The organism is Proteus sp. fly-1008, assembly GCF_040140305.1.
In the GTDB taxonomy this organism is placed as follows: domain Bacteria; phylum Pseudomonadota; class Gammaproteobacteria; order Enterobacterales; family Enterobacteriaceae; genus Proteus; species Proteus vulgaris_B.
This window is the reverse complement of sequence record NZ_JBEEWH010000001.1, coordinates 213,884-329,226: the sequence shown is the minus strand read 5'-3', so window position 1 is coordinate 329,226 and position 115,343 is coordinate 213,884. Positions and strand designations below refer to the sequence as shown.

Here is a 115,343-nt window from a genome sequence, read left to right as displayed (position 1 = left end):
CCACTTAAAATACTAAAACGCATTTTAGCACCTTGCCAACTTGCGCTAATCACTTCAGCAACTGTCCAGCCTAATGCCATTAATGCACTCATGTAACCTGAAGCTAAAGGTGTTTGCATATGTAAGCTTTGTAGATAATAAGGGACAAAAATCTCACATGTCATGCCAATGGCTAATAACGAAATAGTCAGATATAAAAGTGCATGTAAAGAAAGACCTTTAAAGGTATTTGAGGGTAATAACCGAACAGAAAGGTGTTTCTCACAAAAAATAAGCATGCCAATTAAACCAAATACCACCACAATACTGAGTAAGTTGATGATGAGTGAAGAAGAAAGGCTACCAGATGAAATAAGCAGAACGGCAGCTGTTAAAATTATTAGCTGAAGATAAGGCAAGCTTTGTGATGATGATTTTGAAGCGTTATTGTCATTCTTTGGTAAGATAAGCCACAGATAAATACCATAAAAAAGCATGATAGGTAACATAATACCAAAGGCATAACGCCAAGCATCTAATTGAGCAAAAATTCCACCAATAGCAGGACCAATTAATGTAGCAACACCCCACATTCCTGAAATTAAAGCCATTGCTCTTGGCCATAATACTTGATCATAAACGATATTTACCATGGCGTAGGAAAGGGCAAATAAAAGCCCTCCACCAAGGCCTTGAATAAATCGGCCAATTAGCATGACTTCCATTTTAGGTGCAATTGCACACAATAAACTGCCAATAAAAAAAAGCACCGTTGCTATCAGATAAGCACCTTTAGCACCTAATAAACTTAATAAGCGTGCAGATAATACTGAACCAATAATAGAGGCGGCAACAAATAGCGTGGTGTTCCATGCATATAATCCCATTCCGCCAATATCGGTTACAACTGAGGGTAAAATCGTGGTCGCCATTAAAATATTAATTGCGTGGATCACGACACCAAAAGAAAGTGCAAATGAAATTGCCCCATTTCTCCCTGAGAAAAGATCACGCCATTGGCTATTGTTATCTGGGATCATTAGAAAAAATATCCTTCTTTTATTGCTATTACGACATAGCTTCGTTAAATTACCAAGGTAAAACTTGGATTAATAAATACTGAGACGTCTAATATGTCAAGAAAAAACTTGGAATATAATTATCCTGCGCAACGTAGTGTTGGCGATAAAATTCTATTTTTAATTAAAAAACATGGGCCAATGCAAGCAAATGATGTTGGCCAACGTCTTGGTACAAGTAGCGAAGCGGCAAGGCAACAATTTGTCAAGCTTGCCAGCGCAGGATTGGTTGAAGCAATAACTGAGCCAAGAGGGGTTGGACGACCTATTCAATATTGGCACTTAACAGAATTAGGGCAAAAACAATTTCCAGATACTCATGCTGAATTAACAGCACAAATTTTGATGACTATTCGTGAAGAATTGGGTGAAGGTGCAATTGATAAAATTATTCTTGCACGAAAAAAGCAGAGTTATGAACGCTATACTCAAGCGATAAGAGAAGCCGATGAACTAACGGAACGCTTAGATATATTAGCCTCTTTGCGTAGTCAAGAAGGCTATATGGCACATTGGGAGCAAGTAAAAGATAACGAATACCTATTTATTGAAGATCATTGCCCAATATGTGCAGCGGCTAAAGTTTGCCAAGGTTTTTGTAATACAGAAAAAGAGCTATTTTCTGAAACACTAGGAGTAGAACTACAACGTGTTGAATATATCTTAGAAGGCGCAAGACGTTGTGCATACCGTATTAAAATCTAACTTTATTAAGCCTTAAATAAAAGCAAAAACCGCGCAATAAAGCGCGGTTACGTTCTGTCCTTAGAAAATTAGCTTAGTTTTTACAATGTAATCGCAGAAGCTTTCCAAATTCTTTGCATATATTCAGTTACCGCGCGATCCGCAGAAAAATAACCCATTTGGCAGATATTTAATGCGGATTTTTTCAACCACGCGTCTTCATCTTGATAGAGAATATCAACACTATCTTGAGTATCAACATAGCTACGATAATCGGCTAATACCTGATAATGATCGCCAAACTCAATTAAGCTATCGAAAATTGATTTATATCTATCAGGGTAAGTTGGATTAAAGAAGCCATTAGCGATTTGATTGAGCGCTGTATGTAGCTCAACATCTTCATCGTAATAGCGACGTGGAGAATAACGCTGTCTTAACTCAGCGACTTCTTGTGCGTTATGACCAAAGATAAACATATTTTCAAAACCAACATGCTCACCAATTTCAATATTAGCACCATCCAGAGTTCCGATAGTTAGTGCACCATTTAACGCAAATTTCATATTACCTGTACCAGAAGCTTCTGTACCGGCTAAAGATATTTGCTCAGATAAATCCGCAGCAGGAATAATATGTTGCGCTAGGCTCACGCCGTAATTAGGAATAAAGATCACTTTCAATTTATCATTAATGCGCTCATCATTATTAATCTTTGCTGCAATATCGTTGATAAGATTGATAATTTTTTTAGCATTATAATAAGCGGAGGCTGCTTTACCACCAAAAATAAACACACGAGGAACCCAGTTTTTTTCTGGATTTTGTAAAATGCGATTATAGCGCGTGATAATCCCTAACACATTGAGAAGTTGACGTTTATATTCATGAATACGTTTAATTTGAACATCAAATAACGCATCAGGATTAATTGTGATATTTAAGTCTTGCTGAATAATGTTAGCTAAATTTTGTTTATTCAGCCGCTTTGAGTCTCTTAATTGGTGTAAGAAATTTTTGTCTTTCACCAGTGGCATTAATTCACCTAATTGCTCTAAATTGGTTCGCCAATTAGTTCCAATCTGCTTATCAATCACTTGAGAAAGAGAAGGGTTAGCTAATGCCAGCCAGCGACGTGGTGTAATACCATTGGTAATATTGCAGAATTTCTTGGGATAAATCATCGCAAAATCGGCAAATAAGGATTGCACCATTAATTGGCTATGGAGTTCAGAAACCCCATTAACTTGCTGGCTAATAATTACCGCAAGCCAAGCCATACGGACATTGCGACCATTTTCTTCATCAATAATAGAAACGCGACGTAATAAGTCGTTATCATTAGGATATTGTTCTCTAACTTGCTTTAAGAATTTATCATTGATTTGGAAAATAATTTGTAAATGGCGAGGAAGTGAGCGTCCTATCATATCAACAGGCCATGTTTCTAATGCTTCCCCCATTAACGTATGATTGGTGTATGAGAATATACAGATTGTTTGTTCCCATGCTTCATCCCAACTGAACCCATGTTTATCAATAAGTTGACGCATTAATTCCGGGATGGCAAGAACAGGGTGAGTATCGTTAAGGTGTATGGCAATAAAATCTTTTAAATTATCAAAGCGTTGATGAAGATGATAATGACGTTGCAAAATATCTTGAATAGAGGCGCTGACTAAAAAATATTCTTGCTGTAAACGTAACATCTTACCTGATGTGGTTGAGTCATCAGGGTAAAGAATACGAGAGATATTTTCAGAGCGATCTTTGGCTTCTGTAGCCTCTAGGTATTCACCTTTATTGAATTTACCTAAATTAAACGCACCATTAGCTTTAGCAGACCATAACCTAATGGTATCTGTTGCTTGTGTGTTATAACCAGGAACAATAGAGTCATAAGGTTGAGCCAGCACATTTAAGGTATCAACCCAATAGCTTTTATCACCTTCTTGTTGTAAACGCCCGCCAAAATCCACTTCAAATTGCACATCATGGCGCGGGAATTCCCAAGGATTACCTTTTTCAAGCCAGTTATCCGCAACTTCATGTTGTTCGCCATTTTGAATTTGCTGGCGGAACATACCATATTCATAGCGAATACCATAGCCTGTCACTGGATAACCTAATGTGGCACAAGAATCAAGAAAACACGCGGCTAAACGACCTAACCCGCCGTTACCTAAACCCGGATCGGGTTCAAGTTCGATTTGCTTTTCAAGATCAAGTCCTAATTCTTTTAATGCTTCTTTAACTTCGTTATAAACCCCTAAAGAGAGCATTGCGTTCGTTAAAAAACGCCCCATAAGAAATTCCATCGAAATGTAATAAACCTGTTTTACTTTCGGTGAAAGTTCCGCTTTGGTTGATTTCAGCCAACGTTCAACTAAACGGTCTCGTATAGCGTAGGAAGTTGCATTTAACCAATCTGTTGGTGTGGCGTATTTAGGGGAAGTACCAACAATAAACATCAGTTTATAAACAATAGAACGCTTTAACGATTCAACATCCTTATCTGGTGATAAATAATCAAATTCACATAACTTTTTCATTATAAATCTCTTTTGGTGATCCACAGGTCAAATAGACATCATGTCTATAAACGGTGATACAGCGTTGCATATGTCTTAGCCGCTGTTTCCCAACTAAAAATAGTTTGGTTCATGGCATCTGTTTGAACTTGTTGCCATTGTTTTGGCATACCCCATAAAGTAAAGGCTCGATTGATAGCAAGACGCAAATCATCAGGTGTTGCTTCATGGAAAACAAAACCTGTAGCTTTATGATGGGCTAGATTTTCTAATGAACAATCATTCACCGTATCAGCTAATCCACCGGTGTGCCTCACTAAAGGAAGTGTGCCGTATTTCAAACCATATAACTGAGTTAACCCACAAGGTTCAAAACGACTAGGCACCATAATCACATCAGCACCCGCGACGACTTGGTGTGAAAAACTTTCGTCATAACCAATATGAACTGCTACATTTTGCGGATATTGTTGTTGAGCATGTAAAAATGCGGATTCAAGATGACTATCACCTGTACCTAACAACACAAATTGGCCACCTTGATCAACAATATCAGGTAATACGTCAATCACTAAATCAAGCCCTTTTTGTGATGTTAAACGGCTCACAACAGCAAAAAGAGGAGCTTTATTATTAACAGGTAAACCGCATTTTTTCTGTAAGGCTGTTTTATTTTCTAGGCGTTTATTGAGGCTGTTTATATCATAGCGACGTGTAATTAAGTTATCCGTTGCAGGCTCCCAAATCGCTTCATCTATGCCATTTAATATGCCACTTAATCGCTGTTCATCCGTACGTTGACGCAATAAACCTTCAAGTCCATAACCAAATTCAGGGCGCGTTATCTCTTTGGCATACGTTGGGCTAACCGTCGTAATATGATTTGCATAAAACAAGCCCGCTTTTAAGAATGAAATTTGTCCGTAATATTCCAGTCCATTAATTGAAAAACTGTAATCAGGTAATTCAAGTTGATGCAGATGATAAGGTGAGAACTCACCTTTATAAGCCAGATTATGAACGGTAAAAACAGATTTTGCTGAATAATGTTTAACTGCTAAATAAGCACAAGCAAGTCCAGCATGCCAATCATGGGCGTGAACAACATCAGCTCGCCATAAAGGATCTAACCCCGCTGATAATTCGCTTGCTACCCAACCTAATAAGGCAAAACGAAAAACATTATCACTATAAGCATGTTGATATTCATCGTGATAAGGGCTACCAGTACGTTGATAAAGATGAGGTGCATCAATAAGATAAATATCAACACCTTGGTATTGTCCATAAAGCAGAGAAACATTACCGGCAAAGGTGTCGATCTTAGTGACTAATTTGAGATCAGGAATATTATCTTTGATAGCAGGAAACGCAGGTATAACAACCCGCGCATCTAAACCTATCTTTTTCTGAGCTAAAGGCAAAGAGCCCATAACATCAGCTAATCCCCCTGTTTTTAGCAGAGGGAATAATTCAGAACAACAGTGAAGGACATTCACGAAAATGCCTCCTCATTTTGAGGTTTTTGTTCTTCGTTTTTCTCAATTGAGTTTTCTTTTTTTTGATGTGCTAATTGTTCAAGCATTTCTCTTGTCACTAGCACAATACCTTCTTCAGTACGATGAAAACGAGCCGCATCATCTTCTGCATTCATACCAATGACTGTCCCTTCGGGGATAGTACAACTGCGCTCAATAATACAACGTTTTAAGTAGCAGTGATGACTCACGGTAACGTCCGGTAAAATGACAGAATCTTCAATGTGGCAGAAAGATTCAACGCGAACCAATGGGAATAAAATAGAAGAATAGAGGGTTGAACCATTGATAATACAGCCATCTGCAATCAAAGAGTTCATCATTTGCCCATGTTCACCATGATTATCTTGTACAAATTTTGCAGGGGGGAGCGGGGTCATAAAGGTACGAATTGGCCAATCTTTGGCATACATATCAAGCTCTGGTGTCACTGAGGCTAAATCAAGGTTTGCAGACCAATACGCTTCAATGGTTCCTACATCACGCCAATAAGGTGCTACAGACGGATCAGAACTAACGCAAGATAGTTCAAATGGGTGAGCCAACACATCACCACGTTCAGTGATTTTAGGAATAATATCTTGGCCAAAATCATGATGTGAATCAGGATCACGACTATCTTCTTCTAATAAATCAAATAGATAATCTCTATCAACTACATAAATCCCCATGCTAGCTAATGAATGATCTGGATCATCAGGAATGCACGGTGGGTTTGAAGGCTTTTCTAGGAAATTTAGTACTCGACGATTTTCATCGATATCCATAATACCAAACTGGAATGCATCTTCTTTAGGTACTCGAATACAGGCAACAGTAAATTTTGATTTATTTTCTACGTGATCAAGCAATAAACGCGCATAGTTCATTTTGTAAATATGATCACCCGCTAAAATCACCACATATTTAGCTTTGTAGCTACGAAGAATATCAAGGTTTTGATATATCGCATCAGCCGTACCCATATACCAATGATCAGTATTACGACGTTGTTGAGCCGGTAATAAGTCAACAAATTCATTCATGTCTTCATTAAAAAATGACCAACCACGTTGAATGTGTTGAACGAGGGAGTGCGATTGATACTGGGTTATTACGCCAATACGACGGATCCCTGAATTAAGACAGTTTGATAGCGTAAAGTCGATAATTCGAAATTTCCCACCAAAGAAAACCGCCGGTTTTGCACGTTTCGCCGTCAATGCTTTTAAACGTGTGCCACGACCTCCAGCTAAAACGAGTGCAATTGCCTCTTTAGGAAGTTGTTGTGCCAACATTAATTTTTGGCCTTGTTCTGTTGTCATCATAGTTATAGCACTCCAATCAAATTACTTAACTTGGGAGGAAATATTGGGTAATTTTTCAGTAGAAGACTGAGTATAAAAAACGCTATTTCGCCAAAGGGTGATACTGTTAGGTTGTACTTCACAATGCTGAGATTGTGTTGGGTGACAAAGAGGCCAGCTAGCCGTATCAAGCAAGCAAGACCAAGACCCTTCAGGTAAAGAAAAGACAGCGCTGTTTCTTAATGGGTTAATCATTAAAATCCATTGTTGCGCTAAAAAAAGTTGTAATGGTGAGGGAGGAAGTTGTTGCCAATCTTCATGGCTCATAGGTTGAGCATCTTGATTGAGCCAAATAACATTTTCACTATCTTCTTCCCACCATTTAAGAGAACTTAAAGGTGTAATTTGGTGACGTAATTCAATAAGGTGGCGAATGTAATCAGTTAAGTCATAAGGTTGATGAAACCATTTGATCCAACTGACTTTATTATCCTGACAATAAGCGTTGTTATTACCATATTGCGTATTACCCACTTCATCACCGGCGAGTAAATGAGGTGTTCCTCTAGAAAGCAGTAAGGTTGCCAGCATATTCCTTGTCGCAAGCAATCTGTATTGACCTATTTTTTCGTTAACTATCAAACCCTCTTCACCAAAATTCACACTGTAATTGGTGTTATGTCCATCTAGGTTTGATTCTCCATTCTCCTCGTTATGCTTATTCTGATAACTCACTAAATCCCGCAGTGTAAAGCCATCATGGCTCGTTATCATATTGATACTAGAATAAGGAGGCCGACCGTTTTTATGGTATAGCTTTGCAGAGCCAGTAATGTTGTCTGCAAATGTTGCAATAGATACATCTCGCCATAACCAAAAACGACGAATAACATCACGGTAGCCGTCATTCCATTCTGTAAATGGAACTGGGAAATTACCGACTTGATAGCCATCAGAGCCTAAATCCCATGGCTCTGCGATAAGTTTAATGCGTGAAAGAAGCGGATCTTGGCGAATAGCCGTTAATAATGGTGATTGTGTATCAAAATAAGGAACGCGGCCAAGACTGGTTGCCAAATCAAAGCGGAAGCCATCAATATGAAATTCGGTAACCCAATAACGTAGGCAATCCATTACCCACTGCACTGTTTCAGGGCGACTTAAATTGAGAGTATTGCCACATCCTGTCCAATTTTGAGCTTTGTTTTCATCGTTTAGCCAATAATAGCTTTGGTTATCAATACCACGTTGAGAAACAATATAACCTTCATATTGGTCACTTAATTCCGCAGTATGATTGAATACCACATCTAGAATGACTTCAATATTGGCTTTATGCAGGCATCTTACGGCTTCTCGAAATTCATCAATAATATTCCGACCTGTGTTGGAATAATATTGTGTAGATAAAGCAAAAGGCGCTAATACGTTATAACCCCAATAATTTTTTAATCCGATTTTATGAAGATGAGGTTCTGTTAAATGATATTGAATAGGCAATAATTCCAATGCCGTAATACCTAGTTTTTTCAGATGAGAAATAAAAGCAGGGTGACCTAATGCTGCATAAGTTCCTGCAATTGTTTCAGGTATATCTGGATGAAGTTTTGTTAGTCCTTTGACATGTCCTTCATAAATAATAGTTTCTGACCAAGGTGTGTTTAAGCGTTGATAAGTGCCTTTTTCTTTATAATAGTGACAAAAACAACCACTATCATCCGTGATAACTGCTTTAGGTGTTATTGCGCTATCATCATGTTCTAATGCATTAAAAACAGGAGATGTATAAGGCAAGGTGTTATCCACGATACCTGTAACTTGTCTCGCATAAGGATCTAATAACAACTGTTGAGGTTGATAGAATAATCCTTGTTCTGGGTTCCATTCACCTTCTACACGATAGCCATAATGCAAACCGGGCCCTGCACCGGGTAAGTATCCATGCCAAATAGCTCCCGTTTTGCCAGGTAATGGATAGCGGATCTCTTTGCCTGCTTTATCAAACAGGCAAAGTATGACTTTAGTGGCATTTTCACTAAAGAGTGTAAAATTTACTCCATAGCCATCATAATGACTGCCCATAGGGAAAGGGCGACCATAATCTAAAGACATATTAATCCTTCAATTTTAAATAGAGTGTTGCAAGTGGCGGTAGCGTCAATGACAAAGAGTAGGCTTTACCATTAAATTCACTTGCTATTGCCTCTATTTCACCTAGATTTCCCACATTACTTCCGTTGTAAAATTCAGAATCACTATTGAGTATTTCCTGATAAGCGCCGGCTTTATTCACACCCACGACATAGTTGTGATGAACAACGGGAGTAAAATTGCTTATCACAATAATTTCATTGCCTTGTACATCTTTACGGCAGAAAGCGAAAACAGAATTGTCATGATCATCAACGGTGAGCCATTCAAAGCCTTCTCGTTCAAAGTCACATTCATAAAGAGGAGTATTCGCTTGATAGGAAAGATTCAAATCTCGCACAAAGTGCTGAACACCTTGGTGTGGGCTATTTGGTGTTTCAAGAAGATGCCAATCTAAGCTATTGTCGTGATCCCATTCACGCCATTGTGCAAATTCGCATCCCATAAATAGTAGCTTTTTGCCCGGATAAGCCCACATAAAACCTAAATAAGCACGTAAATTAGCAAATTTTTGCCAATCATCACCCACCATACGACCAATCAACGAACCTTTACCATGCACAAACTCATCGTGAGAAAGAGGCAGAACAAAGTTTTCGTTATAGGCATAGAGCATGCCAAAGGTCATTTGATTGTGGTGATATTTACGATAGATAGGATCACGTTGCATATATGCCAACGTGTCATGCATCCATCCCATATTCCATTTGTAGTTAAAACCTAAACCTCCATCATCTGGCGGTAAGGTAACACCGAGGAAATCAGTTGATTCTTCAGCAATCGTGATGGTGCCAGGGCAAGTTGTACCTAATAATTTATTGGTATAACGAAGAAAATCAATGGCTTCTAAGTTTTCTCGTCCACCATGTTTATTCGGGATCCATTCACCTTCTTTTCGGCTATAGTCACGATAAAGCATGGAAGCAACAGCATCGAAACGGAAACCATCAAGTGCAAAATGTTCATGCCAATACAATAAATTGCCTGAAAGGTAATTCAGTACCTCATTACGACCATAGTTATAAATTAAGGTGTTCCAATCTGGATGAAAGCCTTCTCGTCTATCAGCATATTCATAGAGCGATGTGCCATCAAAATTACGTAAACCGTAGTCATCTTCAGGGAAATGGCCGGGAACCCAATCTAAAATAACGCTAATTTCAGCCTGATGAGCTGCTTCAATAAAATCACGGAAATCCATAGGTGAACCAAAGCGACGAGTTGGTGAATATAACCCTAAAGGTTGATATCCCCATGAACCATCAAAGGGATGCTCATTAATAGGCAATAGTTCGATATGGGTAAAGCCCATTTCTTTAACGTAGGGAATTAACTGTTCGGCTAATTCACGATAACTTAACCAACTTTGATCGTCAGTATGTCGGCGCCATGAGCCTAAATGAACTTCATAAATAGAGATAGGCGCATTACGTTGATTTGCTTGCTGACGTGACAATGGCATTGGTTTAACGGAAGGTAATGTATTAATAATTGATGCGGTTTCAGGGCGTATCTGTGTTTCAAAAGCATAAGGATCTGCTTTTAATCGACGTTCTCCATTGGCATCTAAAATAGCGAATTTATAGCAATCACCAAGATGGGCTTGTGGAATAAAAAGCTCCCAAATTCCACTTTCACGACGTAATCGCATAGGAAAACGCCTTTCATCCCAAAATGAGAAATCGCCAACCACACTCACACTTTGTGCATTTGGTGCCCATACAGCAAAAGTAATACCATCAATATCACCTAATTTAGCGGGGTGAGCGCCTAAACATTGATAAGGGCGAGAATGATGACCTTGTGCTAAAAACCAAATATCCATTTCTTGCAGTAAAATACCGAACTGATAAGGATCATCAACAATCCCTTGTGCATTTTCCCAAGTAACATCTAAACAATAACTAAAACGACGTTTACGTCGGGAGATTGCACCACAGAAAAAACCACTAGGATGTTTGCGTTCTAACGTCGCGACTTTTCTGCCATTCTTTCTATCGATGACACTGACTGAAACAGCATCAGGTAAAAATGCACGAACTTCTAAACCTGCCGATGTTTCATGCATACCAAGAAGTGCAAAAGGATCAGACTCATACCCATTGATTAGTTTTTCTATTGCTTTTTTTGTCACAGCTACAGACATCGTATCGTCCTTCGTTGCCAGCAAATAAATTAATAAATTTTATATATAAATGTCAGCATAGAACGTTAATTTAAGTTAAACAATAAGTGTTTTTAACAGATTATTTAAAAATATAATAATCATCATGGGTTAATATACTTAAAATTTGCCTTTAATTTATTGAATGTAAATGGGTTTGATATAAGGAGCAGAGTAAGGTAGCGAATTATAAATACAGCACAAATAGCGTTTTTACCTAATCTAAAAAAGAGAATGATATTAAATATTTTTAATTAAACACTTAAGATAGAGTTTTAAAAAGTATAAGTAATAAGAGTAAAATCGTCATTTTTATGAAAAAAAAACACTTATTTCATTAGCAAAATTAACTTTTTTGTTGTGTGAGCCATTGCTCAAAATCAAGGTGTGTTTTGGTTTTTTGTACACCTAATGGTGTTAATGCATAGTAATAAAGAGGGGCTATTTGAATGTTAGGAAATAAGATTTTTAAAGTCCCTCGATTTATCTCATTCGATAAAATTGAGATTGGACCAATGCCTATTCCTAAACCTTCGATAATTGCTTGAAGTGAAATATGAAAGTGATCAAAACGATACTGACGCAAAAATGATCGCTGAGTATTAAGCTGAGCCGCAATTAGCCATTGTTGCCAATGGCCAGGGCGAGTGAGTGTATCGATGGCAGGGCAATTAAAAATGTCTTCTAAATTGGTGACACTGTAACGTTTAAGTAGTTTTTCAGAGGCAACTAAACAATGCACATCCTTTAGAAAAACAATAGATGAATATTCTTGTTGCTGAGGTTGAGGACGAATAATTAAATCATCATGGCTGATTAAATGAAATCGCTCACTATTTGCTGAGGCAATTTGAATGTTGGCATTAGGATATTGAAGATAAAAATCCTCCATTCTTGGAATAAGCCATTTTAAACATAATGTTGTAGGAACACTGATATTTAAAATATCGTTTTTACCACCATTACCATAACGAACACCAATGTCATTAAGCTTATCAAAAACATCACTTAATTCTTGTGCCAATGTTAATGCATAGGGAGTTGGTACACGACGTAAACCTTGTTTGTTAAATAACGTAACACCAAACCATTTTTCAACAACTTGAATATGTCTGCTAATTGCACCATGAGTTACACATAGTGTTTGTGCGGCTTCTGTATAACTTTGGCTATGACAAGCAACTAAGAAAGCACGTAATGACGGTAATGGAGGAAGGTTTCTCATCATAATTTTCTCATCATAGTTTACTTATCATCAATAAAGCAGTCTTTCTGATTAAAACTCACAGTACAGTGATATTTTATCACAGGTAAAAATAAAGAAGGCAGGTATGATACAGCGTCTTTAACTTATTGAACTTAAAGGATGATAATGAGTTTTATCGCAGTTATTTTATTAGCAGTACTTTCTGGTATCATCAGCGGAGTAGTTGGAACAGGCTCTTCTATTTTACTTATTCCTGCATTAACTTATGTATTTGGCGCTAAAGAGGCGGTGCCTATTATGGCTCTTGCCTCAGTAATGGGAAATTTATCTCGTATTTATTTATGGCGCCATAGTATATGTTTTAAGCCACTTTTTTATTATTTATTAGCTGGTATTCCCGCGGTTATTTTAGGTGCAAATACATTGTGGGTTATGTCTGAAAAATGGCTCAATATTGGGATGGGACTGTTCTTTATTTTGATGATCCCAATTATTCATTTATTACGCCAACATCAAATTAAAATAAAACCTTACCAAGTTATTATTGCTGGTGCAGTTATCGGCTATTTAACCGGGGTTGTTTTTTCTACTGGGCCATTAACTATTCCAATATTTTCTGCATATGGGCTAACACTAGGGCCATTACTAGCAACAGAAGCGGCTGCTTCGTTTATTATTTATCTCACCAAAGCCCTAACCTTTAGCCAACTTGGAGCCGTTAATAGCTTTATCCTAATTAGTGGAATGTTAGTGGGTTGTGGCTTAACCATGGGAAATTTCCTTGGCAAAAAGCTAGTATTAAAACTGACACCTAAGCTATTCCAAGGGCTATTAGATGTCATGTTAATTTTTGCTGGTGGCTCACTGCTTTTTAATGGTTTTTTCTCTTAAATAACGAATGCAAATTACTTATTTTCTTTATTCATCATAATAATCTGATAAATAAGGCGCTAATATAATCAATGAGAGATCAGCGAGTGGCAACAATTCATCAATTGTAGCGCCTGATCTTGCTCTTAAGGAAATGGAATGTAATAACGCGATCATCCCCAATGCAATAGTGTGAATATCGGTTCCTTCTTTTAGTTCACCCACTTCTAATGCTTCTTGCAAGGCATCTTCAACTTGCTGAGTTTGTGCATTAATAACCTGATTTAGCATATTCTTGATTGCAGGATCGGCAATTTCAGTCACTGCGGTTGAAAGCACCATACAACCAGTTAATCCATCATTATCTGTATAAAAATGGATAGCCGAATTCAGATAACGTTTTATTCTTACGGTAATTTTATCTTTCGGTGACTGTTTTTCTAATTCATGGCGATAACGTGTAGAAGCAATATGATTAAAGCGTTCAATGGCTTTTTCATACAATGCGGCTTTATTACCAAATGCAGCATAAAGACTTGGCTTATTCATCTGAGTTTCAATGACCAAGTCATCCATAGATGTTGCAGTAAATCCTTTTCGCCAAAATAATGCCATTATTTTTTCAAGAGCGGCATCGCTATCATAACGACGAGGGCGACCTTTTTTTTGCATTTTATACCAGTTAGTAAGAAATTCATTTACTCAGTATAAAACAAATGTCATTATTTTACTAACCAGTACAAAATAGGAAAGTAAAATGAATCACAATGAAATGCTGTATGGAAAAAATATGCCCTCTATTATCAGGCTCGTTGAAGAAGGGCGTAAGCAGCAATTAAAACCATTGAAAATAGGTATTTTTGTCTGTCCAGGCTTTATGCCTATGGATATTAACGGTGCTCAATCAGTCTTTACAATTGCGAGTGCTGAAATTTATTTTATCTGGAAAAAGAAAGAGTTAGTTGAAGGATATATTGGTTGGCCAACAATGCCCACTATGACTTTTGATGAATGCCCTGAAGATCTTGATGTACTAGTCGTAGGAATGGTACCACCAGAAATTGTTGAAGATGAAGAGACACTGACATTTTTTGCTAACATGGGTAATAAAGCACGTTATGTTATTGGTACATGTTACGGCTCTTTAGTTTTAGGTGCAGCAGGATTATTAAAAGGTAAAAAAGCAACCAGTAATTCAAATGTCGTTCCGATGTTACCTGATATGGGGGCCATAGCTGTAGAGGGAAGTGATGTTGTTATTGATGGCAATATTTATACTTCGGGGCCAGCAACAGGCTCGTTCGATGCCTCATTATTAGTATTAGAACAATTACTCGGCACGCCTTTTGCTCAATTGGTAGAGCTTGCTATTGAGTATGATCCACGTCCGCCTTTTGGTACAGGTTCACCTGCATTAGCAGGCACAGAAATGACGGCAATTTCACAAAGCTTAACCGCTAATTTAAATGCTCAATTTCATCAAGCTGCACGTAATGGTCTTAAAAAGTGCCGTTAATTTAGATTAATTCACGTTAGAATGAGGTGATAAATATTGAAGTTTACCTAAACTGTTTTATTCAATTTCGGAGCATCACAATGACAGAATATGAAAAAATGGTATCAGGTCATCTTTATCATGCAAATAAAGATGACAGCTTGAAGCCCTTAAGAACAAAAGCACGCGAAATTGTTTATGATTTTAATATAACGCGGCCGTCTGAAGTTGAAAAAAGAAAAGCTTATTTAAAGAAACTATTCGGTAAAACAGGTGAAAATTTTTCTATTGAACCTCCATTTCATTGTGACTATGGGCAATTAATTGAAATTGGAGAGGGATTTTATGCCAATTTCAATTTAACGATATTAGATTGTGCACCTGTGAAAATTGGAAACAATGTAATGTGTGCACCGAATGTTAGCATTTTAACTGCAACTCATCCTATTGATCCTGAAATACGCAGCAGTGAACTTGAATATGCATTACCTATTACTATTGGCAATTCAGTATGGTTAGGTGCTGGGTGCATTATTTTACCCGGCGTAACTATTGGTGATAATTGTGTTATTGGTGCGGGCAGTGTAGTAACAAAATCTATTCCAGCTAATTGTGTTGCTGTTGGCAATCCCTGTCGTGTAATAAGACAAATCAGTGATAAAGATAAAACAGATGCAGAAAGAAGGTTGAAACTTTAATTACTAAAAATCAAGGCTCAATAAGTTTATTGAGCCTTATGATAAAGTTACTCTTTAATAAAACTTAAATAGTTAAAGAGGGATTTAAAACCAAATTTACGGTATAGCGCCAAACCATCTGCGGATGCATCTAAGAAACAACGCTCTACACCTTGCTCACGGCAAAACTCTAAAACGTGTTTAATTAAATGAGTTGCATAGCCATTGCCTTGATAAGCAACATCTGTCCCAATATCGTCAAAGCGCGCTAATTTATCATGCAACGTCAGCGTTAATGACGATACGGGCTGACCTTCAACTAACAGAGCATAATGGAAAATAGTCGCGCCATTATCTAATGCTTTTTGATGATAACGAATATACTCATTAACAATCGTATCATCACTGTCATCTCCCACAGGAAATGCTGTTTTTAGCGGATGTGCCCATTGTTCTAGGTTATGATTGGTGAGAATAATATCGCATGGATTATTTCGATAAGAAGGGTAAACCGCTTCTGACAACGTTAAATACATTGCTGTTGTCATACCGTCACCGGTATAGCCCGCATTTTTTATAATGTCTTCAAATTCAGGTAATAATGATTCAGGTAAAACCAAAATATGGTCTTTTTGTTGCGAAGAGAAAAGGGTACTTGCCTGCTGAAACGAGCCTTCTGTTGCGCCTTGACGTAAATAAATAAAGTTAAAAATTGGCGCGTCCATTGGTGTCATAAAGCAATGAGTATGATCACCAATACGAATATTATTTTCACAAATTTCTGACCAAAAAGCTTTTTCTACTACTTTAAATTCTTTATACAGTTGTGCATCCATAATGGTTCTCTAGCTAAATCGTGATAAGCGATAAGGAGTTAATAGAGGATTCGCTTTTTCGTAAATCAGTTCTTGTGCAACCAATTTACACAATAAAGGTGACAACGTCACGGCGGCGTGCATAGTAACAAGATATAGTCCCTGATAAGGAGATATTTCTCCAATAATTGGCATTTCATCTTTAGGCATGGGTCTTTCACCAACAATAACTTGTTCAATCGTTAGTTTACCTGTTTGCGTAAAATTATCATAAAAAGTCGCTTGTGCATGGAATGCAATGTGCTCAGGGTGATGTTCATCACTATTATCAATGTAATCTTCAGCTGCAATAATCTCATTTTGAGCAAAGTGACGTAACTCCATTTCTGGCGTTGAGATAATGCAAGGTAAAAACGGCGTTTCTGCATCTGTTGTTAATTTGAGTAAAATATTGGGTGACGCATATAAAGGTAAATCAATACTTTTTTCAGACAATAACGCTAAAGCGCCCACTCCCGCGGTTAAAATAACATGATCAGCATGCATTTTAATATTTTCTGTTTCTACACCAATAATGCGATGAGGTGCTTATATCCATTTTATTCTCTTAACGGTAATAGGAGGTAAGGTGATTTTTATGCTAAATGTAAAAAACAAACAGAATAATGGTTTTGAGAAAAATAATCTTATTTATCCTCTCACTTTTTGTGCTAATACATTTAATAACATGTTTATAAAAATCATTATTTTTCATAAGCATAGTTACTATGCTTACTGTTATTTTGATAATATTGAGTAGATATAAATCACAAAAAGAATAAAAAACCATAACACAAAACAAACAATAGGATATTACATCTAATATTTATCTAATTTGCAGTTTATAAGACTGATATTGTTTTTTATTTTGAACTTTATCGCTGTATAAATTTTAATTTCAGCATCATACTATAACGCACATTTAAACTGGTTTTTTAATCTAAATAAAACAATTAAAAAAGACTTACAAACTGCCTTTTGTTAATCAAAGTAGATTAATTGACTTATTTTTAGATTATATAAAGATTATTGTTTTACAAAAATATTATTATCGATATGATAGCTCACATATTCAGCATATTATTTTTTTAAAAAAGGCGTCGTATGTTAGAAAGTATCGGTATTTCAAATATTTGGACATACCTTTTAGGCGTTATTTTTATTACCTTAGTACCAGGTCCAAACTCGATTTTCGTCCTTACTTCCAGTGCGAAGCATGGGGTAAAAGGGGGGTATAAAGCCGCTCTTGGTGTTTTTACGGGTGATGCATTATTAATCTTTTTGGCATTTTTGGGGGTTGCTTCATTAGTCAAGACTTCACCCGTTTTCTTTATTGTTATTAAATATGCAGGTGCACTTTATTTAACCTATTTAGGTTTAAAGACATTATATGCAACGTTTCACAAGAAAAAAGAAACAACTGAACAATTATCAGAAGTGGCAATCAAAGCAAAAGATGGCCTTTATGTTAAGGCTCTATTTTTAAGTATGCTTAATCCTAAAATGATCATTTTTTATGTCTCTTTCTTTATTCAGTTTATTGATCCTAAATATGAAAATGCGGGTGTTCCATTTTTTGTATTAGGTGCAATTTTAGAAACATGTAGCATGATTTATTTATCAATTCTTATTTTTGGCGGAGTGGCTATTACTAATAAAGTAAAACATAACAAACGATTAGCATCATTATCAAATAGTTGTATAGGTGCGGTGTTCTTACTTTTTGGTGCAAAACTGGCGTTAACTGCATAATCTTTTTTCAATTTAAAAAGCCACTTTGAAAGTGGCTTTTTTTGTTACAAATAGACGATCTTTTCAATAAATTATTTAATAACAACTTCTAATATTGAATTATATGTTTCTGTTTTAATCACTTTATTAATTTTCAAATCTGATTGATCTAATAAAGCAATAAATTCATCTTCTGTGCGTTCGCCCGATTCAGGAAATGCACTCATACAAATCATATCCATATATTTAGCGACATCCGGTATATTTTTTTTAAAAATAACCGGTTCAATAATAAGTACTTTTGAATCCGCCTTCATTATTTTGCGTAAATTTTTAAAAATATTAATAACTTTTTCATTATTCCAATTGTGAACAATATATTTCATTAAATAAATATCAGATTCAGGATAATCTCCAAATAGATCACCTGGTATTAATTTCCAACGGCTATCATCACTTAATTCAACTAATTTTGTTCTTTCTAATACATGTGGGTGATCAAATAACTGTCCTTTTAACGTAGGATTTTCTTTTAAAATTTCCAATAATAATCCACCTAGCCCTCCAGCAATATCTGTCACTATTTTGTTCTCTGGAAATTTATAATGCTTAATAAGAAAATAATTTTCTATTTTTGATAAAGAGCTCATACCTGCTTGAAAATCATGATCTTCTCTTACATTATCTTGCCAATATTGATAAAAAGACATGCCATATAAGTTTTCAAAAGCAGGGTTACCCTGAACTGACTCAATAACATCGCCAACTGGGCGCCATAACGTTTCATTAGTTAACATTAATACGGCATCACGCAAGCTATATTTATGATCACTTAATAAAAATCGCCCCGCGGGAGCAAGAGAGTAACGCTCTCCTTCTGACTCATAAAATATACTTTCAGATGCTAACATTCTTAATATTCTATTTAAAACATAAGGAATTGAGTTCGTTTTCTTTGCAAGTTCATTTATATCTTTAGGCCCTTCTTTTAATAAATCTGCAATTTTTAATTTAGCTGCAACTCTTAAAGCGCCAGGAATAGTAAAGCTCATGGATTTTTTCATTAAATCTAATGCCGCTGATTTATTATTTAAATCTAAATTTTCATTCATAATATTAAACTCCATTGTGTAATGCAGGTGACTTGATAATAAAAAAACTTTTCAAATAAATTATAGGGTATTTTTTATTTGTGTTATTTTTATAAATATTTAAATTTCATTGTTAACTGTAATTGTTTCTATAATTATTATTCTGAGTATGAAAATAAAAAAGCAAGAAATGGAGTGCATAATATCTTGTTTTTCAAGTTATACTGACTTCTAATATATTTTTAATAGAGAATAGCTATGTATTTTCAGTATGGCGAAAAAGAGATAAAAACCTTAAAGCAGCGTGATAAACGCTTAGCTGCACTCATTGAAAGAATGGGTGACATTAAACGTCCTATTACACCTGATTTATTTACCGCATTAGTTAAAAACATTATTGAACAACAAATTTCTGTTTCTGCCGCCATAACGGTACACCAACGGCTATTGAATTTATGTGAGGGCATTTACACGCCAGAGCGTATTGCAAAATTATCAGAAAAAGAGGTACAGCAATGTGGAATGACTATGCGTAAAGCGGGTTATATTATCGGTATCGCAGATGCTGTTATTTCAGAAAAATTAGATTTAAATAAAATTCCTAATATGACAGATAAAGAGGTTATTGATACTTTAATTCAACTGAAAGGTATTGGAGTTTGGACAGCAGAAATGTTATTAATTTCTTCGCTTAATCGGCCAGATATTTTAAGTTGGGGAGATTTGGCCATTCAACGCGGAATTATGCGCCTTTATCGTCATAAAACATTAGATAAAGCACGTTTTGAGCGTTACCGTAAACGATATTCACCTTATGGCTCTACAGCATCGCTTTATTTATGGGCATTATCTAAAGAGCCTGAAATTATTGCGCAATAAACGGAGTTTTTTATTTATTATGACTGTTGATAATAACCGTAATCCCGCATTAAAGGACTGTCATAATGGAAAATAAGCGTAATCAACTTATTGAACAAGCCTGCCGTTTTATTGAACAAAATAACGGTGATGTTTCACTAGCTCGTATTGCTGAGCATGTTATGGCAAGCCCATATCATTTTCATCGTCTCTTTAAATCGATTATGGGTATCACTCCAAAAGATTATGCTAATGCCTACCGCCAAAAATTAATAAAAAAAGCCCTGATTGAAGATGGCAGTATTACTGATGCAATTTATCAATCAGGTTTTAATGCTAATAGCCGTTTTTATGAAAACGCAGCTGCAATATTAGGAATGACTCCAACCAATTGGCGTACAGGTGGTAAGAATATTGCTATCTTTTTTGCGATTGCACTGTGTTCTTTAGGTAATATTCTAGTGGCTCAAAGCGAAAAGGGAATTTGCGCTATTATGTTAGGAGATGATGCAGAACAATTATTAGAAGATTTACAAAAACAATTTCCTCTTGCTGAATTAATTGGTGCAAATAAAGAGTTTGAACAAATAATAGCTCAAGTTGTTGGTTTTATTGAATTACCTAAACAACCACTATCTTTGCCTCTTGATATTCAAGGTACTGTTTTTCAGCAAAAAGTGTGGCAGGCATTATTAGATATTCCTTTTGGTAGTACCATGACATATCAAGAAATTGCCAATAAAATAGGTTCCCCTAAAGCATATCGTGCCGTAGCAAATGCCTGTGCAGCTAATAAACTTGCTGTGGCGATACCTTGCCATCGTGTTATTCGTCAAAATGGCGAATTGTCAGGTTATCGTTGGGGGATCGAGCGTAAAGCAAAATTGCTTCAGACCGAAGCATCAAATAACACAATAATTAGCAAAAAAAGATAAAACACCAGTAAGACATGGTAAGATAATCAGCAAGTTATCAATTTATTCGTGAGTAATACTATGTCATTTAACCCTACAGAAATTACTTTTTTTGAGCGTTTAATTCCTTCAATTCTTAAAGAAATAAAAGTAATTACTATTCGAGATGAAAGTGAAAGCTATTATAAGCCAGGTAGTGTGGTTGAGTTATATGCTAACGAACATCGTACTTACTATGGAAAATTAAAAATTCTAGCTGTATCACCTTTACATTATGATGATATTAATGAGTATCATGCACAGCAAGAAGGAATGACACTACCTGTATTAAAAGCGCTTATTAAAGATATTTATCCAACAACTCAGTCTTTATACCTGATTGAATATGAATTAGTAAAATAAGAACAATAAAAAGGATCACAATGTGATCCTTTGAGTTACACCAAAATCTTATTCTTTTACATCATATTAAGCGATTGCTTTAACTGACTAATTTCCAGTTTCCATTGTGCTTGCAAAGTAGGTTTTTGATGGTTGGGTTTGCGTGCTAAATCAGCATCCAGTTTCTCTTCTAATTCAATGAGCTTAAACAGTTTTTCATCATCATCATGGTGAGAAACAGACAGCACCGATGCATGATTTTCTATATCACTTTCCTTATCTGTTATCTGTATTTCTGGCATTTCCTCTTCAGAAATAAGTTGATAAATCGTTTCAATATCATGATGTTCAGTCAAAATACCATTGTGAATATACCAAAAGCGATTACAACTATTTTCAATCAATTCTCGATCATGACTAACTAATAAAATGCCACCAGTGAATTGACTAATTTGTTCAGCTAACGCCTTTTTGCCGTCCATATCAATATGATTTGTCGGTTCATCAAGCATCAAGAATGAGTATTTCGCTAAACTCAGACCGATAAATAATAAACGAGCACGTTCACCACCACTTAACGTACTCACTTTTTGCCCATGACGAATGTAAGCAAAACCCGCACTAATTAGTGCCATTTTACGTTGTTCATCAGTTAAAGGCGCAAAAGGTTTTAATGCATCAGTGAGGGTATCATTATCCTTTAACTGCGCAATGTTTTGGTCGTAATAACCCAATTCAACACGTGGATGTAACCTTATTGTACTTTGTGTCGTTGTTTCAACTGAATTTAATGACCAAATCATCTTTAATAATGATGACTTTCCGGTTCCATTAGCACCGATTATTGCCACTCGATCACCACTTTTAATGCGCTGATTTTCGACAATATATAGAACAGGGGCATTATCAGCAGGAATAACGGAAAGTTGGTTTAATTCACAAAGCCTATCAGCACGCAGTGTTGTACCTGAGAATTGTAATACCCACGGAGCCTCTTCAGCCACTTCGGTTTGTTCATCTTTTAAACGAACAATATGTTTCTCCATCTGTTTAGCTTTGCGAGATAAATTCTCGTTATCATAAACGTGCCCCCAAATTGCAAGCTGCTTCGCACTTTGGGTGATCCTATCTATCTCTTTTTGCTGTGCATCACGTCGATGTTGCGCACTCATATCTTGCTCTTCTTGCGCTATTCTGGCTTGAGAGCAGGGCAAGCGAAAGATAGATAATGACTTATCACGAATGATCCACGTACAATTCGTCACGTTGTCTAATAGCGTATTATCATGAGACACCAAAATAAAGCTACCACGCCACTGTTTTAAAAAGGTTTCTAACCATAAAATAGTGGGTAAGTCGAGATGGTTACTGGGTTCATCAAGTAACAATAGGTCAGGCTCAATAATTAACGCCCTTGCTAATAATAAACGCGTATGTTGGCCACCACTTAATTGTGAAACACGTAGATTTTTTTCATCAAACTTAAAACCCATTTCATTGAGTAGTAACTCTGCGCGCCAGCCTTCAGATAATCTGTATTCTTCAGGAAGTTTATGAAGTACAGCATCCATTAATGTCATTGGCTGTAATTCTTGAGGAAGGTGCTGCTCTATATAGGCCATTACGGTTTGATTAGCAATGGAAATAACACCTTCATTCGGTGTTAATTGATGTGATAAAAGTTTTAATAATGTACTTTTTCCACAGCCGTTATGGCCAATTAAACCAATTTTCTCACCTTTAATTAAGGCTAAAGAAATATCATTTAGTAATAAACCGTTGTTATTATGAAAAGACAGATTTTGTGTAGATAATAATGTGCTCATAGCTTACTCATTCTTTAGGCGTAGAAACGCCTTGGGTAATATCTTGCGATAACCCTGTAAGCTGAGAGAGGTCATAGTTAACGTCGCTCAGGCAGGTTAACGCAGTAAAATACTGTGAAAGCCTGAGCTGTGACGATTACCAAAGAAGTGTGAGTATTCAATAAGATCACACAAAAACATAATTAGCCTCCTTCTCTAAGTTTAAAAAGTGAATCGGTGATTTAATTCTATCAATATAGAATTCCTCTATGCAATCCCATAAGAAAGATAAAAAGTATCATTTAGTGTGAAAGCCCGCAATTTATGCAGGCTTGAGATAATCATGAGTGAATAAAATTATAACGTACTCGTTGAGGGTAAATGTTTTCGTAGTTTAATTGCGGCTAATAAAATCATGACAGCAACAGTAATACCAATAATGTTGGTGTGCTGCCAACCTATTAAATAAAAAGCAAGACCGCCTGTGATACTGCCTAATCCACCAAAGAAGAAAATTAAAAAGTCATTGGTACCTTGGACTTTTGCACGCTCATGCGATAAATACGTTTTAGATAGCAAATGAGTAGAGCTAATTAAGTTTAGATTCCATGAAATACCAATTAAAACAAAACTAATAAGGTAATGATAAAAGCTATTGCCTTGTAAGTTGATACCTAATGCAATTATCAATAAGAGTATGGCAGTAAAAAAGAAAATCTTGATCCCGAATCGGTGGATAAGTTGACCTGTAATAAAAGAGGGAGCAAACATGCCTAAGATATGGCATTGAAACACAAAAGCAATGGTGGCAAATTCAAAGCCATTTTGTTTCATCGATAGTGGAATAGCGCCAACCATATACACCACAATGCCATAACCTAATGCACTAACAATTGTGACTAAAAATAACAAAGGTTGACTGTATAATAGCGGATAACTCCTTGGTTTTTCTTCTGTTTGTATTCTGGTTTTTATTATTTTTTTAAAGGAATTTTCAACAGTAATCCGAAGGCTAAAATATAAATAATACTTAATGCAGTAAAAGGTCCAATAAACGGATAATCTGCAAAGAATTGCCGCGTTGTTACCGCTAATGTTGGTCCAATAACTGCGGCAACAATACCGCCACTCATTACTAAACCGATAGCTTTTGCATGCATGCTCACTGGTGTTTCTTCGAGTGCGGCAAATCGATATTGTTGTGCTGTACCAATAGCAACTCCAGTAAAATAAGTACCAAAGGAAAACAGCATTAAATTATGATAATAAATACCTGCAATAGATAATAATGCGCCGATTAATCCGCCTATATTTCCAATAATAAAACCTGCTTTACGTGAATATTTCATCATAAAGTGTGCCATTGGAAGCGTTGCTGAAATAATTCCAATATATTGGCTTAATAAAGGAACCGTTGAATAAATAGGATCTTTAGCAAGTTGCTCTCCCACGAGGACAGCGACAGAAAGCACTAATGCGTTCCCAGTTGTAAAAAGAGCCAAAGAAAATGCCAACCACCAGACTGATCTAGGCATAGATATCTCCATTGATGCGATAAATAAATTAAAGAGATACGCATCTTACAACTTGAAGTTAACTTCAAGTCAAGAGGAGGGGGTATTATTAAAATAGCGTCATTTGATTTAGCGCTTACCTAAAGTAATCGATTATTTCTTATTAATTCGTTTTTTATTCTTTTTTAGACTTAATGCTAAAATTTTTTGAAATCTATTGCATTGAAAATGGTTCTCTTCAGGGCAGGTTTGAATATGTTCTAATCCTTTTTTAAGACGTTTAAGTTCATTTATTTTATTATCAATTTCTTCAATTTTTAGATGAACAATAGTTCTATCTATTGAGGGAATTTTTTGATTGCAGCTTAATTGTGCAATTTCATCTAGCGAAAAATGCGCTTGTTGCGCTAAAGAAATTAAGGCCAAACGGCTCAATATATCGCGGTGATAAACGCGTTTAAGCCCTTTACGTCCTATCGAATTAATCAATCCTTTTTTCTCATAATAACGTATTGCTGAAGAGGCAAGCCCTGTTGCTTTTGCTACTTCAGTAATATCCATTTCAATCGGTTGTTTTATATCAGTCATGGTGTTTATCTTATACCAATAGAATTGTGATCGTTATTGCGCTGTTATATCTTGAAATAGTGATGTTTTAACACTCTAAATCATAGAATTTCATCATTTTATCGTAATTTTTCGCAGATAAGAACTATCTACCTACATTGGGCGTTTTTATCATGATATATTGCTACCTATTCGCTATAGCTGTCCTATAAAAGGTTAGAAAATGAGTAAATTAAGAGTCGCTATTATTTTTGGTGGGAAATCCACAGAACATCAAGTTTCATTACAATCAGCAAAAAATATTATTAATGAATTAGATCGAACGAAATTCGACCTTTGCTTAATAGGTATTAATGAGCAAGGACAGTGGCATGAATATTCAGAAGCTGACTATTTACTCAATAGCGATAATCCTAAAACTATCTCATTAAGCAAACCTTTAAGAGCGGTTGCTATTATTCCAGGTAGTGTAAAAAATCAATTTATTTCGCTTGAAGACGGTCAAGCATTACCACAAATTGATGTTGTCTTCCCAATTGTCCATGGTGCCTATGGTGAAGATGGTACACTGCAAGGTCTATTACACATGATTGATATGCCTTATGTCGGCCCTAATATCATGAGTTCAGCCGCTTGTATGGATAAAGATGTCACAAAACGCCTACTTGATGGTGCGGGATTAGCGGTTGCACCTTTTATTACGATTATGGCACACCAAATTAATGATATTCCTTATAACGAAATGGTTCGTCAATTAGGATTACCTTTATTTATTAAACCAGCAAACCTAGGTTCTTCTGTAGGAATTAGCAAAATTAATAACGAAGAAGAATTTAACGCGGCATTAGCCATGGCTTTTGAATATGATCTTAAAGTGATTGTTGAAAGTGCTATTGTTGGTCGTGAAATAGAGTGTGCTGTTTTAGGTAACGAAAATCCTGAAGTAAGCCCTTGTGGTGAAATAGTGTTAAATGATGCTTTTTATGGTTATAACACCAAATACATCGACGAAGATGGCGCTAAAGTTGTTGTTCCTGCTGTTATAAATGAAGACACTAGTTTACATATTCGCCAAGTGGCATTAAAAGCTTATCGTGTGCTTAATTGCTTAGGTATGGCTCGTGTTGATGTATTCTTAACTCAAGACAACCGAGTTGTGATTAATGAAATAAACACATTGCCAGGATTTACAAATATCAGTATGTATCCAAAATTATGGCAAAGTGCTGGCTTAGGCTATCAGTCGTTAATTACTAAATTAATTGAGCTAGCACTGGATCATCATAAAAAAACAGCTACCTTGAAAACAAAGTGTGAGCTTTAATTAAAATAAAAACACGCTAAATAAAAATATTTAGCGTGTTTTTAGCTTTAACTAGTTAATATTAATTAAGCATATTTTCGTGAACCAGCAACGCAAAAAATAACACCAACAGTTACGAGCAACATCAATAAATTCACAAACTCATTGAGTAACACGGCCGCTAATGCTAAACCAAAGAAAGGCTGTAATAATTGAAGCTGTCCTACTGCTGCAATCCCACCTTGAGATAACCCTTTGTACCAAAATATAAAGCCAATCAGCATACTAAATAGAGAAACATAACCTAAACCTACCCAGGCAGAGAGATTGATTGTCGTTAATTCCTCTGGCATAAGAATAAGCATAGGAGGTAACGATACAATTAATGCCCAACAGATAACTTGCCAACCACCTAATGATTTCGTCAACGTTGCTCCTTCTGCATAACCTAATCCACAAACAATAACTGACGCTATCATGAGTAAATCAGCGCTGACAGATGAAACGCCTCCTTGAGAGAGGGCATATCCCATGACTAACAAACTACCAATAATAGAAAAAAGCCAAAAAATAGGACGCGGTTTTTCACCACCTCGTATAACGGCAAAAATAGCCGTAGATAATGGTAATAAGGCAAGAAAAACGAGGGAGTGTGCGGATGTTATCTCTTGTAATGCAATCTCGGTTAACAATGGAAAACCTACCACGACACCTAATGAAACGACTGTTAATGAAACCCATTGTTTAAATGTTGGTAATTTTTCTTTATATAACAACAACATTAATAAAGATAATAATCCGGCAATACTTGCTCTTGCTACTGTTAAAAATAACGAACGTTTTGCAATCTCTCCTGTCCCAACGTAACCATGCGGTCTTGTACATTGCAAAAATGTATTGCAATATAAAAATAAATGGCAACAGGAAATCGCAATTATGCTCATCGGTTATGCTCGAGTTTCGACACGGGAACAGGATGCTCAGGCTCAGATCTCAGCACTAAAGACAGCCGGGTGCGAACTGATCTTCCAGGAAAGGGCATCGGGCGGACGATGGGAATGCCCCGAGTTACAATGACTTTTGCAACAGCTACGCAAAGATGATCAGGTTATTGTATGGAAACTGGATCGTCTTTCCTGCTCTCTGAAAGATTTATTGCTGACAGTGGAGAGGATTGAAAACACGGGGGCTGATGCTGCCCGTCTGTTCCGGGTTCACCCATCAATGATTGGACGTCTTATTGCAAGGCACCGTTTATCCGGAATATAAAATTCATATCGCTGTTAATTCTCTGAATAAGGATGTGTAAATGATTGGACCATTATCACAAATAAATGCGCTCAGTGGTTTATCAAAAAATGAGACTAGTTGTTCTTTAATCAGTAATGAAGAACTTCAAAATATCATAGTACAGTTGGAAACTGATATAGCGGATGGCTCTTGGCCCCATAAAGATTATTCAAACATGGATGTAAAAATCATGCCCGCATTGGTAATACAGGCAAACAATAAATTCCCTGAAATGAATCTTAATTTTGTCAAGTCGCCACAGGACCTTTCTATAGAAATAAAAAACACAATAGAACATGGAGTTGAATCTTCCCGATTCATAATTAATATGGGGGAAGGTGGAATACATTTTAGTGTAATTGATTACAAAAATATAAACGGAAAAACATCTCTGATATTGTTTGAACCAGCAAACTTTAACAGTATGGGGCCAGCGATGCTGGCATTTAGGACAAAAATAGCCATCGAGCGTTATCAATTACCTGATTGCCATTTCTCCATGGTGGAAATGGATATTCAGCGAAGCTCATCTGAATGTGGTATTTTCAGTCTGGCGCTGGCAAAAAAACTTTATATAGAGAGGAGTAGCCTGTTAAAAATACATGAAGATAATATCAAGGGTACATTAAGTGATAGTGAAATGCCTGTCCCCCACGATAAACTGGACCCGTATCTCCCGGTAACCTTTTACAAACACACTCAGGGTAAAAGACGCCTTAATGAATATTTAAATACTAACCCTCAGGGAGTTGGTACTGTTATTAATAAAAAAAATGAAACTATCCTTAACAGGTTTGATAATAATCTATCAGTTATAGACGAAAAGAACTTGTCAGTTTCGGCGCATAAAAAGAGAATAACTGAATATAAAACACTTCTCAAATCATAATGTACTTTGGAAATCTTAATCACCAAAGGAGCTAAGTTGAAAAATGAAACGGATCTGGGATATTGATGAACTGGCTGAACACTGGAGTCTGAGGTTTGACCTGCTACCACGCCTTAAGGCTATTGCCAGTCAGAAACTCTATCGTATCCAGCCATTTTTTCGCTCTTTGTCTTTCTCATGTTGCATACGATGTTCCATAGTTATTGTGATTTATTTTTTATTGATAAGCCTTATTGTTATTTGTACAGTCGAAATTTGTGTAGGCAGGTGATATTGGTGTGCCTTCAGCTATCCACGCGGTAAGTGCAGACAAAGCATCTGAAGAATAACTCTCTCTACCTTGATAAATAAAAAGTGCTTCTTTCCACCATGACCACTGGCTTTCTAGCTGGTAATTGTACATAGGCGCTTTTAATAAACCGTGTGATGCATTAGGGAATAAGGCAACGGTTTTATCTACATGACCACCTAATAATGTTTTATATAAACAGGCATTCTTAGTTGCATCAACATTAAGATCTAACTCACCCAATATCGCTAATACTCGACCATTCATATTCGGTAGAAATTTAGAGGAATCACTCAAATAGTTTTTAATAACAAATTGAAAGCGATCATGAGACATCTCACCTTGGAATGAAATATCATGACTACCATTAATACCAAATACACGATCGTTTTGTTGCAATTGTTCTAATACTCTTCGAGTAATCTCAGCATCATCAACATGATTGTTTTTTAGGCGGACTTGCTGATAATACGCACCTTGATCACGCCAATTAATTGCGCCACCAATAATAACGGAAAAATCGGGTTCAGATTGCGAAGCCGCAATGGGAATAACCCAGCCTGCCTGGGAAAATCCAAGATAACCCACTTTAATATCCGTATTTATAAATTTTCCGTGTATCAGATGAAATGCAATTAGTGCTTCATCTGCTCTATCATACATGGATTGAAGTAACCAATTTCCTTGGCTTTCACCAACACCGGCTTTATCCCATGTGTAAACACCAATACCTGCATCAAGTAAATTATTAATTAAAGGTAAATAACCACTATTAGAAAATCGATCTTGAGCGCCATCACCATGAATAAAAATAGCGACCGCTTTTACTTTATTGTCACGGGGTAAGAGCAACGTACCTGATAATGTATTCATTTTAGACACAAAATTTACGGGGGTTATTACTGACGTGTCAGAATTTAGTTCAAAATCAGAGTATTGCCCACGGCTTACAACCAGTGCAAAGGTAAGGATAAAAAGCCCTAAATAAAACCAAATAGAGTTAAAACATTTTTTCATAGCTTAAAAGATCCACCTTGAGTAAGAAGCGAGTGAACATATTAAATGAACTATTTTTGAACATTTTTTATATAACATGCATTAATTAGACTAAATAGTCTAATTAATTATCTCTATTTTATTAAAAGCAACTTAAATAAAAACGAATAAGAGGAGTTGTATTAAGGTGAAATTGATTAGATATTTTAATAAAAACAACTCAGCACAACAGAAAATAAATCATAAAATATAGCCATTATTTTGCAAATAACATTTAATGTTAAAAAAAAGAGTGTTTAGTTATCATTTTTTTAAATATGTTTTAAAAAATATTTGTTTTAAAAAAAATATCAGTATAATTACTTGTAATAATATCTTAATCTTATTTTGATTGTCTTAAATAGAGAGATTTTGCGTTATCTTCATGTAATTGTTATATAAGAAACATTGCTAAAATGATAAAGGTTTTACTTTATCTTCATTCCTTAAATTAAATATTAAAGTAGTGAAATAAATATTTTTAGCGATGTTTTTAATCAAAAAATGGACGGTGCGATGAAAAAACTTATCCTATTAAGTGCAATATCTGGCGGTATACTCTTTTGGTCTATACATTTACAAGCAGATAACTTTGATTGTCGAAATGCAGCAACGCAAACTGAAATAAATCAATGTGTATATCAAGATTTTCAGCAGAAAGATGAAGAACTTAACCACATTTACCAGCAATATTACGCCAAGTTAGATAGCGCTAGAAAAGAGCAATTAAAGCAAGCGCAGTTAATATGGGTTAATTTTAGAGATCTTTCTTGTCAGTATGAAGCTGACTATTACCAAGGAGGAAGTTTAGCGCCAATGGTATATAGCAGTTGCCTAAAAGATAAAACAAAAGAAAGAATTAATGATCTTAAAAATTACATTGCTTTATATTAAATAAAAAATTAAGCCTTAAAATAATAAAAAACAATTCATTTTATAATAGTCAAATAAGTAAATTCATTAGCATGGAAATATTTTCTGAATGATATAATTGTAAATTCTGTATTATTTTGAAACACAAAATTCCTTGACTAATCATTGCTACAAAGTAGTCTGATGCTCAAGTAATAAGCAAAAAAAAAGAAGCGAATACAATGAATAAGATATTAAAACTTGGGCTAGGATTACTTTTTGCATCATTACCTTTCACTTCAATATCATCTGAAATTAAACTCGAATATGGAGTAAATCTTATCGATTTTAATGGCGATGGTATTCCTGATGTCGTGGTTAAGTCTCGACGCTCATTAAATGATCCATCATCTTTTGATATGACGACCGTTTATATCAAAGGTAGCGATCAAAAAGTGTATATTGTCCCATCCATATATTCTAATGCGTTAAGTCTTTACAACAATAAGATTAAAGGTACTGATATCACTATTTCTGATTTTGAATTCATTGAAAAAAAAGGCAGGGTTGTATTGTTAAGTGCTGAAAAAGTAGGAAACGATTTACAACGGCCAACTCCGATTCGTTTTTCTAGTTATGAAATATCAGAAAAGAAACAAGAGGATGAAATTCAGTTCAAATGGCAGTTTAATACTTATTGTGTCACTGAATTATCTTATCTTAGTGTTGAAGACTCATATTCTGATGCTTGTATAAATAAAATTATCAATGAGTAAATCTACAGTTTATTAACAAACACATCATATTTTGATGTGTTATTTTTTTATTTTATAAAACAACGAATTGTAAGAATAAAAAGAATATTCCTTTCTTTATATTCATTGAGTACTTGTATCATTTCTTTTTCCTTGTTATTAATCTATTATTAGGATATTTCTTAATCAAAATGATATTAATAGTACTGATCTTATCTGGGACTGTTTAAGAGGGAGATATGAAGGAAATTATTACGGGTTTACTTCTAGCCTCAATATCACTATTTACTGTATCTTGTTCACAAGAAGATGCACATAAGATAAAGGTGGCAATTAATACAGGACCTGATCAAGTGATTTGGGATGACGTTATTCGTTTAGCTAAATTAACAGAAGGGTTAGACGTTGAAGTTGTCACTTTTAATGATTATGTACTTCCTAATAAGGCATTAAATAATAAAGAAGTTGATGCGAATGTTTTTCAATCCATTCCTTATCTTCAAACACAAATGAAAGAAAATAACTATAAATTTCATATCGCGGGTAAAACCTATATTTTTCCTTTAGCTGCATACTCTAAAAAAATTAGTGATATAAATGAATTACAATTAGGATCTCTTGTTGCTATCTCAAATGAAGCCAGTATGAGAGGTCGAGCACTTCTATTACTAGCAGAAAACCATCTTATTACTCTTAATGAGAACGTTGGTTTCACTCCAACATTAGATGACATTATCTATAACCCTAAAGAAATTAAGTTTATTGAAGTCGATCCACCACAGCTCACTGAAGCACTAAATGATCCAGCAATTACAATGGCGGTTATTAATAATAATTTTTCGTCTCAAATTGGGTTAATTGCAACTCGTGACGGATTAATTCTAGAAAACAAAAACTCACCTTATGCCAATGTTATCGTAACCCGCGAAGATAACAAAGATGATGAAAATATAAAGAAGTTGATTTCAGTGCTTCACTCACGGCAAATCGAGTTGAAGTTTAAAGAAATGTATAAAGGTGATGCAGTCAGAGCATGGTAACGTCTTAACTTAAAGATAAAAGAATTTTTTTATCTTTAAGTTTTCCTTACTTTTCCACATGAATTACTCTTTTCACTAGAATGATCCACTCTTATTTAGCGTATTTTCTTGTCTAAATATCACTCAATTCTTAATATTTCATTATTAATCCTTATTTTTATTCCTAATTTCGCTATTTTTATATAACTGCTAGTTTCCATACTTTATAAAACATTCTAACAACATGAATTTTTTTCAGTATGATAACTCATCCTCCATTACACAGAAGAAATAAAAAAATGGCTGACTCTCAACTAAAAAAACAATATATCGGTGAACACAAACTATCGCCTGAAACACTTATGATGAGTTATGGATATGATCCATTACTTTCTGAAGGTTCAGTAAAACCACCTGTATTCTTAACATCGACCTTCATTTTTAAAAGTGCAGAAGAAGGCAAAGCTTTCTTTGATACAGTGAGCGGGAGAAAACCTTTACCTGAAGGTGAAAAAGCCGGTTTGGTTTATTCTCGTTTTAATCAGCCCAATAGTGAAATTGTTGAAGATAGGCTTGCTGTCTATGAAAATACACAATCTTGTGTATTATTCTCTTCAGGTATGTCAGCAATCACGACGACATTAATGGCCTTAACTCAGCCTGGTGATGTCATTTTACACTCTCAACCTCTCTATGGTGGAACAGAGACATTAATTGCAAAGACACTTGCTAAATTTGGTATTCAAGCCACTCCATTTACTGACGGCTTAAACCTTTCATTGATCCAAGCACAAGCCAATAACGCTAACCAAAAAGGGCGGGTTGCCGTTATTTTTGCAGAAACACCTGCAAATCCAACTAATTCATTAGTCGATATTAGCGCATTAAAAATTGTTGCTGATAAACTAGAAAAAAAGCAGGGCTATCGTCCCATTATTGTTTGTGATAACACATTACTTGGCCCAGTTTATCAACACCCAATTGAACAAGGTGCGGATATTTCTGTTTATTCTTTGACTAAATATGTTGGTGGTCATTCGGACTTAGTTGCTGGCGCTGCAATGGGCTCTCGTGAACTGATTAATCAAATTCGATTACTACGAGGCGCAATAGGAACACAACTTGACCCTCATTCTTGCTGGATGCTTGGGCGCTCTTTAGAAACACTACAAATTAGAATGGAAAAAGCGAACCAGAATGCATTATTAGTTGCAGCGTTTTTGCGTGATCATAAAAAAGTAAAAGCTATTCACTATTTGCCATTTGCGGATAAAAACTCGATTGAAGGTCAAGTATTTGCAAAACAATGTACGGGTGCGGGTTCAACATTCTCATTTGATATTATGGGGGGGGAGAGTGAAGCTTTCCGTTTTCTTAATGCTATGAAAATTTTTAAACTTGCAGTTAGTCTGGGAGGTACAGAGTCTTTAGCCTGTCATCCTGGCTCAACAACTCATTCTGGCGTACCGATAGCATTACGTCATAATATTGGTATTCAAGACACTACAATTCGTTTATCTATTGGTATTGAAAATCCTCAAGATTTAATTGCCGATTTATCTCAAGCATTAGAAAACGCTTAATTAAGCGATTAGCTTACCTATTTTAGAAAAACACCAGATAACAATCGGTTACCTGGTTTTTTTTATTTTCGTTACAACTGTTTTTGGATTTCAATCCATGCATCTTTAGTTAAGCGGCAAATATTTTCAACTTTCACTTCATCTAAAAATTCTACGTATTGTTCTTCAATAATGTGATGAAATTTAAACCCACACTTTTCTTGTGCTTTTTGTGACTTCTTATTATCAGCGAAGTATCCACACCATAAATTATCTAATTCCAAAGTTTCAAAACTATGACGGCTAATTTCTCTCACCGCTTCAGGAATTAAGCCTTTTCCCCAGAATGGAACTCCAATCCAATAAGAGACTTCAGCATCATTATCGCCTATCGGGAAATTACTCTCTTTAGCAAAAGATAAACCCACTAAGCCGATAGCGCGATCATCATCAATTAATGTGACAGCATAAACTTCATCTCGCATAAATATAGTACGAATTATTTCAGTACTTTCTTCAATACTTTTATGAATAGGCCAACCAGCAATAGGGCCAACTCGTTCATCTTTCGCGTATTCATACAGGCTTGGGGCATCAGCAAGTTTCCATGGCCGTAGTATGAGTCTTTCTGTTTTTAATGTTTTCATTTCAATTAATTTTCTTTTTATCAATATGTTGCAATTTATCTTGTGTTTTTAAGATATGTGCATTCTAAAGAAAAGAAATAAAAATCCGAATGGCATAAAAGAGGTAAAATCGATACTTTTGAAAACAAAATAAAAGAAAATACTTGTTATTAAGTTAAATATCATCAAATATAAAAACTAATTAAATTAGAATAAAAAGAGATCGATAGATTTATGTTAAGTCAAGTACTGTCACAACTGAATACCTCATCGCAACACGCCATTATGGGTGAAAGCAGTATGGCAAATGAAATTAATTATCCATTACCCTTATCTTACATTGTGGTCATGGTATGCCTAGAAGGAAGGGCTATCATTAATATTGGTTTTCAGAAGCAGATGATTAAAGCGAATGATATTCTTATTTTGGGTGATGATATGATGACCGTTTTAAGCCAAAAATCAGCAAATTTTCGCTTATTTTATTGCTTTCTCGATAAATCTTTTGCTTCAGAAATTGCTTATTCTCTTTCTAATACTTTATTTGCCTTTCTCCATGAAAATCCCATTTGCTCTCCCAAAAAAGAACAAAAAGAAGCCTTAAATAGATGGGTAGAACAACTAAAATATATAGATAGTCACTATTCTGAACATAGAAAATTGATGTTAAAAAACCACCTGCAAAATCTCTTCTTTGCGATCACAGAATCAATACCAACGTATTTCTCTATCGCTAAAAAAGAATTTAGTCGTAAAGAAAAGCTTTGTTGGCAATTTTGGGAGTTAATTGGAAAACATTCTTTAAAGCATAGAGAAGTTGCTTTTTATGCAAATTGTCTTAATATTACGCCGTTTTATTTATCACAAATAACAAAACAATTTTTTAATGATTCACCTAAGACGTTGATTAATCGTCAAGTTATTCTTGAAATAAAAGCATTATTAATGCACACTTCGCTTTCAGTAAATGAGATATCAATAAAGCTTCATTTTGATGAGCCCTCTTATTTATGCCGATATTTCAAAAGAGAAACGGGGCATTCTTTATCTGGTTACCGTAAACAACATCAACGACAATAAAACAGATGATATTGTATTTATTGTTCTATTTTTAGCTAAGGGAGGTAATTATGTTGAAAAAATATCACTATACAGACCGAGGGAAAATACTTTCTTAAGGTTAAGATTTTTATTACTTATTAAGAAATTACTATGATTTATTTTACTTCTGATACACATTTTTGCCATTCAAATATCCTCAATCTTTGTGACCGTCCTTTCAATAGCGTAAGCCATATGAATGATACGTTAATCCATAACTGGAATGCTTATGTATCTGATCATGACGAAATCTATATTTTAGGTGATTTTCTCTATCGAGGATCAGGGCAAGATGCCAACCGAATTTTACGTCGATTAAACGGTAAAAAGTACCTTATCCGTGGAAATCATGACAAATTTCTCGATGATCCAGAATTTGACGCATCAGTATTTGAATGGGTAAAAGACTACTTTGAATTGGATTATAAAAAACGAAAAATTGTGATGTTTCATTATCCTATATTAGAATGGGGTGGTTTTTTCCGTGACGCTATTCATTTATATGGTCATGTACACAATTCACAAAAAGATCCAACTCAACGTAAGCGTTTAGATGTTTTAGGAAAAAATGCAATTAATGTTGGTGTCGATGTTAATGATTTCTTCCCTATTAGCATTGAAACAATACTCAAAAGAACATCAAAATAATTTTATTATGCAATATTTTTTATTTAAAATTCAAAATATTAATAATATTAGCTAGTCATATAACTCAAGATTAGGAAGAAATCTGTCTTACTTAATCCATTGCGGAAAAGAATAGAGACAAAATAAGTCGTCTACAAACTAAAAAGCACCTTAAGGTGTCTTTTTAGTTTGTGAAGTTTTCAGAAATTAAAGTGCAATAGCTATTTTTTTACTGGCATTCATTCCTTGGATCATACAAAACCAAGCCAATGCAGAAACGGCCATTAAAATAGCGAATAAAGAAATAGGAGGGAATGACGTTAAAATAAAACCACTGGCTAATGGATTTAATGCTGCACCTAACCAACCTAACGACTGAGCAGAGAAATAACTTGCTTTCATTCCTAACGGCGCAATGTTATCTATCATCATATACTCACCAGGCGCATAAATTAACTCACCAAAAGTAAAAACGGCAATGGCTAATGCCCAAAATATCAAGTTGTCACCAGCAAACATAAAACCAAGTAAGCCGAACATAAAAAATAATGTGCCTAAGGTCATTAATTTACGCAATCTGTCGGCTGTAACATGCTTACCCACAATATATTGCAAAGAAACGACAATAGCGGCGTTTACAGGCAGTACAACCGCAATAACGGACTCTGCTAATTTAGCATCGTACACTACTAAGATATATTGAGAAATACATGAGGCAAAAGAGCCAAATGTTAATGTGCCGAAAAAAGTAGAGAGTACAAACCAACTTAATGCTCTATCTTTTAGCATTATTTTCGGATCCCATTTCACACTATTTTCTTCATCTTTATTCACCGCTTTTGAGCGTTGAACAAAAACTTGGATCATAAATAGTGGAAATGTTGCCGAAATAGCGGCAAGCCAGAAAGGTAATTGCGTTCCATACATTAATAATAAGGTGCCGATAGGAGGGCCCACCGTCCATCCCATATTGATAAAGGTATAGTTTAGAGAAAATATTTTAGGCTTTGCTGAAACCGATAAGGTTTCAGCAAAATACGCTTTTAATACAGTTGAAAACACTAAATAAGAGCAGTTAATCACAGAGAAAAAGATAACAACTAAAATAGTGCTATGGACAAGAGGGATTGCGGTAAATCCAAAAATAAACGTTAGAATTGCAAGGATCATATAACGTTTTTTCTCAAACTTATCAGCAAGCATGCCAAAACCAAGGCTGAAAAAAATTCCCGTTGTTAATGCAATAGACATGGCAATACCAATATCATCGACGGGTAATTGATACTCCCGCGACAAATAGATAGCCATAAATGGTAATGTTGCACCTCTTCCTATTGTAAGAAGAAGCGATGAAAATAGCAGTGCAGTTGTTGAGCGTGTTTTTTTTGAGAACATATTATCTTTATTCTAATTATTTGTATTTTATGGAGTGTTTTATAATTTTCGCGATTTTTCACGGGTGTAAAAAGAACAAATTCGCACTGTATATTAATACATAACTTAGTAATTACTGTATAGCTTAAAGTCAGAAAAAAAGCTCTTTTTGATCTTGTTTTTTTTCTTGCTGATCTTGTTGTAATGTTTAATTATCCCATTTTTGATAATAGTGTTTATCAAATTCCTCTCTATCAACACATTGTTATTTTTTCTAAACTGACCCAATTACTGTTTTATTTACTGCATTAAATCTGAGGTCGTTATGTCTTTTATTCATCTAGAATTTGAGAAACCTATTGTTGAATTAGACGAAAAAATAGATGCATTGCTCACCTTTAAGCAATCTCAAGATGAACCAACAGGTATTAATTTAGATGAAGAAATCGCTCGTTTAAGGCAAAAAAGCCTTTCGCTGACAAAATCTATTTTTACTGATTTAGGTGCTTGGGAAATTGTGCAACTCGCTCGTCACCCAATGCGTCCATATACCCTTGACTATATTAAAGCGGTTTTTACTGATTTTCAGGAGTTAGCGGGTGATAGAGCTTATGCTGATGATAAAGCGATTGTTGCGGGTTTAGCGCGTTTAAACAAAATGCCAGTCATGGTGATTGGGCAACAAAAAGGGCGTGATACAAAAGAGAAAATTCTTCGTAATTTTGGTATGCCATCACCTGAAGGTTATAGAAAAGCATTACGTTTAATGAAAATGGCTGAACGTTTTCATCTACCCGTTATTATTTTTATTGATTCTGCGGGCGCTTACCCTGGTGTTGGTGCTGAAGAACGAGGACAAGCAGAAGCTATTGCTCGTAATATTCTTGAAATGTCACGATTAAAAACACCGATTATTTGCACTATTACTGGTGAAGGATTTTCTGGAGGTGCGCTAGCAATTGGTGTTGGTGATAAAGTGAATATGCTGCAATACAGCACTTATGCGGCAATTTCACCAGAAGGCTGTGCTTCTATTTTATGGAAAAGTTCTGAAAAAGCGCCAATAGCGGCAGAAACCATGGGAATGACAGCACCTAAATTACAATCATTAGGCATTATCGACGCTATTATTCCAGAGCCATTAGGTGGAGCTCATCGTGATCATCAACAAGCAGCCGAATTTCTTAAACAACAATTATTGACTGACTTAGCCTTATTAAAAAGCTATTCAACCGAGGAGCTTTTAGATAAACGTTATCAAAAACTCATGTCTCATGGTTACTGTTAATTATTAACGAGAGAAAAGAAAATGAATGATACACTGCCTATATTAAGCAATAAAAATACAGTAGGCAGTGAATTATTTATGCAAATTGATCTTAATTTATTACGTATTTTTTCTGCTGTAGCCGAGCAAGGACAATTTGCCGCAGCAGCTCGGCTATTATCTATGCCTACCTCGAATATCAGTCGTGCTATTAAACAGCTTGAACAGCAACTCACTTGTAAACTTATTGATAGAACAACGCGAAAGATGCGTCTTACAGAACAAGGTAAATTACTCTATCAGCAAGGAAAGAAAACGTTAACTGAGTTAGACAATGTTATAAGCAATATCACTAGTGATGGCCCATTAACAGGATCGTTCCGTTTAACCATTCCTAGTGAATATGGTAGCGAACTACTGGCTGATATTTTAGCCGATTTTGCAGTTCTTCATCCTAATTTACTTATTCAATGTGACACTCAATTAATGCCAAGAAATATCATTGATGATGATATTGATTTACTATTAACTTTTCATCGCGGAAATCTAGCAGATAGCAGTTATCATTCACGGTTAATTAAATCGTGGCGCAGTATTGTTGTTGCCTCTAATGAGTTATTAGAGAAAACAGGTGTTCCAACTCATATCGAACAATTAAGTCAAATGCCTTGTATTTCTAGTTTAAGCGCATTAGAAGGGCAGCCTTGGATATTTATTGATGAACATAAAAAATCAATAAAAGTTACTATTAATAGCCATTACCGAGTAAATAGCGCCATATTAGCAAGAGCTGCGGTATTAAAAGGATTAGGGTTTGCTATTTTAGCTGAACATTGTTGTATTGATGCAATTAAAGCTGGAGATTTGCGAGCTATTGAATTTCCTCAACAGCCCGCCAGTATTAATTTAATCGCAATATATGCAAGTCGTAGTACGCTTTCTCGTAATATTGAATCTTTCCTTGAGTTTCTTACTCAACGTTTATAACTATCTCAACGTTTATAACTATCTCAACGTTTATAACTATCTCAACGTTTATAACTATCTCAACGTTTATCACTATCAATCGGTTATTTGCTGGGAAAGTGCGCTATGTTTTGTTTTTAAAGGTAATAACACGATAAATAAAGTGATAAAACATGAGATCCCAGCCGTTGCAATTGCATAAGCAAATCCGGAATTAAATGCCTCTGGTAGCAGAGTAATGAATTCTTTATCTAAATTGCTGGTAGTATTTTCAGTTACTAGACTGACAACATCGATATAGTTTACAGATATTCCTAATGCCTGACTTTGCATAACCATATAATGGATTGCTTGTTGCACCATTAATGTACCTAGTAAAGCAATCCCCATCGTCATTCCTGTTTGTCTTAATGCATTCATGGTTGCAGACGCCATACCAGAGCGAGATGGTGAAACACTTTTCATCACTAACGCACCAATTGCAGGCGTTGACAAGCCCATTCCAGCACCTAATACAAATAAATAACTTCCAGTTATTCCATAGTGGCTATTTGTTGCCAATGTCGCTAATAAGCAAGAAGAAATAGCGATAAACAAGAAACCACAGATCATTAGTTTTCTGACTGAAAAATATGCAGATAAACGACCAAAAGACATTGAAAATAGGGCCATTGCAATAAATTCAGGTGCCATTCTCCAACCTGTTTCTAATGCACTCCAGCCTTGTGCTTTTTGCAGAAAAAAAGCAATAAAAAAGACATTGCTATAAGTGGCAAAGCCCAATGTGAAAGAAGAAAGGTTATATTGAAAAAATGCGCGATCTTTAAATAAAGTAAGTGGTAATAAAGGCCGCTCAACACGTTTTTCTATCATTAAAAAGAGAACGAGAAATATAACGCCTACCATCAATGTCGATAAAGTTCGATAATGCGACCAACCTACGGATCCGGCTTCAATTAAACCATAAGTCAGTAAGCCTAGTCCTAACATACTGGTCAATTGACCAAAGGGATCTAGTGCCACATTTTCAGGATCAGCGCTTTCACTTAATCCATACCAACCCAGTAATACAGTAATTATGCCTATAGGAATATTAATAAGGAATATACTTGCCCAACCGCTGGTATGAACTAATATTCCACCTAAAATAGGGCCAATAATCAGTGATAAAGCACTGACAGAAGACCAAATACCTATAATACGGACACGCTCAATATCAATTGGAAAAGCATGTGTAATTAGAGACAATGCGCCAGGAATTAGTGCGGCAGCAGCAATACCTTGAATAATACGGCCTAAAATAAGCGCTTCATGTTGCTGTGCAATAGCACAAATCACAGATCCCACTGTAAAAATAATCACACCCCATAACCATACTTTTTTTCGTCCAAAGCGGTCACTTAAAGGGCCTGATGACAAAATACAGGCAGATAAACAAAGCGCATAAGCATCAACAATCCATTGTAAAGTTGCCATATCAGCATGGATATCATTTTGAATAGTGGGTAATGCTACATTCACGATACTAATATCAAGTGTTGCCATAAAAGTGCCTAAACAAATGGCACAGATAAGTGACAGTCGTTTCAAATAAGTCATAAGCTTTATTGCCTTAATGATGAATAATAATGGCATAATAATACTCGACCGACCGTCGGTCAATTGTTATTGATAATGAGTTTTATTTATCATCGTTGTGGCTAGCTTTAATTTAGAGTACTCTTTACAAGCGACTTTGAGGGAGATAAGCAATGTCATTAGAAGAACAAACCACAGATAAACCAAGAACAAAACCCGCAGAGGTTCGTTTAGAAGAGTTAATGAATGCAGCAGAAGCATTGTTTTTAGATAAAGGCTTTGATGCAACAACTGTGAGCGATATCGTAAAAAAGGCAGGGGTAGCTAAAGGAACCTATTATCACTATTTTTCTGCCAAAACAGATGTTCTTAACGCATTAAGAACGCGTTATATGGATTGGTACTTGGATAAAATAGACAGTGCGATGAATGCCTGCTCACAGCAAGATCACCGTGAAAAATTAAAACAGTGGTGTGAAATTAGTGTGATTGCTTATGTTGAGAAACAGCAATTACACGATATGCTTTTTCATCAAGTTTTTCATCAAAGCAGTAATATTCATGAAAATAGGGCATTGCAGCAAATACAAACATTGTTAATTGCAGGAACTGAAAATAAAACGTGGCACGTCACACAGCCTGAATTAACCAGTACGTTGATTTATCATGGTATGCATGCGGCGGTTGATAATTTAGGTCATAGTGAAGAATATACTGCAAATACTTTAGGCCCAATGCTTTACCAGCAATTTACGCAATTGCTAAAATAATTATTTAGAGAAAATAGGGATGTTAAAAAACGTTATTTAAAATTATTGGATTAGTCATAATGCTCGTATATCAAAATAAAACCACCCACAATACAGGTGGTTTTTATTTTTAATTATCTGTTTTAACTAATAGCTTAAAAACATTATTTGAACAACTTGAATTATTTTGATGAGGTGGGACCTTTCCTTCATGTGCATTTAGCGCAATTTCATAACCACATGTTTTACATCTGTAAATTCCTGAATATTCTACATATTGTGATGTTTTAAATTCAGTATTGAAATCTGTTGAATATAGCGATTTCTTTAAGTTAGATTCATAATAATACTTTGCCATATAAAAATCCCTTATATAAAAAGTGAATTTTAAACATAGCGTAATGTTTTTATTTATAAAGGTGCCCTGATCACAATAAATAAAAATTAATCAATAATACTTAGCTATTAATAGGTATTATTGAGATGACTAATTAAATATTTTTGGTTTCAAACGTATAAATAATCACCACTGAAAAATATCTTTGTAACTAATTATATTCAAAGCCTAAGAATACTAGTAAAAATAACACCAATATCTTAGGCTTTTCAAATCAACGGCTACGATTTAACAGCATTAAGCAAAGGAAATAGCTACCACCTAAAATAGCCACTAAAGTTCCTGCCGCAATTTGTGCGGGATAAATAAATATTTGTCCAAGCCAATCAGCCCAAACCATTAAGGTGCCACCAATTAATCCTGAAACCATTAATTGTGATTTTATTTTTTGAGCACCAAGTAATACGGCCATATGAGGAGCAACTAAGCCAATAAAGGCAATAGGGCCTACTGTTGAAGTTACTAAAGCACATAATAACGAAACGATGATTAATAAAATAATACTGGCACGCTCAGTATGCAATCCTCGAGCTGAAGCAAAACTTCGACCAATTGATATTAGTGCAAGCCAGCGCGTTAATAAAAAGACACTTCCCACAATCAATGTAATTGCAAATGCAAAATAGAGAGCCTGTTCACTATTAACACGATAAGTTGAACCAGATAACCACAGTAATATTTTATAGCTGCTTAATGAGCCTTTCGCTAAGAAAAATTGAATAAAGGCTTCTAAACTCGCGGTTAATGCAATACCCGTTAATATCAAACTGGCTGGCGCATATTGGTGTTTTTTGCCTAAGATTAATAGAGTAATCATCACAACACCGCTACCTAATAATGCAATTCCCCACTGTGATGTTTGTAAGGTACTCCCTAAAATTAAACTAGAAAAAACTAATGCAAAAGTAGCACCAGATGAAACCCCTAAAATATCTGGACTAGCTAATGGATTGTAGATTAAACGTTGTAAAATCACGCCAGCAATAGCCAGTGCAATACCGGCAAATAAAGCAGCTAATAAACGAGGAGAGCGTAACGCCCATTGGTAAACAGAGGGTATTTCCCAAAACCATTGATGCTCATTAATATGAATGAAAATTGTAAGGACTAATCCAAGTATTAATAATACAAATATTCCTATTACAGTATACATTGATACTGTTTTGGTCTGAGAATGAATAGAAATAGAAAGCTGATCTTGAGCTCTCATTTTCTTTCGACTAAACCAAATTAATGCAGGCGCTCCAATAGCCGCGGCTGTCACTCCGCTGGGAATAACCGTATTGAGCCACTGACCAACCCATATTGCCAAGCTATCTGTAATAAGTAATAAGCATATTCCCATTAAGCCGCTGGCAATAAGCTCTTGACGAGCAGTTCTTGCACCTAATGTTCTGACAATATTAGGTGCAAGTAATCCGATAAAACTAATGACGCCAACAACAGTAATTGATACGGAAACTAGCCAAGTACTTAATATAATAAAAAATGCAAATGTAGGTAAAACAGATAACCCTCGAGCCGTTGCACCTTCATGCCCTAATCGTAATAAAGTGAGAATACGAGGTGCAAACATAAAAATAAGTAAAACAGGTGTAATTCGAGGTAATAGCCAAAGGAATTTATCCCAACCGTCTTGCGCTAAATCACCTGCACCCCACATAAATATATTTTGAGCAAACTGTGAATTTAATGTCACCAGCGCGGTTGCAATTGCGCCTAATAAGATATTAATGACCATACCAGAAACAACGAGGGGTAAACCGGTCATATTGCGAATACCCGCAATAATAATGACAAGACCAAATGCAAATAAAGCACCCATCGTTGCAGCTAATGCACTATAGTCAGCAACCCAATCTGTAAACCAGATATTAACAATAACTAAAGCTAACCAAGCTCCTGAAGAAGTACCTAATGTTAACGGTGATGTCAGGTTATTTTGTGTTAATTGTTGCATTAAGCTGCCGACAACACCGAAAATCCCGCCAATCAGCAGTGTCATAGCTAAACGAGGTAATTGTGCATGAATAAAAAAAACATCGGCAAATAGGGCGTTTGTATCTAAATTTCCCAACAAATACCATTGGCGAGATAATGAAAGAGAATTATCAATTTGTAAGCTAGTAATGCTTAATAAGATGATCGCCAAAAAATAGAAAGTAAACTGCTTAATATTCATTATTCGGTGCCATATCTAATAAACTTTCTGTAATAGCTTCTGCCATTAACGTTAATGATGCTACTCCGCCATAATTCCATACTGGCTTCACTGAATGAAAATGCCTATTCTGTACAAATGGCATGGCTTGCCATAATGCGGATTTTTGCAGTTTGCTTTCATCAGGGAATGGCAACATATAAAGAACGTAGCCTTGTTTAATATGTTGCAATATATTCATTCTTCGCTGATCAATTCCCCAAGGTTGAGGAGGTAATGATATGGCGGATTTTAGACCCAACTTATTGACTACATATTCAGTTGTTGAGTTTTCGGTGTATAGAAAAACAGACGTTAATGTAGAAAAACGGATCACTTCCACTTCAGGTAACGTAATAAATGCTTGCTGTAATTTGCTCTTTAATTGTGCAAAAGTGTTGTCCATTTCTGCTAATTTTTGCTGTGCAAGCGCTGTTTTTCCTAAAATAGAGGCTAGGGTATTAAAATGCGCCAAAGCAACTTCTGCTGCATTATCTTGGCGAGAGAAATTAGGCAGATATACAACAGGGGCTATTGTTTTTAATACAGGCAATAAATCTTGCTGTGAACTTGATGCTAAAATAAGATCTGGTTTTAACGAAGCCATTTTTTCTAAATTAGGCTCTGCCCGCATACCCACTTCTTCAATAGTATTTGGAGCAACAGGGTAAGCTACCCATTGGTTATACCCAGCAATTTCAGTAGCACCCACTGGAATAACATCAAGTGTTAATATTTGTTCCAGTAAATCCCAATCCAAAACAATAATGCGTTGTGGCGTATTCGCGTTTGCTTCATGATTATTTTGCGCAGCATTAACAATGGGAGTGATAAATAAAATAGCCAGACAAAAAGACAGAAGCCTAACTATTTTTTGTAATATTACACACATACCACTGCCACCTTATGTTGTTGTGAACCTTTATTATCAGGGTGTTCAATCAGCTTAATGGGTGTTTCATAAAGTGCAGAAAGTCGTTCATCATCAAAAAGTAGTGAGGCTTCTCCTTCAAATGCAATTTTCCCTTTTTTAAGCGCGATAATATGAGTGGCGTAACGCAAGGCAAGGTTGAGATCATGCAAAATAACGATAATACCAACATGTTGAGTTTGATTTAATTCACTTAAAAGCTCCATTAGTTGATATTGATGATGTATATCTAAAGCAGAAGTTGGCTCATCTAAAATTAAAATGGGTGATTGTTGAGCCAGTAACATTGCAACCCAAGCACGTTGACGTTCACCACCAGATAAATCATCAGCGAGTGTGTCTGCAAAGGGTAAAACTCCCGCTTTTTCCATTGCCGTTGTGATTATTTCATCATCTTTTTTATTCCAACGGCCTAATGTTCCACGCCAAGGGAAACGGCCTAAACGCACTAATTCTCTTACTGTTAATCCTGCAGAAGCAGGCAATTTTTGAGGAAGGAAGGCTATCTGTTTAGCTAGATCACGTGGTTTATAGTGTGAGATATTGCAATTATTCAGTGTGATATTTCCACTATCAGGGATTTGCTGACCAGATAATAAACTAACTAAGGTCGATTTACCTGAACCATTATGGCCGAGCACAATAGTTAATCCAGAGTCTGAAATACGCAGTGAGGGGATTGATAAAATAGTACGTCCACCGCGATCCATTTGAATATTTGAGAGTTCGAACATGGTCACTCATTTATAAAATACTATTCCGCCTTTTAATTGCATATTTAACAATAAAAGGCGGAATAAAAAAGAAAATTACCAGCGATATTTTGCGTTCAATAAAACAGAGCGCGATTGCCCATAATAACAGTAGTAATCACAACCAGAGATATACTCTTTATCGAGGATATTGTTGATATTTAACTGTAGTTGCCACTGTTTATCGAGGTTATAAGTTGCTGCCATATCCCATAATGTTGCACTAGGAACAGTTAAATTACTGCTTTTAGGGTTATCTTTAGATTCTCCTAAATAGCGTACCCCAGTACCTAATGTTAGATCTTGCGTCCCTGTAATTGGAATAGTGTAACTTCCCCAAGCTGAAGCGGTATGTTTAGGAATTAACCCCGCTTGTTGTTTACCTTTATTACCAGTGTCATCCGTTTGCATATCGGTATAGGTGTAATTGGCTTTTAATGCTAAACGTTCAGTCAACTGCACTTCACTGGAAACTTCGACACCTTTTGAGGTGACTTTACCCGTTTGTGTTGAAACAAAAGTTGTTGGGTTTGCAACAAGTGCATTTTTCTGTGTGATATCAAACCAAGCAATATTAAAATAACCATCCATAAAATCAGGCGTATATTTTATACCCGCTTCAATTTGGTCACCTTTGAGTGGTTTATAAAGCTCTTTAGTTGCCGGATCAATGGTGCTCATCACCTCGAATGACTCAGAATAACTGATATAAGGCGATACGCCATTATCTGCTAAATACATTAATCCTGCATTGAGGCTAAATTCACTATCAGTACGTGATTTGTCCTCATTTTTTGTTTGCGCTTTATTTTCTGTTTTTACCCAATCTTGACGAACACCGGCAACGGCAACCCAGTGACTATCAAATTTGGTTTGATATTGTGAATAAAGACTATATTGTGTTTTATCGATAGTACGATTGACATTATCAGCAGGGTTAAGTGGGGTATATTTACCGTAAATTGGGTTCCACGGATTAATTTTATCAAAACTATAATTATCTTGTTCATCACCTTTAGTTTGGTGATATTGCAATTCAGCACCGGCTAATAATGTGTGCTCAAAATTATCTGTATCCCATTCACCGACTATATTGTTATCAAAAGTGATACTTTGGCTTTTACCATCACGGAAGACAACACCTCGACTTAGCTCTGTTGCAGTGATATCTGAATTAGGAAAAGCATAGACACTGCGTAATAACAAATCGTTATAGCCATAGTTTAAACGTTGTGAAAAACGCCAAACATTATTGATATTATGGTCAAGTAAATAACCTGCTGAAATTTGGGTACGTTTATATTTATCATACCCAGGTTCACCTAAGTTGGTAGAAGGCTTAATTTTACCAAAAGGGGATGAAATTAATGTGCCTGCTGCTGGGAAGAAAGGATTAGTTGGCGTACCATCATCATGAAGATAGGTTGCCATAAAAGTGAGAGATGTATCGTCAGTCAGGTTAATCGCAACACTTGGCGCTAGATAAATACGCTCATTATCAGTACCCGATAATTCTCCGTCTGATTTTTTCATTAACCCAACAAGACGATAGCGCACACGTTTATCATCCGTGGCACTTGAAACATCAAAGCCTAAGCCTCGTTGATCATTATTTCCGGCCTCAAGAAAAACTTCATTACGAGGAGTAAAACTAGGTTTCTTTTGTACTACGTTAACGGCACCACCAGGTGTCGATTCACCAAATAATACAGCAGAAGAACCTTTTACCACTTCAATTTGTTCAAAACCATAAGGCTCAAGTAGCCATGTATAATAACCATCACGAAAGAGGCGACTGCCATCAAGATAAGTTGCCGCCTCAAAGCCACGAATACGAAGCCAATCAGTATCGTTATCAGCACCAAAAGGTTGAGAGACAACACCTGATGTATAACGCAATGCTTCGTCTAATTTTTGTGGAGCATGAGTTTCTATATCTTGCTGAGAAATCACAGAAACCGATTTAGGCGTTTCTTGCAAACTAGTATTTACTTTTAATGCTTGAGCACTAACAACAAGCTTCTCTACTTGTTCTGTTTTTGCTGCATCTTCCGCAAAAGCCTGTGTAGCCAAAACAAAAGGAAGGGTGGCAGAACAGAACAATGCCACCGGTTTTAATTTAAACGCATGAAAATTAATCACAATAAGTCACCGAATAATAATAATTACTATTAGCAGTATTATTCATATAATCGATACTAAGGTAAATTAATTTATGCAAAAATATCTATAAATAATAATTTTTTAGGTTAATTAACTGGTTGTATCAATCCAAGCAAGGCGACCGCCGACAGAAGTACTGGAATGATGCTGATTATGACTTAAGCATAATGTTCGCATCCCTGCGGCTTTTTGTGAATACCAAGCGCCTCCGCGCATTAAAGAGCGTTGACCATAATTTCGTAAATAAACCTGATCATTGTCCTGTTGGTTTATTGCTGGATATAATCCTAATTCTTTAAATAATGTAGGTATTTTAATACTATCTTCTGCTGTTATTGCATTAAAATCGCCGTCCATTAATCCAGCAGGATAACCATTATCTGTTGGTGTGCCGTTATAGTGTTTTATTGAAGTTGATAAAATAGGAGTACCAGCATTTCCATCACAATAATCTGAAGGGGCATCGTATTTTGCGCTATTGGGATGATTGATTGGTAATAATTGTCCCGTTGATAATGCTATTGAGTGCCATTGCTCTATTACTGAGGGATCACCACAAAATACAGAATCATTATCTTTAATTATCTGTATTTCTCCGGCATTTAATTGCATACCACTTTGCCATTCCCAAAGGTTGCCACATAAATCACTAATACCAAACTCACTATTATCATGATACCAATTCGACCATTGTGGCCCCGTTATTGTCGTGGGATCACCTGTGGTAAAGTCCATATCACCAGCTTCTTTACCATCAACACGAGTAACAAATTGCTCTGGGTGAAGAAAACTTCGTCCATAATCCGTATTACCATCTTCAATCATATTGTGGTGGCGACACCACAGCATTAAAGCAGCCCATTCTGCATGTGTACTTAAATGAAATCCTCGTCCTGTATGTTGTGCATATTGCTGGAAGCTCAATAAATCTAATGATGTCGCCGGTTTTTGGTTAGGTAAACTTAACAATTCATCTTGATGTAATGAAGCGGGATAACACGCATAGAAAAACTCATTCTTAACTTTTCCATTTACAATAAATGCAGAGTGAGTTGTATCATCAAGATTATCTGATACTTCATTTAATCGAAAATAAGGAACAACATACATATAGTTAGGTTGGCCTTTTGCTGAGTATAAAATTGTTCTTTTTCCTGCTGATTGTGACTCAATTTTTGCCCGTAAAGGATCGGGTGAATAGATATCAAACATGATTATTCCTTATCTTGATCAAACAAAGTGACCCAATAGCCCGTTTCCCATTTCACCGGTAAAAATTGAGTATGGTAATCATAAAAAATAGTGTCTACATCGAGGTGTGAAAAACGATCAGGGTGTAGCCATTTAGCCATTTGTAATATCGCAATAAAACCAAAAGGGCTGTCATAAAATGAGTGCCAAAGAGCATATACTTGTTTATTTTTAACCGCATCGAGTGTTTTGTAAGCAAGTCGTTGCATTAAAATTTCAAGTTGCTGTTTTGCCAAATCTAAATTTGCACCTGGGCCTAAATTAACCCAATCACCTGAAGGGTTATAGCCACTCCAATCAGCCCCTGTTAAAAAAATCTTATCCGGTTTGACATAAATCACCGTTTCTTGGTTCAAAATCCCATAAGTGCCTTTTATATATTCTGAACCTAAGTTTTGACCACCTGCATTTTGTAACATTTGTCCCATACTGCCATTACCATAAGAAAGACAACATTCAGGTGTAAAACCAGCGGCTCGTTCAAATAATACATTAGGGCGTTTAAATGGCTTTTTTCTTAATTGCTGAGAAATATAATTGAGTTGTTTTTCACGAAATTGATTCATGGCTTGGCTTTGTGAAATATTACCCAGTAAATTTCCCATTATAGATGTGCTAATTGGTGTGTTATTAAGTGGGTCGATACTCAAATCAAACACGACAACGGGAATATTCGCTTTCGTTAATAAATCCAGCACACCATTAACACTAATTGCACGATAAGTTCCAACCGCCACAATAATGACATCGGGTTTTAGCGCGATAAGTTTTTCACTATTAAAATGTCCACTCGACATAGCCGTAAACTCAGGTAATGCCAATAATTGAGGAAATGCTCGCGTATATTGGTGATATAAACTTAAGTCGGCAGTACGGAAGGCGGATGGCATCCCGATAAGACGCTCATAAAAAGCGCCTCCACTTAATGAAGCATAAAGTAAAAATAACCCACTATCTGCCACATAAATGCGTGTTAATTCTTGTACTAATACAATTTCTCTTCCCAGAATATCAACAATTTCTCTCTGTCTTGGTTTTACATAAACAAGTTTTGCATAAACAGGAAAGGGGTTTGCTAATAATAACGAGAATGCACTGGCACCTTTTAGTAATGAACGTCGATAGTTATCCATGTTCATCTCCTAAAAATAGTAATTGAGGATACCAAGCACAACACGATCGCTTCCCACACTGCAATAAGTTGAACTAGTACAACTAGAAACATAGGATTTATTCGTGATATTGCTGACAGTTAATCCTAATTCTAAACCCTGTAATTCACGATTAATTGCCGATAATTGATAACGGAAACTCACATCCCCTAACCATACTGCTGGTACCTTAAATGTATTCGTATTATCACCGTAAGTTGAACCTAAATAACGTACACCAGCACCTAATAATGCACCGTTTAAATAAGGTTGATGAAAACGATAATCTATCCATGCAGATCCCGTATGAGTAGGTACTTGGACAGGGTGTTTATTTAAGGTGGTTGGATCGCTAGTCGATGTCACAATATTATGAAGATAAGCATAATTGAGCATCATATTAGCTTGTGGCGTTAGCGCTAATTTACTTTCAAGCTCAACGCCACGAGAACGAATTTTACCCGATTGCTGATAATAATCAGGATTTCTAGGGTTATGTGTTGTGACATTCTCTTGGGTTAATTGATATACAGAAACACTAACCAGTTGTGTTAACTCAGAATTTTGATATTTAACACCTGCTTCATATTGTTTTGATTTCATTGGAATAAAAGCTTTTCCATCTGCATCTGTACCTAATACAGGATCAAAACTATCTGATGTACTTATCCAAGGTGAGAACCCATTATTAAATTGATAACTTAAACCAACACGATGACTCCATGCCGTGTTATGGCTTTGCTGTGTCATACCTGAAATTTGATTATGTGTCTCTAAATCCGCACTGTCATAACGGCCACTGAGTAATAAATTCCATCGCTGCCAACGAAGGTGATCTTGTAAATAGTATCCATAGCGATCAAATTGTTGTTTTGTGGAAGTACGCGAAACAGGGTAAGGCTCAAAATCAGGCTTGTGATGTGATGCCCAAGGATCAAAACTAACTGTTTGTGAACCCCACCAATCTTTGGTCATATAGCCATGTTGATAATCAAAACCAGCTATCACAGTATGATTGATATCCCATGTTGCTAATTTACCAATCAATTGTGAATCAGTTACCCATGTTTCTGATGTACTTGGCGCCTCCTGATAAACCGCAGTTAACAAGCGATCACCGGGCAGAAAGCCACGGGTATAGTCACGGCTTATTTCTGTATCAACCTTCATAAAACGAGTATTTTGCTTAAATTGCCACTGTGGGGTCAGTTCATATTCAAACAATGAAGTTAACGATTGTTGTTTACGATGTGAATTATCATGGCTTTGATTATTATAATTTCGATTAGGATCAACTTTACCATTAGGATTAGGTAATAAACCTAATGCTTGAGCAGGTAACGTATTGTAGTAACCCAGACGAGGCTCTTTTTGATATTGTCCCAATATTGTCCAACTCAATACATCATTAGGTTTCCAAGTGAGAGCAGGTGAAATAAGAAAACGAGTTTGACGAGAAGAGGGTATTTGCGATCCTTGTTCAAGCATCAAACCTGAAACACGATATAACCATGTTTCATTTTCATTAAGAGCTGATGTGGTATCAAATTTAATACCATGATTTTTATTATTGCCCGCTTGTAATTGCACTTGGTGTTGCGTTTCTGCACAAGGACGACGCGATATCATATTAATCACACCACCTGCACCACCTTGTCCATATAAAGCAGATGCAGGGCCATGTACGGCTTCGATACTTTCTAAACTCCAACTATCAATTTGTGGCGCCCAAATACCGCTATTACCAAGCATTCTTAAACCATCTAAATAATAGTCTGCATCAAATCCGCGCATTTTCGAGTAATCAATACCGCTACCAAAAGCGCCAAATTTTTCACTGACAATCCCAGAACTATAACGTAATGCCTGACTAATAGATTCAGAGGGTAAGTTATCTAGTTGACTACGATTAACAACAGAAACCATTTGTGGTGCTTCTAATAAAGTTGCATCACTTTTCGTCCCAGTTGTCTGTTTTTTGGCAAGATAACCCCGTGGCTGTTCATCCGTTTGCGCATTTGATGCTGAGGTCACAATAATTTTCTCAATATGCTCAGTAGCAAAAGCCGGTGACACAACATTAAGGGAGATTAAGGTAGGTAGGACAAGTGAATAACTACATTTCCAATAATTTTTTAACTGCTTATTTGGATAATGTTTCGTCTTCGTTAATAGCAACATATTAATCCCAAGAAATAAAAACAAACTATGATTGACTCGTGGTCGGTAACATACATTAGCGACCGACTGTCAGTCAATATAAATGATAATTATTTACATTTATGTGTGGGGTTTAATAATTGTGTAATCAAATCACAATAAAGATATTTTCTGTATATGACTATCTGAAAAATTATTCATAGATTTTATTAATCTAATTTTAAAAGGTATAATATATAAAATTCTCATATAACAAAGATGATGAAAAATGAAAACAATCGAAGTTGTTGCAGCAATTATTGTACATCGTGGACAAGTTCTTTGTGCCCAACGAGGAGACAGCAAATTAGATTATATCTCCAGAAAATATGAATTTCCTGGTGGCAAAGTTGAAAAGAACGAATCCTTAGAAAAAGCTTTAATTAGAGAAATTAAAGAAGAATTAAAAATGGATATTAATATACGCTCACACTTTACAACAGTTGAACATACATATCCTGATTTTAATATTATCATGCATAGTTTTTTATGTGATGTTAATTCAAGAATCTTACAACTATCTGAGCATTTAAATATTCAATGGTTAAATAAACATGAATTAGATAACTTAGATTGGGCTGAAGCGGATCTTCCAATCGTTGAAAAATTAAAAGTGTCTAATTATGAATAATAAAGTTAATGAACTTAGAAAAAGTATTGAAACTGGTTTTATTAATAGTAAATACCTATCAGAGCAACAATATCAACCAGAATTGTTGACCAATGATAAACAAGGTAAAAAAATACTTATTACAATAAAAGAACAACTGGAATCATGTGATCATTTCTGGTTTTCAGTTGCATTTTTAACAAGTAGTGGTCTTGCTAGTATAATTCAAGATTTACTTAACTTAGAAGAAAGAAATATTTCTGGAAAAATATTAGTTTCACAATACTTAAATTTTACTGAACCTGAGGCATTAAAAAAGCTATTACGCTTTAAAAATATTGAGCTTCGTATATCCATAAACTCAAACTTTCATGCTAAAGGCTATTTATTTAAACAAGGGAAGTTGAATCATTTAATTATCGGTAGTAGCAATCTTACGGCAAGTGCACTTAGTATAAATAAAGAATGGAATTTAAAAGTTACATCAAAAAACACAAGTGGATTATCAATAACAACATTAGAAGAATTTAATAAGGAATTCAATCGTTCTACTATTGTTACAAATGAATTTATAAAAAAATATGAATTAATTTTTATAGAACAGAAAGCTAATAACGAAAAGATAACTAAGCTTATAACGGAAGAAATAAAACCAAATAAGATACAAGAAGATGCATTAAAAAACTTAGAACAATTACGAATTAATGGTGAAAAGAAAGCATTATTAATCTCTGCTACTGGAACGGGAAAAACCTACTTATCAGCTTTTGATGCTTATAAATTCAATCCTAATAGGCTATTATTTATTGTTCATCGAAAAAAAATAGCAAAAGATGCAATGAATACATATGAAAATATTTTTAAGCAGAAAAAAACATGTGGGTTATATTCAGGGAAAAATTTAGAACTAGAAAAAGATTTTATTTTCTCTACAGTACAAACATTATCAAAACAGGAACATTTAAAAAAATTTGATCCTAAAGATTTTGACTATATTGTTATTGATGAAACTCATAGAGTTAATGCAAATAGCTATCAACATATTTTAAACTATTTCTCACCTAAGTTTATTTTAGGTATGACTGCAACCCCTGAAAGAACTGATGGCAATGATATTTATAAATATTTTGATCACAATATAGCTTATGAAATAAGATTACAATCAGCGTTAGAAATGAATATATTATCTTCATTTCATTATTATGGTATAACTGATGTGAGTGTTGATGGTAAACAAATTAGTGAAAATTCAGCATTAAACTTATTAATAGAAAAAGAAAGAATAAAAAATATAATAAATAATATTAACCTTTATGGATGTGACAATGGAAATGTAAGAGGGCTAATATTTTGCTCCAATATTGATGAATGTGAACAACTTTCTTTAGAATTTAATAAGCGAGGATTTAAAACACTCTCATTAACAAATAAAACAACTGAAGAAGAGAGGGAGATAGCTATTGATAGGCTTGAATCTATTATACCAGAAAAAAAAATTGACTATATTTTTTCTGTGGATATTTTAAATGAAGGTGTTGATATACCAAGTGTTAATCAAATTGTTATGCTTCGGCCAACTCAATCAGCAATCGTATTTGTGCAACAACTAGGTAGAGGGTTAAGAAAAAATAGTAATAAAAAATATTTAACTGTTATTGATTTCATTGGTAATTATAAGAATAATTTTTTAATTCCAATTGCTTTATTTGGTGATAATTCCTATAACAAAGATAATCTTAAAAAAATCATGTCTAGTGGGAATAAAATAATCCCAGGAACATCAACAGTTAGTTTTGACAGAATAGCCGAAAAAAGAATATATGAATCAATAAATAATGCAAATCTACAAAAGAAACAAGATTTAACTAAAGATTATATATCTTTAAAATTAAAGTTAGGTAGAGCTCCTTTAATGATGGATTTTATTAAATATGGCTCACGAGATCCATTCGCATTTGTAAAATATAGTCGTTCATTTTTTAACTTTGCAGAAGAACTTGAAGATACAATAAAAAATGGAATTAATAAAAAAGAAAGAAGATTATTAGAGTTTTTTGCTAATGATATAAATAATTCCAAAAGAATTGGTGAAAGTATTATTTTAAAAGAACTTCTACTTAATAATAAGTTATTTATAAGTAAGTTAAAAAAAATCTTAAAAAACAATTACAAACAAGAATTATTAAAAGAAGATATTATTTCTTATGTGAATAATTTAAATTGTAATTTTGTAACTGAGGTTAAAGAAAAAAAACACTTACCTATATCTCAAATATATAATTTTAAAATAATATCTTATAACGATGAGTTTATAGAATGGGATAATCAATTTAAAACAATTTTAAAAAATAAATTTTTTATAAAATATCTAACAGATAATACCAATTACTCAATAAAAAAATTTGATGATGATTTTAATGTCGATTTGTTTTTTAATGGCTTTCAGTTGTACAAAAAATATTCTCGAAAAGATGTTTTTAGGATATTAAACTGGAGTCAAAATCCTATAGCTCAAAATGTTGGTGGATATATTATTAGTAAAGATGGTTCTAACTGTCCAATTTTTGTTAATTATCATAAATCAGATGATATTTCAGAAAGCACTAAATACGAAGATTATTTTATTAATCAATATGAATTTAACTGGATGTCTAAATCACAACGTACATTAAATAGTAAAGATATTAAATCTATTATCAATTACAAATCTGGATTGCGCTTACCATTATTTATCAAAAAAGATAAAAATGAAATTGATTTTTACTATATGGGAGATGTTGTACCACAGATAAATAGCTTTGAACAAAACGTAATAGATAATAAACCTGTTGTTAAAGTAGTATTCGATCTTGAGCATCCTGTTGATAATGATATCTACAGATTTTTATTGATGAATAACTAGTCTTGATATAGATCGGTAACTTGGTTTCATTATACTAATCAATTCTAGATTAGAAAAATATCAACCTTATTTGGCTGAATCAATGCAATAAAAAGGCCTGATAAATAGTTATCAAGCCTTTGTTTGCTTATTACTTTAATTTTGCTGTGAAATTAAAGCGTAACACCTTTTTTGGCAAGGAACTCATCATAAGTACCTTGGAAATTAGTCACTTTTTCAGGTGTAATTTCAATAATACGATTTGCTAATGAACTTACGAATTCGCGGTCATGAGAAACAAAAATCAAAGTACCTTGATAAAGTTCTAATGCCATATTCAGTGATTCGATAGATTCCATATCTAAGTGGTTGGTTGGTTCATCCATAATCAGAATGTTTGGCTTTTGCATCATCAGCTTACCAAATAACATTCTGCCTTTTTCACCACCTGATAAAACTTGAACTGATTTTTTCAAATCATCTTGAGAGAACAATAAACGACCTAATACGCTACGTACAGATTGCTCGTCGTCTTCTGGTTTCATCCATAAGCTCATCCAATCAAATACAGTCATATCTACTTCAAAATCAGTTGCATGATCTTGTGCATAATAACCAATATTTGAGTTTTCAGACCATTTTAAACGACCTGTATCTGGTGTTAATTCACCGACTAATGTTTTAATCATCGTCGATTTACCCACACCGTTATTACCCAGAATGGCAACTTTTTCGCCCACTTCAAGCATCATATTGACGTCTTTAAACAGCGGGGCATTGTCATCATAGCCTTTAGAGATATTTTCCACTTCAAGCGCATTACGGAATAATTTTTTCTCTTGTTCAAAGCGAATGAATGGGTTTTGGCGACTAGATGCTTTAACTTCAGCTAATTGAATTTTCTCAATTTGCTTAGCACGAGAGGTTGCTTGGCGTGATTTAGATGCATTAGCACTAAAGCGACTTACAAAAGATTGTAATTCACTAATCTGTGCTTTTTTCTTCGCATTATCCGCTAATAAACGTTCACGCGCTTGAGTTGCAGCAAACATATATTCATCATAGTTACCCGGATGAACAGCAAGCGCACCATAGTCTAAGTCAGCCATGTGCGTACATACCATATTTAGGAAGTGACGGTCATGGGAAATAATGATCATGGTACTGTTACGTTCATTTAGCGTTTGTTCAAGCCAACGAATAGTATCAATATCCAAGTTATTCGTAGGTTCATCCAGTAACAAAATATCAGGATCAGCGAATAGGGCTTGTGCTAATAACACACGTAATTTCCAACCCGGTGCGACTTCACTCATAGGGCCATTATGTTGCTCTAATGGAATGCCTACATTTAATAATAATTCGCCAGCACGAGATTCAACGGTATAGCCGTCCATTTCACCAAACTTTACTTCCAGATCAGCAACTCGTAAGCCATCTTCTTCACTCATTTCTGGTAAGTTATAGATGCGCTCGCGCTCTTGTTTAACTTCCCAAAGTTCAGTGTGACCCATAATCACGGTATCAAGCACTGTATATTCTTCATAAGCAAATTGGTCTTGTTTTAATTTACCAAGACGCTCATTAGGATCAAGAAATACGTTGCCACTACTTGGCACTAAATCGCCACCTAAAATTTTCATAAAGGTTGATTTACCGCTACCGTTAGCACCGATTAAACCATAGCGATTTCCGCCACCGAATTTGACAGAAATGTTTTCAAACAGTGGCTTTGAGCCAAACTGCATAGTGATATTATTGCTGATTAACAAGACGAATACTCATTATTAGTGAATGACAAAAGGTAATGGGGCCGCATTATGCCACAAGTTACCCCCATTAAGACAGTAAAGTGACAAATGACTATTGAGGAAATTTCATTATGAGTAGAAAACTCATCATAATGTGAGCTATTGACCATAATTAAACTAAGAAAAAAGAGATAACACATAGGTCATCTCTTAAGGTAATTTTGTTGGTATTAATATCTATGACTTGGTTGGTACTAAGCCCGGTTCAACCACTGCATAAACTTGGTCATCTAGCAGATCAGCATCCATAAGTTGAGTCACTAAACGTGCAACATCACGACGATTAACTAAGCCGTGAGTCTCTTCATATTGATAAAGCTGAGCTTTACCCGTTTCTTCACCATTCAGTAACCCGCCAGGTCTTACTATTGCATAATCAAAACGGCTAGTTTGCAGCCATACTTCAGCTAATGATTTTTCTCTAACGGCTTGCCCAAAAGCAGCTTTTGCTCTGTCAGATAAGGCAACCCAACTATCACCACAGCCTAAAGAAGAAACCATGAGCATTCGTTGAAAACCCATTTTTTCCGCAGTATCAATCACTGTTCTATGCGCAAGATAATCATTTTCTCCCCCCATCGTTGAAATGATATCTGCTTCATTTCCAGCTAGTGTTAATACGCGGTCAACAGCATCAGGATCTATCGCATCACCCACGACTGTTTTTATTCCTTTTGTTTCTAAACGTGTTGCCGCTTCTGGATTGCGAACTAAAGCCACAATAGGGCGTCGTTGTGCTACACCAATATCAGCAATATGTGCACCAATCCCTTTACCGCCAGCGCCAAAAATAACCCAAGTTTTCACGTGCAATTATTCCTTATTTAATTGTTGTGCTAGTTGACGGAAAGCTGATAACTGTTCGGGTAATAATTGACGATGTTCATCTCGCCCAAGGAAGATTTTAAACATAGCAACGCCTTGTTGATTGAAAAATAAAATAGAGGCGGTATCCATACCCATAAACTTACGTTCGATCATTGCAATAGATTGGCAATTTTCGGCTTTAATATGGCCGGTCATTCCTTTTTTACCCCGTAAATTAAAATAGCCATGACGATGGAAACCACTTGGCAATTCACCACTAAACTCTAAGATAACATCTTGAGTATGCACAAGCGTGGTGACATTACCCCATTTCATCACACTATCCCAAACCGTATCGAATTGTTCGCCACTCATTAATGAGCGTGATGGTAAATGTCTCACAACCTCCAACAATGTGGTATTAAATTGTGTTGCAATGGTTTCCAATGTTCCATCAGGCTCAGTCATTAAAAATTGTTGTAACTCAGTATTCATGATGTTGTTTCCATCTTCTAATTAATATTCAGGGTAATAAAATTAACGAGGCGTATTTAATTGCAAAATTAATTGCTGTAAGGATGTCAGCAAGTTACTTGCCCAAAATCGACCTTCATTGGTTAATTTCATACAAAGAAAGTCGTCTTCAACAAGACCAGCTTGATACCATTGATTTAATAAAGGAGAGAGTAGAGTCGCTTGTGGGCTTAACTTGGCTAAGTCAACACGCCCGCACTCAATGCCAGCTTGTAACTCATGACGCCAACGAAAACCACTATCGGTTGTACGGCTCATCATCATTAAGGGTTTTTGGTTATCTGTAATTTTTTGATAATAATTATCAAGCGAACGTTCAATCATCCATGAATAACCATTAACAGAGCCACCAGCACCCGAGCCAAAAGCTAGGCAATCTGCCCCTTGTTTGATTAATAGATTGTAAAGATTACGCTCGCGGGTTGTTCTTGCCCAATGGCTATTACTGATCTGACGCCAGCCCACATTTTCCATAAAGTCACAACCTTGAAGATAAAGATCACGTCTTTGTATTGGTGAGGGCACAGTAATTCGTTGATTTTCAACTGCTTTACCTAATGGTGTATTAGGCAATAAGTTCAATGCATAGAGATCGACACCATCTAAGCCAATATCATGAGCAATAGTGAGATCTTCTTGCCAGTTCGTTGCATCTTGCCCAGGTAATCCAAATAATAAATCACACACCACGGCAGCACGATCTCGTAAACAAAGCCCTTTCATAAATTTGGTAGCTTCTTCACCCGTTGAGGTTCTCGCCATTCGTTTACGAATTTTACTGTTAAAGGTTTGAATACCTATCGAAAAACGGTTTGCACCTGCATCTAAACAAGCATCAATGCGATTATCATCAAAATTTAAAACTCGACCTTCAATAGTAATTTCGCAGTCAGGGGCTAGAGGTAGTGATTGGCGCAAATGTGCGATCACACGATAAAGATCTTTGGCGGATAACGCAGAAGGGGTTCCACCACCAAAATAAACGGCATGAATTGGTGCTGATTGATAAAGTAAGCTATCTGATTCAGCGGAGATCTCGCGTAATAATGCATTGGTATAGCGCGTACAGGCTTCTTCGTGATAGTTATTTTGATAAAAACCGCAAAATGTGCAATGTGTTGCACAAAAAGGGATATGAATATACAACAAACGCTTACAGGCTGGCGTTTTACTTGCTAATAAGGCTTGCCATGTTGATTGATGTTCTTCTTTTACAATAGGTACAGAACCTCGCCATGGCATGGTGGCATGCCTATCTCGAAAAGGACTATCACCTTCTAAAGCGAAGTGAGCAGTAAGATCAATTTCAGCAGAAGGGGGCATAACATGTGTTGCGACTGACTCTTTCATTATTAAATCATTCCTACTTATTATTCGCTCTTATTATCTTTTACTAGATCAGCGGGATAAAACTGTTGATGCAATAACTCTACAGCATCCACAATACGAGGCCCCATTCCCAAAATAAGGGATTGATCAATTTCGATAATGCGTTGATTTTTCCATGCTTGAGTCATTGACACTCCGGGCACAGAAGCTAATCCTTCAGACGCTCTTATTGTGCCTGTTTGGTTTTTTTGGCTTTGTGTCGTAATAACAATTAACTCTGGGTCAGCTGCTATAATGGCCTCTGCGCTATAGATACGATAATTCTCGTGTGTAGCGATATTCTCACCACCCGCTAATTGAAGGATCGCATCTGCGACACTGGTTTTCCCTGCAACTTGAGGAATTCCTCCTCCCGGTGAAAGAAAGAACATCACTTTTACTTTCTGTTTAATTTGATTATTTTTAGCCTGAATAGAGGCTAAACGTGATTGTAATGAATCAATTAATGCATCGCCTTGTGGCTGTTTATTCAGTGAGATGGCTAACGTGCGGATGTTTTGAAGCATTAACTCAAAAGTTGCTGGCGTTCTTGGTAATGTGATCACCTTAACGTTATGTTGAGCAAGCTGACGTAAGACCATTTTCGGTTCAGCATCATCCCACGTTACAAAAGTAGAAGGGCGCAGAGACAAAATGCCCTCAATACTTAGCTGTTTCCAATACCCAATATGGGGTAATGCCTGAGTTTGCTCTGGGTAAGAGGTAGTTTCATCAACACCAACAAGCTTATTGCCAGCATCCATGGCATAAACTAATTCCACAATAGAACCACCCGCAATGACCCAACGGTCATTTTTTATATTCTCTTTTGCCGTTAAGCTAAAAGGCAACAATAAAAAACTGAGAGTAATTAATATTTTTTTCATTATTAAAACGCCCATGTCAGACCAACTGCAGCATTAATACCCGCAGCAGGGATAGATTCATGAGCTGTTTGATAACGCTTATTTAAAATATTATTTAAATCAAAGTTAATACGATATTGATCGTTATGGCCAAACTCACTACTAAGTGAAAGATTAACCGTTGTCCAGCCGGCGTAATGCTGTTTATTTTCTGGATTACTATGATCTTTCGCTTGCGTTGCTGCTCTTAAATATAAATCTGACATTAGATTCATATTATTGAGTAATAAGAGATGTTTAGTACCAACTCGTGTAGTGACTGTAGGTTCCCCTGTATCCCATGTTTTTAGGGTTGGGCTAATAAATTGGCGACGCATCACATTGGCAGAAACATAAGGTGTAATTGGCCAACCTTGATATTGGGCCATTACCTCCATACCATAAGTTTTCGCGCGGTCGATATTGTCATAATAGAAGTAATCTGCTCGGCCTGTTTTGCTATTTCCTTCGCAAATACGTTCCCCAGCACAAGCGACTGAGGTGATGTAATCTTTTGCTTCAGAATAATAAATGGCGCTATCAATATACCAATTATTACCTTTATAACGTGCACCAAACTCTACGTTATTAGAGTGTTCAGCCTCAAGATCATGATTACCATAAGTTACCGCACCGCCCGCCGTTGTATTCATAAATTGCTGAACTAACGTAGGGAACACATAACCTTGTGCAAATGCAAGGCGCAACTCAGTATCTTTGAACCCGGAATAACGTAAATTGGATGAAACAATAAAAGCATTATCTCTCACAGATGTAGAGGGTAATGTCTTATAGCTTGTACCTGTTTTATTATGATTAACAGTCTCATCACCATCTTGTAATTCTGATTTTAACCAATACTGCCTAGCCCCCACAGTCCATGACCAATCTTCTGTTATTTTCCAACCATTTTGGGCAAAAACAGACACATTAGTTTGCTGACTGCGATTATGTAACAAAGATTGTTTTTCATAGTTTACGGCAGGTGGAAAACCCGTTGTACTATTTGAAGATGTTTGGCCAACAGAGGTTTGTTTTACTTTATCTTGTTGATATTGCGCGCCTAAAATGAGTTCATTATTTGCAGGTAACGTAAAGTTTGCCTGCATAGTCATTCCATAAGTATTCTGTGTATCCTCTGACTGTGTCCGGTTTTTAACAGTTAAATTACCAATCATTGGACTGCCTGTTGGCGTAACGACACCAACTCGGTTTTCAAATTTTCGTTCAATTCGCTGTGTATATGCATCTATATGAAGTTTTTTAAAATAATCAGCATCAATATCATAATCATAAAATAAGCCGATTTTTTCACGCTCAAGCTTAGGAACTTTAACGCTAAACTCTTGATATTTTCCCTCATCAGCATAATAAGATTGCGTAGATAAATCATAGCGATCAAGCGAAAGCCCAAATTTATGGTTATCAACTTTATAGCCTAACCATGCCCCTTGACCATTATTTCTAAAATGAGTATTAGCTAAGCGACCATCAGGAGTATCGCGATCACCATGATCGGCATAACTCCCATTAAAACGGTATTCAAAATCACCTATTGTGCCTGAAATTAACGCTGACTCACGCCATCCCATCGTTGCTGAGTCATAAACAACTTTAACATTGCCACCAAAGGGCTTATCGCCGCCTTTCTGGGTGATTAAATTCACCACACCGCCAATAGCTTGTGAACCATAAAGTACAGAATAGGGACCTTTAACCACTTCAATACGCTCTAGTGCAGATTCATCAATTAAAATACCCGCACCAAAGTTTTGACCACCTCGTTGATAGGTAACTTCTTGTCCATCAACCAACAAAAGTACGCGTGATGAAGCCTCGCCACGAATACGAATTTGTTTACGGCCCGCGAGGCTATTATCAGTGACTTCAACACCAGGAATATCACGCAATTGATCTGCAATAGAAGACGCGGTTGATTGATTTAATGATTCTTTATCAATGACTTGAATAGTCGCAGGGCTATTCCATAAAGAGGAGGCACTACGCGTTGTAGTAACAACCAGCGTTTCTTCTTTAGGTGACGCCGTTTCAGCAATGGCGTATTGAGAAAGTGAGAGGGTTAGAGCCGATAATACGAAGCAAGATTTAAATTGAATACACATAGTTACAGACCTTAATGAGATCAATAATAATTATCATTCGCTTTATAATTTAACTTTTGGTATTCAGCAACCTAAAAATAGCAAATAGAATACATCTTTGATTTAAATCAAAGTAAAAATGTGACTTCATGCACATTAGGTGCCTAAATAAACAAAAATGGCATAAAAAGAAGGGTTTTTAAGCAAACAAAGAAAAGAAGGTAAGTAAGAACACTCAGTTTCTGTACTTACCTTTATTATTAAATATCTTGCAGAAAATAGAATGGGGGCAAAACATTATTCTAGAGAATTAAGAAAAACCTTTAGTAATTCATTTAATGCTTGCTGTTCTTGTTGTGATAAACCCGCAACCAAACGTTTTTGATTGTTAACATGAGCCTCAATAACTTGGTTGATTAATTCTAAACCTTGTGGTGTTAAAGAAACTAAAAAGCTACGGCCATCTTCCGGATTAACTTTACGTATAACCCAGCCTGCTTTTTCTAATTGATCAATGCGGTTTGTCATTGTGCCCGATGTAACCATCAATGTTGATAACATTTCACCAGGGGAAAGGGTATAAGGATTTCCTGCTCGTCGTAATGTGGCTAACACATCGAAACTTGATGTATTCAAGCCAAATTGGGAAAAAACTTTCTCCATTTCGCGGGAAAGATGCAAAGTAATATTACCCAATCGGCCAATTAACCCCATAGGGCTAATATCAAGATCGGGTCGCTCACGCTGCCATTGTTCGGTAATTCTATCTATTCTGTCCATGCATTTATCATGTCAATTATTTATCTTGACGTCAAGGTATTATCAATTTATCTTGACCTCAAGATAAATCACAATGGCAAATAACTTGAGTCACTTTATGAACCGATACACAACGCTTTTATTAACCGCTTTAGCTCCTATTGTTTGGGGAAGTACGTATATTGTGACAACCGAAATGTTGCCTGCAAACGTGCCAATGACATTGGCTGCATTACGTGCATTACCTGCTGGTATTTTATTATTAATGATTATGAGACAACTGCCACAAGGGATATGGTGGTTACGCGTGATAATTTTGGGTATTTTAAATTTCTCACTATTTTGGTGGTTATTATTTATTTCGGCTTATCGTTTACCTGGTGGTGTTGCAGCAACTGTAGGGGCGGTTCAGCCTTTAATTGTCTTATTTTTGTCTCATTGGTTATTACAAACACGTTTATCATGGCTTTCTATTTCAGCAGCATTAGGCGGCATATTAGGTGTGGCAATATTGATACTTACGCCTAATGCAACCCTTGATCCTCTCGGAATAATTGCAGGATTAGGTGGTGCTTTATCAATGGCGGCTGGTACTGTATTAAGTCGTCGCTGGCAACCACCAGTTACTCCTTTAACGTTTACCGCATGGCAGTTAACTGCGGGTGGTGCTGTATTATTACCTCTTGCGTTATTATTTGAACCTGCATTACCTTCATTAACGGGTATTAATCTTTTAGGCTTAGCTTATTTAACGTTAATTGGTGGGGCATTAACCTATGTTTTCTGGTTTAGAGGATTGGCATTATTAGGGCCAAGCTCTGTGGCATCATTAGGATTTTTAAGTCCACTTAGTGCTGTTATTTTAGGCTGGGCATTATTAGGACAACAATTAACTGGTTTACAAATTATCGGTATGATTGTGATATTAGTGAGTATTTGGGTTAATCAACAATCAGAAAAACGAGCACGAGCAAAGCTACAATCACTTAGTTAGGACTATTGTGTTATTTTAACCACCTTAACCATGCAATGTTTAATACAGAATAATCAAGAGAGAGTTGTTATGCCTATATGGGTTGATGCTGATGCATGTCCAAAAGTAATCAAAGAAGTGTTATATCGTGCAGCAGATAGAGAAAAAGTGATTATTACTTTTGTTGCTAATCAACGATTAATCGTACCTGCATCACCTTTCTTACGTACATTACAAGTTTCTGCTGGATTTGATGTTGCAGATAACGAAATTGTCCGCCGTACCAATAAAGATGATTTGGTGATCACGGCAGATATCCCATTAGCGGCGGAAGTAATTGAAAAGGGTGCGGTTGCTCTAAATCCTCGAGGTGAACGTTATACTGAAGCAACTATTCGTGAACGCTTAAATATACGTGATTTTATGGATACGATGAGAGCCAGTGGTATTCAAACGGGAGGGCCTGCAAGCCTAAACCAACGCGACCGCCAGCTTTTTGCTAATGAATTAGATAAGTGGCTATTACAGCAAAAAAGACGCACTTAACTTCACAGGTTATTATCTCTTTAAATAAACAAACGGGCATAGATATTATTGCCCGTTTTTATTAAGATAAACTTTAACTTATTTCTTCTTTATAATGAGATTAGACATAACGCTTTGAGCCTAAAATACTCGGTTTCTTCCCTTTAAAAACATGCGGACCATCTATCGTTAATTTAAGCTCATCACCAATACGTGTTAACCAAGGAGTGGCTTCACTGCCTGCTCTTGATGTTACACCTGAAGGCTTTAACGTAATGCTCTCTTGATCAATTTCAATAATACCAATGACATAGGTATAAATCATATTATTGAAAAAACCTTTTTTGTATTCACAAGAGCACTCAACGATTTGATTACCATATTCCATGCGCATTGTTGGTTTTAATGATGCAACAGAAACGCAACCATTACTAATGGCAGAATAAACACTACAAACTAATGCCACTTTTCCGCCCATTAATTGAGAAATAGCGGGGTTTATTTCAACTGTTTCACAACCGGGCTGATCTTGGCTAACACTGACCACATCACCAGTATGGAAAACAAAAGGATCCGTATTAAAAGCACCACTTTTATCTGGCGCTTGAATAATAGACATTTGACCATTAGGACGCAAAATACCCACACGAAGATCTAAATCATCGTTATCCTTACCATCACCATTATCTATCCACGTTGCACTGACTAAAATGCGCTTAGGTGCATCACTCCCTTTTAGTAAAGAAACACGGTGACTACTATCTGGTTTCGTCAGTTTCACCACGCTTTTTTGTATATTAACTGGTGGTGTCGGTACAGGTGCAATAACGGGGGCGGGCTCCTCAACTTCAATACCATAAAGATCACATAACCCAGCAAGTCCCGACGCGAACCCTTGCCAAACAGCACGCACTTTATTTTGCCCATTTCGAACATACAGTTCTAAAACAATAATGCCCGTTTCTTGCGAAAATTGGCTTGGTGCTAATTCAATAACGTCATTATTTAACAATACTTGCGCTTTTAATTGCGCCACAACAGCAAAACCACCAGCGCTTCCATCTTGCGTCAAGGTAATAGCAATTTTGGTAATATTGGTAGGCAAACGAGATAAGTCAAAATCAATACTATGAATAACCGATGAACCTTGAGTAACTGGTGCAATAAATGACGCGGCACCTGAGGCATGATGAGGGGCATTAAAAAAAACCATGTCATCATCATGGACGACTTTGCCTGACTCAGTGACTAAAAAAGCAGTCAAATTAATATCAAGGTTATTGCCTACTGCATGAGAGACTCTAACTTGTCCTTTATTTTCACTTAGTGATGTATTTTCACCAGGTTGCAACGTTTTACTCATTAAAACTGCTCCTTGATTGATAAGACCAACTGCAAGAAATTGAGATGAAAGAAGTGATAATAACTTCAATTAATTATTTATTCGGTGATCTCTTTCACTTTCATTAGATATCAAAACCCAATGAATTTATTTATAATCTTAGGGAAATTTTTCCATCAAGACGAGAGGTAATGATGTCATTTTCTAAATCTATGCTTGCTTTGGCTGTAATGGCGGTCTCTTTTTCCAGTTACGCTACAAAACAGGCTGATTTGATGATAGTTGACGGTACTGTTCTAACTATGGATCAGCAAAATAAAATTATTGAACAGGGTACTGTTGTCGTAAAAGAAAATAAAATTATTGCCGTTGGAGGCCCTGAGCTTTCCAAAGAATACCAAGCGAATAAAGTTCTAGATGTTGATGGTGATATTGTTATGCCTGGGTTGATTAATACTCATACTCACGGTTCAATGACAGTATTTCGTTCATTAGCGGATGATGTTCCAGATAGGCTTCACCGCTATATTTTCCCGCTTGAAAGCAAAATGGTTTCTCGTGAAATGGTCAGAGTAGGCGCTGATCTTGCAAATATCGAGATGGTAAAAGGTGGTGTAACAACTTATGTTGATATGTATTATTTCGAAGATGAAGTTGCTAAAACCGTTGATAAAATGGGAAATCGTGCTGTATTAGGAGAATCTGTTATTAATTTCCCTGTTGCAGATGCGAAAACACCAGAAGAAGGCATTCAATATGCGGTAAATTTTATTAAAGAATATAAAGATCACCCCCGTATTACCCCTGCTTTTGCACCTCACGCACCTTATACAAACACCACGGAAAATCTTCAGAAAATTGCCAAATTATCCATTGAGCTAGATGTGCCAGTAATGATCCATTTAGCTGAAACAGACCGTGAACAAGAAGAAATCGCCAAACGCACAGGTGGCAAAAGTCCTGTTCAATATATGGCCGATATTGGGGCGTTAAATAACAAAGTTATTGCGGCGCACGCGATTATGGTTGATGAAAAAGATATTGATTTACTGAAAAAATATGATGTTGGCGTTGCACATAATATCAGTGCTAATACAAAATCAGCGAAAGGGGTTGCACCTGTCGTCGCAATGCTAGAAAAGGGTGTTCGTGTCGGTTTAGGGACTGATGGTCCAATGTCGAGTAATACACTAACAACCATGAATGAACTGAATCTTGTAGGTAAAATTCATAAATTAGAAAATAAAGATCGTGCTGCAATGCCACCTTTAACGGTTGTAGAGCTGGCGACTATGGGTTCAGCAAAAGTCTTGCATATGGAAGATAAATTGGGCTCATTAGAATCAGGTAAACTTGCTGATATCATAGTTGTTGATACAAAATCACCTAATATGGTGCCTATGTATAGCCCATATGCCGCATTAGTGTATGGTGCAAATGGCAGTAATGTCCGCCATACCATTGTAGATGGCAAAATTTTAATGGAAGATCGTCAACTATTAACGGTTGATGAGAAAGCGATTATTAAAGAAGCACAAGATTTCTCTAATAAAGTACGTAAAACTGTTATCGATAGTGGCGAAGTGGTTAAATAAAAATCGATATCAAACATCTTTATCCTAGGCAGTTTGCTTTTAAACTGCCTTTTTATTTTTATCATTAAAATATTTCTCTTATTTTTATCCAAACAGGACTAATTAAGATAAAGTAATGACTAAATCTTTCAGCATTACTAAGATAATCTTGATTATTTATAATGATTATTCTGTCTAATACTGTAACACTCTGTTTTATCTTGATCCTTATATTCTAATGTCACTTCCTCTTTAAGTTTATTCTGTTATCTAAATTATTAGAGATGCAATACTATCTCAATATACTTATGCAATAGTGCATCCCTATTTAGTATTCTGACAACACTGCTCATCAACTATGGATAGAATAAAAATGATGATTAAACCTAATAAACTCACTCTTTCACTTTTTACATTATCGATTATTGGTGCATCTAACGCGTTGGCTAATGAACCTAACTCAGCAGAGCTAACTAAAACGCTTTATCAAGATGTAACACTTAATCAAGCCACTATTTTCTTACGAGGCGCAGAGCTTGAAAATAGTACGACGCTCAATTTGTCAGCAGGACAAAATGAAGTCATTTTATCAAATGTTGCGGATAATCTTGATCCCAAAAGCCTATCAATTAGCATTGATAATGACGATGTGATTATTAACACCATTAACGTTAAAAAAATTCCTATTGCTCCTAGTTACCCTCCTGAAATTGCAGTATTGATGAAAAAACAGAAAGACATTAATAAGCAAATTGAAGAATTAAACATCAATATTAATGTAGGTGATGAACAAATTGCTTTACTAAAAGACCAATCATTTTTTGGCTCTGGTGAAACGCAGACATTAGAGCATTCATCACAGAAGTTTGATTTTATTAGCCAAAAAATGACATCTATTTTAAATCAGCAAAAAACAGCGCGTGAAGAAATAGCTAAACTGACTGAGCAATTAGAAGAATTAACACGTAAATTAGAAATCGATATGCCAATTATTGCGCAAGAGAAAACACAAATTGTTTTATCTTTAGGCACATCAAAAAACCTAACAAGTAAAATGCGTATATCTTATATAACACCAGATGCTGGATGGTCTCCCGCTTATGATATTCGAAGTCAAGGTATGGATAAGCCAATATTACTTACCTATAAAGCAGATGTTATTCAAAATACAGGCCTAAATTGGGATAAAGTAAAGCTGGTTTTAACATCCACTAATCCATCTTTAAATATTACTGCACCCACTTTATCTCCATGGTATCTCGCTCTTTATAATGATAATGCTAAATTTAGAAGTAAAAGTATGAGCATGGATATGGCTTCAGCACCTTCCCCCGCAATAATGAGAGAAGAAAGCTATGAAAAACAATTAAATAAAGGCGTAACGCGGTATGTGACAACCAATAATAATGGTATTAATTTAAGCCACGCTATCGCATTACCTTACACCTTAAAAAATAGCACAGAGCCTAATACATTAGTGATTAATCAAAAAGAAGTTGTTGCAGATTATCGCTATTTAACCACACCAAAATTAGCTGAAGAAGTCTATTTACAAGCTGAAGTCAAAGACTGGGAAAATTTAAATTTACTTAATGGCCGTGCTAATATCTACTATATGAATAGTTTTGTAGGTAATAGCTATATTAACACTAATGAATTAACAGAATTACTTAATATTCCACTTGGAATAGATAAAAACATCCAAATTAGTCGTATTAATAATGAAAAAATAAGGAAAGAACCCATCTTTATTGGCACCACAATAGAACAAAAAGAAAGCTATACTATTAAAGTAAGAAATACGTATAACACGCCGATTAAAGTGACAATTTACGATCAATTACCACTTAGCCAGGAAAATAATATTAACGTCTCAAACGCTGATTATAAAGATGGCGTACTTGATAAAGATACAGGTGAAATAGAGTGGAATATCACGTTAGGGGAAAAACAAGAAAAATCCTTACCATTAAATTATACGCTTTCTTACCCTAAAAACAGACAAATTATCGGGCTATAATTACGACCTTTAGGTTGATAAAAAATAGAAGAGGGTGCAATTGCACCTTTTTCTATTTTAAAGAGATCAATTCTATATTATAAAAAATCACTTATCATCTTTTTTAAAATTAAATAAAATTTAATCGAGTATTGGTTCACTAATTGAAATTCATTATTCCAATAATCTATGATCATTATATTTCTTTTCATACTCTTATGACTGCCAACATATCATCACCATCTTTATCCAGACCTATCTCTTCAAAACCAAAAGAACTATAAAAATTTTTAGCCACTGGATTTAATGGGTTGTAACAAATTTCAATTTCATTGATTTGCTTATCTTGCTTAATTTCACTTAAAGCAATATGTAGTGCTTCTCGGCCTAATCCTTTATTTTGATGTACTTTATCTATCATAAAACGCCAGATAGCAATTTTATATGGATTTTCTTTCACCCACATAAAAAAACCAACAGGTTTATCTGATAAATAAATTCCTCTGACAATATAGTTTTCATTATAAGCCGCTTCGACTAAAGACCACATATTAGAAGCAATATAGTCTTCTTGATATTCTTCTACTTCAAGTAAACTAATTTCTTCATAATTATCTGAAGTTATAGGTTTTAAACTGATGTCCATTATATTCTCTTTTTAAATCACTAATTCACATATCAATATAAGTTCACCACTTATTATCATAGCTAAAATTTAAGAAAGATTAAGAGAAGATTTAGATAGCACTATAAGTCACATTTCTTTATCTATTCTAAATATTGAAATAAAAAAATAACAACAGGCAAGGATTAAAGTAGTAAATCATTATTAAAAATAAATAGATAAATTTTAGATGTGAAAATACTTTGTTAAACACTTTTAATAAGGCGTCTTTATTTTAAGCAAATAGCGCTTCCAATGTTATCATTTCTTTTCTTAATCCTATTTTTTGTGCGGGCGTTTCGTTTTCATTGATAAGACAATAATTATAATAAAAGCTATAAATAGACAATAATAAACTTACTGTACTAGGCGATAATTTTCTTAAAAATACATCCGGAAACTTCTCTTTAAATGATTGAATAAACAAATGACTATAATCAAGAGAAGGAGCTATTTTAGTATAAAAGTTAATATCATCTGTTTTATTTAACCCTAAATTACATAGATAAAAAAGCTCTTGATTATCTTGAGATATAAACTCATACCATTTATTATTCCACCAACCCAATGTATAACTCCCTTTATAAGAAAAGTCAGTTGTTAAACGAGTTCCTTTTGAAACCACATAATAAAGGTTAGATTCTTTTCGCTTTATTTCTTTTCCATAGGCCACCATACACCCACCACGTATAAAACTATCATGATAAATAAAATGGTGTTGGATATTTATTGGTAGAACAAATTTTAATTTAAGAAAGTGAAAGTGAGATAAAACAACGGGTTCAATAATATGTTCAGAACAAATTTTTTCTGTATATTGAATTTGTCCAAAACTTTTTCTACTATTTATTTGTTCATATCGCATAATAATATTATCAAGTAATATACCTTGCGTATTATCTAGCATCTCTTTTTTAGTATTATTATGATATTGGCTGTCAGGACTCACGACAGCCTTACTCCAATTAACACTAGATAGAAAAACATAACCTGTATTAGAACAACAGGTTACAATCCCAAATAGCTCATTTGAAAAACCTTTTTTTGTATTATTTCGGCAATTCAAAGTAAATACATTTGTTTGTAAACTATAGATTTTGTTTCTATTCAAAGATTGTTCATATTTTCGTGTTTTTATTTCTAGCAATTGTTCAATTTTAGCTAATTTCCGATAAAACAGAGCGGGGGTAATATTTAAATTATTGATAATATAAGTTGGTGTTTGTGTTTGTAAAATAAGGAGGTCTATTATTTTATTATAAAGATGTTTTAAATCTATATTATTTTTAAGAGAGAAAACAGCATTACACTTTTTGCATTGATAACGTACTGTTCTTTTTGCGGTTTTTCCATAAAATATTTTCTCTGATGAATCACAATTTGGACAGTATTCATTGATATTTAAATTAAAAAAATCAATATAAGGATTTAATAATGTTTTTATATCTTCATTATTGATTAATACACTGCTACCACCACAACCATTACAATAAACAGCGGGAAAGCCCAATTTAAAAGAAGGGATGATATAAACATCTTCTATTACGTCAGCAAAATGTTCACAACTCTCTGTTTTGCATATATTAACATTGATTTCGTTTGTTATTTTCATCAGTTCTTATCATAAAAAACCAACACGAAACGATAATAACATAATTCAATCGGGTATATTGCTAACTTACTGTGATAGTTATCATACTTTTAATAACTCAGCTGTTATTAACTAGATATCGAACATCAACAACGTTATTTCAGTATTCTCATTATTACAGGATATTATTATGCATAAGCCTATTTTTATATTGCCTCTTTTAATTGGCACGTTATTAGGGAATTCTTCAGTTTTTGCTCAAGAAATTACCATTTATCACACTAACGATTTGCACGCGAATGCCGTTCCTTTTAAAGCTCCTTACGTTAGCCAAGATAGATTAGTTGGCGGTTTTGCCAATATTGCAACCATCGTTAAAGAGGCAAAAAAAGATAATCAAGGCGTCTTATTTTTTGATGCTGGTGATTATTTTACAGGACCTTATTTAAGCACCTTAACACAAGGTGAAGCCATTATTGATATCATGAATGAAATGTCTTTTGATGCTGCCTCCGTGGGAAATCATGAATTCGACCATGGTGTTGAAAATATGGTTACACAGCTTAATAAAGCGAAGTTCCCCGTACTTTTAGGTAATATTTTCTATGAAAATAATGGGAAAGCTGTTTGGGATAAACCGTATATTATAGTAGAAAAAGAAGGCGTTAAGTTTGGTGTAATAGGACTACACGGTAAATTTGCTTTCTATGATACTGTCAATAAAGATAAAAGAGAGGGTGTAGAAGCGAGAGACGAAGTTGAATACCTTAATAAATATCTTAATGAACTAAAAGGGAAAGTTGATATAACTGTATTACTGGTTCATGAAGGTGTTCCTGCAAGACAATCTAGCTTTGGCTCAGCAGATGTCACCCGTATGCTACAAAAAGATATTGAATTAGCACAGCAAGTAAAAGGGTTGGATATTTTAATTACTGGACATGCTCATGTGGGTACACCAGAACCTATTAAAGTAAATGATACGTTGATTGTTTCTACGGATGCTTATGGCATTAATGTGGGAAAATTAGTTTTAGATATCAATGATAAAACTAAAAAAATTGATAGCTATAAGGGCGAGTTAGTTAATATCTTTGCCGATGAACATAAACCTGATCCAGATACACAGAAAAAAATAGAAGCATGGACTAAAAAATTAGATGAAATTGCACAACAAAAAATTGGTAACGCCCATAATGAACTAACGCGCTCTTATGGTGGATCTTCTGAAATTGGTAATTTAATTACCGATGCTTTTTTAGTCACAGATAATCGAGCTCAAATTGCTTTTGTTAATAGTGGTGGTATTCGTAACGAGATCCATAAAGGAGATATTACGATCGGGGATATTATTAGTATGTTCCCATTCCCTGATGATTTAACTTACATGGAATTAAGTGGTAAAGATTTACGGGATTTAATGAATCACTCTGCAAATTTAACTAATGGTGTATTGCAGGCTTCTAGTGGTTTTGAAATGCAATATGATAGCTCTAAACCTGTTAACGAGCGTGTTGTTTCTGTTTCTATTAATGGAAAACAAGTTGAAGATAATGCTTACTATCCCATTATTGCTAATTCCTTCTTAGCAAGAGGCGGTGATGGTTTCACTGCCTTTACTCATGGCCAAAATACTAAAGATATTCCTAATACCAGTGCAGCAACGGCCGTTATTGAATATATTAAGCAAAAAGCCACTATCAACATGCCTAGAGAAGAACGAATTGTTGATATCTCCACAAAAAAGTAGTGTATAAATAACCAATAACCCATCATATAACGCCATTAATATTCTCACTATTTATGGCGTTTTTTGCATTAATTAATAAGAAGGTTTTTTATTAATCCAGCAGATCGCTGTGATATCAGATAAAACTTAACTCATCTGCTGATATACTCATGCTTATTTTGTTATTCACTTTGTTTTGTTGAGATATTCCTATGCCGTGGACTTTTTCACATCCTTCCATTGTTTTCCCGATAAAACAGTCCAGAATAGGCAAATATCTTAATTTACCTGCATTAATTGTGGGAAGCACTTCACCTGATTTACTCTATTCTTTTGGTTTATATCAATCAGCAACAACGGCTCATGATTTATTAGGCTGGTTTTATACTGCATTTCCTTTTTGTATCTTTGTTTTTATCTTAAATTACTTATTCAGAAATCCATTAAAATGTGTATCGCCCATACCTTTATATGATCCTTTAAAATTCAATATTCGAGCATTATGTCTATTTGTTTTATCCCTGTATATTGGTGCAGTAACACATATTGTATGGGATTCATTTACCCATGAAACAGGAACTGCAGTCAGATTTTTTTCTGTATTACAGGCTCAATTATTACAAGGAATGACAGACAGCCAAGAGATTGCTATTTATAAATTATTACAACATTTAGGCTCGGTGATAGGAGTACTTTATTTGTGTTGGAAATACATTCAATATCAGCGTAAACAAAACTATCTAACACAAAAAGAAAACCGTATTAAATTATATCGCTTAGTTGGGATCGGCTTTCTGTCTGGCTTGTGTGCTTTACCTTTAGCTTTGCAATTCTCAAATAAAGGACAGGGGATCAACATTAATCGATTTATTTTCTTAGAACTATCTTTAGCTGTGCCTTTTTTCTTTGGTTTAATGATAATCTTAGGGTTATGGTTATATCGAACTAAAACTTGACCAAATAAACTAAAAAAGCCCCGTAATATAAATTTATGGAGCTTTTCTTAGGTGTCCGTATTTAATACAGAAAATCTTAGCTATTTATTAGTTTTTAAACCACTGCATGACTTCTTCATAACTTCCTTGGTAAATAATTTTATCTACCTTTTTGCTTAATTGATAACGATACATAGGATCGTAATACTCTTTCAGCAAAGGAGTTAACCAAGTAAAGTGAACTTCAGTATTGGCTTCTTTTTTTTGTATTTCTAACGCGTTATCAAGTAATTGTGTTAATTCCGCAGCTCGTTGAGATCCCAATCGACGGCGGATAGCGAATAAACCATGATGTAAATAATCACTATAAGCTTGCCAGCCTTTATCTTCGCCATATGCCTCTAGAAAATCATGAGTCATACGATCAAAATACTCTGCTTTTAGACGCTCAATGCGTCGCTCTAAGGGATCATCAACAACAACGATTGATGCCTCAGCCATTTTTGCTCGCAAACATTCAGGTAATCCATTAGCTCCAATAGCACGGCCTTCATCTTCGAGTACCCATCTCGTATATTTTTGTGATTTTTTCAACATTTCAACACCAAGATGGTTTTCAAATGTAGCTTGAGGGAATTGATCTTCAACAGTACGGCCAAAAGAAGAACCTCGATGATGAGCAATACCTTCAAGATCAACACCTTCAGGTAATGAACGCACTAATGTCGTTTTTCCATTGCCAGTACATCCACCAATAAGGATAATAGGGCGCTGAACGAACTCATTGGTCATTTCAATAACAGCCTGTCTTAATGCCTTATATCCCCCTTCAATTAATGGGAAATCTATACCTGTGTCTTTAAGCCATTGCTGAACGATGTGAGAACGCATCCCACCACGAGCACAGCAGATATAACCATTGGGAAATTGCTCACAGGCTTCACGCCAAGCTACGATTCGCTTATCACGGATTTCACCGCTAACCAATTGATGTCCTAAATCGACCGCTTTTTGTGAGCCTTGTTGTTTATAACAAGTTCCCACAGCCGCGCGCTCTTCATCATTCATTAAAGGCAAATTAATCGCATTAGGGATCGAGCCTTGATTAAATTCAATAGGTGCACGCACATCAATAATAGGTGTGTTAGTAGCAAGAATATGTCGAATATTTTGAGCAGAAAACGCTGATTCCATAATAAAAATTGTTATATCTAGTCTGGCTGAAAGATTGACTACTATACTCTTAAGAACATGTGATGACACGCTCTGATCGTATGTTTTTATTAAATTATAGTGTGTTATTTCTAACCGAATAATTTTTTATAGAACAAAAAAATACATCACTGTCAGTAAATCCCGTGGCATATTCTTAAATTTTCACAGCAGCATTTTACCACTGCTTAATATTTCTATCTTCCGGTATCACTGACGTTAATTTAACTAATAGGGGTAATAATTTTTGCTTAAAATCATCCATAAAGATGTAAATAATAGGTATAATTTAGATGATATTTTTTGTTTATCACTTATAATCACAACGTATTCCAGAATAGCTCAGTGGTAGAGCATTTGGCTTCGGACCGAAAGGGCGCAGGTTCAACTCCTGCTTCTGGATCCCTCATTAATAATAATTTCTATTGCTTGATCCCTTTCAAAGCAATCAAAAACCACCTTGAATACCTCTCTTTATTTGGTGAATATCATGGCTGATAAACAAAACCTATTACCCATTGGACTTTCTTATGCACAATCGCAATTGGCTAAAGCGTTAAGCCAACCCGAGATAAATAACAATAAAGTTCAACAATGGGAAGCTGTCTTACACCAGATACTACAAGGGCAAGCCACTTATGGCAGTCGTACACCATTCGAAAACACACCTGCATGGATCACCCTTGAGGTTATAACAGGCGGATTCGCCACTGGTAATTGGTTGGCTGGGGGAGAAATAACATCTGAAGAGCAATACTTATTAGATAAACTGCAAATAAAAACCTCACCTGAAAATCAGCGATTAGCGTTAAATAGCTACTATTTAACTGATGAAGGAATGAATGTTCTTAATAAATGTTTAGATAATGAAAACTATCTTATTACGGTTCCTGAAGAGAGTGTTTTACTCACTGTTGCATGGTTGATCAGAAATAAAGCTCAAGCTTACGCAAGGGACTTGCTTGATATTATTTCGCCTTGGTTTTCAACATTAAGATTTTACCCTCGCATTGTCGAACAGCCTGTTATTTCAAGCAGTACAGTAAGAGTGCAAGATCTCGATATAACAATTTACGATCTTAAAAGAATAAAGCCCAATAAACGAGTATTAGCACAAAAAGAAGCGGTGACTATTTGGCATCCTTTTAAAATGAAAATGGTAGCGTTACTTTCAGAAATTGTTGATAAGTCATCGAGTAATACAATTACATCGTTATGGAGGCAATCGGCAAAAGATCTTATTGCTGAATATTCCAAATTACGTAAACAATATTTTCTTTGCAATAAACCTGTAAAAAATAAAGGTGACTTTGCAAAATTACGTATTGCTATTGAGCAGTTATCCTTTGAGAAGAATGAGTTAGATCTTCATCAAGCACAACATATTCGTATTTTATTACAACGTCATATCGAGAAGTATGGTGAACCAAACTCAGAGAAAAGCGATAAAATACAAAAAATAAAGCAAGGTGATGTACAAGCGCCATTACATTACACATTAAGTCGAGTCATTTTAAACCGACTTGATTGCTTAGATATTAATAATGGTTTTGATAATAAAGAAATCGCCACAGAGGCAATTTCTGAAAGTGAAGCAAATAAATTTAACTTAACACAAGGTTATCCTATTCCAAATATCATTACGTATAAAACAATGCGTAGTTTTAATACCACAGCAAGCCAGCTTGTCGAACAAAAATTAATTACTTCTTCAGAAGCGTTAAGTCATATTATTCCTCAAATTACAGCGGGTTTACGTGCCAATAGTCTATTAGATATTCCATTACGCCATCTTTACGAAAAAAACTATCGAGCATTTAAACAACGTCGCTCTTTGTTGTTATTAGATTTACAACATCAAGTACAACTAGAAGAGCTACCGTGGGTTACGATTATTGACAAGTTTCGTACAAAACAAATTTCCAATAAAACTATCTTTACGGAAGTATTAAATGAGTTTCTATTATTAAACTTTCGTTATTTTCCACAAACGCAGCTACCTAATCCTTTATTACAAGAATTAAATTCACTGACATCTGAAATAGATCCAAGCATTAAATGGAGTGAAGAACTTGCCGCAGATATCTTTATGGGAATGTTCAGTAAGAAGATCGCGAATATATTGGTAAAAAATGCTGATTCAATTTTACCTTACAGCCTGTACTCACAATATTATAAAGTTGATTATTTACTGTTGAAGCATGAATTACTCACCGCTTTATCGTCAGTAAATACACAAGGGAGCGACCCTTATGCGACATCTCGCGTGATTTTAAAATGGTGTGAGGATAGAACAAATGAAAAATTTGGCTCTTATTCGCCAGCAATAAATGGGGAATTACTTGAACAATCCTACATATTAACAACCCATAATCTTAGTACTATTTTTAATGTGCTTGGCCTTGCTGACAAATTAAAACCATTCTTGCTTGATATGTGTAAACAATGTGTACAAGTCATCAATCGCTATTTACAGGCTCCTTATCGTGGTTATCATGCATCATTAATCATAATAAAAAATGCAGCTTATGCATGGCGACAATGTGTTTTTTACCTCTCGTATTTATCACAAGAAGAACTACAACAATTTGTCTTATGGGCAGAGAATTATATTGATACCCAATCTCAATATTTCAAAACACTATTTATGCCAATTTGGAATGGGCTAATGAGCGTAATAAATACGCCAAATGACTATAATTATGATGATAAAACATCACATCTTATTTTTTATGGTTGGTCTAAAAAACATTGGATGATGAAGACTATTTTAAAAGCCAATGGTGAAGAAATTTGTGAATAAACTTGAGATATACATCGAAATTAAAGAGGCAAATAGACTGAACGGTTCTTTTGCCTGTTTACTCTGTATAACATTATCTATGATTAGTTTAGAGGCTTAAGTGATATTTGAGATTTTTAGAACACTTTTACATTACAGCTTACATTTTTTAGCGCCTATTCTATTAGGCTATCTTTTCTGGCGTAAGAATTGGAAGATAGCCTCACTGCTTATGATTGGAACAATGGCTATTGATATTGACCATTTGTTAGCAACCCCTATTTTTGATCCCAATCGTTGTAGCGTGGGTTTTCATCCATTACACACGGTTTGGGCCGCTTTGGTTTATTTTGGTATATGGTTTTTACCCTCATGGAAATTAAAAGCGATTGCAATAGGATGTTTATTTCATTTATTTACCGACTCGGTTGACTGCTATTTAGGTGGATTAAAACCCAATCTAACAATAACGATGAATTGTGATAAAAATTATTTTATCTCCGATTTCAGTAATAACTTTATTAGTCAAAAATAGAAAAGGGGTAAATCTCCCTTTGTTTTTGTTACTTAGCAATTCGGTGTTAATAGCAACTACCAACGCAACATTGAAAGAAAGAGATCATAATAAACGGTTATCATCACCGAAAAAGTCACTGGCTAACCACTGCGTTACGGTTTTAGCATTAACTTGATTCGATTGTAGTTTTTCAATCGCAAAATATTCAGGGAATGAAGCATCTGATTCATCATACTCTTTTTCGAGTTGTTCTAATTTAGAGAGTGCGTTTTCATAGTTATCAAAAATAGCTTCAATATCTCGATAAATCTGACCAAAACCTTCACTAAAACGTGAAATAACATAATAAAAATCTGAAAGAGGGATATCGCAACTAAAACTGCTTAATTTCACTTCTTCAACTTCGATCCATCTGTCTTTTTCAGTGAGTACTTTAACTTGGTTTTCTTCGTTTTGATTATCTTTAATGAAAGTCATTTTTGCTTTTTCAGCAACATCTCTGTTATCAAAAGCCCCTAAAATAAAATCAGGGCCTTCATAACCAGATATACCTATAATGCATAAATAAATTATCTTCATATTTTTTATACCTTCTCGTAAAAATCTCTAATTGTTTTATAACCATATTAATTTTATTAAAAATATTATAAGCCACTCATACAGTAAATCACTTGTCTCATTGACGCTCTTTTTGACTTTATAATCTGGTGGTAATTGCAAAAATCTTGATGTAGAGTGCTCAGTCTTTTTTTAATGAAGTCTATTGGGGAGGCTGAATGTTTATAGGCTTTGATTACGGAACATCGAATTGTTCTGTTGCAATCATGAAAGAAGGAAAACCGACTCTTTTGCCTTTAGAAGGTAATGATGTCTATATTCCATCGACCCTTTGTGCGCCAACCCGTGAATCTGTTTCTGAGCACTTATTTCGCCATTTAAATATAAAACCTTCCAGTGAAATTGGCGAACAATTACTAAGAAAGTCGATTGCGTTTAATCGAGAAGAAGATATTGAATTAGTACCTGAAGATATTCTTTTCGGACAATCTGCACTAAGTTTGTATCTACGTGATCCGCGCGATGTCTATTACGTTAAATCACCTAAATCTTTTTTAGGGGCTTCGGGCCTACATGATATACAAATTAGCTTCTTTGAAGATTTAGTGTGCGCCATGATGGCGAATATTAAACACCAAGCAGAAAAAAGCACACAAGAAGCAATTACAGATACCGTTATTGGTAAACCAATTAACTTTAATGGGTTAGGTGGTGAAACTTCAAATAAACAAGCTGAAAGTATTCTTATCCGCGCGGCTAAAAGAGCTGGCTTTAAGAATATTATGTTTGAATTTGAACCTGTGGCAGCTGGACTTGAATATGAATCTACCTTAAATAAAGACCAAACAGTACTAGTTGTTGATATTGGCGGTGGTACAACAGATTGTTCATTAATTCAGATGGGGCCAAGTTATCAAGGTAAAACTGATCGTTCAAACACCTTACTTGCCCATAGTGGACAACGTGTTGGTGGTAATGATCTTGATATTTATCTTGCTTTTAAACAACTTATGCCTTTATTCGGTATGACAGGATTAACTTCTTCTGGTATTAAATTACCGCTGAAACAATTCTGGGATCCTATTGCGATTAATAATGTCGAAGCGCAAAAAGATTTTTATTCTCGTCAAAATTTAGCTGCATTAAATCAGCTTAGACGAGATGCGAAAGAACCTGAAAAAATAGCTCGCCTAATCGAAGTGTATAATGAAACACTGGGTTATAGCATTGTTCGACGTGCTGAAGAGGCTAAAATTGCCTTATCAGATTCTCCTGAATATATTGCTAATATCGCCTTGTTAAGTGAAACATTAGAATGCACCATTGAACGTGAACAAATGGTGGAGTCGATAGAATCCCCTAAAAGTAAAATGATTGAATTAGTTAATGATGCAGTTCAACAAGGGGGAATAAAACCGGACGCTATCTTTATGACAGGTGGTTCAGCGCGTTCACCGATTTTATGCCAAGCAATAGAACAACAATTACCTAATATCCCTATTGTGAAAGGGAATGATTTTGGATCGGTTACCGCAGGATTAGCCCGTTGGGGTGAGGTCTGCTTTAAATAACTTACTTTTTCAAGATATTAAAGCGCTTTACATTTAATCGGTGTATTGATTAGATGTGGAGCGCTTTTATTTATAAAACACAATAAAAAAACACAACATTCGATAGGAGAACACATGTACCGCTTCCAAAATGATTATAATGAAATTGCACATCCTGCGGTCATGAAAGCAATCACTGATACAGTAGGTCAACGCTATGATGGATATGGCATGGATACACTTTGTCACCAAGCCGCTGAACTCATTAAACAGCGTATTCAACAGCCTGATGTGGATATTCACTTTTTTAATGGTGGAACTATCACCAATTTAACCGCGGTTTCTCATTTTTTACGTCCACACCAAGCTGTTATTTCTGTGAGTACAGGGCATATTGCAACGCATGAAACAGGGGCTATTGAAGCAACAGGGCATAAAGTTATCACCACATTTTCGGCTGATGGTAAATTATCCCCGGCACTGTTAAAACCTATTCTTGCTGAACATAACGATGAACATTGGGTTCAACCTAAGCTTGTTTATATTACCAATGCCACCGAAATTGGTACGGTTTATCGCAAAACAGAATTACAAGCGCTACGTGATTTCTGTAACGAAAATAATTTGTGGTTGTACCTTGATGGTGCGCGTTTAGCGACAGGGCTTATGTCTGCACAAAGTGATCTGACTATTGAAGATATCGCCAGCTTAACCGATGCTTTTTATATTGGTGGTACTAAAATTGGTGCCATGTCAGCGGAAACCTTAGTGATTTGTCATCCTACATTGAAAACTGACTTTCGTTTTAGCTTGAAACAAAAGGGTGGATTACAAGCAAAAGGCTGGTTATTAGGCGCGCAATTTGAAGCTTTATTTAAAGATGATCTCTATTTTAAATTAGGTAAACACCTTAATGAAATGGCATCACAATTAACTGAATTTTTCACTGTACAAGGTTTTGAATTTTTAGCACCGCCAGAATCTAACCAAGTTTTTGTTATTCTACCAAATGCGATTGCGGAAAAATTAACTCAACAATTTGTTTTTCATCGTGTATTACTTGAAGATCCTAACTTGAGTTGTTTACGCCTTTGTACTTCTTGGGCAACAACACAACAAGATATTGATGGATTTAAAGCTGCATTTCTTCAATTAGTTTAATTTTTTGTTTATGCATTACGCACTTATTCAGGCGTAATGCATTTTTAATGAAATAAGAGATTAATTACCCCAATTTTAAATATAATGATGGAGAGGTACCTTAATAATGTTATATTAATATCTCCTCACTCAACATAGGTAGGGTAATAGAATGAAGAAACTGACACTCCAAGAAATGACAGATGCCCAACAAATGCGAGTAAGAACCCGAATAGCTCAAGAAAAAAAGAAGTTCGGACGTGAATTAACTAATGCTGAAATGAACAGAACCAAAGATTCCATTATTACCGAAATCTCCCTCGAAGTTGAAAAAGCCACCAAAAAAGCACAAGCCCTCAAGAAAAAACAGAAATTAGCCCCTAGTGATGAAACTTATAGTTGGTCAGCCAAAAACCATCGTAGTGGCTATCGTTAATTTTTTGCCTTGCTAGTAAGCTCAATTACTAGCAAGGAATTACTTTAAAGATTGTTTTTTTCAATTAACTACTTTATTTTTTCTGTAGCCATATCTCTAAATAAGAAGAGATAAAACCACTCTTTATTGAGTGGCTTTAGGTATTTCCCTGATATTGACGCAATATTGCTATATTTCCATTGTATTAATTAATGAATATAGCTTTTTAAAAGCATGATATTTTTTCTCGTATGTTTTATGTTTTTCTAAATTGGGTATATGACGTTTTTCAAGCTTAGGTTGAGAAAGAATAACTTGTGATGAATGAGCGGGGTTTACTGCTAATTGTGCAAGTCTTGCTGCACCAAGCGCAGGGCCAACATCACCACCTTGACGATAATCGAGATTTTTCCCTGTAATATCTGCAAGCAGCTGTCGCCAATATTCACTTCTGGCACCACCGCCAATTAACGTAATGCTATCAGCTAATTGCCCTGCATTATCAGCAACTTCAATCCCTTGTCGTAATGCAAAACTCACACCTTCAAGAACAGCTTGACATAAATCAGCTCGTTGATGTTCATGGGTTAATCCCCAAAATACGCCTTTGGCATCAGGGTTGTTATAAGGTGTTCGTTCCCCTGAAAGATAAGGTAAAAAGAGTAGAGGGCTATCCGCAAAAGTGGCGTGTTTAATGTCTTCAAACATCGCACTCACACTCTCAACTCCTGTCAATTGACACACCCAATCAAGACATGATGCCGCACTTAACATCACTGACATTAAATGCCATGTATTGGGTAATGCGTGACAAAAACTGTGCACTGCATTATTGCTATTTTGTAGAAACTGCTCACTTACCACAAAATAAACCCCTGACGTACCTAAAGAGAGCATTGCTTGACCGGGTTGATAAACCCCAACACCGATTGCCCCCGCGGCATTATCACCGCCACCAGCAATAATAGGTACTTGCTTCATATGCCATTTTTTAGCCACATCAGCTAATAGGTAACCGGTGATTTGATTACCTTCAAACAATGTTGGCATCTGTCGGCGAGTTAATCCTGTTGCACCTAAAAGTTCATCACTCCAATCACGCTTTTGCATATCCAACCAAAGCGTACCTGCCGCATCTGACATATCACTGGCAAAATTACCACTCATCTTCCAGCGCAAAAAATCTTTCGGTAATAAAATATGTGCAACACGTTGAAAAATGGCGGGTTCATTTTCAGCAACCCACTGTAATTTAGGTGCCGTAAACCCTGGCATCACTAAATTACCAGTGATTTTCTTAAACTGGGGAAATTGTGTTTCAAGTGCTTGGCACTGTTTAAAACTACGACCATCGTTCCATAATATCGCAGGGCGTAGAACCGCTTGTTGAGCATCAAGCAAAACAGCACCATGCATTTGTCCGCTTAATCCAATTGCCTCTATTTGTTCCATCGGATAACTGTGTCCAAGCTGGAGAATAGCTTCTTCCGTTGCTTGCCACCATTGCTGTGGATCTTGTTCTGACCATTGAGGGTGAGGGCGTGATATTGCTAAAGCAACCGAATAACTTGTGACAACGTCACCACTTTCATTCATGATGATCGCTTTAACGCTTGATGTGCCTAAATCTAGCCCTAAATACATGAAGTTACCTCATGATGTTTATCTAATTATTAAACACAGCGGAAAATCCGCTGTGTTATTAGCATTATGATGCGATTATCCAAAAATATAGCGATTCACTAAGCTTTCTAACATTTCTTGGCGTCCACTTTGTAACTGTGGCGCTAAGGTATTGCTTTGTGCATGTTTCGCCACATCTTCAAGGCTTAATTTACCTTGTAGGATATTTTGGCCAAATTCAGCACTCCAACCTGAATAGCGCTGTGCCGTGAATTTATCAAGACCACCATCTTGGATCATTTTTGCCGCAATACGTAATGCCATTGCCATTGTATCCATTCCTGAAATATGTCCGTAGAATAGGTCATATTTATCATTGCTTTGGCGACGAACCTTAGCATCAAAGTTTAATCCACCTGTCGTAAAGCCACCTGATTTAAGAATTTCATACATGACCAGTGCATTTTCTTCTACGCTATTTGGGAATTGGTCTGTATCCCAACCTAATTGAGGATCACCACGGTTAGCATCAACAGAGCCTAAAATGCCTAACGCAATTGCAGTAGCAATTTCATGGTGGAAGCTATGGCCTGCTAATGTTGCGTGGTTTGCTTCAATGTTTACTTTCACTTCTTTTTCAAGACCAAACTGTTTTAAGAAGCCATAAACGGTTGCCGTGTCATAATCATACTGATGTTTTGTTGGCTCTTGAGGTTTTGGCTCAATCAGTAATGTACCTTGGAAACCAATTTTGTGTTTATGCTCTACCACCATCTGCATAAAGCGACCAATTTGCTCTCTTTCTTGACGTAAATCGGTATTTAGCAGGGTTTCATAACCTTCACGTCCCCCCCATAATACATAGTTTTCACCACCCAGTGTTTTTGTCGCTTTCATCGCTTCACACACTTGTGTTGCAGCCCATGCAAAAACATCAGGATCAGGGTTTGTTGCTGCACCTGCGCCATAGCGAGGGTTAGTGAAGCAGTTCGCAGTTCCCCATAGTAATTTAACGTTAGTTTCTTCTTGTTTTTTCGCTAATACGTCGGTGATCGCCGCCATATTAGAAACATATTCATTGATGTTATTCCCTTCAGAAATCACATCAACATCATGAAAACAATAGAAAGGAACATTAAGCTTATGAAAGAATTCAAAGGCCACATCTGCTTTACGTTTTGCTTGCTCTAATGCTTCACCTGGTGTTTGCCATGGTCTATCAAAAGTACCGATACCGAACATATCAGAACCATTCCAGCAGAAGTTATGCCAATAACAAGCTGCAAATCTTAGGTGATCTTCCATTCGTTTACCCAAAATAATTTCATCAGGATCATAGTAACGAAACGCTAATGGGTTATCGCTTGTTGTGCCTTCATATTGAATTTGTTCAATTTTATCAAAGTAAGACATGGAACCGTCCTTATTTAGTATCAAGTTGTAATTCTGAATGTGATCCAAGCTCAGCAGTCATTTCTTCCTGCTCTTCTGGTGTTAATTTGGCAATGCCAAAGCCCGTAAAACCCCACAGCATGGCAAAGAAGATGCCACTCCAGCACAATACAGCCCAAGGTAAGTAACTTAAGGTTGCAACACCTAACGTACCCGCCATATAAGCACCTGCGGCAGTCCACGGTAAAATAGGTTCAAAGATAGTGGCGGAGTCTTCTACAGTACGCGCCAGGTTTTTAGGATGTAATCCTCGTTCAATATAGGCACCACGTAACATTTCGATAGGAATAAGGATTGAGATTTGTCCATTACAGGTCACGCCAATCATGGTGAGTCCGCAAGCAATCGTTGCCATGATCATAGAGCCTGTTGAATGCACCATTTTTAATAGGGCATGGACAATGACTTCTAACGCGCCACTTAACGATAAAGTACCAGCAAAAGAGAGGGCGCAGAAACAGATAAGCAGAGTGCTCATCATGGAGTTCATGCCACCACGATTTAGCAAATTACCTAACAATTCAGGAACTTCTTTACCTTGGATCATCGAGACATTGAAGCCATCAACCGCACTTTTTACGATGTCATGTAAACCAAAACCTTGAATAAGATAAGCATTTAGCATTGCAATTGCAGCAGAAGCTAACATCACTGGGATAGTGGGTTTTTTTGTTACTGAACCATATAAAATCACTAATACTGGAATGAGAAGAATAAGGTTGAAGTTATAAACATTCTCAAGGCCATTTGTTATTAATGTCACTTTTTCTGGTACACCTTGACCCGCTAAATCGCCATTCATGCCATAAACAGTCATCACAATTGCCGTTAAAATCAACGAAGGCAGTGTGGTATAAAGTAAGTGCCAAATATGTTGATAAAGGTCGATCCTTGCTGCCATTGCGGCAAGGTTAGTATCACCTGATAACGGTGAAAGCTTGTCACCAAAATAGGCTCCCGCGACTACGGCGCCGGCTGTTGCTGCAAGGTTTGCATCCATACCTACGGCAACACCCATAAATGCAACACCTATGGTTCCTGCTGAACCCCATGATGTTCCCGTACAGACCGACACCAATGACGTGACCAGTAATGCTGTAACATATAGCATTTCTGGGCTGATCATTTTTAAACCGTAATAGATCATCAAAGGAATGGTGCCACCAATCATCCATGTGCCTATTAACAAGCCCACACTGATTAAAATCAGCAATGCTGGCATAGTTTTAGCAATCTTTTGTGAGATAGCAGTTAAGATCTCCTCATAGCGATATCCCAACCGTTTTACTAACAGTGCAGCCACAACGGTCGAAAGCACCATTAATGGTTCTGGTGGTAAATCAAAAGCGGCGTAGCCTCCTCCTAATAACACCACCATAGTGAGAATAGGAAAGAGCGATTCAAGAAGCGTAGGTGTTCTTGGGCTGTTTATCGTTTGCGTTTTCATTGTAATTTATTCCAAACTGGCGTGAGGTAAGGTACGAATAAGCCGAGTGAAAACGGTTTCTAATATTGAACGAGGTGTCGCGATATTAATGCGGAAAAAACCATCCCCAACCGCACCAAAACCGCGCCCCCAACTCATTTCCACTTCGGCTAATGAAACAAACCAATGTTTTAGTTGTTCTTCAGTTAATTGCATTTTTTGGTAATTAATCCATAGCATGTAGGTGCCATGACTTTGTGTGACAACCCAATCGGGAAAGTGACGTTCACATTGTTCTTTTACCCAACGTCGGTTATCAGCAAGGTACGTTTTTAATTCACCAAGCCATTGTTGGCCTTGTAAGGTATAAGCTTGTAAAAAAGCGGGAACAGAAAAATATCCTGGATTATGAATACCAGCAGCAATCAAGCACTGTTTGAATTTTTCACGATACTCGGGGTTAGCAATCACAATATTCGCTATCTCTAGCCCCGCTAAATTGAAGGTTTTCGCTGGAGATGTACAAATAAAAGAGTGCTGTTCTACATAGGTGTTTAAAGATGAAATAGGATGATAGAGAGCATCATCAAAAACAAAATCTGCGTGCACATCATCAGAAATAATAAAGACCTGATATTTCTGTGCAAGCTTCGCTATTTTTATTAAGTCATCTTTTTGCCATACCGTACCTGTTGGGTTATGAGGTGAGAGTAAAATAAAACAGGCAGACTGTTTAAACTTACTTTCAAGATCATCAAAATCAACTTCATAATACCCATCCCGATAAATTAACGGGCTTTCTAATAGCTCGCGGTTATTTACACAAACAGCATTGCTAATAGGGTGATAAGCTGGAGATAGCGTTGTGACTTTATCGCCTATTTGTGTGAAATTCTGGATATAAAGTGAAACGGCTTGTATAACGCGAGGACAAAACACAATCGTCTCTGGGGCAACTATCCATTGATATTGGCTTTTAAACCAATTAGCGGCAACGTTATTCCAATCATGGCTAAGATCGGTATAGCCATAAATTCCCTTGTGATTAAATTCAGCAAGTTTGTTTGTAATAAAATCAGGCGCAGCAATTTCCATATCTGCAACAGATAATGGAATAACATTGGCGTTACTATTACACCATTTTGCGCTATAGGTATTTTGCCTAGAAATTAATTTATTAAAGTTATTCTGATACATGAAAAATCTCCTCGGCAATCGTGTTTAAAAACAAAATACTCGTTGTTCTTAACATTGGTTATTCCTATTTTTTACTTTGCTATTACGAAATTTGGCTTGTGTGATAGTAATCACATAGCGATGAAAGCAAGTTCTTACAAAATTAAAGCTATGGTTTAATGCCAGCCTTGGGGGAATAGGTAAACGAAGATGAAAAAAGATACATACTTTCGTATTGTGTTGTTATTCAATGCTAATAAAGTGTATGACCGTCAAGTGGTTGAGGGGGTTGGAGAATATCTTCAGGCCTCACAGTGCCATTGGGATGTCTTTATTGAAGAGGATTTCCGTACTCGACTGGATAATATTAACCACTGGGTTTGTGACGGGATTATTGCAGATTTTGACGATCCAATTATTGCTAAGCATTTAAGCCAATCATCGTTAGCAGTAATTGGTGTAGGTGGATCTTATCATCAAGAAAAAAATTATCCTCCCGTACCTTATATCGCCACCGATAATTATGAATTAGTTCAACAAGCCTTTTTACATTTAAAACAGAAAGGGCTTAAGCATTTTGCTTTTTATGGTCTACCCGCCAAAGATCACCCTCATTGGTCTAATGAACGAGAGCACGCTTTTCGCCAATTAGTCACCAGTGAAAAATATCCAGGTATTGTTTATAACGGCATGGATATTACACAAGAAAACTGGCAACACGCGCAAAATCGTTTATCTGACTGGATACAAACTTTACCACCACAAACAGGAATTATTGCTGTCACCGACGCAAGGGCGCGTCATTTATTACAAGTATGCGACAATTTAAACATTAATGTACCTGAAGAAATAAGCATTATCGGAATCGATGATGAAGATATGACACGCTATTTATCCCGTATTGCATTATCTTCTGTTGTGCAAGGTTCACGGCAAATGGGATATTTAGCCGCAAAATTATTACATCAAACCCTAGATGGGCATGTAACAGATAAACAGCAAAGAATATTAGTTCCCCCCGTTAAAATTGTTGAACGGCGCTCAACTGATTTTCACTCATTTAACGATCCCACCGTTGTTCAAGCTATGCATTATATTTATTACAATGCCTGTAAAGGGATAAAAACAGAACAAGTTTTAGATGCAGTTAATATGTCGCGTTCTAATTTAGAGCAACGGTTTAAAAAGGAAATTGGCAAGACAATTCATACGGTTATTTATGAGGAAAAACTCAAACGCGCTCAAAATTTATTAGCCACCACAACACTTGCGATACAAGAAATATCCGTGATGTGTGGCTATCCGTCATTGCAATATTTTTATTCTATCTTTAAAAAAGAATTTGGTATGACGCCGAAAGAGTTTAGGGATGAGTGAGAAAATATAACAATAAAATAAAACACTTATCGCTTTCTACTATTCGCCCACGGATCACAATCAGGACTATCGATAACTTCAATCACATCATCAATATCGGCTTCAAGAGAATCTAGGTAAAGCGCTTCTACTTCAGCACGTGCCCAAGGGGTTCTACGCAAGAATTTCAAACTTGATTTCACGCTAGGATCACTTCTAAAGCAGTTAATCTTGATAAGTTGACCTAATTTAGCCCAACCATATTTAGCCACCAGCGCATTTACTTGCATTTCAAGAGTGACGCCATGTAGCGGATCTTTAGAAATATGTCCTGTCATGATTTTCTCAAATACGTATTATTAATTTCAAGGTAAGAAGCGGTGCAGAGTACAAGAAAGTAAGATGAGAGGCAATGAAAGGATAGAAAACATAAAACCTCTCACACACCTTATTGATCGAAATAAATACAAATAAGGTGTATGAGTAGTTAATGTGGTTATTTTTTTGGCGAAAAAGCAGAAAAAGCGTGTGTTACTTTTTTGGCACTGATTATTTTATCTAATTGTTGTTGCAATTGTTTATCGTCCATTGTCGCGCGATCATGTTGACGAAGATGCTCAGCCCAAGAAGCCACCATAAAAGTTTCCATATATGATTGAGTGTTATTTTCCGTAATAGCATCAGATGAAACAAACAACCCCCATGAATAACCGCCATCTCTTAAACGAACTGTTTTTAGTCGATTCATTAAACTGAGAAATTGCTCACTGTGAATTGCTTCAATTTGATAATTTACAGTAATTAACACAGGGCCTTTATCCGTTGTGATCTCAATAAGTCCATCATCAAGAATAAAGTGTTCTGAATGCTGTAAATTGATGTTGTCATGTTCTAATTTGACACGCAAAACACATAACCAAACTAAAATAATTCCAACCGTTGCACACAGCAAAGCTATCGTTACTGAAGTATGTGAAGCAATTTGCCCCCAAACAAGAGAGCCTAATGCCATTGAGCCAGAAAATACGGTTAAATAAAGTGCTAGACCTCTCGCACGAACCCAATTAGGCAAGGCTGTCTGTGCAGAGACCATTAATGTGGAAAGGGTGATTATCCAGCTAAATCCAGCGAGCATACTAGCGAAAATAGCAAGATATTTTGAAGTCGCACTGGCGAAAATAAATAACACCAACGCTGTACCCACGGTGCCAATAGCAATCAATGTGCTGGTACTCAATTTTTCACGCAATGTTGATAAACTAAATGCGCCAATCACAGCACCAATACCAATGCTAGTTGTTAGTAAACCATATAATGTCGCGTCACCGTGTAGTGAAACTCGGGCGACTAGCGGTAACATTGCCCAATAAGCACTCGCAAAAATAAAAAAGCTGGCCGCTCTTATAATCGTTTTTATCAGAGCAGGGCTATAACGCGCATAGCGTAAACCGGAGATCATCGCGGCAACAACAGATTCAGCGGGGAGTTTTTCCTCTTCTTTTTTCTCACCTTCCCACCACCAGACAGCAAGAATAATGGCGATAAAGCTCAAGGCATTAAGTAAAAAGGGTAAATAAAGACCAACTTGAGAAATCAAAATACCTGCAAGTGCTGGGCCTATTGCACGGCTGATATTAATTCCCATACTGTTTAAGGCAATACCTGACTTTAATTCATGGGGCTCAACAATACTTGGTACAATCGCTTGCCATGCAGGGCCTAAAAACGCCGCGCCAGAACCCAAAACAAAGGTAATTAATAATAACCAGCCAATACTGATAACGTCGAAATACACAAGAACCGCTAATAATGAAGCGGCACAGAGCATCAAAATATTGACGAAAATAAGCAATTTTCGTTTATCAAAAATATCAGCAATGGCTCCAGCTGGGAGTGCCAATAAGAAAACAGGTAATGTTGTCATGGCTTGAATAGCTGCAATCATAACGGGATCAGGGCTTAGGTTTGTCATCAACCAACCGGCACCCACATCATTCATCCAAGTCCCAATATTAGAAAATAGCGTTGCCATCCATAATACGAAAAAAATACGATTACGTAAGGGCGACCACGCGGAAGTACGTTGCGTTGCCATAGTCTCATCTCTCTTTATTTGAGATGGCCAGTAAATAATTACCGACCATCGTTATTATAAAATATTAAAATGCAAAGCAAGAGCAACCTAAAGCGCCCCAAAATGCATTATCATCTGAAACAGGAATAGATGATTGACGAGCGATATCATGTTGATGTCCATGAACATGACAAGCACCACAGCATTGATGTAACTGATTTAAAACCGCAGCTTTTGTCTCTTGTTGTAAGTAAGAATAATGACCTGGGACTTTGATCACAGGCGACCAATCCGGCAATACCGGAATAGATGGCGGTGTTAACGATGAGAATGCACCATTTGCATACACGATCTTGCCATCTACTACCGTTAAAAGTGATTCAATCGCTTTGATCTCGTTTTCTGGTACTCGAAAATAATCAGCAGAAAGGGCGATAAAGTCGGCAAGTTGACCTGCTTTAATTTGACCTTTTTTACCTTGTTCATTAGAGAACCATGAACTCCCCATAGTCCAAAGCATTAAGGCAGTATCTCTGTCTAAACGATTATCACCATCATACATTTGCATACCACCCACAGTACGCCCCGAAACTAACCAATAAAGCGCTGTCCACGGATTGTAACTAGCAACACGAGTTGCATCTGTACCTAATCCAACTGGGACTTGTGCATTTAGCATTTTGGCGACAGGCGGTGTTTGTTTCAGTGCTTTTGTGCCATAGCGTTGTGCAAAATATTCACCTTGGAATGCCATACGATGTTGAATTGCTAATCCACCGCCAAGCGCTTTAACACGTTCAATATTTTTCTCACTGATGGTTTCAGCATGATCGAAAAACCAATGTAGTCCATCGAAAGGAATATCTTTATTTACTTTTTCAAAGACATCTAACATTCGGCTAATGGATCCGTTATAAGTGGCATGTAAACGAAATGGCCAGCGATGTTCAACTAAGTGACGGATCACTTTTTCTAATTCAGCTTCCATATTTTCAGGAAGATCAGGTCTTGGCTGTAAAAAATCTTCAAAATCAGCCGCAGAAAAAACCAACATTTCACCTGCGCCGTTATGACGATAAAAATCACTACCATCACCGGGTGATACCATTGATGTCCATTGTTGGAAATCTTCAAATTCTTGTTTTGGCCTTTGGGTAAATAAGTTATAAGCAATACGAATAGTTAATTGATTATTCTTAGCGAGCTCATCAACAACTTGATAATCTTCAGGATAATTTTGAAAACCACCCCCTGCATCAATGGCGCTAGTTACACCAAGACGATTCAATTCTCTCATAAATTGGCGAGTTGAATTGACTTGATATTCAAGAGGTAATTTAGGGCCTTTTGCTAATGCAGAATAGAGCAACATAGCGTTAGGTTTTGCTATCAACAATCCGGTAGGGTTGCCATGTTCATCACGCTGAATTTCACCACCCGGTGGGTTTGGTGTCTCTTTGGTATAACCAATCGCACGCAGTGCCGCTTTATTTAACAATGCACTGTCATAGAGGTGTAATACAAAAACTGGCGTATCAGGAGAAACCGCATTAATTTCGTCTAGCGTTGGCATACGACGCTCTGCAAATTGAAACTCGCTCCAGCCACCAACAACACGTACCCATTGTGGTGACGGTGTCACTTGTGCTTGAGCCTTTAACATATCAAGGGCAATAGACAAAGAGGGCACGCCTTCCCACCGTAATTCTAGATTGTAGTTTAATCCACCACGAATGAGGTGCAGGTGTGAGTCATTAAGCCCAGGAATAATAACGTGGTTTTCTAGATCAATGATTTTTGTTTCTGCATTTTGAAACTGCATCGCTTCATCATTTGAGCCAATAAAAAGAAATTTACCTTGATAGATAGCTATCGCTTGAGCAATAGGATTCTCTCTATCAAGAGTATGGATCTCACCATTGATAAATATTTCAGACGCGAAAGTTTTATTCATGATTTTTGATTTCCTATTTAAAAGGAATTAACCCTTTGTTAAATAAAAGGCGTGAGCGTACCGTGCTTTATTCGTAATACAGATAACTATTTATTTTTAAAATAAATTAAAGATATGAAGGTGAGTTTTTTATATTTATTCCAGCAGGTTTATTAAATTGTAGCTTAAGTTTATTTCATTACCATTTAAAACATTTGCTTTAAGGGAACAAAAAAAATGAACAAGATAGAAATGAGGTAATTGATTGATATTTAATTAAATACCTATCATTTACAATCTATTCATTTGGAGCTATCAATGTAGGATAAGCATTCACAATCTAATACCGTTATCGATTTGTTCTTTAATGTAATCGCTTTAATACTCACTAAATATGCTAAAGCGCGGTTTAATTGTCTGGTTGAAATCCACAGTATTGCCGCTAATGGATCTCTTTTTTCTAATTGAAAAGAGAGTCCTTCTTGCTGAGTTTTAAAAAATAAATATCGGCGTAACTTAAATTCTGAAGAATAGGATGATTGAGAGTGTTTTAACGATGATTGATAAAGTTTTTTGCTTAATTGTTGGCAAATAAAAGTCAAAAAATTTGCATCTTGTAATGCTTTAAAAACTTTCAGCAATGTAATATCGATGCTCTTAATGCTAGTTTTATTTCCAATAACGTTCGTGAAAAGCTAATGGATAAACTCAGCTATTTTTACGCAAAATAGCAATTCACTCATCATAATCCATAAGAAAGAACACTTTTATTTTTAAGGTGTTCTCTTTATTTTTAAGCGGAAATACCTATTTATCAAATAATGATTATTCAATCTAGATAAAACAATGTGATATAAAACATAAGAATAGTGAAATATAATCACATCTTTCCTATTTTAAGAATAATTACATTCAATAAGTAAAAATAATTGCTGACTATGTTGATATAACCTTTATCAATGTAAGGATACATCATGTCAGAAAAACAGCGTCATAAAATTGATAGCTTAGTTAATCTTACTCAACCTTATGCTGTTGATAGTTTTGATGATGCTCTTTTTACTGCATCTATGGATGAAGCAGATATCTGGCATCGCCAATATAATGCTAATTATCAATCGCTGTGGAAAAAAATGCCTCAGCCGGTTATCCCCGTTAATTTATTTAAAACCATGGATTTAGCGACGCCAACACATCGTAATGGTATTTGGCTAAATAGTTCAGGAACGGGACAACAAGGAAAAACACAAGTTTTCTTTGATGAGAACAGCCTAAAGCGCATTGAAACAGCAATGATACAGATTTTCTATCACAATAACCTAATATCCACAAATCCAGCCCATTTTCTGATGTTATCACCTGATCCTCAATCTGGCGATCATGCTGGTTTTGCCACTGCTTTCTTAAAATTCACCCAATGTGCACCGATTAAAGAGCTTGTTTTTACGGTATCAGAACAAGGCCAGTTTGATACAAAACTCGCATGGTCAACATTACAACGTTGGGCGAACGATCCGGCTCCTATTTATATTCTTGGGTTAACCCTTTTTTTTGAACACTTATGTTTAAGCCGACCAGAACCCTTCACGCTGTTATCACCGATTAAAGGCTTAACGGGTGGGGGATGGAAAGGGATGACAAAGCGACTTGAACGACCAGTTATTATCCAAGGATTAAAAGAAACCTTACACGCTCCTAATGTTGATATTCGTGATATTTATGGCATGACAGAGCATCCTCTACACTACATTAGTTGCAGTGAAGGGCATTTTCACATTCCAGCTTATTCTCGTTTTGCCATTATTGATGAAACAGGTGATCGGGCACCAGAAGGTAAAACAGGATTTATTCAACTTGAAAATCCTTTTTTTGATTCTCTTCCTTCTCAACGTCTGTTAACCCAAGATTTAGGAATATGGGGAACACAATGCGCTTGTGGTCATTCTTTACCCTATATTCATTATATTGGAAGAGCAACTTCACCAGAGGGCACTTGTGCTGCACAGATAAAATGATAGAAGCTATACTTGTTCGTTTAGCAAACATTAAACTGTGTTTAATACACTGCCTTAATGAAAACTGGTTATTTTCTGATGATATCTTAACGCAAAAATTCTGCCTTGAACGTTTAAAACAATGGGCTTATAGCGATGATCTAGCACAAAAAGTGGCTAATGAGTTAGGAAATAAAAATTGGCGTGCGCCCAATAAATTATTAATTGTCGTCTCTGAAAAAGATCCCCTTGGTACATTAGAAGCCTTACTTGCAGGCTATTTAATTGGTAGCCCCATCAGAATAAAAGCACGATTATCCACACAATGGCTTTATTCATTACGGGCATATTTAGGATTAAATGAAAAACAGTGTGAAATTCTAAATTGGTCGAGTGAAAATCAAAATGATGAGCTTGTTCTTGAAGGTGTTGAAGCCATTTTATTAGCGGGTAGTGATGCACTCATTCAGCATTATCGCCAAATAACACCAGCACATATTAAATTGATTGAGTTGGGCCCAAAAATAAGTGGAATGGCTATTTTGGGAGATTCATTACCTGATATTTCTTTGGTGTTAAATGATGTGTGCTTGTTTAGGCAACAGGTTTGTAGTTCACCTCGTTTTATTTTATTAGAGAATAAAACTGGTGCAGAACAACTCTATCAGCAACTTTCTATCGCATTACCCACATTACCGCCATTACCAGAGGCTTTAAAACTTCAACAAATGGCACAAGCCCATGAGTATTCATTGTCTCGTGAGCTACTCAATAATGAAAAACCAACACATTATGATGCAAAATCAGGTTGGGCAGTCACTTATCACACCCGATTTATGCCTCAATATTGGCTCAACTTTGGCTTTCAATTGGTTGTTGGCTCTGTGGAACATCATTTGCAATTAGCCCAAAAAGAGTGGTTTGCACGCTTACAAACACTGGCTTATCACGGTTCTCTCTCTTCACTTTCACTACAAAATTACTGTTTCACTCGTTATTGCCCCATTGGCACAATGCATTCTCGCCCAATGACAGCAACGCATGACGGCTTTTTTATATTGTCTGCACTGGTGTTCTTTGTGAGTAAAGAAGGATAACAACATTGAATAAACGGAAAATATTTATCACAGGTGCTAGTGGATTTATTGGCTCTTACTTATTGCCCAAACTTGCAGAACTTGGTGATGAATTAACGATATTATGTCGCGAAACTCATAAAAATCACTCTTATCGTCCAGCATTACCCAACGGTACTAAGGTGGTGAAAGGTGATTTATTGCAACCGAATACCTACCGAGAAGCGTTGAGTGGACAAGATATCATTATTCATTTAGCTGCTGATTATCGAGTAGGCATTGCACCGACACGTTCAGAACATCAAAAAATGTATCAAACCAATGTCACTGGCACATTGAATTTACTGAATGAAGCCAAAAAAGCACAAATCTCTCAGGTTTTATATACCAGCACAACGGCAGCATTAGGGGAAACAAAGGGGTTATTACTTGATGAGACTCATCGCCACAATGGTTATTTTCGCAGTTATTATGAAGAAACTAAGCAAATCGCTCACGCATTAGTCGAGCGTCACCAGCAACAAGGAATGCCAATTAAAATTGCGATTTGTGGTGGTGTATTTGGTGAAGGTGACAATAGCGTTTTAGCACAGACGTTATCTGCTTTTTTCAATAAAAAAATTCCTTTTCAAATCAGCACAAACAGTACCTTTCAACTTTGCCATGTTGAAAAACTATGTGATGGATTATTGCGATTACTGGCCTTAGATAAACCACAAGAAACGGTTCTGTTTACAGGTGATGTTTTTTCTATGCCTGAAATTTTCACACTGTTAAGTGAAATACAAAAAACACCACCACTACCTGCAAAAGATCGCCGTAGTTTGCGGCCATTAGCATGGTTGATGGATAGATTATCTATGCTAGGTCTTACTATGCCACTTTCTTGTGAAGCACTACGTATTATGGATGGAAGCACTTATACCTATTCATCTTATAAGGCAGAGCAACTATTAGGATGGACAGCAGCAGAATCATTAAATGACTTTAAGGATTATGCCCAAAGCGTTGCTAACCAATACACATTGATGAATAAGGAGCCAAAATGAAGCCAAGGACGCTCACTTCACAATGGGGTGACGTGACATTGTCACTAGAGACGGAGCAACTGCTAAGTATAAAAGGTGATACGGATAATGCGGTTTTTTATGGGCAAGGCTATGGCGCAGCCTATTTACGTTTATGGCAACTAGACTTATCTCGTCGAGTTGCTAGTGGTCGCTTAAGTGAAGTAATGGGAAATGGTGCGCTTAGAACAGATATTTTTCAACGTAGATTAGGATTAGTAGAGTTAGCTAAAATTGCAGAGCTTAACGATAAAAATGCAACAAAGGATAGCTGGCAAGCGACACAGTTTCAACATATCACTGCGTATATTGCAGGTATAAACCAAGCCATTAGTGATTTAAAAATCAGACCTATAGAATGCTTATTATTGCGTTACCAACCTGAAAAATTTACCACGACAGATAGCTACCTCTTAGGGCAATTGAAATACTTTATTAACTCAGCATGGCAATATGAGTTATTTAATACTCGTTTAGCAAATCGGCTTACAACATCCCAACATCAACAACTTTTATCTACCTTTAGTCTTGAAGGCAATCAAATTCCACCATTACCTTTAAATGAACAGGGGGAATATTACCCCGAAGTGATTGCAGCGTTTAAAGAAGGGCTAAAAGGCCTACAGCACTTAGGATTAGCCTCGCCTGATACGGGCTCTAACGTGATTGCAGTGAATGGTTCGTTTACCGCATCGGGTAAACCGATATTAGCGGCTGATCCGCATATGGGACATGTTAACCCTAGTTTTAATCTGTTATGTCGCTTAGAAAGCGACGAAGGATTAAGCGTAATGGGTTCACATTTTCCTGGTTCACCAGGCATTATTGTGGGGCGTAATTCTCATGCAGCTTGGGGAATGGTCGGTATTATGGCGGATAACCAAGATTTATTTTGGGGGCGTATTGATTTAAAAAATGAGAAGGTCGAAACCATCAATGGATGGGAGGCATTAACCAAAAGAACACATACCATTGGTTTAACCTCAAAGCGTCAACATACTTTCGTCACTTATGATTATTCACAAGGTCGCTTAATGTCTGAAAAAGCGGGCTATGGTCTATTTTTACGCTGGCCTGCCTTAGATGATCCAAGTGGCGATATTACTTTTTATCAGCTTGCAAAATGCCATAACTGGACATCATTTCGAGAGGCTTTAAAGCATGTAAAAAATTCCCCTATGATGGTGGGATATGCCGATATTTACGGTGACATTGGCTTACAGAGTATGGGATATATTCCTAAGCGTGATCGTGAAATTGGTAGTTTAGTACTAAGCCTAACGGAGCCATTACATCAGTGGCAAGGTTATGTACCTTTTGATGATTTACCCGCCGAATATAACCCTGAACGGGGATATGTTCTTTATGCCAATCAATATAGCGAGTCTCTTTTTAATGGAAAACCTGCACTATCTAATCGCTGGCATCCACCGACAAGAGCGTTGCGTATTGAAGCGCTTATTCAGCAAACAAAAAAACATACTGTTGAGACGTTTTGCCAACTCCAAGATGATAAAAAAGATGTTTTTGCCCAACAAGCACTCGCTTTTTTACTCCCTTATGTGCCTGAAGATAAAATCCTTTCTCAGTGGGATGGCGATACTCAGCAATTAAATGCCTCACGATTTTTTGATGTGTGGACTCAACATCTTACTGACAAGGTATTAGGCAAGGTATTAAAAAGAGGATCACGTGCTCTGTATACGGATTTTTGGCCAAGTTGTCGCTGGAGTATTCTCAATATTCTGCAATACCATCTTCAAGATTGGCTGTTTGAAGAAAAAGAGATCCCCATATTAATTCGTGAAACCTATGCCAGTGCGTTAATCGCTAGCCAAAAAATGGAACGCCCTTATGTTGAATTCCAGCATAGTATCAAAAAACCCTTATGGCTTAATCGTCTATTAACTGGACGTTATCTCTATCAAGGTGGCAATCGTGAAACTGTTCACGCGACACGACAAAATGCAGATTTCTTAACGCAATCTCAAATAGGGAATAACGACACCATTAAAACTAAGCCATATACGTTTGGCCCTGGTTTTAAACTGATCGCCCATTTAACGCCACAAGGCGAATGCCATTATTTAATTAATACACCGGCAAAAGGCCATCCTTTTAGCTGGTCACTACGTCATGTCTTGAAATGCTGGCAAACAGGTAGCCGACAAAAAACCACTTTGCCGCTTCGTGGAAATAACCATCATTGTAATGATAAGAAGGAATAACTCATGGTAAGAATGAAGCAATGGCAACAAACAGGGCATCCTGCGCGCTTATGGCACCCAATTTCAAACAATCGTATTCAGTGCGAGCTTTGCCCACGAGCCTGTAAAATTAATTTAGGCCGTACAGGAACTTGTAAACTAAGACGCAATGAGAATGGCAGTTTAGTCACGTTAAACTACGGTAAATCTGTGCCGATGACTCAAGAGTCGATAGAAACCGAAGCGGTATATCATTATGCACCGGGTGAACGTATCTTATCGTTAGGTAATATTGGCTGTATGCTACGTTGTGATTTTTGCCAAAATTGGAGTACAAGCCAAGCTCGTTATGTGCAAGACAGCAATGTGGCGTATTACAGCCCAGAGGATGTGGTCAATTATGCGTTAAAACATAATATCCGAGTTTTGTCGTGGACTTATAATGATCCAATTGTTTGGCATGAATTTGTTATGGATACGGCGAAGCTTGCTCGCGAACATGGCTTAAAAAATCTCTATAAAAGTGCATTTTATATCAGTGAGAAAGGTATTGATGAATTACTAGGTGTAATGGATATCTTTAGTATTTCATTAAAATCAATGCAAGATAGTTTTTATCGTAAACATACAGGAGGGCGATTACAGCCCGTTCTTGACGGTATTAAACAAGTTTATGATGCACGCAAATCCACAAATAATCCGCATCTTGAAGTCTCTAACTTATGTGTGACAGGACGTAATGACTCATTGGAGGAAGCGAAAAAAGTCACGGATTGGATGCTTAAATATCTTGATGCAGATATTCCTTTGCACTATGTTCGTTTCCATCCTGATTACCAATATCGACACGTTGAACGCACATCAATTCCCTTTTTAGAACAAGCTCGCCAGCAAGCCTTAAACGAAGGTATGCGCTATGTTTACGTCGGAAATGTGTTTGATACAGACAGCGCAAACTCTTATTGTCCACAATGCCATACCTTATTAGTTAAGCGAAGTGGGTTAATTGCACAATCTCACTTAGATAATGGGCAATGTCCTCATTGTCATTTTCAGCCTTCTATTATTTTGCCTTGGGCGGGCTCTAACACTGATAAATTATCAGCACATATCCCTGATGGTTTTATCTGTATTACACATCCATTCCGTGGTCCTGTTCAGGCTTGCCATATTGAACAAAAAAATGAATCACCTATTTACTATCAATTTATTACAAAACAAGGTGAGCCTGTTGGCCCAATCAGCACCAACAGTTGTCATCGCTTTATGCTGTCCAAAAGTAGTCCTAAAGCAGAGGGGATCTGCCTTTATCATCACAAAAATGAACCTTGCCAACTGTTTGAGGTTTACGATCGTGCTCATTTCCCTGTTACTGAAGCTGAAAAAACGCATTTTGGTAGCGAAAATGTGCCTATCACGCTTATTCCATTAAAAGGACGCTAAAAATATGCCACTCAATAGAGGATGGTCATTAATACGAGCTCAGCTTATTGCGTCTCAAATTCGTAAAGCGAAACTTGATGATAAAGTGCCAAATCTTCCTATTATCTATTTACCAGGAATTTTAGGAACTAAGCTTTTTGATAGACAAAAGCAGGCTTTTATTTGGGGTGATCATCGTAGTGTCTTTACAAAGAGTGATTATGAATATGAACATCCCAACGCACAGCATTCACCTCGTGTATTAGCCACAGAGCAATTGCACGCATTTTCGATTGTCCCTTATTTAGTGAGCACATTGGTCACCCAAGAGCTTAAAGATGTTCTTGAAACCGCATTGGGTTATCGTGAAGGGCAAGATCTATTTTTCCTTGCTCATGATTGGCGAGCCGATCATCGATTGCTGGTGGATGCTATTGATAGAGAAATTAATCGACTGAAAACTATTTTTGGTGAGAACCAGCCTTTTATTATTATTGCACAATCCGCGTCTAACCTCGCAATACGCTATTGGTTGCGTCATACCACTCCTGAAAATAGAGCATTAGTAGCAAAATGGTATGCCTTTGGGCCACCTTGGCATGGTACATTTCAGGCGTTATCAATGATGGAGACTGGCTATTATGCCGGAAGTGGTTACCTTCATGGCTTCTCATCTGATGATGTCTGCGGTTGTCCTTTTGTATACCAATTATTACCACCCAATCCGGTGGTAATAGACAACTACGGCAGAGCATTAAGTGATTTTGATATCTATGATGAGGCATGTTGGAAGCACTATCGCTTAGGCCCTTATAAAACATCGATCAGTTCAGCACAAAATCAACGAGTAAGAGAAGCGTTGGTGCAAAATCTACAGTGTGCTAAACGCTTTACTGATGCAGTTTCAGGAATTAACGCAGATGAACAAGCTGTGCCCCAAGTATGGTATTTAAGTGATAATAATATCACATTAAAAGCTGCCATTTATGGAAGAGAACGCTGGTACTTACAAGCGAAAGAGATCAAACGTGAGTTTCCACAATTAGTCAATCAGGCATTAACCGTCGGAGACGATCATTTGCCTTTAGAAGGATTATTGCAATATTGGCGCGCACCTATCGTACGTGACCGTTATCAACACCCTTGGGGGGAAAGTTTTGCTTTTATTAGCCAAGCATCAACGCATCGCGCATTAATAAACCATACCCCTAATTTACGGAGTTTGGCATTTGATATTGCGACTGAAAGAAGAAAAATATACGAATAAATCAATCTTCGTTTATTGAAAATGACTTCATAATTTTATGAATATCTGTAGGTTTAAGGATTAATCTTACTCATTGTATCTACATATTCATTTGTAAAATGCTACTATTAATTAACCTAATAATATGAAATATAATCCAAAAATGACTATATCTCTTTTAATTAATGGAATAAAAATGCAAAAAAAAATATTATTAACACTCTTATTAAGTACTTCCATATTTCTTATTTCAGGCTGTAGTTCAACTAATAGTGTATGGGATCAGTTTACAAATATTCTTTCAGATGCAGCTCCATTTATTAAAGAGTCTGAAGAGTGGGAAGCCTATAGTATAAAAACCACTCAACAAGGTGTTGTTTATAGTGCAGCCAATTCAACAGATAAACAATTTGTCAGTCAAAAAATGGATACTGAATATCCGGCAGCCATTGAACGGCTTTCCAGTCCATTCGCAATCAGCACAAAAGCTAAAGACGAACTCGCAAAAGAGAATCAAGGTTATCGTTTTAAATATAATGACATCATGACCGTAAAAGATAAAAAGACCTCAACAACACTCGGTTATTGCGTAAATTATGACTCTGATAGAGTGATTGACGGTAAATTAAAAGAAGTCAGTGAAGAAGATAAAATTCGAAAAGCTTTTATTTATATCGCTAAAGATAAACCTGTCTCTGTCGCAACTGTAAGTACTGATTTTACCAAATTAATGTGTGGCGAAAAATTTTATAATAAAAATAAAATATAGTTATTTAAAACCAATCATAACTACTTAAATATAACAATAAATTATATTGCTCAACCCTTTAAATTAAATTCAAATTAGAAGGGTTGAGCCTCAAAATAAAAAAACTCATAATAAATCCCACCCATCGTTAGACTTTTAATTTATACATAAAAATATGACATCAAATATAAATGGAATTACCGATAATATTCGTAAAGCGATACAACATTCAACATAAGGTATGATTGGACTTTAGTTTTATCAGAAGATGGTCATAGTCTCTTTCTGCCTTATTTTTAAAATAGATATTGCTCTCATTTCAACAAATATCGAAGTGTTGTCTATTTTTAATCAATATACTTATCATCACCAAATAAAGGAGAACACTAATGATTGCCGTGATATTTGAAGTCAAAATTAAACCAGGAAAACAGGATCGTTATTTATCTTTAGCGGCTGATTTAAAGCCATTACTAACGGATATTGAGGGATTTATTTCAATAGAGCGGTTTCAAAGTTTATCAACCGAAGGAAAATTATTGTCACTTTCTTGGTGGGAAAATGAAGAAGCTGTTTTGCAATGGAAGAAAAATATTTTACATAAAAATGCGCAACAAGAAGGTCGAGAGTCTATTTTCGATTTTTACAAAATTAGTATTGTTTCTTTGGCACGTGAATATTCATTTGATGCAGAAAGTCTGTGATTAAATAGACTCGATAACTTGCTACAATAAAAGAGCTTAAATTTTAAATGGCTAAACCAGAGATGAAATCAGAATATCAACACACTGTAGAGTCAGCAATAACCGCTGTGGGTGCGGCAATATCTGATATTTCCAGAGTCAAAATACTCTGTGCATTAATGGATGGAAGGGCGTGGACAGCAACGGAACTGGGGGTTGTAGCTGATATTTCTGCCTCTACAGCCAGTAGTCATTTGTCCAAATTACTGAATGCTGGTCTGATTTCTGTGATATCCCAAGGTAAATACCGTTATTTCCGATTAGCTAACGATGATATTGCAAAAGTTATTGAAAATTTAATGAATTTTTCAACTGAAAATATTTCACAAGCTAAAATCACAACGCCCAAAAACTTAAGGAAGGCGCGAACTTGTTATAATCATTTAGCAGGTGAAGTAGCCGTTAATATTTATGATTCACTTTGTCAGCAAAAATGGATAACAGAAGATGGCCATGCTATTACAACGCTAGGTGTTGAGCGATTTAAAAATATAGGTATTGAATTTCAAGCAAAGCATTCACGCAATATTTGCTGTCCATGTTTGGATTGGAGTGAACGTCGTTTTCATTTAGGTGGAAAAATTGGTACGGCTTTTTTTCATTATGCAGAAGCTCAAGCATGGTTAACACGACATCAAGGATATAGAGAAGTAACTATCACCGAGAAAGGTTATAAAGCGTTGATGTTCTACTTTAATATAAAAAAGAAATAACGCGTATTTGAATAATGAAACAAAAACCGACTTTCAGAAATAACAAAAGTCGGTAACTCACATCAGGTTATTTTAAGATTTTAATCTTACCATCTAATACTTGACCTTTATTAATTACTTTTCCGTTTTCATCATATTGAGTTATGACACCAATAAGAGCGCTATTCTCCATATATCCCTGCAAATTAACATTATTTTTAGGTGTATTATGATATTATTTGAAGGCGCCATACGGTAAGCCATCACGCATAGCTATTTCACTGTATATGTTGCCGTTAGCCTGATAACTTTTCACCACACCGTTAACTTCACAATTCTTCAGCGGTATGACCATTTTTAATTTACCGTTATCATTATAAGCATTGACGTAACGATCAAAACAACCTTTGGTTACCCATGATTTATATTTAAGTTTCCCATCCGGATAATAACGTAAATATTCACCATCTCTGGTTCCTGGCGGTATAGTTGGCACTGTCAGTTTTGTTGTATTTTCCATCAATTTTATATTACTCAGTGACATCTCTGGATTGTTGCCTAAGCTATAAAGAAAAGCCGAACAACCAGAGAGCAAGAGTACTGAACTCAATATTAAGGGTAGTGCAATTCTCATATTCATCCTCGCATAGTATAAATAAAAATATTCAATTTCTATTTGTAAATATTTATTTTCACATTAAATATAATGTTAGCGTAATGGAGTAAAACTAGGTTGAACATAGGAACTAACTGACACAGGCGTATTTTTTTGTGTTTTTTAGAGGGGTAATAATAGAATTAAACAAATCCGACTAGTAAGGTGATAATATAGTTACACTTAAGTAAATATTCTTTTTTTCAGTATTTATAATACATATTTGAAACTTATTCTTTTAGTGACGACTCATTAATTATGATTGGAATTTAGGGTGTTTCCAGAAATAGTGAACATAAACGAGTAATTTCCACTAAATTTTGGAAGGTTATAAAAAAGGATTATGTCCACCTCAGATTGGTGGAATTTATGTAGCGCTAGGGCATGAGCGATCTTATTGATTAAGCGCCTGTGTAAAATGTTGATGGACGTGAAGCCAGAGTACATAAAACTAATCTTATGTTTTATATGAATATGAAGCCAGTGCATTTTGAACAAGCGCAAGGAAGAGGAGATGTGTCAAAAAATGACTAATTTGTTGATTTACTGAGAAGTGACGCTGAGATATGAAGTTATTTATTACCACAGTCAATTTAACATAATATACATTATGCGAACCTTAGTATCTAAATACGGATATGCACTGAAATCTCTGATTTTGGCTGGTTGATTATGTTGATTCATTCTTAACTTAAAGCTTACTTGCCAATGCTTTTTCTAGGTCTTGAATATAAGCTTTTTGTCTTTTCTTCAAATACCACTTCACTAAAGGTTTTAATAAAATCTTTTTAGATATCACCACTTCAGTAAAGTCAATTTCAGTGACACCATTATCAGCAGTAAAAACACCAACCCAATGACCTTTGATTTTTTCATTTTCTAAATCAAACTCCCATCGCTAGTGTTATTGACTGGCATTTGATGCCAAACAAAAATATGACCGCGCATTACTTCTATAATTACCAGCTTATTCCTTTATACAGATGTGGTCACATGGTTAACAAATTGAATCTTAATTGGCCTGAATTTTTAGAAAAATACTGGCAAAAAAAACCTGTTGTATTGAAAAATGCATTTCCTAATTTCGTCGATCCTATCACTCCAGATGAATTAGCCGGTTTGGCAATGGAACCAGAAGTTGACAGTCGTCTTGTCAGCCTCACTGACAACAAATGGCAGGCAAGCCATGGACCGTTTGAAGACTACAGCGAATTAGGTGAAGAAGGATGGTCACTGCTGGTACAGGCGGTCAACCATTGGCATATGCCGTCCGCTGAGTTGGTGAAACCATTTCGCGTATTACCTGAATGGCGTCTTGATGATCTGATGATCTCCTATTCAGTACCCGGAGGTGGTGTCGGACCACATATTGATAACTATGATGTTTTTATCATTCAAGGAATGGGTCGTCGCCGCTGGCGTGTAGGTGATGCCCTACCAATGCGTCAGTTCTGCCCGCATCCTGCATTACTGCATGTTGATCCATTTGAACCAATTATTGATGTAGAAATGGCACCTGGAGATATTCTGTATATTCCACCTGGATTCCCTCATGATGGTTTCACTTTCGAAGATACCATGAACTATTCTGTCGGCTTTCGTGGACCAAATGGCCGTGATTTGCTGAGCAGTTTTGCAGACTACGCACTGGAACAAGATCTAGGTGGAATAAATTATGGCGATCCTAATCTGACAGTACGCGACAATGCAGGAAAAATGGAAGCTCACGAAGTTGAACGCCTGCGTGCCATGATGATTGAGATGATCAATAAGCCTGGTGATTTTGAACAATGGTTAGGTCGTTTTGCAACCACACCACGCCATGAGCTGGATATTGCTCCCGCTGAACCGCCATATCAGCCAGAAGAAGTATTGAACGCACTGAATGATGGTGAAAAACTGATCCGATTAAGCGGACTGCGTGTCCTACGCATCGAAGATAATTTTTTTGTGAATACAGAAGCTTGGGCTACCAAAGAAACGAAAGGCGCAGATGCGCTGTGCCAGTTTACGGAAGTTGGGGCCGATGAACTCGGTGATGCACTGATGGTTCCAACCTTTGTTGCAGAATTAACCGAATTTATCAATCAAGGATATTGGTACTTCGACGAATAAACTACGCTTACCAAATATAACATAATAAAACACCTGCTTGCGGGTGTTTTATTTTATCGTCTCAGCCTTCCTTTTCACTTATACCTCAAGTACCTCAAGTTATTTGGTTTTAGCTTAAAGTTTCTAATATTACTGCTTATATTTCTTTTTTTCCAAGATATTTAGAAAATCTAGCAGATATTAGATCGAATTCGCCTTCTTCAAAGAAAGCATATCCTGTTGACTTATATCAAATGAACCAAGGTTAAATGAATCGATTCATCTTATTGATAAGCACCTCTCTTGACTTAATAACCAATGCGGTGAAAATGCTCTAATACTTTAATTTATCTGAATAATAATCTGATATTGGAAGGTTTATCATGAGCTATCGTATGTTTGATTACTTGGTACCGAATGTTAACTTTTTTGGTCCAGGTGCTATCTCTGTTGTTGGCGAACGTTGCAAATTATTGGGGGGTAAAAAAGCCCTGCTGGTAACGGATAAAGGTCTACGAGCATTAAAAGATGGCGCCGTAGATAAAACTATTGGTTATCTAAAAGAAGCGGGTATTGATGTTGTCGTATTTGATGGCACAGAACCTAACCCAAAAGACACTAATGTACTCGAAGGTCTTGCAATGTTCCGCAAGGAACAATGTGACATGATAATTACAGTGGGTGGTGGTAGTCCACATGACTGTGGTAAAGGTATCGGTATTGCAGCCACTCATGAAGGTGATCTTTACAATTATGCAGGCATTGAAACACTAACAAATCCTCTGCCACCTATTATTGCCGTAAATACCACTGCTGGCACAGCGAGTGAAGTCACTCGTCACTGTGTTCTGACTAATACCAAAACTAAAGTCAAATTCGTTATTGTGAGCTGGCGCAACCTCCCTTCTGTTTCTATTAACGATCCTCTGTTAATGATCGGTAAACCTGCTGGACTGACTGCGGCAACAGGTATGGATGCGTTAACTCATGCGGTTGAAGCTTATATCTCTAAAGATGCTAACCCTGTCACCGATGCATCAGCTATTCAAGCAATCCGTTTGATTTCTCGTAACTTGCGTCAAGCTGTAGCCTTGGGTACAAACCTAAAAGCCCGTGAAAATATGGCTTATGCTTCACTTTTAGCAGGAATGGCATTTAACAACGCTAACCTTGGTTATGTTCATGCAATGGCTCACCAGCTGGGTGGCTTATATGATATGCCACACGGTGTAGCCAATGCGGTATTACTCCCTCATGTATTACGTTATAACCTGATCGCTAATCCAGAAAAATTTGCTGATATTGCTGAATTTATGGGTGAAAATGTTGTAGGTTTATCCGTAATGGATGCAGCTGAACGTGCTATTGCAGCTATCGCTCGCCTCTCTGCGGATATTGGTATTCCGCAACATTTAGGTGAGTTAGGTGTGAAAGAGTCTGATTTCCCATATATGGCTGAAATGGCACTTAAAGACGGTAATGCATTCTCTAATCCTCGTAAAGGTAATGAAAAAGAGATCATTGAGATTTTCCGCCAAGCATTTTAATTCTTAAAAAGAAACACTAAAAAGCATTAACCTACAGCAATGTAGATTAATGCTTATTTATGCGTTGATTAACTAACTGGTTATAAAACGCTGGTAGGATCAACTTTATCCACGTTAATGCCATAATTGCCATTGCAAATAGTTCCTTAATCGGAAAAATAAGATCAACAATAAACTCTTAACCTTCAGGGGTATATTTTCCAATCTAAGGAACAGAAACCTTCGACAAAATCGAGTAAGTCTAAAATAGTATTTTCATCTTCTATAGCTCTTAATTGATTTAAACAATCTCGCATTATATTTTGAGTCATTCCATTGTACTTATAGGATAAAAGTAACTCCCTTAATACTAATAAGTCTCTATTTAAAGCAATACCCTTTTGTATATCATCAATGAGAGCTTGCTGTTGCTGATAGTATTGTTGTTTTACTTTATCCATATTTAACCCAAATCTCCCTTCTCGCTCCTTTCTAATCTATAAATAGTTAGCAATAAGTTAGCTTTATCTATTTCAAAATACTTTCCATTGATCTTGATATTCTAATGGTACTAACTCTTTGTTATAAATTCTCTCGTAATAAATAACCCGGCCATCAAGGCGTAGTTGAGGTACTGTCACAACATCTCTATCAAAAATGGCATGGCGCCAATCTTCTTTGATTAAGCCACGTCGCCATAAGCGGTAATATCGATTTGCTTGTGACTCTAATTTATTGTCTTTTAAAATAACCGATAATGGTGCAAATAGTTGTTGTGAAAGATGATATTTCTCCATCAGCCAGCGTTTATTTCTTTTAATTAACTTTCTTTTCATCGTTATTGGCTCTATTTCCCTTTATGCTATTTATTGGGATAATGCGTGATAATATTAGCTTTCTAACTTGCTTTTTTAATTATTTTCAGTATTAAACAAAAAGAGCCTAGCTTTTCATTTAGGCTCTTCTCTTTTTTATATAATATTCATACCACTTTAGAAGGATTGTATAATTGTTTTAATCCTTTAAAAATCCATAATAATGAATGAAAAATAAGTAATAAAATAATAGTATTAGCAAGAACAAATAAAGCTATTGATAATAACTGCATAAAATGGCTATTAGATGTCATGCTCATATTTAATGAGGCTTTTGCTAATGCTGAAACACCGAAAGAGAAACTCCAAAATGGCAATGAAAACGGTTGTTTTACAAACCAAGGAATTAATCTCATCATAAATAAGAGTTGTAATAGCCCATAACCTAATAACATTTTTGCGAAGAAATCAATATGATTGTCATTAATAGCCAAATAAGCACTACAGGCAACCAAGGCGGGTGCTAATTGAATACCAAATGATAGCCGTAATTTTTCATCCATTAATCCTTCACTGCGTATTCTTTTTAAAATAGCGGGTTCTAAACTTAGCCACGAAAATACGCCAGCCCCAAAAAATAAAATACCCAAATCATTAAAACCAAATGCACCACATGCCATGGCACAGATAAAGTTATTAGCGACAGTTGGTAAATATAAGACTGGTGTGGTCGCCATTTTAGGATATTCACCCTTCCATTGATAACCAACAAGCCAACTAGAATACCCAAGCTGAGCAATTGCTCCAACACTAAATAACACCAGAGAAAATAAGGATAAATATGGACTTAATCCGATCGATACTAAAACTGTCGTTGCGGGAAATAAGCTAGTAAATCCACTTGTAACAGGATGTTTAATTTCTTCAAGAAGACTTTGTCGATGAAATAGCCACTTAGTAAGCAAAAATAGCGTAAGTGTTAACCAAACCAAACAACCTACACCAATAAATATTTCACCAATATAAGCTGGATAATTATGCTCTTTAGCGGCATATCGCCATGCCATTCCTGTACCAATCATCCCTAATACAACACCAAAATAGCCCGATGCAAACTGTGAAGAGAGTGTTTTTACTTTATTTATCAATATCATATTATTATGTTAACTCATGTAAATGACATAATACATTGATGCTTTATTCTGAACATCAAATAATACTAGAGATAATAAAATTTATTTTTATAAAATGCATTTAAAATATGTGTTATCAATAATGACTCACTTTAAGACTTTTCCCTCCTTATGTTCCCGAATATTCTGATGCTCGTATAAATACGATAGCGATATCTTTATATTGTCCTTTATTTTGGAGTTTATAAAAATGAATATCACGTTAAAAAAGATTGGAACACTATGTGTCGCTTCTGTTCTGCTTTTTTCTCTTGCGGGTTGTTCTAGCATGACAAAACGCGACCGTAATACAGCAATTGGAGCCGGTGCTGGTGCTATCGGTGGTGCGATTTTAACTGATGGTAGCGCATTGGGTACTATTGGTGGCGGCGTCTTAGGTGGCGTTATTGGTCATCAAGTTGGTAAAAAATAACCGTTAGTTCCCTATTCTGCTAGACTGGGTTTATATTTTTCGGCTCAGTCTAGTAACTTGTAACATTAAGATAATCAGCATTTATTTTTGTGTGATATGAATAAATCGTTCCTCTCTCAATTAAAAAAAACTGTCGTCGTTCTATATAAGTCGTTTAGCGATTTGATTTATATCGTAGTGACCCTTATTTTGTGTTACTTCTGTTTTCTTTTATCACCCACATTGGTAATTGCCGTCATTGGCAGTATCATTATTATTATCACTATGTTTTTACTTAGTTTATTTGTTTTCCCGTGATATAAAGCATGTGCTTTACCTCCTTTATTTTTAATAAATTAATCGACCAAATAATCACCTCTCGTTCTGTCAGTTAAAAACAAAAATACAGGTTACTATTAAAGATAAAAATCTTTCACATCATAAAAGAACCTTGTTTTAGGCTGATTTATCACAATCCTTACTTTTAAACTTGACTCTTTTTAGTGATAGCCTTTTACTTTCAATTATTATAACTATCGAGGGTAATTAAATGATTATTTTTATCACGGGTGCCTCTGCTGGCTTTGGTGAAGCCATTGCTCGTCATTTTATCAGCCATGGGCACAAAGTTATTGGTACTGCTCGTCGTTTAGATAAACTGAATAACTTGCATAAAGAGCTAGGTGAGCAATTTTATCCATTACAGTTAGATGTGACAGATAAAAAAGCTGTCAGTGAGGTTTACACTCAATTGCCTGAGAAATGGCGTGAAATCGATGTGTTAGTGAATAACGCTGGTTTAGCATTGGGTTTAAATACCGCCGATAAAGCTAGTCTCGATGATTGGGATACGATGATCGAGACAAATAATAAAGGTCTGGTTCATGTCACCCGTGCTATTCTTCCTTTTATGGTAGAAAGAAATAAAGGCCATGTTATTAACATCAGCTCAACAGCCGCTTCTTGGCCTTATATGGGCGGTAATGTTTATGGCGCCACTAAAGCGTTTGTTAAGCAATTTAGTTTAGGATTACGTGCCGATCTCCAAGGTAAAAAAGTCCGCGTGACCGATATTGAACCTGGCCTTGTTGGTGGTACGGAGTTCTCATTAGTTCGCTTTAAAGGTGATAGTGATAAAGTTGAACAAACGTATGCAAATGCAAATGCATTAACTCCTGAAGATGTTGCGGAAGCCGTATATTGGACAGCAACGCTACCTGCTCATGTTAATATTAATACCTTAGAAATGATGCCTGTTAGCCAATCATTTGCCGGATTAAGTGTTCATCGTCAAAACTAAACGCACTGAAAACTCATTTTTTATTAAGGCATCAACTATAATTATTAAGATATAATAGTCATTGACAGTAATAGCGACATAACTTTAGAGGATAGCAACTATGATCAATACACTAACTAAGAAACCAACGGTAAGAACTTTATTGTTCT

At 36.0% G+C, this 115,343-nt stretch carries 97 protein-coding genes, 1 tRNA gene and 1 pseudogene (2 of these 99 running past the window's edge); 49 read left to right on the top strand and 50 right to left on the bottom strand.

Annotated features, from left to right (window positions below; translation table 11 throughout):
- Positions 1 to 1,019, bottom strand: partial view of an MFS transporter gene (locus ABN256_RS01540; protein WP_340896543.1) — the 5' portion only. It extends 397 nt beyond the left edge of the window; 1,019 of the gene's 1,416 nt are visible here — the first part of the coding sequence; it begins with the start codon at positions 1,017 to 1,019; the stop codon falls past the left edge of the window.
- A gap of 93 nt (positions 1,020 to 1,112) precedes the next feature.
- Between ABN256_RS01540 and ABN256_RS01535 the strand changes: the two genes are divergently transcribed.
- Positions 1,113 to 1,763 carry a helix-turn-helix transcriptional regulator gene (locus tag ABN256_RS01535; RefSeq protein WP_340896541.1) on the top strand — a complete coding sequence of 217 codons (651 nt, stop codon included), beginning with the start codon at positions 1,113 to 1,115 and terminating at the stop codon, positions 1,761 to 1,763.
- An 80-nt stretch (positions 1,764 to 1,843) separates the two neighbouring features.
- On the opposite strand, the gene glgP is transcribed toward ABN256_RS01535, so the two are convergent.
- The 6 genes from glgP to ABN256_RS01505 all read right to left on the bottom strand — a co-directional run bounded on the left by glgP (position 1,844) and on the right by ABN256_RS01505 (position 12,640).
- Positions 1,844 to 4,294 (bottom strand): glycogen/starch/alpha-glucan family phosphorylase, encoded by a 2,451-nt coding sequence (gene glgP / locus ABN256_RS01530; protein ID WP_340896540.1) that lies wholly within the window; start codon positions 4,292 to 4,294, stop codon positions 1,844 to 1,846.
- Between the two features lie 44 nt (positions 4,295 to 4,338).
- Positions 4,339 to 5,772 (bottom strand): glycogen synthase GlgA, encoded by a 1,434-nt coding sequence (glgA, locus tag ABN256_RS01525; RefSeq protein ID WP_340896538.1) that lies wholly within the window; start codon positions 5,770 to 5,772, stop codon positions 4,339 to 4,341.
- Positions 5,769 to 7,118, bottom strand: a complete 1,350-nt coding sequence (gene glgC, locus ABN256_RS01520) for a glucose-1-phosphate adenylyltransferase (RefSeq protein ID WP_072068116.1) — start codon at positions 7,116 to 7,118, stop codon at positions 5,769 to 5,771. Before glgC ends, glgA begins: the two co-directional genes overlap by 4 nt.
- A 21-nt stretch (positions 7,119 to 7,139) precedes the next feature.
- Positions 7,140 to 9,209 carry a glycogen debranching protein GlgX gene (glgX, locus tag ABN256_RS01515; RefSeq protein ID WP_197269184.1) on the bottom strand — a complete coding sequence of 690 codons (2,070 nt, stop codon included), beginning with the start codon at positions 9,207 to 9,209 and terminating at the stop codon, positions 7,140 to 7,142.
- A 1-nt stretch (position 9,210) separates the two neighbouring features.
- Complete coding sequence (gene glgB, locus ABN256_RS01510; RefSeq protein WP_340896533.1) at positions 9,211 to 11,394, bottom strand: 1,4-alpha-glucan branching protein GlgB; 2,184 nt, start codon at positions 11,392 to 11,394, stop codon at positions 9,211 to 9,213.
- 364 nt (positions 11,395 to 11,758) lie between these two features.
- Positions 11,759 to 12,640: a LysR substrate-binding domain-containing protein gene (locus ABN256_RS01505; RefSeq protein WP_231619295.1), complete on the bottom strand. Its 882-nt coding sequence runs from the start codon at positions 12,638 to 12,640 to the stop codon at positions 11,759 to 11,761.
- 144 nt (positions 12,641 to 12,784) lie between these two features.
- Here ABN256_RS01505 and ABN256_RS01500 point away from each other — a divergent pair, with 144 nt between their 5' ends.
- A complete protein-coding gene (locus tag ABN256_RS01500) occupies positions 12,785 to 13,510 on the top strand; it encodes a sulfite exporter TauE/SafE family protein (RefSeq protein WP_340896530.1) in 726 nt (241 codons plus the stop codon).
- A gap of 27 nt (positions 13,511 to 13,537) precedes the next feature.
- On the opposite strand, the gene ABN256_RS01495 is transcribed toward ABN256_RS01500, so the two are convergent.
- The gene (locus ABN256_RS01495) at positions 13,538 to 14,161 is read right to left on the bottom strand and encodes a TetR family transcriptional regulator (RefSeq protein ID WP_196553012.1); all 624 of its coding nucleotides are present in this window, start codon (positions 14,159 to 14,161) and stop codon (positions 13,538 to 13,540) included.
- Positions 14,162 to 14,246: 85 nt separating this feature from the next.
- Between ABN256_RS01495 and ABN256_RS01490 the strand changes: the two genes are divergently transcribed.
- Entirely contained in the window at positions 14,247 to 15,005 is a 759-nt protein-coding gene (locus ABN256_RS01490; RefSeq protein WP_196553013.1) for a DJ-1/PfpI family protein, read from the top strand.
- An 80-nt stretch (positions 15,006 to 15,085) separates the two neighbouring features.
- Positions 15,086 to 15,682, top strand: coding sequence for a maltose acetyltransferase domain-containing protein (locus ABN256_RS01485; RefSeq protein ID WP_196553014.1), 597 nt, complete (start codon positions 15,086 to 15,088; stop codon positions 15,680 to 15,682).
- A gap of 47 nt (positions 15,683 to 15,729) precedes the next feature.
- On the opposite strand, the gene ABN256_RS01480 is transcribed toward ABN256_RS01485, so the two are convergent.
- Positions 15,730 to 16,497, bottom strand: a complete 768-nt coding sequence (locus ABN256_RS01480) for a GNAT family N-acetyltransferase (RefSeq protein WP_072068109.1) — start codon at positions 16,495 to 16,497, stop codon at positions 15,730 to 15,732.
- Positions 16,498 to 16,506: 9 nt separating this feature from the next.
- Positions 16,507 to 17,049, bottom strand: a complete 543-nt coding sequence (locus ABN256_RS01475; protein ID WP_349439198.1) for an NAD(P)/FAD-dependent oxidoreductase — start codon at positions 17,047 to 17,049, stop codon at positions 16,507 to 16,509.
- A gap of 570 nt (positions 17,050 to 17,619) precedes the next feature.
- Here ABN256_RS01475 and leuE point away from each other — a divergent pair.
- Positions 17,620 to 18,267, top strand: coding sequence for a leucine efflux protein LeuE (leuE, locus tag ABN256_RS01470; RefSeq protein WP_196553017.1), 648 nt, complete (start codon positions 17,620 to 17,622; stop codon positions 18,265 to 18,267).
- Positions 18,268 to 18,338: 71 nt separating this feature from the next.
- Here leuE and ABN256_RS01465 read toward each other — a convergent pair whose 3' ends face one another.
- Positions 18,339 to 19,358 (bottom strand): methyltransferase, encoded by a 1,020-nt coding sequence (locus ABN256_RS01465; RefSeq protein ID WP_231619297.1) that lies wholly within the window; start codon positions 19,356 to 19,358, stop codon positions 18,339 to 18,341.
- 237 nt (positions 19,359 to 19,595) lie between these two features.
- Between ABN256_RS01465 and ABN256_RS01460 the strand changes: the two genes are divergently transcribed.
- The 3 genes from ABN256_RS01460 to yqfB all read left to right on the top strand — a co-directional run bounded on the left by ABN256_RS01460 (position 19,596) and on the right by yqfB (position 21,511).
- A complete protein-coding gene (locus tag ABN256_RS01460; protein WP_196553018.1) occupies positions 19,596 to 20,216 on the top strand; it encodes a DNA-3-methyladenine glycosylase family protein in 621 nt (206 codons plus the stop codon).
- A gap of 65 nt (positions 20,217 to 20,281) precedes the next feature.
- Positions 20,282 to 21,130, top strand: coding sequence for a bifunctional DNA-binding transcriptional regulator/O6-methylguanine-DNA methyltransferase Ada (ada, locus tag ABN256_RS01455; RefSeq protein WP_196553019.1), 849 nt, complete (start codon positions 20,282 to 20,284; stop codon positions 21,128 to 21,130).
- A 60-nt stretch (positions 21,131 to 21,190) separates the two neighbouring features.
- Positions 21,191 to 21,511 carry a N(4)-acetylcytidine aminohydrolase gene (yqfB, locus tag ABN256_RS01450; RefSeq protein ID WP_196553020.1) on the top strand — a complete coding sequence of 107 codons (321 nt, stop codon included), beginning with the start codon at positions 21,191 to 21,193 and terminating at the stop codon, positions 21,509 to 21,511.
- A 56-nt stretch (positions 21,512 to 21,567) separates the two neighbouring features.
- On the opposite strand, the gene ABN256_RS01445 is transcribed toward yqfB, so the two are convergent.
- The 4 genes from ABN256_RS01445 to ABN256_RS01430 all read right to left on the bottom strand — a co-directional run bounded on the left by ABN256_RS01445 (position 21,568) and on the right by ABN256_RS01430 (position 25,397).
- On the bottom strand, positions 21,568 to 23,316 hold the full coding sequence (locus tag ABN256_RS01445; protein ID WP_196553021.1) for an ABC-F family ATP-binding cassette domain-containing protein: 1,749 nt from the start codon (positions 23,314 to 23,316) through the stop codon (positions 21,568 to 21,570).
- A 336-nt stretch (positions 23,317 to 23,652) separates the two neighbouring features.
- The gene (locus ABN256_RS01440) at positions 23,653 to 24,207 is read right to left on the bottom strand and encodes an MFS transporter (protein ID WP_349438979.1); all 555 of its coding nucleotides are present in this window, start codon (positions 24,205 to 24,207) and stop codon (positions 23,653 to 23,655) included.
- Between the two features lie 62 nt (positions 24,208 to 24,269).
- Entirely contained in the window at positions 24,270 to 24,830 is a 561-nt protein-coding gene (locus ABN256_RS01435) for a hypothetical protein (RefSeq protein WP_349438977.1), read from the bottom strand.
- A 132-nt stretch (positions 24,831 to 24,962) separates the two neighbouring features.
- Entirely contained in the window at positions 24,963 to 25,397 is a 435-nt protein-coding gene (locus ABN256_RS01430; RefSeq protein ID WP_072068100.1) for a MerR family transcriptional regulator, read from the bottom strand.
- A gap of 202 nt (positions 25,398 to 25,599) precedes the next feature.
- Between ABN256_RS01430 and ddlA the strand changes: the two genes are divergently transcribed.
- Complete coding sequence (gene ddlA / locus ABN256_RS01425; RefSeq protein WP_196553023.1) at positions 25,600 to 26,700, top strand: D-alanine--D-alanine ligase; 1,101 nt, start codon at positions 25,600 to 25,602, stop codon at positions 26,698 to 26,700.
- Between the two features lie 65 nt (positions 26,701 to 26,765).
- On the opposite strand, the gene ABN256_RS01420 is transcribed toward ddlA, so the two are convergent.
- Positions 26,766 to 27,623, bottom strand: a complete 858-nt coding sequence (locus ABN256_RS01420; RefSeq protein WP_196553024.1) for a DMT family transporter — start codon at positions 27,621 to 27,623, stop codon at positions 26,766 to 26,768.
- Between ABN256_RS01420 and ABN256_RS01415 the strand changes: the two are divergent.
- Both ABN256_RS01415 and ABN256_RS01410 read left to right on the top strand, forming a co-directional pair.
- A pseudogene (locus ABN256_RS01415) lies at positions 27,616 to 27,813 on the top strand (recombinase family protein); the annotation flags it as partial. The gene ABN256_RS01420 and the pseudogene ABN256_RS01415 sit on opposite strands and share 8 nt — an antisense overlap.
- Positions 27,814 to 27,988: 175 nt before the next feature.
- Positions 27,989 to 28,858, top strand: coding sequence for a YopJ/AvrA family T3SS effector serine/threonine acetyltransferase (locus tag ABN256_RS01410; RefSeq protein WP_196553025.1), 870 nt, complete (start codon positions 27,989 to 27,991; stop codon positions 28,856 to 28,858).
- A 217-nt stretch (positions 28,859 to 29,075) separates the two neighbouring features.
- Here the strand turns inward: ABN256_RS01410 and ABN256_RS01405 are convergent, their stop codons facing one another.
- Positions 29,076 to 30,164 (bottom strand): alpha/beta hydrolase family protein, encoded by a 1,089-nt coding sequence (locus ABN256_RS01405; protein WP_196553026.1) that lies wholly within the window; start codon positions 30,162 to 30,164, stop codon positions 29,076 to 29,078.
- A gap of 534 nt (positions 30,165 to 30,698) precedes the next feature.
- On the opposite strand from ABN256_RS01405, the gene ABN256_RS01400 reads away from it, so the two are divergent.
- The 4 genes from ABN256_RS01400 to ABN256_RS01385 all read left to right on the top strand — a co-directional run bounded on the left by ABN256_RS01400 (position 30,699) and on the right by ABN256_RS01385 (position 34,391).
- On the top strand, positions 30,699 to 31,076 hold the full coding sequence (locus ABN256_RS01400; RefSeq protein WP_231619298.1) for a lysozyme inhibitor LprI family protein: 378 nt from the start codon (positions 30,699 to 30,701) through the stop codon (positions 31,074 to 31,076).
- Positions 31,077 to 31,276: 200 nt separating this feature from the next.
- Entirely contained in the window at positions 31,277 to 31,810 is a 534-nt protein-coding gene (locus tag ABN256_RS01395; protein ID WP_072068095.1) for a carbapenem self-resistance protein CarG family protein, read from the top strand.
- Between the two features lie 218 nt (positions 31,811 to 32,028).
- The gene (locus ABN256_RS01390) at positions 32,029 to 32,829 is read left to right on the top strand and encodes a MetQ/NlpA family lipoprotein (RefSeq protein ID WP_196553027.1); all 801 of its coding nucleotides are present in this window, start codon (positions 32,029 to 32,031) and stop codon (positions 32,827 to 32,829) included.
- A 278-nt stretch (positions 32,830 to 33,107) separates the two neighbouring features.
- A complete protein-coding gene (locus tag ABN256_RS01385; protein ID WP_349438974.1) occupies positions 33,108 to 34,391 on the top strand; it encodes a cystathionine gamma-synthase family protein in 1,284 nt (427 codons plus the stop codon).
- Positions 34,392 to 34,462: 71 nt separating this feature from the next.
- Here ABN256_RS01385 and ABN256_RS01380 read toward each other — a convergent pair whose 3' ends face one another.
- Complete coding sequence (locus ABN256_RS01380) at positions 34,463 to 35,017, bottom strand: GNAT family N-acetyltransferase (RefSeq protein WP_349438973.1); 555 nt, start codon at positions 35,015 to 35,017, stop codon at positions 34,463 to 34,465.
- A 213-nt stretch (positions 35,018 to 35,230) separates the two neighbouring features.
- Here ABN256_RS01380 and ABN256_RS01375 point away from each other — a divergent pair, with 213 nt between their 5' ends.
- Together ABN256_RS01375 and ABN256_RS01370 are read left to right on the top strand one after the other, a co-directional pair.
- Positions 35,231 to 36,076 (top strand): helix-turn-helix domain-containing protein, encoded by an 846-nt coding sequence (locus tag ABN256_RS01375; protein ID WP_197269195.1) that lies wholly within the window; start codon positions 35,231 to 35,233, stop codon positions 36,074 to 36,076.
- Between the two features lie 132 nt (positions 36,077 to 36,208).
- Positions 36,209 to 36,745, top strand: a complete 537-nt coding sequence (locus ABN256_RS01370; protein ID WP_196553031.1) for a metallophosphoesterase — start codon at positions 36,209 to 36,211, stop codon at positions 36,743 to 36,745.
- A gap of 186 nt (positions 36,746 to 36,931) precedes the next feature.
- On the opposite strand, the gene ydeE is transcribed toward ABN256_RS01370, so the two are convergent.
- Positions 36,932 to 38,119 carry an efflux MFS transporter YdeE gene (gene ydeE / locus ABN256_RS01365; protein WP_349438970.1) on the bottom strand — a complete coding sequence of 396 codons (1,188 nt, stop codon included), beginning with the start codon at positions 38,117 to 38,119 and terminating at the stop codon, positions 36,932 to 36,934.
- Between the two features lie 304 nt (positions 38,120 to 38,423).
- Between ydeE and accA the strand changes: the two genes are divergently transcribed.
- Both accA and ABN256_RS01355 read left to right on the top strand, forming a co-directional pair.
- Entirely contained in the window at positions 38,424 to 39,386 is a 963-nt protein-coding gene (gene accA / locus ABN256_RS01360) for an acetyl-CoA carboxylase carboxyl transferase subunit alpha (protein WP_196553033.1), read from the top strand.
- A 78-nt stretch (positions 39,387 to 39,464) separates the two neighbouring features.
- On the top strand, positions 39,465 to 40,352 hold the full coding sequence (locus ABN256_RS01355) for a LysR family transcriptional regulator (RefSeq protein WP_349439197.1): 888 nt from the start codon (positions 39,465 to 39,467) through the stop codon (positions 40,350 to 40,352).
- Positions 40,353 to 40,427: 75 nt separating this feature from the next.
- On the opposite strand, the gene ABN256_RS01350 is transcribed toward ABN256_RS01355, so the two are convergent.
- Positions 40,428 to 41,930, bottom strand: coding sequence for an MFS transporter (locus tag ABN256_RS01350; protein WP_349438969.1), 1,503 nt, complete (start codon positions 41,928 to 41,930; stop codon positions 40,428 to 40,430).
- Between the two features lie 152 nt (positions 41,931 to 42,082).
- Here ABN256_RS01350 and ABN256_RS01345 point away from each other — a divergent pair, with 152 nt between their 5' ends.
- On the top strand, positions 42,083 to 42,679 hold the full coding sequence (locus ABN256_RS01345) for a TetR/AcrR family transcriptional regulator (protein WP_197269197.1): 597 nt from the start codon (positions 42,083 to 42,085) through the stop codon (positions 42,677 to 42,679).
- Between the two features lie 590 nt (positions 42,680 to 43,269).
- Here ABN256_RS01345 and fhuB read toward each other — a convergent pair.
- The 7 genes from fhuB to ABN256_RS01310 form a co-directional block, all read right to left on the bottom strand.
- Complete coding sequence (gene fhuB / locus ABN256_RS01340) at positions 43,270 to 45,237, bottom strand: Fe(3+)-hydroxamate ABC transporter permease FhuB (RefSeq protein ID WP_196553036.1); 1,968 nt, start codon at positions 45,235 to 45,237, stop codon at positions 43,270 to 43,272.
- On the bottom strand, positions 45,227 to 46,147 hold the full coding sequence (locus ABN256_RS01335) for an iron-siderophore ABC transporter substrate-binding protein (RefSeq protein WP_196553037.1): 921 nt from the start codon (positions 46,145 to 46,147) through the stop codon (positions 45,227 to 45,229). Before ABN256_RS01335 ends, fhuB begins: the two co-directional genes overlap by 11 nt.
- The gene (locus ABN256_RS01330) at positions 46,138 to 46,920 is read right to left on the bottom strand and encodes an ABC transporter ATP-binding protein (protein WP_196553038.1); all 783 of its coding nucleotides are present in this window, start codon (positions 46,918 to 46,920) and stop codon (positions 46,138 to 46,140) included. Before ABN256_RS01330 ends, ABN256_RS01335 begins: the two co-directional genes overlap by 10 nt.
- 75 nt (positions 46,921 to 46,995) lie before the next feature.
- Positions 46,996 to 49,080 carry a TonB-dependent siderophore receptor gene (locus tag ABN256_RS01325; protein WP_349438967.1) on the bottom strand — a complete coding sequence of 695 codons (2,085 nt, stop codon included), beginning with the start codon at positions 49,078 to 49,080 and terminating at the stop codon, positions 46,996 to 46,998.
- Between the two features lie 111 nt (positions 49,081 to 49,191).
- Positions 49,192 to 50,313: a hypothetical protein gene (locus ABN256_RS01320; protein WP_196553040.1), complete on the bottom strand. Its 1,122-nt coding sequence runs from the start codon at positions 50,311 to 50,313 to the stop codon at positions 49,192 to 49,194.
- Positions 50,314 to 50,315: 2 nt separating this feature from the next.
- On the bottom strand, positions 50,316 to 51,485 hold the full coding sequence (locus ABN256_RS01315; RefSeq protein ID WP_349438965.1) for an ABC transporter substrate-binding protein: 1,170 nt from the start codon (positions 51,483 to 51,485) through the stop codon (positions 50,316 to 50,318).
- 9 nt (positions 51,486 to 51,494) lie between these two features.
- Positions 51,495 to 53,684, bottom strand: coding sequence for a TonB-dependent siderophore receptor (locus tag ABN256_RS01310; protein ID WP_196553042.1), 2,190 nt, complete (start codon positions 53,682 to 53,684; stop codon positions 51,495 to 51,497).
- A gap of 247 nt (positions 53,685 to 53,931) precedes the next feature.
- Here ABN256_RS01310 and ABN256_RS01305 point away from each other — a divergent pair, with 247 nt between their 5' ends.
- Complete coding sequence (locus tag ABN256_RS01305) at positions 53,932 to 54,333, top strand: (deoxy)nucleoside triphosphate pyrophosphohydrolase (RefSeq protein WP_072068079.1); 402 nt, start codon at positions 53,932 to 53,934, stop codon at positions 54,331 to 54,333.
- Positions 54,326 to 57,214, top strand: coding sequence for a DEAD/DEAH box helicase (locus ABN256_RS01300; protein ID WP_340896503.1), 2,889 nt, complete (start codon positions 54,326 to 54,328; stop codon positions 57,212 to 57,214). The genes ABN256_RS01305 and ABN256_RS01300 overlap by 8 nt, the downstream gene beginning before the upstream one ends.
- 152 nt (positions 57,215 to 57,366) lie before the next feature.
- Here the strand turns inward: ABN256_RS01300 and ABN256_RS01295 are convergent, their stop codons facing one another.
- From ABN256_RS01295 to ABN256_RS01265, 7 genes are all read right to left on the bottom strand, one after another.
- Positions 57,367 to 58,965: an ABC-F family ATPase gene (locus ABN256_RS01295; protein ID WP_109408225.1), complete on the bottom strand. Its 1,599-nt coding sequence runs from the start codon at positions 58,963 to 58,965 to the stop codon at positions 57,367 to 57,369.
- Between the two features lie 216 nt (positions 58,966 to 59,181).
- Complete coding sequence (locus tag ABN256_RS01290; RefSeq protein ID WP_196553044.1) at positions 59,182 to 59,811, bottom strand: NAD(P)H-binding protein; 630 nt, start codon at positions 59,809 to 59,811, stop codon at positions 59,182 to 59,184.
- Between the two features lie 6 nt (positions 59,812 to 59,817).
- Positions 59,818 to 60,306 carry a heme utilization cystosolic carrier protein HutX gene (gene hutX / locus ABN256_RS01285; RefSeq protein WP_208105246.1) on the bottom strand — a complete coding sequence of 163 codons (489 nt, stop codon included), beginning with the start codon at positions 60,304 to 60,306 and terminating at the stop codon, positions 59,818 to 59,820.
- Between the two features lie 42 nt (positions 60,307 to 60,348).
- Positions 60,349 to 61,695 carry a heme anaerobic degradation radical SAM methyltransferase ChuW/HutW gene (gene hutW, locus ABN256_RS01280; RefSeq protein ID WP_419775775.1) on the bottom strand — a complete coding sequence of 449 codons (1,347 nt, stop codon included), beginning with the start codon at positions 61,693 to 61,695 and terminating at the stop codon, positions 60,349 to 60,351.
- A gap of 20 nt (positions 61,696 to 61,715) precedes the next feature.
- Positions 61,716 to 62,600 (bottom strand): heme/hemin ABC transporter substrate-binding protein, encoded by an 885-nt coding sequence (locus ABN256_RS01275; RefSeq protein WP_196553045.1) that lies wholly within the window; start codon positions 62,598 to 62,600, stop codon positions 61,716 to 61,718.
- A 2-nt stretch (positions 62,601 to 62,602) separates the two neighbouring features.
- Complete coding sequence (locus ABN256_RS01270; RefSeq protein ID WP_196553046.1) at positions 62,603 to 64,741, bottom strand: TonB-dependent receptor plug domain-containing protein; 2,139 nt, start codon at positions 64,739 to 64,741, stop codon at positions 62,603 to 62,605.
- Between the two features lie 276 nt (positions 64,742 to 65,017).
- Positions 65,018 to 65,500 carry a MarR family winged helix-turn-helix transcriptional regulator gene (locus tag ABN256_RS01265; RefSeq protein ID WP_072068074.1) on the bottom strand — a complete coding sequence of 161 codons (483 nt, stop codon included), beginning with the start codon at positions 65,498 to 65,500 and terminating at the stop codon, positions 65,018 to 65,020.
- Positions 65,501 to 65,597: 97 nt separating this feature from the next.
- On the opposite strand from ABN256_RS01265, the gene ABN256_RS01260 reads away from it, so the two are divergent.
- Both ABN256_RS01260 and ABN256_RS01255 read left to right on the top strand, forming a co-directional pair.
- Complete coding sequence (locus ABN256_RS01260; protein WP_340896498.1) at positions 65,598 to 66,473, top strand: EamA family transporter; 876 nt, start codon at positions 65,598 to 65,600, stop codon at positions 66,471 to 66,473.
- A 69-nt stretch (positions 66,474 to 66,542) separates the two neighbouring features.
- Positions 66,543 to 66,998: a YaiI/YqxD family protein gene (locus ABN256_RS01255; protein WP_072068072.1), complete on the top strand. Its 456-nt coding sequence runs from the start codon at positions 66,543 to 66,545 to the stop codon at positions 66,996 to 66,998.
- Between the two features lie 100 nt (positions 66,999 to 67,098).
- On the opposite strand, the gene ABN256_RS01250 is transcribed toward ABN256_RS01255, so the two are convergent.
- A complete protein-coding gene (locus tag ABN256_RS01250) occupies positions 67,099 to 68,340 on the bottom strand; it encodes a TerD family protein (RefSeq protein ID WP_349438961.1) in 1,242 nt (413 codons plus the stop codon).
- Between the two features lie 173 nt (positions 68,341 to 68,513).
- Between ABN256_RS01250 and ABN256_RS01245 the strand changes: the two genes are divergently transcribed.
- A complete protein-coding gene (locus tag ABN256_RS01245) occupies positions 68,514 to 69,914 on the top strand; it encodes an amidohydrolase (protein ID WP_340896495.1) in 1,401 nt (466 codons plus the stop codon).
- Positions 69,915 to 70,266: 352 nt separating this feature from the next.
- A complete protein-coding gene (locus tag ABN256_RS01240; protein WP_349438960.1) occupies positions 70,267 to 71,913 on the top strand; it encodes a mucoidy inhibitor MuiA family protein in 1,647 nt (548 codons plus the stop codon).
- 187 nt (positions 71,914 to 72,100) lie between these two features.
- On the opposite strand, the gene ABN256_RS01235 is transcribed toward ABN256_RS01240, so the two are convergent.
- Both ABN256_RS01235 and ABN256_RS01230 read right to left on the bottom strand, forming a co-directional pair.
- Positions 72,101 to 72,538 carry a GNAT family N-acetyltransferase gene (locus ABN256_RS01235; RefSeq protein WP_196553050.1) on the bottom strand — a complete coding sequence of 146 codons (438 nt, stop codon included), beginning with the start codon at positions 72,536 to 72,538 and terminating at the stop codon, positions 72,101 to 72,103.
- A gap of 253 nt (positions 72,539 to 72,791) precedes the next feature.
- Positions 72,792 to 74,168 carry a hypothetical protein gene (locus ABN256_RS01230; RefSeq protein WP_349438959.1) on the bottom strand — a complete coding sequence of 459 codons (1,377 nt, stop codon included), beginning with the start codon at positions 74,166 to 74,168 and terminating at the stop codon, positions 72,792 to 72,794.
- A gap of 169 nt (positions 74,169 to 74,337) precedes the next feature.
- Between ABN256_RS01230 and ABN256_RS01225 the strand changes: the two genes are divergently transcribed.
- Positions 74,338 to 75,897 carry a bifunctional metallophosphatase/5'-nucleotidase gene (locus ABN256_RS01225; protein WP_196553052.1) on the top strand — a complete coding sequence of 520 codons (1,560 nt, stop codon included), beginning with the start codon at positions 74,338 to 74,340 and terminating at the stop codon, positions 75,895 to 75,897.
- Between the two features lie 191 nt (positions 75,898 to 76,088).
- Positions 76,089 to 76,832 carry a DUF4184 family protein gene (locus ABN256_RS01220; RefSeq protein ID WP_197269210.1) on the top strand — a complete coding sequence of 248 codons (744 nt, stop codon included), beginning with the start codon at positions 76,089 to 76,091 and terminating at the stop codon, positions 76,830 to 76,832.
- 87 nt (positions 76,833 to 76,919) lie between these two features.
- On the opposite strand, the gene mnmH is transcribed toward ABN256_RS01220, so the two are convergent.
- Entirely contained in the window at positions 76,920 to 78,005 is a 1,086-nt protein-coding gene (mnmH, locus tag ABN256_RS01215) for a tRNA 2-selenouridine(34) synthase MnmH (protein ID WP_196553054.1), read from the bottom strand.
- A gap of 349 nt (positions 78,006 to 78,354) precedes the next feature.
- Between mnmH and ABN256_RS01210 the strand changes: the two genes are divergently transcribed.
- The 3 genes from ABN256_RS01210 (at position 78,355) to ABN256_RS01200 (ending at position 81,340) form a co-directional block, all read left to right on the top strand.
- Positions 78,355 to 78,426 (top strand) — tRNA-Arg (locus ABN256_RS01210).
- A gap of 87 nt (positions 78,427 to 78,513) precedes the next feature.
- Positions 78,514 to 80,826 (top strand): hypothetical protein, encoded by a 2,313-nt coding sequence (locus ABN256_RS01205; RefSeq protein ID WP_349438958.1) that lies wholly within the window; start codon positions 78,514 to 78,516, stop codon positions 80,824 to 80,826.
- Between the two features lie 100 nt (positions 80,827 to 80,926).
- Positions 80,927 to 81,340, top strand: a complete 414-nt coding sequence (locus ABN256_RS01200; RefSeq protein WP_196553056.1) for a DUF6122 family protein — start codon at positions 80,927 to 80,929, stop codon at positions 81,338 to 81,340.
- A gap of 84 nt (positions 81,341 to 81,424) precedes the next feature.
- Here the strand turns inward: ABN256_RS01200 and ABN256_RS01195 are convergent, their stop codons facing one another.
- The gene (locus ABN256_RS01195) at positions 81,425 to 81,901 is read right to left on the bottom strand and encodes a hypothetical protein (RefSeq protein WP_196553057.1); all 477 of its coding nucleotides are present in this window, start codon (positions 81,899 to 81,901) and stop codon (positions 81,425 to 81,427) included.
- A gap of 197 nt (positions 81,902 to 82,098) precedes the next feature.
- On the opposite strand from ABN256_RS01195, the gene yegD reads away from it, so the two are divergent.
- The 3 genes from yegD (at position 82,099) to ABN256_RS01180 (ending at position 85,006) form a co-directional block, all read left to right on the top strand.
- The gene (gene yegD, locus ABN256_RS01190) at positions 82,099 to 83,451 is read left to right on the top strand and encodes a molecular chaperone (protein WP_109408252.1); all 1,353 of its coding nucleotides are present in this window, start codon (positions 82,099 to 82,101) and stop codon (positions 83,449 to 83,451) included.
- A 114-nt stretch (positions 83,452 to 83,565) separates the two neighbouring features.
- Positions 83,566 to 84,591 carry a threonine aldolase family protein gene (locus ABN256_RS01185; RefSeq protein WP_349438957.1) on the top strand — a complete coding sequence of 342 codons (1,026 nt, stop codon included), beginning with the start codon at positions 83,566 to 83,568 and terminating at the stop codon, positions 84,589 to 84,591.
- Positions 84,592 to 84,742: 151 nt separating this feature from the next.
- The gene (locus ABN256_RS01180; RefSeq protein WP_069369172.1) at positions 84,743 to 85,006 is read left to right on the top strand and encodes a YjbD family protein; all 264 of its coding nucleotides are present in this window, start codon (positions 84,743 to 84,745) and stop codon (positions 85,004 to 85,006) included.
- Positions 85,007 to 85,174: 168 nt separating this feature from the next.
- Here ABN256_RS01180 and xylB read toward each other — a convergent pair whose 3' ends face one another.
- From xylB to ABN256_RS01160, 4 genes are all read right to left on the bottom strand, one after another.
- A complete protein-coding gene (xylB, locus tag ABN256_RS01175) occupies positions 85,175 to 86,629 on the bottom strand; it encodes a xylulokinase (RefSeq protein WP_349438956.1) in 1,455 nt (484 codons plus the stop codon).
- A gap of 75 nt (positions 86,630 to 86,704) precedes the next feature.
- Positions 86,705 to 88,021 carry a xylose isomerase gene (gene xylA / locus ABN256_RS01170; protein WP_196553061.1) on the bottom strand — a complete coding sequence of 439 codons (1,317 nt, stop codon included), beginning with the start codon at positions 88,019 to 88,021 and terminating at the stop codon, positions 86,705 to 86,707.
- A 10-nt stretch (positions 88,022 to 88,031) separates the two neighbouring features.
- On the bottom strand, positions 88,032 to 89,507 hold the full coding sequence (gene nhaC, locus ABN256_RS01165; protein ID WP_196553062.1) for a Na+/H+ antiporter NhaC: 1,476 nt from the start codon (positions 89,505 to 89,507) through the stop codon (positions 88,032 to 88,034).
- Positions 89,508 to 89,513: 6 nt separating this feature from the next.
- Entirely contained in the window at positions 89,514 to 90,683 is a 1,170-nt protein-coding gene (locus ABN256_RS01160; protein ID WP_349438954.1) for a MalY/PatB family protein, read from the bottom strand.
- A 189-nt stretch (positions 90,684 to 90,872) separates the two neighbouring features.
- Between ABN256_RS01160 and ABN256_RS01155 the strand changes: the two genes are divergently transcribed.
- A complete protein-coding gene (locus tag ABN256_RS01155; RefSeq protein WP_115349719.1) occupies positions 90,873 to 92,039 on the top strand; it encodes a XylR family transcriptional regulator in 1,167 nt (388 codons plus the stop codon).
- A gap of 26 nt (positions 92,040 to 92,065) precedes the next feature.
- Here ABN256_RS01155 and ABN256_RS01150 read toward each other — a convergent pair whose 3' ends face one another.
- The 3 genes from ABN256_RS01150 to ABN256_RS01140 form a co-directional block, all read right to left on the bottom strand.
- The gene (locus tag ABN256_RS01150) at positions 92,066 to 92,356 is read right to left on the bottom strand and encodes a VF530 family protein (protein WP_072068053.1); all 291 of its coding nucleotides are present in this window, start codon (positions 92,354 to 92,356) and stop codon (positions 92,066 to 92,068) included.
- 158 nt (positions 92,357 to 92,514) lie between these two features.
- Positions 92,515 to 94,113 (bottom strand): MFS transporter, encoded by a 1,599-nt coding sequence (locus ABN256_RS01145; protein WP_072068052.1) that lies wholly within the window; start codon positions 94,111 to 94,113, stop codon positions 92,515 to 92,517.
- 64 nt (positions 94,114 to 94,177) lie between these two features.
- On the bottom strand, positions 94,178 to 96,046 hold the full coding sequence (locus ABN256_RS01140; RefSeq protein WP_196553067.1) for an amidohydrolase family protein: 1,869 nt from the start codon (positions 96,044 to 96,046) through the stop codon (positions 94,178 to 94,180).
- Between the two features lie 953 nt (positions 96,047 to 96,999).
- On the opposite strand from ABN256_RS01140, the gene ABN256_RS01135 reads away from it, so the two are divergent.
- The 9 genes from ABN256_RS01135 (at position 97,000) to ABN256_RS01095 (ending at position 107,241) form a co-directional block, all read left to right on the top strand.
- Positions 97,000 to 98,040, top strand: a complete 1,041-nt coding sequence (locus ABN256_RS01135; RefSeq protein ID WP_196553068.1) for a LuxE/PaaK family acyltransferase — start codon at positions 97,000 to 97,002, stop codon at positions 98,038 to 98,040.
- A complete protein-coding gene (locus tag ABN256_RS01130) occupies positions 98,037 to 99,116 on the top strand; it encodes an acyl-CoA reductase (protein ID WP_349438951.1) in 1,080 nt (359 codons plus the stop codon). The genes ABN256_RS01135 and ABN256_RS01130 overlap by 4 nt, the downstream gene beginning before the upstream one ends.
- Before the next feature lie 5 nt (positions 99,117 to 99,121).
- Complete coding sequence (locus tag ABN256_RS01125; RefSeq protein ID WP_349438950.1) at positions 99,122 to 100,144, top strand: NAD-dependent epimerase/dehydratase family protein; 1,023 nt, start codon at positions 99,122 to 99,124, stop codon at positions 100,142 to 100,144.
- Positions 100,141 to 102,390 (top strand): penicillin acylase family protein, encoded by a 2,250-nt coding sequence (locus tag ABN256_RS01120; RefSeq protein ID WP_349438948.1) that lies wholly within the window; start codon positions 100,141 to 100,143, stop codon positions 102,388 to 102,390. Before ABN256_RS01125 ends, ABN256_RS01120 begins: the two co-directional genes overlap by 4 nt.
- Positions 102,391 to 102,393: 3 nt before the next feature.
- Positions 102,394 to 103,812 carry an AmmeMemoRadiSam system radical SAM enzyme gene (amrS, locus tag ABN256_RS01115; protein ID WP_115349715.1) on the top strand — a complete coding sequence of 473 codons (1,419 nt, stop codon included), beginning with the start codon at positions 102,394 to 102,396 and terminating at the stop codon, positions 103,810 to 103,812.
- A 4-nt stretch (positions 103,813 to 103,816) separates the two neighbouring features.
- Positions 103,817 to 105,058, top strand: coding sequence for a lipase/acyltransferase domain-containing protein (locus ABN256_RS01110; RefSeq protein WP_197269219.1), 1,242 nt, complete (start codon positions 103,817 to 103,819; stop codon positions 105,056 to 105,058).
- Positions 105,059 to 105,233: 175 nt separating this feature from the next.
- A complete protein-coding gene (locus ABN256_RS01105; RefSeq protein WP_197269220.1) occupies positions 105,234 to 105,806 on the top strand; it encodes a hypothetical protein in 573 nt (190 codons plus the stop codon).
- A 368-nt stretch (positions 105,807 to 106,174) separates the two neighbouring features.
- Positions 106,175 to 106,489, top strand: a complete 315-nt coding sequence (locus ABN256_RS01100) for an antibiotic biosynthesis monooxygenase family protein (RefSeq protein ID WP_197269221.1) — start codon at positions 106,175 to 106,177, stop codon at positions 106,487 to 106,489.
- Between the two features lie 47 nt (positions 106,490 to 106,536).
- Positions 106,537 to 107,241, top strand: a complete 705-nt coding sequence (locus ABN256_RS01095) for an ArsR/SmtB family transcription factor (RefSeq protein ID WP_349438946.1) — start codon at positions 106,537 to 106,539, stop codon at positions 107,239 to 107,241.
- Between the two features lie 214 nt (positions 107,242 to 107,455).
- Here ABN256_RS01095 and ABN256_RS01090 read toward each other — a convergent pair whose 3' ends face one another.
- Entirely contained in the window at positions 107,456 to 107,854 is a 399-nt protein-coding gene (locus tag ABN256_RS01090; protein ID WP_349438944.1) for a toxin-antitoxin system YwqK family antitoxin, read from the bottom strand.
- Between the two features lie 1,014 nt (positions 107,855 to 108,868).
- On the opposite strand from ABN256_RS01090, the gene ABN256_RS01085 reads away from it, so the two are divergent.
- On the top strand, positions 108,869 to 109,990 hold the full coding sequence (locus ABN256_RS01085) for a JmjC domain-containing protein (protein ID WP_196553084.1): 1,122 nt from the start codon (positions 108,869 to 108,871) through the stop codon (positions 109,988 to 109,990).
- 362 nt (positions 109,991 to 110,352) lie between these two features.
- Entirely contained in the window at positions 110,353 to 111,516 is a 1,164-nt protein-coding gene (gene dhaT / locus ABN256_RS01080; RefSeq protein ID WP_164526296.1) for a 1,3-propanediol dehydrogenase, read from the top strand.
- 185 nt (positions 111,517 to 111,701) lie between these two features.
- On the opposite strand, the gene ABN256_RS01075 is transcribed toward dhaT, so the two are convergent.
- The 3 genes from ABN256_RS01075 to tehA form a co-directional block, all read right to left on the bottom strand.
- Positions 111,702 to 111,956, bottom strand: a complete 255-nt coding sequence (locus ABN256_RS01075; protein WP_197269225.1) for a hypothetical protein — start codon at positions 111,954 to 111,956, stop codon at positions 111,702 to 111,704.
- A gap of 72 nt (positions 111,957 to 112,028) precedes the next feature.
- Positions 112,029 to 112,331: a hypothetical protein gene (locus ABN256_RS01070; protein WP_349438941.1), complete on the bottom strand. Its 303-nt coding sequence runs from the start codon at positions 112,329 to 112,331 to the stop codon at positions 112,029 to 112,031.
- Positions 112,332 to 112,477: 146 nt separating this feature from the next.
- Positions 112,478 to 113,464 carry a dicarboxylate transporter/tellurite-resistance protein TehA gene (gene tehA / locus ABN256_RS01065; RefSeq protein ID WP_349438940.1) on the bottom strand — a complete coding sequence of 329 codons (987 nt, stop codon included), beginning with the start codon at positions 113,462 to 113,464 and terminating at the stop codon, positions 112,478 to 112,480.
- A gap of 229 nt (positions 113,465 to 113,693) precedes the next feature.
- Here tehA and osmB point away from each other — a divergent pair, with 229 nt between their 5' ends.
- The 3 genes from osmB to ABN256_RS01050 all read left to right on the top strand — a co-directional run.
- The gene (gene osmB / locus ABN256_RS01060) at positions 113,694 to 113,915 is read left to right on the top strand and encodes an osmotically-inducible lipoprotein OsmB (RefSeq protein ID WP_006536908.1); all 222 of its coding nucleotides are present in this window, start codon (positions 113,694 to 113,696) and stop codon (positions 113,913 to 113,915) included.
- Between the two features lie 529 nt (positions 113,916 to 114,444).
- Entirely contained in the window at positions 114,445 to 115,194 is a 750-nt protein-coding gene (gene ydfG, locus ABN256_RS01055; RefSeq protein ID WP_072068034.1) for a bifunctional NADP-dependent 3-hydroxy acid dehydrogenase/3-hydroxypropionate dehydrogenase YdfG, read from the top strand.
- A gap of 100 nt (positions 115,195 to 115,294) precedes the next feature.
- Positions 115,295 to 115,343, top strand: partial view of a DUF1283 family protein gene (locus tag ABN256_RS01050; protein ID WP_196553088.1) — the beginning only. It continues 308 nt past the right edge of the window; 49 of the gene's 357 nt are visible here — the first part of the coding sequence; it begins with the start codon at positions 115,295 to 115,297; the stop codon falls past the right edge of the window.

Excerpts from the sequence above, each read along its gene's own strand:
- ABN256_RS01480 (WP_072068109.1), bottom strand. The coding sequence starts at position 16,497 with ATGGATGCACAACTGTATAAAGAATTTAAAGTAGTAGAAAAAGCTTTT.
- yegD (WP_109408252.1), top strand. The coding sequence starts at position 82,099 with ATGTTTATAGGCTTTGATTACGGAACATCGAATTGTTCTGTTGCAATC.
- nhaC (WP_196553062.1), bottom strand. The coding sequence starts at position 89,507 with ATGAAAACGCAAACGATAAACAGCCCAAGAACACCTACGCTTCTTGAA.
- ABN256_RS01310 (WP_196553042.1), bottom strand. The coding sequence starts at position 53,684 with ATGTTGCTATTAACGAAGACGAAACATTATCCAAATAAGCAGTTAAAA.
- ABN256_RS01375 (WP_197269195.1), top strand. The coding sequence starts at position 35,231 with ATGTTAAGTCAAGTACTGTCACAACTGAATACCTCATCGCAACACGCC.
- ABN256_RS01380 (WP_349438973.1), bottom strand. The coding sequence starts at position 35,017 with ATGAAAACATTAAAAACAGAAAGACTCATACTACGGCCATGGAAACTT.
- ABN256_RS01185 (WP_349438957.1), top strand. The coding sequence starts at position 83,566 with ATGTACCGCTTCCAAAATGATTATAATGAAATTGCACATCCTGCGGTC.
- ABN256_RS01345 (WP_197269197.1), top strand. The coding sequence starts at position 42,083 with ATGTCATTAGAAGAACAAACCACAGATAAACCAAGAACAAAACCCGCA.
- ABN256_RS01235 (WP_196553050.1), bottom strand. The coding sequence starts at position 72,538 with ATGGACATCAGTTTAAAACCTATAACTTCAGATAATTATGAAGAAATT.
- ydfG (WP_072068034.1), top strand. The coding sequence starts at position 114,445 with ATGATTATTTTTATCACGGGTGCCTCTGCTGGCTTTGGTGAAGCCATT.
- xylB (WP_349438956.1), bottom strand. The coding sequence starts at position 86,629 with ATGTATTTAGGGCTAGATTTAGGCACATCAAGCGTTAAAGCGATCATC.
- ABN256_RS01090 (WP_349438944.1), bottom strand. The coding sequence starts at position 107,854 with ATGAGAATTGCACTACCCTTAATATTGAGTTCAGTACTCTTGCTCTCT.
- ABN256_RS01410 (WP_196553025.1), top strand. The coding sequence starts at position 27,989 with ATGATTGGACCATTATCACAAATAAATGCGCTCAGTGGTTTATCAAAA.
- glgB (WP_340896533.1), bottom strand. The coding sequence starts at position 11,394 with ATGTCTGTAGCTGTGACAAAAAAAGCAATAGAAAAACTAATCAATGGG.
- ABN256_RS01435 (WP_349438977.1), bottom strand. The coding sequence starts at position 24,830 with ATGCCTAGATCAGTCTGGTGGTTGGCATTTTCTTTGGCTCTTTTTACA.
- glgX (WP_197269184.1), bottom strand. The coding sequence starts at position 9,209 with ATGTCTTTAGATTATGGTCGCCCTTTCCCTATGGGCAGTCATTATGAT.
- ABN256_RS01315 (WP_349438965.1), bottom strand. The coding sequence starts at position 51,485 with ATGGATAACTATCGACGTTCATTACTAAAAGGTGCCAGTGCATTCTCG.
- tehA (WP_349438940.1), bottom strand. The coding sequence starts at position 113,464 with ATGATATTGATAAATAAAGTAAAAACACTCTCTTCACAGTTTGCATCG.
- ABN256_RS01300 (WP_340896503.1), top strand. The coding sequence starts at position 54,326 with ATGAATAATAAAGTTAATGAACTTAGAAAAAGTATTGAAACTGGTTTT.
- ABN256_RS01140 (WP_196553067.1), bottom strand. The coding sequence starts at position 96,046 with ATGAATAAAACTTTCGCGTCTGAAATATTTATCAATGGTGAGATCCAT.
- ydeE (WP_349438970.1), bottom strand. The coding sequence starts at position 38,119 with ATGTTCTCAAAAAAAACACGCTCAACAACTGCACTGCTATTTTCATCG.
- dhaT (WP_164526296.1), top strand. The coding sequence starts at position 110,353 with ATGAGCTATCGTATGTTTGATTACTTGGTACCGAATGTTAACTTTTTT.
- ABN256_RS01500 (WP_340896530.1), top strand. The coding sequence starts at position 12,785 with ATGAGTTTTATCGCAGTTATTTTATTAGCAGTACTTTCTGGTATCATC.
- ABN256_RS01305 (WP_072068079.1), top strand. The coding sequence starts at position 53,932 with ATGAAAACAATCGAAGTTGTTGCAGCAATTATTGTACATCGTGGACAA.
- mnmH (WP_196553054.1), bottom strand. The coding sequence starts at position 78,005 with ATGGAATCAGCGTTTTCTGCTCAAAATATTCGACATATTCTTGCTACT.
- ABN256_RS01445 (WP_196553021.1), bottom strand. The coding sequence starts at position 23,316 with ATGAGCACATTATTATCTACACAAAATCTGTCTTTTCATAATAACAAC.
- ABN256_RS01335 (WP_196553037.1), bottom strand. The coding sequence starts at position 46,147 with ATGTGTGTAATATTACAAAAAATAGTTAGGCTTCTGTCTTTTTGTCTG.
- ABN256_RS01320 (WP_196553040.1), bottom strand. The coding sequence starts at position 50,313 with ATGTTTGATATCTATTCACCCGATCCTTTACGGGCAAAAATTGAGTCA.
- ddlA (WP_196553023.1), top strand. The coding sequence starts at position 25,600 with ATGAGTAAATTAAGAGTCGCTATTATTTTTGGTGGGAAATCCACAGAA.
- ABN256_RS01400 (WP_231619298.1), top strand. The coding sequence starts at position 30,699 with ATGAAAAAACTTATCCTATTAAGTGCAATATCTGGCGGTATACTCTTT.
- ABN256_RS01070 (WP_349438941.1), bottom strand. The coding sequence starts at position 112,331 with ATGAAAAGAAAGTTAATTAAAAGAAATAAACGCTGGCTGATGGAGAAA.
- osmB (WP_006536908.1), top strand. The coding sequence starts at position 113,694 with ATGAATATCACGTTAAAAAAGATTGGAACACTATGTGTCGCTTCTGTT.
- ABN256_RS01240 (WP_349438960.1), top strand. The coding sequence starts at position 70,267 with ATGATGATTAAACCTAATAAACTCACTCTTTCACTTTTTACATTATCG.
- ABN256_RS01485 (WP_196553014.1), top strand. The coding sequence starts at position 15,086 with ATGACAGAATATGAAAAAATGGTATCAGGTCATCTTTATCATGCAAAT.
- ABN256_RS01390 (WP_196553027.1), top strand. The coding sequence starts at position 32,029 with ATGAAGGAAATTATTACGGGTTTACTTCTAGCCTCAATATCACTATTT.
- ABN256_RS01120 (WP_349438948.1), top strand. The coding sequence starts at position 100,141 with ATGAAGCCAAGGACGCTCACTTCACAATGGGGTGACGTGACATTGTCA.
- ABN256_RS01270 (WP_196553046.1), bottom strand. The coding sequence starts at position 64,741 with ATGTGTATTCAATTTAAATCTTGCTTCGTATTATCGGCTCTAACCCTC.
- ABN256_RS01150 (WP_072068053.1), bottom strand. The coding sequence starts at position 92,356 with ATGACAGGACATATTTCTAAAGATCCGCTACATGGCGTCACTCTTGAA.
- glgC (WP_072068116.1), bottom strand. The coding sequence starts at position 7,118 with ATGATGACAACAGAACAAGGCCAAAAATTAATGTTGGCACAACAACTT.
- ABN256_RS01225 (WP_196553052.1), top strand. The coding sequence starts at position 74,338 with ATGCATAAGCCTATTTTTATATTGCCTCTTTTAATTGGCACGTTATTA.
- amrS (WP_115349715.1), top strand. The coding sequence starts at position 102,394 with ATGGTAAGAATGAAGCAATGGCAACAAACAGGGCATCCTGCGCGCTTA.
- hutW (WP_419775775.1), bottom strand. The coding sequence starts at position 61,695 with ATGAAAGAGTCAGTCGCAACACATGTTATGCCCCCTTCTGCTGAAATT.
- ABN256_RS01355 (WP_349439197.1), top strand. The coding sequence starts at position 39,465 with ATGCAAATTGATCTTAATTTATTACGTATTTTTTCTGCTGTAGCCGAG.
- ABN256_RS01075 (WP_197269225.1), bottom strand. The coding sequence starts at position 111,956 with ATGGATAAAGTAAAACAACAATACTATCAGCAACAGCAAGCTCTCATT.
- ABN256_RS01405 (WP_196553026.1), bottom strand. The coding sequence starts at position 30,164 with ATGAAAAAATGTTTTAACTCTATTTGGTTTTATTTAGGGCTTTTTATC.
- ABN256_RS01330 (WP_196553038.1), bottom strand. The coding sequence starts at position 46,920 with ATGTTCGAACTCTCAAATATTCAAATGGATCGCGGTGGACGTACTATT.
- ABN256_RS01505 (WP_231619295.1), bottom strand. The coding sequence starts at position 12,640 with ATGATGAGAAACCTTCCTCCATTACCGTCATTACGTGCTTTCTTAGTT.
- glgP (WP_340896540.1), bottom strand. The coding sequence starts at position 4,294 with ATGAAAAAGTTATGTGAATTTGATTATTTATCACCAGATAAGGATGTT.
- ABN256_RS01370 (WP_196553031.1), top strand. The coding sequence starts at position 36,209 with ATGATTTATTTTACTTCTGATACACATTTTTGCCATTCAAATATCCTC.
- ABN256_RS01205 (WP_349438958.1), top strand. The coding sequence starts at position 78,514 with ATGGCTGATAAACAAAACCTATTACCCATTGGACTTTCTTATGCACAA.
- ABN256_RS01180 (WP_069369172.1), top strand. The coding sequence starts at position 84,743 with ATGAAGAAACTGACACTCCAAGAAATGACAGATGCCCAACAAATGCGA.
- ABN256_RS01195 (WP_196553057.1), bottom strand. The coding sequence starts at position 81,901 with ATGAAGATAATTTATTTATGCATTATAGGTATATCTGGTTATGAAGGC.
- ada (WP_196553019.1), top strand. The coding sequence starts at position 20,282 with ATGGAAAATAAGCGTAATCAACTTATTGAACAAGCCTGCCGTTTTATT.
- ABN256_RS01420 (WP_196553024.1), bottom strand. The coding sequence starts at position 27,623 with ATGAGCATAATTGCGATTTCCTGTTGCCATTTATTTTTATATTGCAAT.
- ABN256_RS01110 (WP_197269219.1), top strand. The coding sequence starts at position 103,817 with ATGCCACTCAATAGAGGATGGTCATTAATACGAGCTCAGCTTATTGCG.
- hutX (WP_208105246.1), bottom strand. The coding sequence starts at position 60,306 with ATGAATACTGAGTTACAACAATTTTTAATGACTGAGCCTGATGGAACA.
- ABN256_RS01395 (WP_072068095.1), top strand. The coding sequence starts at position 31,277 with ATGAATAAGATATTAAAACTTGGGCTAGGATTACTTTTTGCATCATTA.
- ABN256_RS01260 (WP_340896498.1), top strand. The coding sequence starts at position 65,598 with ATGAACCGATACACAACGCTTTTATTAACCGCTTTAGCTCCTATTGTT.
- ABN256_RS01105 (WP_197269220.1), top strand. The coding sequence starts at position 105,234 with ATGCAAAAAAAAATATTATTAACACTCTTATTAAGTACTTCCATATTT.
- ABN256_RS01145 (WP_072068052.1), bottom strand. The coding sequence starts at position 94,113 with ATGGCAACGCAACGTACTTCCGCGTGGTCGCCCTTACGTAATCGTATT.
- ABN256_RS01465 (WP_231619297.1), bottom strand. The coding sequence starts at position 19,358 with ATGAATGAAAATTTAGATTTAAATAATAAATCAGCGGCATTAGATTTA.
- xylA (WP_196553061.1), bottom strand. The coding sequence starts at position 88,021 with ATGTCTTACTTTGATAAAATTGAACAAATTCAATATGAAGGCACAACA.
- ABN256_RS01535 (WP_340896541.1), top strand. The coding sequence starts at position 1,113 with ATGTCAAGAAAAAACTTGGAATATAATTATCCTGCGCAACGTAGTGTT.
- ABN256_RS01275 (WP_196553045.1), bottom strand. The coding sequence starts at position 62,600 with ATGAAAAAAATATTAATTACTCTCAGTTTTTTATTGTTGCCTTTTAGC.
- ABN256_RS01490 (WP_196553013.1), top strand. The coding sequence starts at position 14,247 with ATGAATCACAATGAAATGCTGTATGGAAAAAATATGCCCTCTATTATC.
- ABN256_RS01255 (WP_072068072.1), top strand. The coding sequence starts at position 66,543 with ATGCCTATATGGGTTGATGCTGATGCATGTCCAAAAGTAATCAAAGAA.
- yqfB (WP_196553020.1), top strand. The coding sequence starts at position 21,191 with ATGTCATTTAACCCTACAGAAATTACTTTTTTTGAGCGTTTAATTCCT.
- ABN256_RS01350 (WP_349438969.1), bottom strand. The coding sequence starts at position 41,930 with ATGACTTATTTGAAACGACTGTCACTTATCTGTGCCATTTGTTTAGGC.
- accA (WP_196553033.1), top strand. The coding sequence starts at position 38,424 with ATGTCTTTTATTCATCTAGAATTTGAGAAACCTATTGTTGAATTAGAC.
- fhuB (WP_196553036.1), bottom strand. The coding sequence starts at position 45,237 with ATGAATATTAAGCAGTTTACTTTCTATTTTTTGGCGATCATCTTATTA.
- ABN256_RS01135 (WP_196553068.1), top strand. The coding sequence starts at position 97,000 with ATGTCAGAAAAACAGCGTCATAAAATTGATAGCTTAGTTAATCTTACT.
- ABN256_RS01155 (WP_115349719.1), top strand. The coding sequence starts at position 90,873 with ATGAAAAAAGATACATACTTTCGTATTGTGTTGTTATTCAATGCTAAT.
- ABN256_RS01085 (WP_196553084.1), top strand. The coding sequence starts at position 108,869 with ATGGTTAACAAATTGAATCTTAATTGGCCTGAATTTTTAGAAAAATAC.
- ABN256_RS01220 (WP_197269210.1), top strand. The coding sequence starts at position 76,089 with ATGCCGTGGACTTTTTCACATCCTTCCATTGTTTTCCCGATAAAACAG.
- ABN256_RS01385 (WP_349438974.1), top strand. The coding sequence starts at position 33,108 with ATGGCTGACTCTCAACTAAAAAAACAATATATCGGTGAACACAAACTA.
- ABN256_RS01100 (WP_197269221.1), top strand. The coding sequence starts at position 106,175 with ATGATTGCCGTGATATTTGAAGTCAAAATTAAACCAGGAAAACAGGAT.
- ABN256_RS01095 (WP_349438946.1), top strand. The coding sequence starts at position 106,537 with ATGGCTAAACCAGAGATGAAATCAGAATATCAACACACTGTAGAGTCA.
- ABN256_RS01130 (WP_349438951.1), top strand. The coding sequence starts at position 98,037 with ATGATAGAAGCTATACTTGTTCGTTTAGCAAACATTAAACTGTGTTTA.
- ABN256_RS01250 (WP_349438961.1), bottom strand. The coding sequence starts at position 68,340 with ATGAGTAAAACGTTGCAACCTGGTGAAAATACATCACTAAGTGAAAAT.
- ABN256_RS01460 (WP_196553018.1), top strand. The coding sequence starts at position 19,596 with ATGTATTTTCAGTATGGCGAAAAAGAGATAAAAACCTTAAAGCAGCGT.
- ABN256_RS01230 (WP_349438959.1), bottom strand. The coding sequence starts at position 74,168 with ATGAAAATAACAAACGAAATCAATGTTAATATATGCAAAACAGAGAGT.
- ABN256_RS01160 (WP_349438954.1), bottom strand. The coding sequence starts at position 90,683 with ATGTATCAGAATAACTTTAATAAATTAATTTCTAGGCAAAATACCTAT.
- ABN256_RS01265 (WP_072068074.1), bottom strand. The coding sequence starts at position 65,500 with ATGGACAGAATAGATAGAATTACCGAACAATGGCAGCGTGAGCGACCC.
- ABN256_RS01495 (WP_196553012.1), bottom strand. The coding sequence starts at position 14,161 with ATGCAAAAAAAAGGTCGCCCTCGTCGTTATGATAGCGATGCCGCTCTT.
- ABN256_RS01430 (WP_072068100.1), bottom strand. The coding sequence starts at position 25,397 with ATGACTGATATAAAACAACCGATTGAAATGGATATTACTGAAGTAGCA.
- ABN256_RS01245 (WP_340896495.1), top strand. The coding sequence starts at position 68,514 with ATGTCATTTTCTAAATCTATGCTTGCTTTGGCTGTAATGGCGGTCTCT.
- leuE (WP_196553017.1), top strand. The coding sequence starts at position 17,620 with ATGTTAGAAAGTATCGGTATTTCAAATATTTGGACATACCTTTTAGGC.